This window comes from Marinomonas sp. FW-1, from assembly GCF_005222245.1.
Taxonomy (GTDB): Bacteria; Pseudomonadota; Gammaproteobacteria; order Pseudomonadales; family Marinomonadaceae; genus Marinomonas; species Marinomonas alcarazii.
In genome coordinates this window covers 576,716-692,058 of sequence record NZ_CP025987.1, presented here as the reverse complement: position 1 = coordinate 692,058, position 115,343 = coordinate 576,716, and the positions used below count along the sequence as shown (strand labels likewise).

Sequence of the window (115,343 nt, the reverse complement as noted above, 5' to 3'; positions counted from 1 at the left end):
AACAACTCTACAAGTGCACTAGAATGGTAGGTGGCCCAGATGGCACACCTACCCTAATTATCGCGTTTACCTATAAATTACAATTGAGTATAGCGATAAAGTGTCTTGTACCCATCATCGTGTAGGCAATAAAAGCTGTTCTCTTTCGCTCCCAGAATCTGACAAGCGAAATCAACTTCTTCCTGTTGCTCCCATTCGCTATCGCAGCGACTACGGTACTGGCTCTCGCTACCAGTTTCTTCGATCATACCGAAAGCATACTGCCATTCGAAACGGCTTTCGTAAATATTACAGCTGTTTACTTCATCCTGATCAACAAATATCCCCTCGCCACCTTCATTAAAGGTTTCAACACCGGCCGCGACCCACTCACACTGCTCGTTTAGGTACTCTACGTTGAAGCTGTTTAGCAAATCCTTACGCTGAATATTTTTGAAATTTGATACGTCTTTAAAATACATAGACCAATTACTTTCATAGCCTTTGTCATTAAAGCCTTCTTGAATATTTAAGTTAAATGGCAAGCTAGTAAGTGCCGCTGAGACAGTGTACAGATCGGTACAGTCTTGACCCATGTTGGCGCCTAGTTGCCCTATATTCATGGTCAAATCACCTAATTTGGTGCTATCCACGGTGATGGCAGCCATGCCATTTTGAGTCACTTCTTCCGTTACTAACTGCTCAGCAATTTGCTGACTTTTCTCACCAGTGTAAGCGACTAAATGCTTACCCTTAATCGCCACGAACGCATCAATCGGCAAGCCGCTGTCAGCTAGATTTACCGCACTTCCGTCGGTTGGAATCTGTATACCGCGAAGCATAGGGATATACTGAGCGGCAAGTGCAGCCAATACGTCTGGCTTATCGCTGGTCAGAGTCGCAATAGCATCGTATTTCACGCCTATTTGGCTGCTCTCATCTTTTGCAAGATCAAAGATACCAGCACTCACACCCGATAAACCTTGCGCCATGCTGGTAAATACAGAAAGTGCGGCAGGGTTCTGTTCACGCAATTTTGCTTGCGCTTTTAGTAATGGTTCACAGCTAAAGTCAGCTGTTGTGAATTGTTTCCACAAGCTGGTTAAAACAGGCGATAACGCATCAGATGAGACACCGACACCAACGCCAAGAGCCAAATCGTTACTGGCATTCAAATAGCTTGGAATAAACCCGCGTAATTTGTTTAGCTCACCGAGAATATTGGCATCTTTAATTTCTAATGCGTAAGAAAAGTCCAGTGCCATATCGTCACCCTGAACGTCATAACGGTTAACACCAAACACAAGACGAGGCACTCCAGACACAATCTTAGTCACGTCTGCTTTACATTGCATTTGTGCAGCACTCAATTCTGGCAAGTCATCACCCGCCAATGCTTTTACTTGTTTGTGAGCGCGAGAATTTTTATCTAAGATCGCATTCGCGATGTTCTGTAGACTAATATAACCATGGGAAGCAGCTAAGAAATTATAAGCCTCACCATCGTTCTTCCAACTGTCCGCCGGCATTGACAGCGCAGGCTTCGATAAGGCGAAACGTTGCTCCTGCTCAACTTTGCTCTCTTTCGCCGATATCACAGCCGCGGTAAGCACGTTATCCTTGATCATAAAGCCTAGCTTCAGCACGATGCCATCTTCATTTACTAATTCAACGGTGGTTAACGCTTGACCACCTACCGTTTCAGAACCAAGGGTAACGCCCGTTTCTTGTGCAGCTTGCTTTATCAAGCTCATAAACGTTTCTTCATTTTCTAACGCGATGCGCGCAACAGGAAAAACCCCATCCAGATAAATAACACTCGCGCCTTCAATATCAAGACCGTAATGCTGGTATATTTCTAAGCCACCATTGTGGGCGACATCGTAGTAGTCTTTCACCAACCAAGAAACAAAGTCCAAGCCCTTGCTAGGTTGCAAAGACCCAAGCAACTCCATCATCACTTCTGCGTCACCGTTATCTTTAAGCTGCGCCATAAGCTCATCGGAGCTGGTGATAAGTTCTTCATTCGAGACACCACCTAAAAAAAGTGCCGTGTCAGCAGGGACATATTCAATCATGCTGTCGATCGAATTGTCTTTCTGGAACCAGCCAAAAACATCCAAGTTAAAGCCAAACGCTGCACTGGAAGACAGGCAAACCGCAACAGCCGCCGATTTAAAAAACATTCCTTTCATTGTGAATCCTTCAAAATGAGCACTTATCAAAATGCGTGAGTAATATTAGAGACCTTTGCACGAAGTCACGAGCGAAGCCAAAACCGAGCTCATGGGTTATAAATGAGCATTTTAAGTCTGTTTTTAACAAAGTATTGGCAAGCGCAGTAGTCGTGCAAAAGTTTCATTAAAAATAAAACACCAAAACCACCTACCAATCAGGCCGATACTTACCTTCTGCATCATAATGTAACGTCTTAAGGATATTTCCCTTGCCGTCCATTTTTTCCACTTTGTAGAACGCACCATCATCTCTATAGGTCGCCACTTCTTTGTCAACAATCACGCCCTGTTCGTAATGGAGAGTGGACGTCTTTCTTTGACCGTTACAATAAAATTCTTCGCTGACGCCGTGTAAAACCCCCATTCGATAATGAGATACTTCGTTCAAACGCCCATCTTCTTCACAAAAGGAGCGATACTCACCATCTAACTTGAGATAACGACCATCGTACACATAGTTTGAATCTCTTCTACGTTGACCGTTCCGCCAATAAAAAAGCTCCTGCACTGTATTGTTTTTTTCATCAAAATAAAACTGCATCTCAACTTTGCCATTCGAATAATAATCTGTTCTATCAAGTAGCTTAAGACTGTTATCTAGTCTGATTCTGACACTTTCTAATTGACCATTAGCATAATAAGTAGATTCTTCCAGCAACTTTCGATCACCTTGATAAAAGGTTCGACGCCACTTCAATCCAAGGTTATAACGGGTATACTCAATTTCTTTCCCCTCCTTAAAACGGTAATAGCTGGTAATAATGCCATCATCGTAATAGAAGGCTTCAAGCTTTTGCCCATCTAAATAGATAATTCGAGACACCAACTTGCCGTCATACGAGTCGTACTGAGTACTCTCACCACTTCTCAGCCCATCTTTAAAACGATCCTGCGATGTTAACCGACCTTTTCTTGAAGAATAACTAACACCATCTTGCTTACCTTTTTGGTACATCGTCGCACTAAAATAGTCCGCTGGGTCACCTTTTACTGCTAATCCAGTAAAGGGTTTGCCCTTATATCCCATCAGACAATCTTCTAGATGACTAAACCCTTCACGCTGAGATGGCGTGCATTGGATCTCTTCTAACTGCTTTTCGTCCACTGTCGACTTCATAACCGGAGCTGGGCTGCACGCATTTAGTAGCAACGCGCCAAGAATTAAAAAAACGCCTAACACGCCTTTTTTTAAAATGATTGAGAAAATACTCATCTAACTATGTTCCCTATTAATTAGCTTTCTACAAAAAACACTGACAATACTAACATCAGACAACACCAATAATCGCAAGATAAACAATACGGTTTAGTATGACATGAAGGGTTAAAGGGACAAACGAAACGGTTTGAGTGCTTAACCTCTACTCTATGCAGTATTCCAAGACAGAAGTCTTCCTTGAGCCTGATGATCTTTTGTCTGGGTCATAAAAGGTATCCACAACCTGAAAGCCCGCCTTTCTCATCATGCCCGCAGAGGCTAGGTTCTCTTCATGACGTTCAATCAACACGGTTTGCACTTGCTTCTCTTTCGCCTCTTTAATACAACACTCAAGCAACTTTGTCGCAATGCCCTGACCTGAATATGCCTGAGAAACAACCACATCACCGATAAAACAAAACTCATTGAGGGCAGAATACTTGGTCAAATAATCGGGACTGACCGATCCATCAATCAAAACAGCAAAGCCTATAATTTGTTCTTTATCGGAATCAACCGCCACCATCGCCGCCGCCGAGCCTTGTTCTATCAACGTGAATTCAGCATCAACACCTTCTTCGGTTAAGTAATTCCATTCGTTTGGGCCTTGATTCCAAAGTAATTTCTTCAGTTCAAACAGTTCATCTAATTCCGCTTGGCGATACACAATCATGCTAATTCATCCTCGCTGTTGATTGGACAGTTGAAGGGAAAATAAAGGGGTTTATCTAACGCGATTAGCTCATCAAAAGATTGCATAATTGGGCCTATTCTGACTAATAAGGGCGCTACTCATAATGGCTCCAAAGCCTAAGCACTTTTACCATTCCCTCAGCGTCTAAAACTTGATAAACGAGTCGATGCAGGATGTTAATTCTGCGTGAATAAACACCTAACAAATCACCAACTAACTTTTCAAACGGAGGGGGCTTTTGAAAGGGGTTCTGCGCAACCAAACTGAGTAACTCTTGAGCTTTTGGTTTCAGCCCACTAGACGCTAATTTTTTTGCATCCTTCTGAGCTTGCTTTGTATAAATCAACTTCCATGTCACCAATCTAACTCCTCATCACACTCTCTAGCAGAAGCATCTATCCCTTCTCGGATAGACTCACGCAAATTAGGCACTGATAGTAAAAGCAGCGTTTCCTGAATTGCAGACCAATCTTATTCCGATACTAAAACCGCATTATTACGCTTACCAGAAATGATTATAGGCTGATTAGAATCAGCCGCTTCATCAATAAGCCGGTACAAATTACTACGTGCTTCTGTTGCCGTCATTCCAGCCATCACACACCTCGAATTTGTTTAAATTATGAGCAATTTATACTTATTAAAGTACGTACATCAAGACGGACGTTTTGCGACTATTGAAATATTAAAGCCTCTTTTCCATATTTATCAACTCAAAAAATTGGCCATTTGAAAGCGGCTCTTTCACTCGTCCAATCTCGGTAAATCCTCGCTTACTATAAAAAGGCTCACCCGACAAAGTAGAGGCTAAAAATAACGACTTAACACCTCTTTCAGAACAATACTTTTCACAATAATCAAACACACTTGAAGCGACACCTTTTCTGGCGTATTCAGGAGCAACAAAGAAGCCTCGAATCTCGGCACTCGTTTCTTCATCCAATAAAAGAGATACACCGCCACAGCCAGCAATACAGCCATCATTTTCAGCAACAAAATACTGTCCAGATTGAATGAGAACATCTAAACCACCAATCAACTCCAACGCCGCGTCAATCTCTGATTCCTCATAAAACCCACGCTGAAGCTCGCGAGTCGAGCGATTAATTAATGTTTGAATCAACTCTAAGTCTTCGATTCTTGCTGTTCGGATGGTGAAGTTCATAGGATTACTTTCCTTGTTAAATGCATTTTTACTTAAACATACCTAGCGTTTTTTTCCACAGCACTTTTTAAACTTCTTAGATGATCCACAATAACAAGGATCGTCTTTTCGAGTATTATTAGAAACATAAGTAAAAAATTCTGATGCTAGCAGCAATTTCTCTGAATATATTTCATTAACTTTAGCACTATCTCCATTCAATCTTACTACATCTTGTTCGTTTTCAAAACTAACGAATTTTTCTATAATTAAACTCTCAACTAGCGCGTAGCTTTTCACTGGCAATCTATTATTAACAATCAAGTCTTTAACTGATTCATCTCTGACAAACTTTATTTTCGCTATTTTTGATTCTGGTGGAGTAACACAAATTAATCTTCCATCCTCCATATGAACTACAGCATGAGCGTGTGTCTTTAAGACAAATCGCCCTAACATTGAAAATATCCAACCATATTGAATTGATCCATTGTTTGAATTCAAATACTTTGTCACATTATCCAAGCAGTAGTTTTGGATTGTATTTTCAAATTGCTGTATTTCTACTTCTTCAATAGGAATACAATTAATCCTACGCAAAAAATTCATTGGTAAGTCTTTAGGAATATAATAATTAATTTCCATCTAACGCTCCTTTTTATTAAATCAAAAATACAGCCGAAATTATCTGACTGCTTCACTACATCTTTGCACTTAGTAGATATTACTAATATTAGAAGCACATTGGTTTTTCTCTTCATACATTATTGAATTAATTAGACGCCGGACCTGCTCTATCTGCAGTTGTTGGCCTAAAGGCCAACCTACAAAACGGCGGATCACGCTTCGCTCATGCCGCCCTACATGTTGTTTTAAATAGGTTAAGCAATAAAAAAGCGAGCCGCAGCTCGCTTTTGTCGATTCCAATGAAGAGAAAACTAAGTGTTAACTCAAGGCTCTAGAATGATGTTCTAGGTGATCATCGATAAAGCTGGCGATGAAATAGTAGCTGTGGTCGTAGCCCGGTTGACGACGTAGCGTGATCGGATGTCCGGCTTTTTCACAAGCTGCTTCTAGAGCTTCTGGCTTAAGTTGTTCTACCAGGAAGTTGTCAGCTTCGCCTTGGTCGATAAACAATGGTAAGCGTTCACTTGCGTTTTCCACCAGCAAAGTCGCATCCCATTCCTTCCAAGTGCTCTTATCCTCGCCCAAGTATCCGGTGAAGGCTTTTTCGCCCCAAGGACAGTTTGTTGGGTTAACGATTGGCGCAAAAGCCGAGACAGATTGATACTTGCCTGGGTTCTTAAGAGCACAAATCAAAGCGCCATGACCACCCATGGAGTGACCAGAGATAGAACGCTTGTCTGTTACAGGGAAGTTGGCTTCAACCAAATGCGGCAGCTCTTGAACCACGTAATCGTACATGTGATAAGTGTTTGAATAAGGCTCCACCGTGGCATTAATATAAAAACCAGCAGCGGAACCAAAATCGTAACTTTCATGTTCGTTTGGGTAATCCGTGCCACGAGGACTGGTGTCAGGACAAACAATGGCCAAGCCTAATTCTGCCGCTTTACGAAACGCCCCTGCTTTCTGCGTGAAGTTTTCGTCATTACAAGTCAAACCTGACAGCCAATATAAGACTGGCACTTTTTGCGTTTCTGCTTGCGGAGGTAGGTAAATAGCAAAGGTCATTTCGCTTTTCACTGACAAGCTTTCATGCTTATAGCGCTTCAACCAACCGCCGAAGCTTTTGGTACTGGATAACAATTCCATAGCTGTCTCCTTAACTGTGTTAAAAAAGCCCGCTTAGCGGGCTTATCAAAACGGTGAGATCTCGATTATTTGTCAAAAAGGATAACAGTACGAATACTCTCGCCTTTATGCATCAAATCAAACGCTTCGTTGATCTGTTCAAGCGGCATAGTGTGCGTCACGAATGGATCGATTTCGATCTTGCCGTTCATGTAATCTTCTACGTAACCTGGCAATTGGCTGCGGCCTTTTACACCACCAAAAGCAGAACCTTTCCAGACTCGGCCAGTTACCAATTGGAACGGACGTGTAGAGATTTCTTGGCCAGCACCAGCAACACCGATGATGATAGATTCGCCCCAACCTTTGTGGCAGCACTCAAGCGCAGAACGCATCACTTGTACGTTACCGATACACTCGAAAGAGTAATCAACGCCACCGTCAGTCATATCTACGATTACTTCCTGAATAGGCTTATCGAAGTTTTTCGGATTCACGCAATCTGTCGCACCGAACTGCTGAGCCATTTCGAACTTGGATTCATTGATATCGATGGCGATAATGCGAGAAGCGCCAGCCATACGAGCGCCTTGGATAACAGACAAACCAATGCCGCCTAAACCAAAAACAGCAACGGTATCGCCTTTTTCGACTTTCGCTGTGTTTAGTACCGCACCGATACCTGTTGTGATACCACAACCTAGTAGACAAACTTTTTCTAGTGGCGCATCAACATGGATTTTTGCCAAAGAAATTTCCGGAACCACGCTGTATTCAGAGAAAGTAGACGTGCCCATGTAATGGAAAATTGGCTCGCCATTAATGCTGAAACGGCTAGTACCGTCTGGCATAAGGCCTTTACCTTGTGTTTCACGAACGGCTTGGCAAAGGTTTGTTTTGCCAGACTTACAGAATTTACACTCGCCACATTCCGCTGTGTAAAGTGGGATAACGTGGTCTCCTACTTTAAGAGAAGTCACACCCTCACCTACGGCTTCCACAACACCCGCGCCTTCGTGACCTAGGATAGCAGGGAAAATACCTTCTGGATCTTCACCAGACAAAGTGAACGCATCTGTGTGACAAACGCCGGTAGCAACCATGCGAACAAGCACTTCGCCTTTTTGTGGATCTTGAACATCAACTTCTTCGATTTTAAGAGGTTGGCCTGGGCCCCAAGCAACAGCTGCTTTACATTTCATTGCGTACTCCAAAGTGTGTTTTGATTCAATTTGATGTCATCAGTGTAGACGCAAATGATTACAGGGATAATGCTCAATTTGGAAAATGATTATTGCCATACAGTAACAATCATTTTAAAAACGATGAATTTAGTTATAATATAACAACTCCAGCAACAAGCTAACCTTCAACCTATCGGTACCAAAGACTATGAAAAACTGGGAAGCCATGGAAGCATTCGTCGAAGTTGTCAGACAGGGCAGCTTTTCCGCTGCGGCAGTCAAACTTAGCGTATCCGCTTCGCACATTAGTCGATTGATTACGCAGCTCGAAGCGGAACTTGAAACGACCCTACTGTTTCGAACCACACGTCGTATTCGTTTAAGTGATGCGGGTGAGCTGTATTACCAACACTGCCGAGGTTTGCCTGAAGCCTTAAGTAGCGCCGAAGAAGTTATTTCAACACTCAATCAAGCGCCGATAGGCTCATTTAAAATGACTTGTGCCACGACCTTTGGCGAACGTTACATTGCACCATTAATGAATGACTTTTTGCTGAATCATCCAAAGATAGAACTGGATTTTCACCTAACGAATCGATCGGTAGATTTGATAGAAGAAGGTTATGATCTTGCCATTCGCATGGGTGCTATGAAGGATTCGAGTCATTTGTCACGCCGCTTATGTGACCGAGAGGAATACCTGTGCGCGTCGAGAGAATACATAGACCAGCACGGCATGCCGCATACTCTGGCTGAGTTAAGCAAACACAGCTGCCTAATTGGTTCAAAAACTCACTGGTTGTTTCAGCAAGATGGACAGCGCAAAGAAGTAAAAGTTAACAGCAACTGGCGCAGTAATTCTGGGCCCGCTTTGCTCGATGCCGTTCGTAAAGGCTTGGGGATTGCTCAGCTACCAGATTATTATGTCGCCGATGACCTTGCCAGTGGCAAGCTCATTCCCTTGTTGACGCAATATCAGTATCCCTACAGCGGTGTTTGGCTGGTTTACCCTAAAGTGCGTCAGCCATCGCCTAAGCTACAAAGCATTTGTGATTATCTGATTCAGCGTTTTAAACAAGATCCACCGTTTGCCAAATAACTCACGTATGGTTAAATACGCCCACACACTCACCCTTTAAGCATCACTAAGCGAAGCCCATGTTTTCACAAGAAGATCTCGTTCAAGTTGCTCGTCAAACCATGCCATTTGGGAAATACCAAGGTCGTGTTTTGATCGATCTGCCAGAAGCCTATTTATTATGGTTTGCCCACGAAGGCTGGCCGAATGGCAATCTGGGGCAATGGTTGCAGCTAGCGTTGGAAATCAAAATCAACGGTTTGGAAAAACTGGTCGATCCTCTGCGTAAACCTGCCGAGAAAAAGCCTGACGAGCCTAAGGTTCGCATTCGCTTTGATGATTAATCTGCAATAGACGGGGTGCTAGGATAAATATAAAACAGCACACCGTTTTCTTGTTTATCTAGAACAAAACCGGCTCGCTCTGCCACTTTCATAGACGCAATGTTATCAGGCTTCACTTGCGCCACTAATGGTTCATTAAAGCTATGCACCAATTTGGACAGCATTTGATGAGCAATGCCTTTTCCGCGGGCTTCTGGTGCAACTGTCCAAGACACTTCCCACGCATATTCTAATCTGTCAGCACGACAGGTTCCGACCGCCAGACCATCCATCTCAGCAATCCACAACAAGCGTAAGTCCGGTTTATTCAGAGAATTACTCAACCATTTAATATGGTCATCTAAACCAATGACATCTTGATTATGAGAGGCTTCCCGCGTGGCAGGATCATTACGCCATGCAAGCAAAAATTCGGCGTCTTTCATTTCAGCGGGGCGCAAACGAAACGGAATTGCCATACTGTCTCTGTCTCCTTTTTTAGCCTGTTTGCGTTTCAGTATACACTTTTGTTTAACGACTAAAATACACTAAATTAAGGTACAAAAATTGCTTACTTTGGCGTATCAAATAACCCATTATTTTCAGTAAGGAAAGAACACTAAATGGACATCAGAATCGACGATTTATCTGGCCCAGAAGTCAAACAATTACTCACAGAACACCTTGAAGATATGTTTGCTGCATCCCCTCCAGAATGTGTTTTTGCATTAGATCTAGAAGGACTAAAAAAACCAAACATTACCTTTTGGACGGTTTGGGAAGATAGCCAATTACTCGGCTGTGGCGCGCTAAAAGTACTAGACGAAACACATGGCGAAATTAAATCCATGCGCACCACCAGCGCAGCTCGCAATAAGGGCGTTGCTTCTACCCTACTTCGTCATATCATCGATGCAGCCAAGCAAAAAGGGCTCAATAAAATCAGCTTAGAAACTGGATCACAAGACTTCTTCGCGCCAGCAAGAAAGCTTTACGCCAAGCATGACTTTAATGAATGCGGCCCCTTTTCCGATTACAAACTGGATCCTTATAGCGTGTTTATGACCAGAGCGCTTTAAACGAATAAGTCATTACAGTTCCACGGCTTATTTTTTCCATCTGTACATTACAGCGGTTAAATAAGCCCGTTAGACTTTATGTATTCACGATAAAAATAAAGGATACAGGCATGAAAACAATCGGCATTATTGGTGGCATGAGTTGGGAGTCTTCCGCTTTGTACTACAAAACCATCAATGAGTTAACCAAGCAGCGCCTTGGCGGATTGCATTCAGCAAAGGTCATTTTAAACAGTGTGGATTTTGCCGAGATTGAGCGCTTGCAACATCAGGGCGATTGGATGCAACTTGGCGAAATACTGACCGCTGAAGCCAAACGTTTAGAGAAAGCTCAGGCTGATTTCATTCTTATTGCCACCAACACTATGCACAAGGTGGCGGATGTTGTTCAAAGCGCAATACAGATCCCTTTGCTGCATATTGCCGATGCCACCGCCAAGGAGCTTGTGAAGCAGATGCATCAAAAAGTAGGCTTTATTGGTACACGCTATTCGATGGAAGAAGACTTCTATATTAAGCGTCTAGAGGATCAATATGGCTTAGAGGTTATTACACCATCGAAGCAAGACAGGGGCGAGATACATAGAATTATTTACGAGGAATTATGTCTCGGTAAAATTCTTCCTGAATCGAGACAAATTTATATCGACATCGTTAATCGACTTCAAGCAGCCGGAGCACAAGCCGTCATCGAAGGCTGCACGGAAATCACTTTATTACTAAAGCAAGAACACGTCACTGTGCCTTTGTTTGATACCACTTATATTCACGCTAAAGCCGCTGTCGATAAAGCGCTAGAGTAATTAAGCATAAAAAAAGCCAGCGCGAACGCTGGCTCGGTTTTTCTATATTTGGAAAGGGAACAACCAAATAAAGAAACTACAACCCACCATGAGTTAACTTGGCTGGGTCGAGCAAGGAGAGTAATTCCTCTCGACTTAACTCTGTGTCTTCTTCTGCAACATCCACTACTGGGCGACCTTCTTTATAGGCTTTTTTCGCGATTTCTGCTGCTTTACCATAACCTATAATTGGGTTTAATGCTGTCACTAAAATTGGATTACGATGTAATGCTTCATTCAATTTATCTTCATTGACGGTTAGCGTGGCAATGGCATTATCCGCCAACACTTGCCCACTGTTTGCCAATAACTTAATGCTGTTTAACAGATTCTTAGCAATCATTGGTAACATGACGTTCAATTCAAAATTGCCCGACTGACCGCCAATGGTGATGGCTGCGTCGTTACCAATCACTTGCGCAGCGACCATAGCCGTTGCTTCCGGAATCACCGGATTCACTTTGCCCGGCATAATAGACGAACCTGGCTGCAAAGCTTGTAAAGAAATTTCCCCTAAACCCGCTAGTGGACCAGAATTCATCCAACGCAGGTCATTGGCAATTTTCATATAGGTCACAGCAACAGCCTTTAACTGACCCGATAAGGCAACGGCCGTATCTTGAGAGCCAATCAAAGCGAAAAAATTATCGCCTTTGCTAAAGGTCACATTTGTTAAATAAGACAACTCTTTGGCAAATAGTTCAGCAAACTCTGGGTGTGCATTAATGCCAGTACCAACGGCGGTTCCGCCTTGAGCAAGTTTCGTTGTCTTGGCTTCTAGGTACGTTAAGTTATCAATATTGTCTTGCAGTTGCGCCGCCCACGAATGAAAAGTTTGATCCAAACGTACAGGCATAGCGTCCATCAAATGTGTTCGACCTGTTTTGGTGTACTTAGCCAATGCATGACCCTTCTCAAGGATCGTCTCTTTCAAATGAACCAAGGCGGGCAACAGATGACCAGTTAATTCTAATGTCGCACTCACATGAATAGCACTTGGAATCACATCATTACTACTCTGTCCGTAATTCACATGATCATTGGGATTAACCGTTGAACCGCCTTCTTCTGAACGATAATACGCGTTGGCTAATGTGGCTATCACTTCATTGGCGTTCATATTCGAACTGGTGCCAGAGCCCGTTTGGAAAACATCGACAGGGAAATGCTGCATAAGGTCGTCACCATCTAACAGCTCATCACAGGCGTTTTGTATCGCTTTCGACATCTCTGGGGTAATGCATTCAAGGGACTCATTCGCTCGTGCCGCGGCCGCTTTAATAAGAATAAGCGCGCGAATAAAAGCTTCTGGAAGGGGCTCGTCACTGATTGGGAAATTATTAATAGCGCGCTGGGTTTGAGCACCGTAAAGTGCTTTTTCAGGGACCTCTAGTTCGCCCATACTGTCTTTTTCAATACGCATTTTCATTAGTCTATGTGGTCCTTATTATTCAAAGGAAGAGATAAAGTAGTGACTCAAAATGCGTAAACTGTGCTCCATCTTGAAATAATTTTTTGCATCCTGATACGTCACAATTAATTGTTTAAGATGCGACAGAGGCAAATACACCTTGTCTAAACACGTTTGTCGCCAATGAGGCACCACTCTGGTATCACATACAGTGTCCAGCAACACATTAAACACTCTTTGATGCAATAACGTCGCATCGGGGATGCTTAAGCGTTCGGCATACTCTTCCGTTAGTTTCAAATAATGATAGAGCACTTCTGGGGAGTCTGCACACTGCCCTCCCTGAATAGTCTGCTCGAGCACTGAAAATGGCACTAAATAATGACTCATTGCTTCGCCCTCTAAAATAGAACACACAAAATATAAATGATAACTATTATCAATAATGTGCACGGCGACGAGATCTGTCAAGCAGTTGATAACGATTCTTATTAAATTTTAATATTTGCTGCAATCACTTGATTAAAATCAGTCTTTCTCTGCTCATTTAAAAAATACAAGCTCAGAAATACAAAAACCCCCGCTGCGTTATCCGCAACAGGGGCTTTTGGGAAATAGCCTTATTTTGTTGTTAAAGCACTCTTGCTCTTAGTGGTGATGACCACCAACACCGTGCGCATGGCCGTGCGCAATTTCATCATTCGTTGCTTCACGAGCATCAACAATTTGAATATTGAACGTTAGATCTTTACCAGACAATGGGTGGTTCAAATCAACAGTAGCGTGCTTCAAACCAACTTTAACCACGGTCACCTGACGCATGCCTTTGTCAGTTTGTACCATAGCGACCATGCCCGCTTTCCAGCGTTTCGCACCCTGTAAATGTTTTACCGGCACTTGTTGCTGACGATCTTCATGGCGCTCGCCATAGGCATCAGCACACGCAACAGTGACTTCAAACTCGTCACCAACCTCTTTGCCTTCCATTGCTTTTTCAAGCCCAGGAATAACATTACCGTGGCCATGTAAATACGCCGCAGGATCTTTACCTGCAGAAGTCTCAATCAGCTCTTCGCCATGGCGCAAAGTATAATGAAATTGAACGACTTGATTGTCTGCAATCGACATGATGTTTCCTTAATATCTGGTTATATAATATTCGGGCATTATAGTGGCTATGAAGAAACTTACCTAGACCCTTAACCAAAGTCTTACCTAAAAGATAGAAAGCTCTAACGAGTCTTCCTTGATAATAATGTCTTTCACCATAACCGCTGCTGCCTTCTCAAATGGCGAGTGATTCAAAACATACACAGGATGCCCATCAAAGTACTGTACAAAAGCCCTTTCAAAATCTTCATGTAATGGCCCTAAAGTAGAACGCAGCAACTTATCACTAAAGCTTGAGCCTTCGACTTCAATCTTAGTAATTTTTGGTGCCACTAAATAAAGTCGATCTTCTTCAATCCGAACACCGGATTCAAAAGAAGGGTTCACTCTTGTCGTGAGCGAAAAGTTCTGACCGAATGCGGTTACGGTTCCTGTGATTTTGCCAATAAGATCCACCAACACTAAACCGCCATCACGCTCAGTAAAATCAATATTTGCAGAGCTAACCAAAAAATCCAAGTTTAGGGTATTACCATCTAGTGTTAGCTCAATTTGATTTTGTTGAGGTTTAGCAAGTTGCTGTGCGACTTCTTCGTTAACCTTACTTTCTGTGACACGAAAACTATTACAGCCCGCTGTTAATAAAGTGATACAAATTAAACATACTAGCGTTAATGTACGAGTTTGACTCATTGATCTGCCCTCGCTGCATCTAACCTAGCATCACGACTTGCGTACCAAAACGCCATAAAATCTTCCGTCACTTTTTGTTCAATTTCGACCGCTTCTTCTGTCGGGCAAAAAAGAGAAATCGTAAAAATGTTAAAGCCTTCCACCGTGGTCGTAATACGCACTCGAGGTTCAGGACCAGAAATTTTGATATCCAAACGTTTTTCAATAAGGCTGTTATAACGAATAGCAACGTCATGAAAATGCTCACTGTAACCACGAATTTTTTCCAGTATTTGCTCTTTTATGGTAAACAAATTCACATCATCCGTGGCGCGCGCAATAGAAAATGTGTGAGTCACATAACGACGCATATAGTTTAAGTTCTGAACCGTTTGTAATAACAGCACACTGTTGGGCACAACTGTGGTTCGACCCGTGTAGGAATATGTGCCACCTTTTAAGTCCACTTCAAATAAAGTAGTGGATAGCCAATCGCTATCTGTTACTTCACCTTCATAGTTAGCAATTCGAATCCAATCACCAACCTGATAAGGGCGAGTACTTGCTCGATAAAATGCACCAATAATGCAAGCAATAAATTCCTTTGTGGCAATGACCAAAGCCACCATGAATGCGGCAATTGAAATGGCGATACTTTGCAGCTCAGAAGACCAAATAAGCACCAAACCAACCACTAAAAACAGGTTGAAAATGTTATCTACCGTGTTGATTCTCTGACGTTTTTTATCATGTTCGATTTTTTGGTGAAGACGTATAGCTCGCTTTGTATAACGTCTCACTATGTAGGACAGCAAAACCCAAGCGAGTGTTAAAACGATCTCAACATGATCCATTACAATAGAAAAGTCTAACTGGGAGAAATCGATCGACATAAAATGGTTTCCTTCATCAAGGGCGTAACTTTAACAACCATTGCTCATATCAACAAATAAAAGCACTAGACAAACGGGAAAATAATACTGTACATTTATACAGTATTATTTTTCATGAGGTGGATCATGCCTGTAATTATCAAATATGTTGTAGAACGCGATGGAATCGAAAAAATGACATTTACTTCAAAAGTCGAGGCCGATGCATACGACAAACTTCTAGATACCGCTGAAGCGCTTTATGAAGTATTGGATCAGAGCAATTTAGCTGGAGACCACAATCAAAAAGAAGCTTTATCTATGTACCTAGCAGAGAACAAGGATTCTCTATTAGATATATTAGGCAACAAAAAGAAAACGTCACCAAAAGCCAAAAAATCATCATCCAAAGAATCCAGTGGAAAAACAGCGTCATCAGCAGTAGTTACTGAAAAAAAGACACTTGAAGACCTTGTCATAGAAACCGATGAAGAGATGATTTATAGCGAAGATGATAGCGCTCTCACATTTGATCTTGATGAAAGCAGCGATTTTCCAGAAAGTGATGCAGCATAAAGCTGCATCATCCCCTCGTTTAGTACAAGAAATATTCAAAATGAAGCATCCATGTAAAATTTAAAAGCGGATAAGCGCATCCCCTATTTTGGGTATTCACATTTCATGACCAATGGTAAATAATTAGCAAATAAAAAGACTAATCGTCAAGAAATGGGAAATAAAGATGCAGCTTGCCGTTATCATGTTATTTATTGCTACTTTCAGCATGTGTTCCATGTACTACATTTATACGTATAGAGGAAACACTCGATACACCAGCTGGTCTGAATACTTCCGTAAAGGCTGGCCGATATTTGCCCCTTTAAATTGCTTACTGTATTTGTTTTCCACCAAAAAAGTCCGTCGCCCTATTATCGATACGCTTCAATACAAAGAGTTAGACGAACTCCGCAAAAACTGGGAAGTGATAAGAGATGAAGCACTGGCACTGCAACATTGTGGTGAACTAGAAAACATTAACAAACCTGGCTCTGACGCGTCCTATGACTTGGGGTTTAGAACATTTCATAAATACGGCTGGAGAAAGTATTACTTAAAATGGTATGGATACAACCATGTTTCCGCTCAAAAACAATGCCCAAAAACCGTTGAGATACTCAGCAAAATTAAAAATATCAATGGCGCCATGTTTGCTTACATGCCAGGAAACTCAGAACTGACGCGTCATCTAGACCCTGTCGCCTGTTCTTTACGCTACCACCTAGGGCTAGAAACCCCTAACTCGAAAGATTGTTTCATTAACGTAGATGGAGAGGAATACGCTTGGCAAGATGGCAAAGACTTGCTGTTTGATGAAACGTACCTGCACTTTGTAAAGAACAATACAGATCAGAGTCGCTTGATTTTAATGTGTGACTTCAATCGACCGGTCAATATTTTCGGGAAGGTCATTAATTTCTGCTACAAAATGTTGATGAGAGCCTCTGTCGTACCCAATACGGGTGAAGATAAAGGCGGACTGGCAAATAGAATTTTCAAAAATGTCACACCGCTATTACAGCAAAGTAAAGAGCTAAAGCAGACAAATAGAAAAGCCTATAAGCGTCTAAAATACACAGTAAATAGCTTGCTGCTTTTAGCGATTGCAGGGATTATTGTTGGCTTTATTCAACTCATATCTTGGCTGATTTCGTAAAAGCACAGAGTGCAGGGAAATAAGCTCCTCTCTTGCGCACACCACATCCACTTATAACGATTGGGAGAAACCAGTCTTCCAATCGTTATTAGCGCCCTTTGTTAGCACGAATTTTATACTGTGTTTTACAGTAGCCACGCGAAATTTCAGGGTTGCGGTACGCCAAATGTTTACTCGCACGCCCAGAGACCCTAGCTCGCCAGTTTCTAAAAGCTTTAGATTTAAGATTCCTTCGCATTAATAAAATAACATCTGGCTCAGAGAGCCCATAAAGCATTTGAATGGCTTCAAATGGCGTACGATCTTCCCAAGCCATTTCGATAATTCGTGACGTGTCTGGAGTCAAAATCATTCCTTAAGCAGTAACCATAATGAGCGTTATACGAAAGGATAAGGTCAACGGATCAACTATTTTCTAGCGATTGCTATGCACCGAATAGGTTTACTCACTAGCCTTACTAACCAATAAAAAACTCATAGGCAAACGACGCAAACACAAGAGCATCTTATCAAGCACCAAGTGTCGTGTTTTTAAAATGGATAAAAGATCGGCAGAATAACTTATACTATTCGTTCCTCTGCATGTATTTCCTAACGTTTTAAGGTCTTTAATGAAACCTGTTGCTTCGCCGAATAACACTGTCGATAAAAACATGCTTGGCGTCTTTCGTTATAGTCGACGCGCCATTGATTTAGTATGGAAAACCTCTCCAAAGTTAACCATTGGCTTGGCACTGGCGACTCTGATTGCCGGTGTCACTCCAGCGGCAATGGCGTATGTCGGGCAGTTGATAGTGGACGCGGTTGTTGCCGCCATGGAAAGCTACAAGCAAGATCAAGTTGTGCATTATCAGACCGCACTCAATTACGTGCTATTAGAAGGTCTTTTAGTATTGGTAATTGCCGCAGCGCAACGTGCTTTGACAGCCCAACAAGCCATTTTACAAGGCTTGCTAGGTCAAAAAGTTAATTTAATGATTTTAGAAAAAGCCCAAAGCCTTACCCTGTCTCATTTTGAAGATTCTGAGTTTTACGACAAACTGGTTCGAGCTCGTCGCGAAGCATCCAGTCGACCACTCGCGCTCGTTAATAAGACTTTTGCTCTGCTGCAAAATGCCATTTCCTTATCTAGCTTTGCCGTTCTACTTTGGCAATTTTCGCCATGGGCACTCATTCTATTAATATGTGGCGCCTTACCTTCCTTCATTGCTGAAGCTAAGTTTTCTGGTGACGCTTTTTTAATGTTTCGTTGGCGCTCACCTGAAGTCCGTCAACAAAACTATTTAGAAACGCTACTGGCTCGAGAAGACAACATCAAAGAAGTCCGCCTGTACCAATTAGGTGATCGATTTCTACAACGCTACACAGAAATATTCATCAAACTATTCAAAGAAAGTAAGCGACTTATCTTACGTCGAGAAAGCTGGGGCTTTGCCCTTGGTGTAATAAGCACATTGGTGTTTTATGGCGCTTATGGTTGGATCGTCAGCGACACTATTATTGGAGCGATTACCTTGGGTCAAATGACCATGTATTTATTGCTCTTCAAACAAGGGCAAAGCTCGGTATCCGCTTCTCTCACCGCCATCAGCGGTATGTATGAAGACAACTTATACTTATCTAATCTCTACGAATATCTAGAACAAGAAACGCCGCTTTCAACATCCGGTTTGTTAGTAGGCCCTATGCCAAACGATGGTATTCGTTTTGAAGACGTTACTTTCCAGTATCCGGGTAGTGAGCGCCCAGCGCTTGCCAATATCAATCTGCATATTAAACCTGGTCAAAGTCTGGCCATTGTCGGCGAAAATGGTTCCGGCAAAACCACGCTGATTAAACTGCTCACTCGTCTTTATAACCCCACCAAAGGGCGAATTTTATTGGATGGTTTAGATCTATTAGAATGGGAGGAAAGCGCACTACTAAAACGTATTGGCGTTATATTCCAAGACTTTGTACGCTATCAATTTATCGTTGGCGAAAACATTGGCGCTGGCGACAATGACAGATTTAACGATCAAACAGGTTGGAAAAAAGCCGCTGAACTTGGTAAGGCGACCGACTTTATTGATGAACTGGAACAAGGCTATCAGACCCAACTGGGACGCTGGTTCCGTGGCGGGCAAGAATTGTCGGGGGGACAATGGCAAAAAATCGCCTTGGCCCGTGCTTTCATGCGCGAAGACGCTGATATTTTAGTCTTAGACGAACCAACAGCGGCTATGGATGCTCAAGCTGAAGCCAATATTTTCCAGCATTTCCAAGAGCATACTAAGGATAAAATGGCGATTCTGATTTCTCACCGTTTTTCTACCGTACGACTCGCTCACGAGATCATTGTTATGGAGCATGGACAGATCCAAGAACGTGGTACCCACGATTCACTACTAGCTCAACAAGGCCAATATGCGCATTTATTTACTTTACAGGCGCAGGGATATCGTTAAAAGCCTGATCAAGGCCAAATTATAACGATAACTTTTTTGCTATGCTCAGCATCATTAAATTCGCACTTGGCTAAATTTACGAAAAATAATTTACAGGACAGACGTTTTGAACAGACGTAATTTTATAAAATCCAGCTTGCTAGTCGCTATGACGAGCACACTGCCTAGAGTCGTACTCGCCGCAACACCTTCTGCAGGTTTCGACTATGAATTAATCGTCGAAGCGGCCGATGTGAACATTGTCCCTGGCGGCAGCACGCCAGCGCTGTGTTTTAACGGCGGCTACCCAGCTCCAGTTATTCGCGCCAAACAGCATCAGCCTGTTCGTATTCGCGTCATCAACAAACTAAACGAACCAACAACAATTCATTGGCATGGCATGAGAATCCCCATTGCGATGGATGGCGTGCCCTTTTTAAGCCAGCCCCCAATCATGCCAGGTGAAACGTTCGACTACGAATTCACACCGCCAGATGCAGGCTCTTTCTGGTATCACCCACACATGAACAGCGTCGAACAACTTGGAAAAGGCTTGGTTGGCGCATTAATAGTGGAGGAAGCAGAGAAGCCAGACTTCGATGAAGACCTGGTGTTGTGCATGAAGAACTGGCATATCAAAGACGATGGTTCTTTCACCGCTCTAACGACACCGCAAAATGCTTTTCGCATGGGCACACCTGGACGCGTGATGACAGTCAATGGTCAGATCAACCCTACCTATGAAGTGCCTGCTGGCGGCGCTATTCGAGTTCGCTTTTTGAACGTCGATAACACTGTGATGTACCAGATAAACGCAACCGATCCAGCAGCACAAGTCATCGCCATTGACGGCAACCCTATCGCCAACCCTGTTGCGTTAACCAATCACATGACCGCGCCAGGAATGCGTCTTGACCTTGGTGTTATTGCACCTAGCAAAGTAGGTGAAACGGTCACATTTAAGCACAAGAACAAACCATTAGTGACGATCAAGACAGTAGCAAGTCAGCTCAAAAATCGTCAGTTGCCTAAGCTACCACTCAACCCAATTACGGCACCAGATTTAGATAACGCAGAAACCATTAAGTTTGCTTTTGAATGGAACGCCAACATCACGCCAATCGAAAAAGATGGCAAGGTAAGTTATAACTTCTGGACCATGAATCGCCGCTCTTGGGAAGGTATGTCAAAAGGCCATATTCCAGACCCTCTTGCTACACTAGAGCGAGGCAAAACCTATATCTTCGAGCTGTCGAATTTGACCCAGTATCACCATCCGATCCACATCCATGGTCATACATTCACAGTTTTAAAATCCAATAAAAAAGCCATCACACCTTTCCATTCAGATACCGTTTTATTAGGAGAAAACGAAACGGTTTTGGCAGCGTTTGTGGCAGATAATCCAGGCCGTTGGATGTATCATTGCCATATAATCGAACACCTAAAAACAGGCTTTATGAGCTTTGTTGAGGTGACGTAAAAATGGTCTGCTCGATCAACACATCTCCAAATCGAAAGCTGTCGATCTGGAGATGTGTTTTTAAAGCGAATGACTAAATAAAATCATCACTGCCGAAGTCATCAAAACCGCCCATATCATCAAAACCTTGATCAAAGCCACCTGAATCTAGATCACTTTGATCCATATTCGCTTGGTCAAACCCAGCCTGCCCAAAGCCTCGGTTAGGATCCAGACCATCATCCGATTGATCAAAGCCTGCCTGACCAAAACCACCTTGATCTGCGCTATCGCTATCAGCAAAACCATTCTGTTCAGAATCTGATGCTGACCCAATATCAGACTCTTGTCCAACGTCCGAATCGGTAGGCGTTTCGTTAATGGCATTGACCATATCTGCATCAGAGTGATGGCTAAACATATTCATCAACATATTACCGACAACAACACCGCCTGCCACACCAGCTGCGGTTTGTAAGGCACCACCTAAAAAGCTACCCGCTCCAGAACGATTCCGAGCAGAGGCTTGAGCTTGACTGTCAGTTTGATTCCTTGCCTGTTGATTGCTCGACCGACCAAAGCCTTGCTGGGAACCATTGCCATTGCCCCAACCGGAAGCTTGCTGAGCGGACGTTTGAGAAGACACCTGTTCTCCACCAAATAGCCCAGATAAGAAACCGCCAGAGCTGGGCTTAGTCGATGCATTACGTTCGAGCTCTTCTACACGGGCATTCAACTGCTTTAACGCGGCTTCTTGCATAATAATGGTTTGTGCCATGTAGTAAGGTGCGGCAGGATTCGCCACAAGGTGTTTATTTATCTGCGCTTCTGCTTCTTTGTCCCGCTCACCAGTGTTTTTCTCTGCGGTATTAATACGTTCAAACAAACTATCAATTAAGCCCTTTGCCTCGTTACTCATCTTCATGTCTCCACTAAACTCAAATAGTCAGCAGGCAAATGAAAAGCTGCCTGCGATAACTTAATCATATGGCTACGGCATGCATGAACAAGTGATTAAAGAGTCAGGAAAAAGGAAACAAGACTTGAAGGAAGGTTAAGGTTTTTACTTAATTGGGCAACCCCTTAAAAAATGTGAGTAAATACCCAATGACAAACAAGATTGCCCACAGTGAGTATTCCCATATAACACCATGTTAAAAGAGAAAATATGAAAATGAATCTAGCTGTTGATTCGTTCAATAAAATTGCGCCTTGCTAGGATCATAGTTTACAGTACGGCAAATCACTTATTCCAATACCCGCTAATACAACCATTGAGACGACACATTGTTGAAGAAAAACAATAAAAACTTCACCACGATTTCAGACGTTGCAAAACACGCAAAAGTTGGCAAAACCAGTGTTTCACGTTACCTCAATGGGGAACAAGATAAGCTATCAGAAGCGCTTCGAGAAAAAATCGCCCAAGCCATTGCACACCTTGATTTTCGGCCAAACCATTCGGCTCGTATGCTAAGGGCAGGACAATCCAAACTCATTGGATTACTACTGGCGGATGTCACTAATCCGTATTCTATCGATGTCTTGCAAGGGATAGAACACGTCTGTCGCCGTGAAGGTTACATGCTAATGGTCTGTAACACGGATAATAAAAAAGAGCTTCAAGACAGCTATTTATCACTACTCGAAGCTCACAGAGTCGATGGTATCATCGTCAACACTGCAGGCATGGCACAAAAACAGATTAACAATTTAAAACAACTGTCCTGCCCTTTAGTGCTGGTTGATAGAATCAATACTTCCCTCGGGTTCGACACAATCGGCTTGGATAACGAAACCGCTGTAAAAGAAGCCTGCCAACACTTAGAAGCTAATGGCTACGATTCGATTCTGGTCGTAACCGAATCCATTGGAATTGAGCCCCGCCAAGCAAGAGTCGGAGCCGTTCAAGCTTTCTGTAAAACAACCCCAAACATCACATGTGATGTTATCGAAATAGACAAGCTGAGCGTCAGTATTTTAGTGAACCTGATTCAAGACTTTTTGACTAATCACCCAAACAGCAAAACCGCTATATTCACGACGAATGGTGTCGCTATGATGAGTACCGCGAAAGCCTTGAAGCAGTTAGACATTCGTATCGGCTCGCAAATAGGTTTAATCAGTATAGACGACCCTGAATGGGCGCAACTGTTTGAAGGCGGCATCACCGTCATGCGCCAACCCACTCAGCTTATCGGCCAAACCGCATGCGAACGTTTGCTTTCAAGAGTACAAGGCAACGAAGAACCAGCGCAACACATCAAGCTCAAAGCTGAACTTGTTATTCGACATTCCACTTAGCTCATATTGACTAAAAAAACCTCATAAAAATACTGCTCAGATGTGGTTAAAGCCTATCCATGGAATCGATTCCATGATACTTTCTTCGCATACTATTTGACCTCCATAAACACAAAAACCTCAGGGGCAATCAACATGCAAAACAATCAATCACACTCTTTTGTCACTCTTGGTGAAGCAATGGCTATGTTTGTGGCCAAAACACCAGGACAACTGGCACAGATAGAAGAGTTTCATCGCTCTTTAGCTGGGGCGGAAGTCAACGTTGCTATTGGTATGGCGCGTTTAGGTTTTGAGTCCTGCTATATCAGTAAAGTGGGTAAAGACAGCTTTGGTCAATTCATTCGTCAAGCAATCAGCAATGAAAACATTCGTACTGATTGGATTTCTGAAGGTGCAAATCACGCTACTGGCTTTATGCTGAAATCGAACGTAACTGATGGTAGCGACCCTAAAGTCGAATACTTCCGTCGTAACTCAGCAGCCTCAACATTAAGTACGGCAGACATTGACAGTGCACTATTTAAAGCGGGTACCCATTTGCATCTAACTGGCATCTCGATAGCGGTATCTAACACAATGCGTGAAGCGACCAGACATGCATTAAATCTAGCCAAAGAGCAAGGCTGCAGCGTGTCTTTTGACACCAATTTGCGCCCTACTTTGTGGCCTGATGAAGCCACTATGGTTGCATCCATTAATGAGTTTGCCTTTGCCTGTGACATCGTTCTACCTGGTATAGAAGAAGGTAAAATTCTCGCGGGCAGTGATGAACCTGAAGTGATTGCGGACTTTTATCTTCAGCATGGTGTCAAAACAGTGATCGTCAAACTCGGTAGCAAAGGTGCTTACTTTAAAACCAGTAACGGTGAATCAGGTACCGTTGCAGGCTTCCCTGTAGAGAAAGTAGTGGATACGGTCGGTGCTGGCGATAGCTTTGCTGTTGGTGTGATCTCGGCTCTATTAGATGGAAAAACCATTGAACAGGCCGCTCGCCGAGGAAATTTACTAGGTTCTATAACCGTTCAAGTACGTGGCGACAGCGAAGGTCTACCTACTAGAGAGACCCTAAATAAGCTAGAAAAGGAGTCATAACATGAAGAAGACTTTATCGCGGTCCTAGTGGAAGCAGAGGGTCTTATCGCGCAGCTGGCTTAGATGTCTTTGAAGTCGAACCTCTACCTGGTGACTCACCACTTTGCAAACTGGACAATGCGGTACTATTTCCTCACATTGGGTCTGCAACAACAGAAACAAGCCTTGCCATGGTAACCTGTGCGGTCGACAACCTTATTAATGCATTGAATGGCGATATTTCAAAGAATTGCGCCAATCAACATTTGTTAAACAGATAGCCTTTTGGCTATCTGTTCGTAACTTTCTTTCCAAGCCGATTAGACTCTTTAGAAAACCAAATATACGTCACTTTACCAATGACATCCGATTCAGGAAACGTCCCCCAATAACGGCTATCATTACTGTTATCTCGCCAATCACCCAAGACAAACACTTGCCCTTCTGGCACAACTCGTTCAGCCATAGAAATAGAAACCTCGTTGCGCCTAAAACTGTCATCAACCGAAGCTACTATTTCAGGCTCGCCATTTAACATCACTTGACCATTTTCAATAGCCACTCTGTCGTTGCCTAAAGCAACGATTCGCAGGGTTAGCAAGGTTTGTCTATTATTAGGGTATCGAAACACCACCACATCGCCCACTTTTAAAGACAAGTCTTGGGTATCGACGGCGATATAATCATCCGGCTGTAGAGTCGGCATCATAGAGCGAGAGGGGATACTATAAAGCTCAAAGCCCAACAACGAACCACGAGACGAGATAAGTGTTTGACCAAAAGTCAGAATCAACGCCAGTATAGCCAGATAGCAATACCAGCGGTTATAAGGCTTCAATTCGTAGGTTTTATTTGATAAAGCAAGTCGCACAGCGCTGAGTATGGCGTACGAATAGAGACAGAGTATAAAGACAACAAAAAGCCAAATTCCGTAAGCTGTCGAAAGATAGCCCAGCTTTGCAAAGACTATAAGCCCACCAACTTGCAGAAAAAAAAGCCATACCCCTTTTTTCAAATCCCCTGCGTATACATGCCCGAATCCCGGCGACAAGATAGACAATATCAAGGCCCAGCTGGGGCTTCTCTTCTTCACGCTTTGCTTCCCTTCACCCATTAATAAAGCTCTTCTTTACTTTATGATGCCTTACCTGCGCATCATAAAACTGAACGAAACCGAGAAAAACGAGCGGCATCAATAATCGACCAAAGGTGCAATATCCCACCAACTAGCCACATAAAGAACAAAATCACTGTTGCCCCTAATGCATAGCTCACACAGACAGTCACAAAAAAGAACAGCGCCATAAAAAAACGCCCCTGCACCAGTTGACCTAATCCAGGAATAAAAACATTACAAAGTGCAGCAATCACATTGCCGCCTGAACCTTGACCAGACATAAGTGCTCCCATCATAAAACCACAAAAAAATAAGAATAAGGACAAAGCCAATAAATAGAAAGTACCTTATTTGCCTTGTTAGACCTAAAAATACTCTTTTTTATCCTGATAAGCCTGCTTGATATGCTCTATTAATAAGCGCAACTTTTCTGGCAAGTATTTGGTAAAGGGATAGATAGCATAGACACCGAGCTGCCGTGGTTGGTAATCGGATAAAATAGCAACCAGCTTACCTTGCTGTAAATCTTCATACACACAGCAACGCGGCACATAGACGATACCAAAACCAGCCAAGGCGGCCTTGCGTAAAGCCTGAGCGTTATTTGTAGCAAAGCTACCACTGATGCGCACACTTTCTTCAACTCTTTTTTGACCAACACCTTGCTTGGTAAAGCGCCAATCAAATGAACCTTGCGCTTGGTAGGTATACGCCAAACAATTATGCTCTTTCAGTGCATCTAAATCTCTGACTTCGCCATGACGCTCGATGTAACTTGGCGAACAGCAAACAATCCAGTTAGATTGAATCAAAGGCTTGGCAATTAGGCTTGAATCTTCCAGTTTGCCGGTGCGAATCGCCAGATCCAGCCCTTCTCCGACAAGATCGACAAAATCATTTTCAAGACGCATATCCACGTTGATATTGGGGTATTTCTGACAAAACTCCGCCACCGCTTCGGCCAACAGCAACTCACCAGAAATAGTTGGTACGGACATTTTGATTGTCCCAGTTAAGCCTTGGCTAAAGGCCGACACCGACGCAATCGCATCGCTCACTTGGCCTTCTATATTTTTGGCGTGAACATACAAGCTCTCACCCGCTTCGGTCAGGCTGAGTCGTCTCGTCGTACGGTGAATTAGCTGCGCACCAAGATCTTGTTCCAGCTTGCTAATACGTTTGCTCAGGGCTGGCGTCGATAATCCAACTTGCTGCGCGGCCTTATTAAACGAGCCTGCATCGGCAACGTTTACGAAAAGCGTTAAATCAGCTGCGTTCAATGTCATGCCCCCTTTTCATTAAGACGTTTTAAGAAAGAGTTTATTAGTTTATGTCGTATTTATCGCAAATAGAACAGCGTCTATAGTTAATAAACAAAATAAAAGGAGCTGAATCCATGCGTCTCAAAGACTGCCACAACTTCCAAGACTTTCGCACTCTAGCCAAAAAACGCCTACCAAGTCCGATCTTCAATTACATTGATGGTGGCGCCGACGACGAGACAACCTACCGCCGCAACACGGCTGCATTTGAAACCTGCGACCTAGTGCCCAGTGTTCTCACTGGCGTAAAAGACGTAGATCTGTCCGTCACCGTGATGGGACAAAAACTCGCCCTGCCAATCTACTGTTCGCCTACCGCCTTACAACGATTATTTCATCACGATGGCGAAAGAGCGGTTGCGAATGCTGCCGAAAAATACGGCACCATGTTTGGCGTGTCGTCCCTTGGCACTGTAAGCATGGAAGAAATTGCCAAGCAAACCACCACACCTCAGGTCTATCAGTTTTACTTTCATAAAGACCGTGAACTGAACCGTGCCATGATGCAACGCGCCAAAGACGCAGGCGTACAAGTCATGATGTTAACGGTCGATTCCATTACTGGCGGCAACCGAGAACGCGACCTTCGCACAGGCTTCGCCATTCCTTTTAAATTAAACCTAAAAGGCATGCTGCAATTTGTTCTCAAACCCATGTGGGGCATTAACTACGTCACCCACGAAAAATTCCGTTTGCCGCAGCTTGAAGAACACATAGACATGGGCTCAGGCGCCACTTCGATTGGTGACTATTTTACCAACATGCTCGACCCATCCATGAACTGGGACGACGTGGCAGAAATGGTGAAATTCTGGGACGGAGAGTTTTGTCTAAAAGGTATCATGAGCCGAGAAGACGCCCGCAAAGCCGTAGAAATTGGCTGCACTGGCGTGATCATTTCCAACCATGGTGGTCGCCAGCTTGATGGCTCGCGCAGCTCCTTCGATCAGCTCGCAGAAATTGTTGATGAAGTAGGCGACGAAATCGATGTCATCTTTGACAGCGGCGTACAGCGCGGCACCCACGTACTCAAAGCCTTATCCCTCGGCGCCAAAGCCGTCGGCATCGGCCGCATGTACTTATACCCACTCGCTGCCGCAGGACAACCTGGCGTTGAACGCGCCCTAGGCTTAATGAAAGCCGAACTCGAACGCGACATGAAACTCATGGGCAAAACTTCGATTGATCAACTGACCAGAGAGAACTTGCGATTTCGGTCTTAAAATATTGCCTACACTTCCAAAGTATAAAGACTAAACAGGCTGGCAGTTTCGAGAGAGAACCTGCCGCCTACTTCATCCAACGCCTTTTGTTTTCACTCCTTTAATAACACCCGATGCAGCCAGTCCCATTAGACGGCGAAATTTAGGACACTCTAAATGACTCAGTGCAGAGCATTCTGCCGTGTGCCGAAGTCCGTTTCGAATAGAAGTCAATGTCCGAATTGTTTTATCTAGCTCTTCTGCCTTATCCAATAATAGCTGTCGGTTAATGTCAGGGCAGTCATTGTCACCAAACATTCTGGCTATTTCGTCTAGTGAAAAACCTGCAACACGTCCTAACGAGATCAATTCCAACCGCTCTAAAACATTGGCATTAAAAATTCGACGTAATCCTCTCCGACCAACAGAAGTGATTAAACCTTTCTCATCGTAAAAACGCAGTGTCGATGCTGGCACACCTGATCGTTTTGCGACTTCCGAAATATCCATTCTTTGCCTCTTGACCTCAAGTTGACTTTAACTTGTAAGCTAGCATCACACTTACTAAAGAACAATCACCGGAGAGCAATATGAAAACATTACTATTTGTTTTGGTTATAGGGATAGGTGCCACTGTCATAATGGATATATGGGCAGTAGTGCGTAAGTATTTACTCGGCATCCCTTCCCTTAATTATGGAATGGTAGGACGTTGGATAGGCCATACAACAAAAGGACACTTCTATCACGAATCTATCTCGGCATCAGAAGCAATACCCAATGAAAACCTCATAGGTTGGATAAGTCATTACATAATAGGCATCTTATTCGCTGCTTTGCTCATAAGCCTATATGGAGTTGAGTGGATGAATTATCCAACTATTATTCCAGCACTCACCATTGGCATTGTCACTGTTGTAGCGCCCTTTTTTATATTACAACCCGGAATGGGAGCAGGTATTGCTGCCGCCCACACCCCAAACCCAACTTCAGCTCGTATTCATAGCTTAATAAACCATGCTATTTTTGGTTTTGGGCTTTATCTATCAGGCTGGACACTAAATCTTTTTACCGCGCTATAAATAACCACTAACAGCGCCTCACGAAGTATTCGCGCCAGTGTCGGAATGAGGCGTTGTTCGTGGTTTTTATCATACAGCCAAAGCTACAACTCCCCCACTAAATCCCGCCATTGCTGACGATAAAGATTAAGCAGCGGTTTTATCTGTGGGTCGCACAGAGCGAGGCTGAGCCGGCCTTTTAGTTTTAGGCTCTTGTTAGACAGCAAGGCTGCACCGCCGGAGGTGCCGGTAACATCCCGAGAGGCGTAGATTTCATTTTGGCTACGCATGCAAGCCAATAAGGTAAGAAAGTTGAGGTTATTGCTGAACGCGCCTTCGACAATCACAGTATTGCTGGTGTCCATTAGATCCAAGCAATAATCCGTCATCAAGGCCACATACACATCGGCTAAAGCAGACTGCTGAGCAGGCGTTAATGCAATACCACGATCAACAATACGCCCTTCACAATGGGCAAAGGGCCCGCCGCCTTTGGCAAAGGCAGGAATCGCCAGAATGCCGTGTTCGAGGATAAAACTTATGTCACTCAAGCTAGCTTTGCTATCACTGCGCAGCTGCTCCCACTCACGTCCGCCCATGAAGCGAATCGTCGGTGTAGCACGGCCAAGGGCGTCCACATTGGCGAGCATGTCTTTGTCTTCTTGTAGCGCATCCAGCTTACCGTTAATAGTGGCGATGACCGTCCAAGTACCGCTAGACACGACAGTGAGCTTTTCCATCGGCTGGCCAATATAAGGCACCAACGAAGCGTTAGAGTCATGTATTCCGTTGAAGATAACGCAACTCGCTGGTAAGCCAGTTTCTTTGGCTAAGTCTGGCAAAATAGTGCCAAGCTTCGCGCCAGTTTCGATCACTTCTGGAAAGCGCTCTGCCCACTGTTGTTGTTCGCAAAAAGTAGAAAACTGACAGCTAGTCGGATTCCACAGATCGGTATGACAACCCAACGAGGTGACTTCAGCGGCTTTATTTCCACTGAGTTTATAGCCCCAATATTGCGGATACAAAAGTAATGAATCGACTGTTGCGAACTCATCTGCAAAGCGCTTTTGCTGCCAAAAAAGTTGCGCCCCAAGGTTTAAGCCTTGGGGCAATCTCGGGCTAAAAGACTCACTAAAATCTGGACGTGCTGCATCGTATTCGTCTTTACACTCAGACACGCCATCGTATTCATAATCTAGAATAGGCAAGGCCAGTTGATCACCCTTCATGCAAGCAATGGTCGCGCCATGCGTGGTGATAGCAATGCTGGAAATAAAATAGCGCTGTGCTAAATCCGCCAGCGTGTCTTTAATCCATCGCCAAATAGAATCCACATCCACATGAGGATATGGCGGAGCGTCAACGACGCCATTAACGCGTTTTTCAATATGCAATAACGCGCCTGTTTGCCCATCCATCAGGCAAATTTTAATGTTAGTTTTCCCAATATCTAAAACCGCGACAACACGTGTTTTATCTGGTTGCAACACATTAAAGCGAAATACCTCTTCCAAAGCATCAGCGACTGGCTCAAACGATGGCGTTTTAGTTGCCATAATATCCGCCATGTATTCCCACCAGCGCTGCATAACAGGATGATCAGCTAATGATTGTGCATCCAGATCGTCTGCATCAAAAGTGGCATATAATCGGTTTTCGTTTCGATCAAGATGAATATAATAATTACGAATGCCATGTTGCTTAAGATGCTCAGCAAGCTCTGGCCAGAGTTCATCATGACGTTTTTTGTATTCTTCTTCACAGCCTTTGTGTAAATACATCACTGAGGCGTATCTCATAACGCTTTTGCCTTTTTGTTTTTATATAAAGTAATCAGCACTGGTAAGCTCACGACCGTAATTAACATCACACCAACAATAATCGTCATGACGATGCCAGGAATGTTCAGTAGGCCCATACCAAAGGTAACCAAGCCCATTAAAATAACCGCCAACACCACGCCAGCAATGGTTCCACTGCCACCAAGAATACTCACACCACCGAGCACAACCATGGTGATAATGCTAAGCTCCCAACCCATAGCAATACTCGGGCGCGTGCTACCTAAACGTGAAGTAAGCAAAACAGACGCCACTCCGGACATCACACCGACCAAGGTAAAAAGAATCAAACGGTGTTTATCTACCTTAATACCTGAGTAATAAGACGCTGTCGGGTTATTACCAATCGCATACGTGTAACGACCAAACGTAGTGCGATGCAGCAACCAATAAAAGACCAAAGCGAAGAAGGCAAACAACACCAGTTCAAACGAGAACACCCAATAAACGTAACCTTGTCCAAAAAACTCAAAACCGTCTGGATAATCACGAACTACTTGGTCACCCAACAAGATATAACTAATACCACGAAATAAACTCATGGTACCGATTGTCACTACAATGGAGGGAATCTTGAAACGCGTCACCAATACGCCATTAAACAACCCACAAGCCGCACCCGCCAAAATACCAACAAATGCGACGACATAAACGGGTGCGCCCATTTGTGCGACTAACCCCATCAAGGTACTGGAAAGCGAGATAATAGCCGCCACAGAAATATCAATTTCTTTGGCGATAATCAGCATCGCCATTGGCAAAGCGATTAAGGCTTTTTCGGTAAAGTTAAAGGTCGCATCCGAGAGATTCCAAGGGTCTAAAAAGTAAGGTGATAGATAAGAATTCATCACGCAGACTAAAAAGACGATTAAGACCAAAAAACTTTCCCAGCGTAGCAAGCCCTGTAGTTTGCTAGTAAACATTGAATCCGGCGTTGCTGATTTTTTTATTGTTGTATCCATATGCGCCTCTAATTAGCTCGTATTTCGTCATTTGCATTGGGATTACGTAAGATAATCCGCGCTTTGTCTTTATCAGATGTGGCATTAGCAATGACGGCGATAATAATCACCAAACCTGAAATTGCCATTTGCCAAAAAGGCGATACGCCAATAATCGGCAAAGCGTTGTTCACCACGCCAATAAACAAAGCACCAATCACACAGCCCACCACAGTACCCAAACCTCCGACGATACTGACGCCGCCGATTACGCAGGCTGCAATCACTTGCAGTTCAAAGCCATTGGCTACATCAACATAGGCCACTGCAAAACGCGATACCCACAAATACCCGCACAAACCGGACAAGGTACCGGACACTAAAAAGGCATAAAACTGCACCTTACCCACGTTCACACCGGAATAAAAAGCGGCCATTGGATTGCCACCAGCCGAATAAAAATTACGCCCCCATACGCTGAATTTCATTGCCCAGAAAAATAGAATAATGGCGGCAATGGCCATCCAGCCAAGCACGGGCATGGATAAAATTTCATAGCGGGGCAAGCCTATAAAAGACTCGCTCATTTGATGAGAATTCACCCATGCACCGTCTGATAATAAAAACGTCGCACCGCGATAAATACTCATGGTGCCGAGAGTAATAACAATAGAAGGCACTTTTAATAGCCAAACAAATAAGCCATTAATCGCCCCCAACAAAGCGCCAATAAACAGCGATAAAAATATCAAAAGTGACATATGAAGTTCTGGAAAATATTGATTCACCATAGCGACAAACATGCCAGTAAACGCCACATTAGCGGCCACAGACAAATCAATACAACGCGTTAGGATGACTAACATCTGTCCCAGTGCCAGCATGATCAAAATCGAAGTATCATTGAAAATACTGACACTGTTCGAGAGGCTAATAAAATCAGGACTGATCACGCCAACACCAAAAAACATCGCCAGCACAATGATACTGAGCACGCCTTCACGGGAATAAATTAAACGTTTTAACATGCGACACTTCCTCCCGTGGCAAGAGAAACCACCTTCTCTGGTGTCGCGTCAGCACGTGATAACTCACCGACAATTAGACCTTCGTTCATCACCAATATACGATCTGACATACCAAGAATTTCTGGCAACTCCGACGACACCATAATGACAGACAAGCCTGAATCCACCAGCTCAGACATAAACTCATGCACCGCCGCTTTCGAGCCTATATCAATGCCTTTTGTCGGCTCATCCAAGATAATGACTTTAGGATTAGTGGCGAGCCACTTAGCGATAACCACTTTTTGCTGGTTGCCTCCAGATAAATTCATCACCTTCTCATCCCAACAAGAGGCTTTGACTTGCAAGCGCTCACAGTATTGGCGAGCCAGTGCCATTTCCCCTTCTTCATCAATTTGTCCATGCTTCGCCAAACGCTCCATTTGCGGCAAACTAACGTTCTGGTAAATGGGTAATTCAAGCACTATGCCTTGTTTCTGACGCTCTTCTGGCACATACACAATGCCGTTATCGATAGCTTCTTTTGGTGAGTGAATAATCACTTCTTTACCATTCATTTTGACTGTTCCAGTCACATGATCCGTGGTGCCGAACAAAGCTTGCATCACTTCCGTTCGGCCCGAACCTACCAGACCATAAACACCAAGGATCTCGCCTTTTTTCAAACTAAAACTAATATCGGCAAATTCCGTTGTGTGACATAAGTTACTCACTTCTAAAAGTGTTTCGCCAATTTCTACGTCTTTTTTCGGATAAGTGGCTTCGATACTGCGCGCCACCATCATTTCCACCAGCTGCGCTTCGTTAGTATCTTTGATGAAGCCTTCTCCCACATAACAACCATCGCGGAACACGGTATAGCGATCTGCCAAGGTAAAAATTTCATCAAACTTATGGGTAATAAAAAGAATCGCCTTGCCCTGATCTCTTAACGTATTTACCAGCTCATAAAGCTCATGAATTTCATGATGAGATAACGCCGCTGTTGGCTCATCTAAAATCACCACTTTGGCATCGACAGATAAAGCACGAGCAATACCAACCATGTGTTTTTGGCCAATACTGAGTTCGCGTAAAATTTGATTGGGGTCCATTTGAGCATTAATAGAGGATAAAATTTCTTGCGAACGTGTCACCATAGTCGACCAGTCAATAGAAAAATGCTTGGTCATTGGGTAGTTACCCAAAAAGATGTTTTCCGCCACCGTTAGATCATCAAACAACACGGTTTCTTGATGGATCGCTGTGATGCCTAAAGCATGGGAATCATGAGGGGAGTGAAACTGCACAGGTTTGCCATTAAAAATAATCTCCCCACCATCCGGCTGATAAATGCCAGTCATGGTTTTTACTAGAGTCGATTTACCTGCGCCGTTTTCACCGATCAAAGCGGTCACTTGGCCAGGATAAAGGTGAAGATCGACACCATCCAGCGCTTTCACACCGGGGAAAACCTTACTCACCTTTTTTAGACTAAAAATTGCATTGTTCATAACGGCTGCTCTTATTGTTATTCATTATGAAATTATTGAACAAGTAAAACCCCACCCTAGCCCTCCCCTTCATAAGAGGAGGGAACAAAAGCTCTTAGCTCCTCCCCCTGCGAAGGGGGAGGCTGGGAAGGCTCTGTTCTAAAACTCCCAACCTAGCACTCCCTTCATAAGGGGAGGAAACAAAAGCTCTTAGCTCCTCCTCCTGCGAAGGGGGAGGCTGGGAGGGGGTCAATAGCCACTAGAAAATTGAAGAGAATTCATCAACATTTGAAGCATCGTAGATAAAAGGCTTCGCCATTGCGCCGTCACCATTTTTGTCTACTTCAAGCGTGCCCATACGACCCATTGGAATCTCAGTTTTCGTACCTTTACCTTTCACAAGGTTGTACGCCAGCATGGTTGCTGAATAACCAAGATCGATTGGGTTCCAGATAGCAAAGCTATGAATGGCACCACTGTGCACATGACCTGCTAATTCAGAAGGAAGACCCAAACCTGTCACATACACTTTGCCTGTTAAGCCTAAGTCGCTAACGGCTTGCGCTGCGGCCAAAATACCGACAGTAGTCGGTGCCACGATAACATCTAGGTCTGGGTGATTTTTGATCAAGGCAGTGGCTTCACGGAAACTCTTATCCGCTAAGTCATCACCGTAAACCGTATCGACAAGTTTAAGATTAGGGAATTTACTAAGGGATTTCTTCATTTCACCAATCCAAATATTTTGGTTGGTGGAGGTTGGCGTTGCACTCAAGATGGCAAAAGTACCAGACTCCTTGCCTTTAGCTTTAATGGCGTCAGCCGCAAGCTGCACATTCATTTCGCCAATTAAGCTATTACTGGAAGGGTTTAAGTGAATTTGGCGTCCCTCTTTGCCTACGCCAGAATCCCAAGAAATGACTTTAATGCCACGCTGTTGGGCTTTTTTCAAGGAAGGAACCAAGGCATCCGCATCGTTTGCTGATACGGCAATGGCATCAACACGTTGCGCGATAAGCGAGTTAATTATTTCAATCTGACCTTCTGCTGTCGTTGAAGTTGGCCCGGTGTAGATAACTTCTACATCTCCCAACTCTTTCTTAGCTTCTTCTGCACCGCGGTACGCCGCTTCAAAAAAGCCAATACCTAACGCTTTTACTAACAACGCCACCCGAACCTGATCCGCCGCATACGTAGCAGAAGCAAATAAAGTTGCAGAAGCCAACACACATGCCGTGATGAGTTTGTTTTTCATAATTATCTCCAAGAGCGCGCTCATCATCACACAACAGGAAATTGTCGGATCAGAGACGCGGTTTATTGTTTTTGTTGTTCTACTATGATCAATCGACACCCTGCCGCTTTGATCACTTCTTTACTCTTGTTATCTATCCCATCGTCCGTGATGACGATATCTATCTGTGAAAGAGGACAAATGATCATACTTGATCGGTTTTGAAACTTTGTACTATCAACCAAAAGCACCCGCTGATCTGCTCGATTTATCAATTTCATTACCGCTTGTACGATTTGTGGATCTGTCTCCATCACACCGTGAGAATTAATGCCGTATGCACCAATAAAAAGAACATCAGCGTACGTGTGGTTAGAAATATCATCTGGGAACGGACTCAAAATAATGTTCTGTTCCCGATGGATCTTTCCGCTCGGCACGGTCACGCTGCATTTACTCTTTTTAATCAATTGATCAGCAATCGAAAACGAATTGGTCAGCACTTGCAGCTTTAAGCCACGCATAAACTCAGACATAGCCGCTGTCGTTGTGCCGCCGCTGATCATTATCGACATATTATCCGATAATAAATCTACCGCCGCTTTTGCAATACAACGTTTTATGTCCATGTTAATCGTTTGACTAACTGAGTAAGGCCTTCCCAACAAACTCACATCAGAAGGAGGATTAATAGCTTCCGCCCCACCTCGCACCCGACGCAGTTTCTTTTGCTTGTCTAAAAAGCTGATATCTCTTCGAACCGTTGCTTCTGAAGCACCTAACACATCGGCTAAATGCGCTACCGTCACAATCGGTCGAGCTTCAACTTCAGACAAGATCACTCTATGCCTTTCAATTTCGTGCATCGATTCAATCCTCGATAATCAATATAATTAATTTTCAATCATTATCAAGCACTATCAATCACAAAAACACATAAAAAGATAAATAATGCTTGAAAATGATTATTTTTGTTTTAACATGAAATCTATCAATCATTCTAACCCGCTGATTGTTCATAACAAAAATAAAATTTAAGTCTTTGATAAATGGCCATAAAACAGAGCTATAGGCCGTTAAATAAGACAAAACTTGAGGTTAAACGATGTCTACTAATCTACTCCCCAATCTTTGGAACGATGCTGAAGCAGCTCTTCTAAGCGAACCTGAACTATTGCAATATCGATCAAACTTGCTTGGTTCTGACATGCGCGTGACCAACTACGGTGGCGGCAACACCTCAGCAAAAATCGAAATGAACGACACACTTACTGGAGAAAAGACCACCGTATTATGGGTAAAAGGCTCTGGCGGTGACATTGGCTCTATGGGGTTAGACGGCTTTTCAACACTTTATATGGATAAGCTAAACCAACTTTTACCACTTTATCGTGGCGTAGAATTTGAAGATGAGATGGTAGCCTACCTGCCTCACTGTACTTATAACCTAAACTCCCGCGCAGCCAGTATCGATACACCTCTTCACGCCTATTTGCCTTACCTACATGTGGATCACCTTCATCCAGATGCTGTCATTGCTATTGCGGCAAGCAAAAATAGCAAGCAGCTAACAGAAGAGATTTTTAATGGCGAAATTGGCTGGCTTCCTTGGCGTCGTCCGGGTTTTCAGTTAGGCATGGACTTACATAAAATCGCCACCGAAAACCCACACTTGAAAGGCGTCGTACTAGAAAGTCACGGCCTATTCACTTGGTCCAATGGCAACAAAGATTGTTACCTGAACTCACTAAACATAATCAACAAAGCGCAAACTTGGCTAGAACAAAAAAGCGCTGGCAAAGCCGCATTTGGGGGCGAGCGATTTAAAACACTGCCTGAAGACAAACGCCAACAAGTGGTTTCAAGCCTGATGCCATTGATTCGTGGAAAGACCAGTGAAAAACAACGTCAAATTGGTCACTTCAATGCGTCCGAAGAAGTATTGCAGTTTGTCAATTCCAAAGACTTAGACCGTCTTGCCAAGCTTGGTACGTCTTGCCCAGACCATTTTTTACGCACGAAAATTCGTCCATTTGTGGTGGCTTATGATCCCCAGAAAGACAACCTGGATGAAGTGATTGAATCGCTAGACAAAAGCCTTGCTGACTACCGTGAAGATTACGCGGGTTACTACAACCGTTGTAAACGCGACAACAGCCCAGCCATGCGCGATCCAAACCCAGTGATTTACTTGATACCTGGTGTCGGCATGCTGTCTTTTGCCAAAGACAAAGCCACTGCTCGTATCGCAGGGGAATTCTACGTTAACGCCATTAATGTCATGCGTGGCGCAGACAGCGTGAGCGAATACGTTGGTTTGCCAGAACAAGAAGCCTTCGACATCGAATATTGGCTACTGGAAGAAGCCAAGCTGCAACGTATGCCAAAACCAAAATCCTTAGCAGGCCACATCGCCTTGGTAACAGGTGCCGCTGGCGGCATTGGTCTGGCGACGGCAAAACGTCTAGCCAAAGAAGGTGCCAACATAGTATTGATGGACATAGACGAAGACGCTCTGACAACGGCACAAGCAGATATCATCGGCGAGTTTGGTAAAGATTCCGCGTCTAGCATCAAGATGGATGTGACTAACGAAGACGATGTTATCCGTGCAGTGAAACATTGCGCTGTCGCCTTTGGTGGTTTGGATATTGTTGTCTCCAACGCAGGCATCGCGTCTTCTGCACCATTAGAAGAAACCACTCTTGCTCTCTGGAATAAAAACCAAAGCATCTTATCAACTGGTTACTTCTTAGTTGCTCGTGAAGCCTTTAGTCTGCTAAAACAACAGAACATGGGCGGCAATATGGTGTTTATCGCCAGTAAAAATGGCTTGGTGGCCAGTGCAAACGCCAGCGCATATTGCGTAGCAAAAGCCGCTGAGATTCAGCTTGCTCGCTGTGTTGCTTTGGAAGGTGCGCCGCTTGGCATCCGCTCAAACGTGGTAAACCCAGATGCGGTTTTACGTGGTTCAAAAATTTGGACCGGCAAATGGAAAGAAGAAAGAGCCAGTGCATACAAACTGTCTACAGATGATTTAGAAGAACATTATCGCCAACGCAGTATGCTGAAGCTGAATGTTTTCCCTGAAGACATTGCCGAGGCCATTTACTTCTTTGCGTCTGACGCGTCGTCTAAATCGACAGGGAATATTCTGAATGTTGATGCGGGGCATGCGCCATCTTTTACTCGCTAGTTCAGTGAAAAGAACCTTGTCTCAAAAGAGCAACGAGGACTTTGCGCATATTAGAGACTTCGCGCAAAGTCCCTAAAAAATAAAAAAGGATTCACCATGAAACAGCTCATTGATCAAAACTTGCTGCAAGAACACAACGCCAAGCAGGAAGCCGCCGTCACAAGTGATTACAACGCGCTGGCGGAAAAACTGGATCGCTCCGGTGTGAAAATCGACACTATTTTGGAGCAAGCTAAGCAGTTTACCGTTGCTGTTCCATCTTGGGGTGTTGGCACAGGTGGCACCCGTTTCGCTCGCTTCCCAGGCTTAGGCGAACCACGCAATATTTTTGAAAAGCTGGATGACTGTTCAGTTATTCAATTGTTATCACAAGCGACACCAGCTGTGTCTCTACATATCCCTTGGGATCGTCCAAACGATCCAAACGAACTTCGCCAGTATGCCGAACAATACGGCCTGCATTTTGACGCGATGAACTCCAACACTTTCCAAGACCAAATTGGCCAAGAAGAATCCTATAAATTCGGCAGTTTGACGCACACCAACAAAGCTGTGCGAGAGCAAGCCATTGCTCATAATATCGACGTGGTGGAATTAGGCCAAAAGCTCGGTTCTAAAGCATTAACAGTTTGGGTAGGTGATGGCTCAAATTTTCCCGGCCAACAACACTTTAAAAACAGCTTCACGCATTATTTAGAAAGCATCAAAGAGGTCTACAACAACCTGCCAGACGATTGGAACATGCTGTTGGAACATAAAATCTTTGAACCTGCATTCTACTCGACCGTGATTCAGGACTGGGGCAGCAGCTATCTTGCCGCCAAAGAAACGGGTGAACGTTGTTTGTCTCTAGTCGATTTAGGGCATCATGCACCTAACGTCAATATCGAAATGATCGTTAGCCGTCTTGCGCAATTCGGCAAGCTTGGCGGATTCCACTTTAACGACAGTAAATACGGTGATGACGATTTAGACAGCGGCTCTATCAATCCTTATCAGCTGTTCTTGATATTCAACGAGCTAACAGACATCCGCAGCCAAGACCCTGCGTACAGCCCATTCTATATGCTGGATCAATCCCACAACGTGACTGATCCTGTCGAAAGTTTGATGTACAGTGCGGCCGAAGTACAACGCGCCTTCGTGAAAAGTTTACTCGTTGATCGCCAAGCCTTAGCTCAATATCAAGAAGCAAATGATCCAATGATGGCACAGGCCAGCTTAAAGCAGGCCTACAATTTGGATGTTGAGCCTATCTTACAAATGGCCCGTTTACAAACAGGTGGCGCCATTGATCCAGTTGGCTGCTACCGAGCAAGTGGCTATCGTGCTGCCGTTGCTAAATCTCGACCTGCAGACCCGACTAAAACAGGGTCGGGAATTGTGTAACTAGCAAGCGAGAAAGCATAAGAGAAAATATAGTCTTGCATAGAGGCTATATTTTTTTAGTTTTTTTCAATTTAGAAACGATGTTTTATTAAAATATAAATGACAAAAGCATAATTTTAGACGTTCGTTTTAAATAGGTATATTGTCATTTATAGTCAACAAGACATGAAGCCAATCCAAAAATAATAAAGGGATTAAAAATGCATGAACTACTAAGACAAAAGAAGTACGTTATTTCTAAGCCTCAAACCGTAGAAGCAATCGATCTTTTGACTCAAAACCTTATCAATATTGAAGACACTACTGGCGATTTTTTGCTACGCCTTGAGGATGGTCGAGTTATTGACACCAAAGGTTGGGCTGGCTGGGAATGGACCCATGGCATTGGCTTATATGGCTTGTTTAAATATTGGCAAATAACCAATAACCCAGACACGCTAAAAATTATTCACGACTGGTTTGAAGAACGCCTCAGCGAAGGCACGCCAACCAAGAACATCAATACAGTTGCGCCCTTTTTAACGCTGGCCTGTTTGCATGAACGCACACCAAAAGAGTCCTGGATTCCTTATCTGGAAGAATGGGCAGAATGGGTGATGTACGAAATGCCGCGCGTTCAAGAAGGCGGTTTGCAACATATCGTTTACAACAGCGTGAACCACAACCAAATGTGGGACGACACCTTAATGATGAGTGTTTTACCGCTCGCCAAGATAGGTAAATTGCTTAATAAACCCGATTATGTGGAAGAAGCAAAATACCAATTTTTAACTCATATTCAATACTTGATGGATTCAAAAAGTGGCCTGTGGTTTCACGGCTGGACGTTTGAAGGTAACCACAACTTTGCCGATGCTTTATGGGCCCGCGGTAATAGCTGGGTCACCATTGTGATTCCTGAATTCATTGAACTATTGGATTTGGCCGAAAACGATCCGATTCGCCGTTTCTTATTGTCTACTTTAGAACGCCAAGTGAAAGCACTCAGCGCACTACAACACAGTGACGGCCTTTGGCACACATTACTAGACGATAGCAGCACTTATTTAGAAGCCTCTGCCTCCGCAGGATTTGCCTATGGCATTTTAAAAGCCGTACGCAAACGTTATCTCTCCAGTGATTACTTACCTGTTGCAGAAAAAGCCATCAAAGCGGTCTATGGCAACATTGACGCACAAGGCGAACTGCAAAACACCTCTTTCGGGACCGCTATGGGTGACGATTTAGAGTATTACAAAAACATCAAAATCACCTCGATGCCTTATGGACAAGCCATGGCGATTTTATGTCTTAGCGAGTATCTACGTCGCTATATCTAGCTGAGATTAATTGGAAATCTAGCTATCAATTTCTTAGATCAACAATAAACATAAAAAGGATAAGAAAATGAAAACCAAATTATTTACTACCGCACTTACCCTAATAAGCTTAGGGCTAGCCTCCGCATCCGCTTATGCGGAAAACTTACGTTTTGGCTACGCGAGCAACGCGACACCAACCGTAGAAGCGATGAAGAAATTTGCCGAATTGGTTGATCAGAAAACAAAAGGCGATGTGACCGTCACCTTTTTTCCTGATAGCCAACTTGGCGGCGAGCGAGAAATGGTCGAACTACTACAAGCAGGCCTTTTGGATATGACCAAAGTCAGTGGTGGCCTAATGGAAAGCTTCGCCCCTGTGTATGGTGTCTTCTCTATGCCATACTTATTTGATAGCCAAGAGCATTTCTATAATGTGATGGATAACCCGAAAATCACCACACCGATTTATGAGTCATCAAAAGACGAAGGCATTTTGGGACTAACCTATTACGACAGTGGTGCTCGTAGCTTCTATACCTCAGAAAAAATCATTCGCAATGTGGATGACCTAAAAGGTCTTAAAATCCGCGTAATGCAAAGCCCGACCTCCATTAAGATGGTCAAAATGCTGGGTGGCTCACCTATCGCTATGGGCCAAGCTGATGTCTATTCGTCGATTCAACAAGGCGTACTAGATGGTGCAGAGAATAACGAGTTTGCCCTAACAATTGCTCGTCATGCCGAAGTGGCTAAGCACTACTCTTACGATGTGCATTCTCGTGTACCTGATATCGTTTTGATATCTAAAGCCACCATGGATCGCTTGACGCCAGATCAGCGCAAAGCGGTTAAAGAAGCGGCACAAGAGTCTACTGAGTTTCAAAAGCAAGCATGGACAAAAGCCGTAAACGACGCGAAAACCATGAGCGAAGAGCAATTTGGCGTAACCTTTTATTATCCAGATGTCAGCGAGTTCCAGGCAGCCGTTCAGCCGATGTATGACGAGCTAAAATCAGATCCGGAAAAATATAAGGTTTATCAGGCAATCCGCCAGCAAGCGGAGTCAAAATAATGCCCAAAATAAGACGTTTCTTAGACATCTGTCTAGGGACAACGTGTTCCTTCTTACTTCTTAGTATGGTCGTGATACTTAGCTGGCAGGTGATCAGCCGCTATGTATTCAACGACCCTTCGACCTACACAGAAGAGTTACTAAGGTTAGGATTGGTTTGGTTGTCTCTATTAGGAGCTGCTTATTCTGCTGGCCGTGGTTCTCATATGGCCATTGATCTACTGCGCGATCTTTCGCGCGGTAGATTTCAAAAACTCCTTAAGATGTTAGTTCCTATTAGTTTTATTATTTTCAGCATCTATGTACTGATTCTGGGGGGGTTGCACAGCATGCAAATCGCATCTAAACAACTCACCGCTGTACTGCAAATGCCGATGTCGAGTTTTTACGCTGCTTTACCCGTCTGCGGAGTATTGCTGATTTTGTACGCTATTTTGAATTTGATTGATGTATTAAAAGAGCCAATGAACACCAAGACTGACTCTGATATCGATCAACCACTAAGCATGGGAGAATAAACATGGCGGGTGAAGCGAGCCTTGTGCTCATTATTACGTTTTCTATCCTGTCTCTTTTAGGGTTACCACTGGCCATTTCCTTAGTTGCTTCGTCACTAGCCGCTGTCACTATGATGGTGCCTGTGGACATGGCGCTCTTTACTTCCGCCCAAAAAATGGTGGCAAGCTTAGATAGCTTTTCTCTACTAGCCGTACCGTTTTTCATTCTCTCTGGCGTCATCATGAACTCTGGCGGCATTGCTATTCGTTTGGTGAATTTCGCCAAACTGCTCGCTGGACGCATTCCTGGTTCTTTAGCCCAAACCAACATCGCGGGTAATGTATTATTTGGCTGTATTTCAGGTTCTGCCATTGCGGCGTCAACATCTATTGGTAGCGTCATGGTGCCGATTCAAGCCAAAGAAGGCTATGACAGATCATTTGCTGCGGCTGTAAATATTGCCTCGGCCCCAACGGGCATGTTGGTGCCACCAACCACGGCTTTTATCATTTACTCGTTAATTTCCGGTGGGACATCTGTCGCGGCCTTGTTCTTGGGCGGTGCTGTGGCTGGTGTTATTTGGGCTCTAGGATTAGTGTTGGTCACAATTATTATTGCCAAAAAACGCAAATACCCTTTATCGGATCGAGTACCGTTTAAAGAAGCCGTTAAGATCACTCTTGATGCGATTCCTAGCTTATTTCTCATCGTCTTTATTATTGGTGGGATTGTCATGGGCGTAGTGACGCCAGTAGAAGCCTCTGGGATTGCGGTCATTTACACTATGATCTTGGCATTTTTCATTCACAAGACCACACCGCTTCGTGCTTTGCCTAAGTTCCTAATTGAAACATCACACATTACTGGCACCATCATGTTGCTCTTAGCGGCATCAGCCACCTTATCCTTCGCCATGGCATTCACTGGCATTCCTGCAGCGATATCGGCTTTGATTCTAGGAATTTCTAACGATCCGATCATGGTTATGCTGATCATCAATATTTTATTACTGGTTATTGGTTGCTTTATGGACATTGGGCCGGCGATTTTGATCTTCACGCCGATCTTGCTTCCGATAGCCATGAAAGTTGGCTACGACCCTGTGCACTTCGGTGTTGTCATGGTGTTCAACCTCGCCATCGGTACCATCACTCCGCCTGTCGGGACTGGCTTGTTCGTTGGCGCCACTGTTGCCAAGGTGAAAGTCGAAAAAGTCATCGTCGCCCTTGCTCCTTTCTACTTCGTTCTATTTAGCTTGCTCGCGCTGATCTCTTATGTGCCAGTGATCACGCTATTCTTACCGAAATTCTTCGGTCTATGAGGATGTTGGTTTAAAGCTCAATTAGGAATCGCTGGAAAAAAGTCGAAAAAATAAAGGCGCTTCAATGCTGAAGCGCCTTTATTATTTAAGAATGAAGGATACTGCTTAGATTAAATCAATGAACGTACGTAAGCTTCGATCTCTGGGTCTTGGTTATTATCAAAGAAACATTGCTGGAAGCGACTTCCTGCTACGGCTGTACGAACCAATTCTTGGTCCATCGCTTTTAGCCCATCTAAATAGCTGTCTTTCATTGTCGCCGCTTTCACTTGATTAAGAATACCCGCATTTTTCACTTGCGGCTCTCTTCTCTCTACTGGATAGCCCTGACCACGAGGGCCTGAGAAGGCTTTTTCAAAGATATAGCGAGCATTCAGTTCTGCAGCCCAACCAAACCCTTTAGCGAATGCCATAGCAATAGCATTACCGTTGTTGATTTGATTAAACAAAAACGCGTCAGATGGCTCTAAGCAGTAACCACATACTACGCCAGGGTGAGCATTAAGCGACATCATAGCGCCCTGCCCTGTGCCACAGCCAGAAACAACAAAGTCCACCGCTTTTGAGTTCAACAACAGACTTGCCATGATGCCTAAGTGGATATAAGTCAGATGATGATCGTTCTCGCCATCCATTCCGACATTGAATACATCATGATTAAATGGCTCTACCGCTGTATTGAGTTGCTCCAAAATCGTTGCGTTTTTCCCCGCTTGGCTATTCTCCATCATTAGTGCAATTTTCATCATCTTCTCCTAATTTGTCTGAATAATTCTAAGTGATTATTGTTGTAGAAGCTGCGGTATCGCAGTTCTGAATTAATAAGCAAGACACTCGCTTCATGCAAAAACCACTGCATTCCAGCTTTTTGGTTAGGCAACAGCCATGATTTATATGCTCATATCACGCCACCCAACTATACCAATAGAAAAACAATATTCAATATTTTTCATAGGCAAGTAAAATAAAAATGAAATGATGTTTTAATAAAATAAAATCAACATTGTCATTTATGCTCTGTTCTTCTAGTATAGCTCTACAATACGTCATACAGCCGTGATGCATACAGCTGTCACTATAATAAAGAGGAATTACTATGTTCGATCTGACAGGTAAAGTAGCCATTGTCACTGGATGCAATACAGGTCTTGGACAAGGCATGGCGCTCGCACTTGCAAATGCTGGCGCAGACATCGTTGGGGTTAATCGAAGCAACCCTGCAGAAACAATTGATTTGATAAAAAAAACAGGGCGAAAATTTCATAACGTGAATGCAGACATGAGCAAAATGGAAAGCATTGATCATGTTCTAAAAGAAGCTGTTTCCACTTTTGGAAAAGTCGACATTCTTGTGAATAATGCTGGAATCATACGTCGTAACGATGCAATAGATTTTACCGAAAAAGACTGGGATGAGGTCATGGATCTCAATATCAAAACGCTCTTTTTTATGTCTCAAGGCTTTGCCAAACAAATCATTGCTCAAGGTACGCAAGGCAATATCATTAACATCGCCTCTATGCTGTCATACCAAGGCGGTATTCGAGTCCCTTCATACACAGCATCGAAAAGTGCGGTTATGGGCGTTACAAAATCACTCGCTAACGAGTGGGCAAAACATGGCATTAATGTAAACGCCATTGCTCCGGGCTACATGGCGACTAATAATACGGAAGCCCTAAGAGCCAATGAAAGTAGATCTGAAGAAATTTTCGGCCGAATCCCTGCCGCTCGCTGGGGAACACCTGACGACATGGCTGGCCCAATCGTCTTTTTAGCATCAGAAGCTTCTCGTTATGTTCATGGCTATACCATAGCTGTAGATGGCGGTTGGCTTGCACGTTAACGTGCATTTAAATGGAATGGGGTGTTGTTAGATATAAAAATGTCATATAGTTGACAGACAAAATCCCATTTCAAAAAAAATGAAATTTATGAAAAACGAAGAAAACGGCCTGCAAATTGAACCAGTTTCATCTGTGATGAAAATGTTCGCCATTATCACAGCCTTAGCTGAACACAAATCGCTTGGCATCACCGAGTTATCACAAATAGTCATGAGCTCAAAGAGCACAGTCTATCGCTTCTTACAAACCATGAAGATGCTAGGGTTTGTTTCCCAAGAAGGCGACGATGACCGTTACTGGCTCACACTAAAGTTATTTGAAGTCAGTTCAAAGGCTTTGGAGTATGTTGATCTAGTGTCTTTGACCGAGCCTTACATGGCAAGCATTGGCGAGAAGACAAAAGAAGCACTGCATTTAGGTGTTCGGGATGGCGATAGTATTATCTACATCTACAAAGTCGATGCGCAATACAATCTGCGAATGCAATCACGTATCGGTGGGCGCAATCCGTTGTATTCAACGGCGATTGGTAAAGTGCTTTTAGCTGAACGCTCAGAGAGTGACATTAGACAAATTTTTGAAAAAGTAGACTTTATTCCTTCGACCTCAAAGACCCACGTCTCTGTTGATTCACTATTGGAAGAATTAAAAGAGGTGAAAAGCCAGGGCTATGGCGTCGATAATGAAGAACAAGAAGAAGGATTGCGCTGCATCGCGGCTCCTATATATGACAGACTCGGCAATGTTATAGCTGGGCTTAGCGTGTCCTTTCCGACATTGCGCCACTCTAGCGAAAAATTCGATCAGTATGTCAACTTGCTACAAGAAGCAGCGAGCAGTATTTCTGAGAAGCTAGGCTATAAGAAATAGCTAACAAAAATCGATATAAAACAGATTAGGCGGAGTTTATCCGTCTAATCGACCATTCTTTAAAACCTACCAATAGTGACTCTAAGTACTTATTTTCTTATACAAGTATTTTCGACACGTGCTTTCGTCCATTCTTTTAAGGGCAAAGGCCAGCAAACAAGATTCATTTAAAGGAATAAGCAGCACAAATACGTACTGCATAAATTATCCATTTATTTAATGATGGCAGTGACCACTAAATGTGTCAGTACACCAACTCTAAAGAGTTAGGAGTGTGACTCACCGCATGTTCACTCATAATTAAATCGTTTAGTTCTGAGATAGGTAAAGGACGACTAAACAAATACCCTTGATAGGACAAGCAGCCTATTGATTTAAGCGCCGAGAGCTGTTTTTCATCTTCAACCCCTTCGGCAATCACCGTCAAATTCAAAGTTTTGCTTAAATCAACAAGTGTATTAATAATGGCAACACTACGTTCATCAGACAACAAATCGCTGACAAAAGACTTATCAATCTTCAGCTGATCCAAAGGTAAACGCTTAAGTAAACTTAGCGAAGAATAGCCTGTCCCAAAGTCATCTAATGACCAAGTAACTCCTATCTCTTTCAAAGCCTGCATTTTTGTCACAACAGCGTCGATATCATCCGCCAATGCGGTTTCAGTCAGCTCCAACTTCAGCCTTGAAGGCTCAGCACCATTCAATAATAGAATACTCTTCACTTCCTGAACGAAGTCTGGCTGACGAAACTGCGTGGCACTAACATTAACCGCGATAATAAGGTGAGCGGTTTGTGGAGACTTCGCCCATTCTGCCAGCTGTGCACAAGCCGTTCGCAACCCCCATTCACCAATAGGAATAATTAGCCCGGTTTCCTCCGCTAACGGAATAAACTCCATCGGAGAGACACTCCCCCGAGAAGGATGGTACCAGCGCAAAAGCGCCTCTACAGAAAAAACACGGCCCGATTCATCAATCTGTGGTTGATAGTGAAAACGGTATTCACCACGGGCAATCGCTTGGCGCATATCCTTTTCCAAAGCGCTACGTGCATTCATATCCGACTGCATCATAACGATGACAATACTCACACCAACAATTCCGGTGATATGATTTATCCATACACCGACTAAACGCCCCTCAGCAGGAGCCGCCAAATCAGTCGAGGGAATTGGCATCACATTGAGAGCGAGAGCAAGAAAGAAAATCAGACCAATAATCGGTAAAATCAAACGCAGATAAAACCCTTCTCGATGGAAAATAAGAAAGGTAGCGGCAATGACTGGCAGCAGGTTCATATGAACAGAACGAGGCACGCCATTCATTGGGATATCACTCAAAGACGCCATCACCACTGTAAACAGCAGAGCATGACACATAATAATTGCACCACTGCGTAAATGGTTGCCATAGGCCAGCAAAAGTATTGTGATACCGGTAATGATAGAAATCAGATTAATAATGAAATGTGGCCAGTTTTCTCGGCTCAAATAATATAAGCCCCAAATAAGACTGCAAAAAACGGTCGCATAACCACCAAACAAGATGAGATTCTTCACTCGTTTATTATAACGACCAATAGGCGTCCAATTAGAGGTATCATCTTTCACGGGATGAAAGAGTTTATTGTATAGTTGCCCCAACTAAAGATCCTTTTAGATTAAATACAAATGTAAAGCTGACCATTTTATAAAACTTTGGATATCACTCTAATGCAGCAGAAGTTTGCAAATAATCCTCACATACATCCAGCTCGTAAACCGTTTTCGACTTAACTAAACAATTACGCATTTCTTTACGGGCACGTTGGTAACTCTCGTCATCAAGGTCGCTAATTTGTTCCCATTGTTCTCGACTGGGCCATTGCGCATAACCCACCAAAACATTCGATTTATCGGACGTATGCAGCCTTGAGCCAAAGCTACCACAGTTCTTATAAATAGCCTTCGTAACTTCAAGCCATGCAGCACGAAAAGACGTTTCTGTCCCTTCTTTGATTTCAAACTCATAAACAGCGATGAACATCTTTTACCCCTTGGTCACTGACATTTCGTATAGCGTTTATGCATTAAAATAGTATTTCAAATAATAACAAACATTAACACTTTGTTACATTATATGTTCAAGCAACTCAGACATGTGACTACTTTAAATAGAACCCCGTTGGTTTAGCTCAATCACTCCAGGGGCATATATAGATACTTTTCATTTTTGCTCGATGTAGAACGTACCCAGAGAGACTAAGAAGATGGCGCACAAGTTATGCGCTCTTCACAGAAAATTGACCGAAAATCTATCAACACAAGCAAATTAGTAGATCGTTTCCGCATCTAGTACTAGTTAAAAACAGTGTAAACCGTTGATCAAAATATCATGGCATAAACCTAACGTGACTAAGAAAAATAGCCCGCTAGGTTAGCCAATATCGTTTTTATTAAGCCATTAAAGCGGCATAAGGCGGTGTGGTTTCTCGATGCTGGAAAGATAAGATCAACGGATTTTTAATCACGCCTTCATCGATGTTTATCGCGCGGCGAATGGTTTCGTTTTGCTGCCAATGCTCACGGCCTTCTAAGACGTTTTCTAAGTAGACAATCAAAGCGGCAGAAATTGAGCGTGTAGCGCTTTCCCACAAGTAGCTTGGCGTATGATCGACCGCATAATAGTCGATAGTGTTGTACTGAAACATTGGCTCTTGGAAGCTGGTCGGCTTAGCAAAGAAAAAGCCCATGCCTTCATCGCAGCTCACATCTATGATCAAACAATTCGGTTTCAATGAATCCGCTTCGGATTCGATAATAAAATTGGTCGGATGATCCGTTTCTTGGAAAGTACCATTCACGATAATGTCCGTTTCACTGATCAACCCCGTCAAAGGACGAACCATACCATCGTGTTCGACAACAACCATACGGGCTTCCCCCTTTTTACCCTCGCGTATTTTTACGTAATGGCAATCAAGCACCTCTTCTCGCACTTCGTGGTCTGGCCGCTGAATACAGATAGTGATATCACGAAAGCCATGGGCTTTTAGGGCATAAATCGCACCACGACTTACTGCGCCAAAACTAAAAATAATGACCTTACGTTGATTTCCATAATGACCATCAATCCCCTTTAACTGCAAGGCATGAATCACCGCGCAATAGCCAGCCATCTCGTTATTTTTATAAAACGTATGACGACCAACTTGCCCTGATGGTGACCAGACAAACATATCTTCAAAAGCGATCAGAGTGAGTTTGCGATCTAATGCTGCTTGAGTAATTTCACGTTGCTGAACACAATGAACATACCCCCACAAAATACCGCCTTCACGTAATTCTTCTAAATCAGCCAAGACAGGTTTGGCAATAATCACGGCACCAATGTCGGCCAAAATGTCATGCCTTGTGGCAATACCGCCTGTTTGCGCAGCGATTTCATCATCAGAAATATTAAATGCTGCGCCATAGCCTTCTTCGAAGATTAAACGGTGACGAAGGTATTCAGGAATACGCGCTAAGTGTTCTGGATGAATAGGGTAACGTCGCTCATCTGTTTTTCTAGATGTACCAATCACGCCGAAAGTTAATTGACTCATACTGTTTCCTTAAAAAAATAAAACCTGTTTGAGTTCATGAACGCGCGATCAGAACGCTGACAAACTGATGTTTAAAGTAATATTAAAATGCTTACGTCATTTATTGATGGATAAAAGATATGAAGTGGACTGAAAGAAATTCTTAGCGGTAAACGCTAGTCGGTCATGGCAGGCATGGATCATTGCGGTGACAAACCAGTGTAGCATTAATACAGGGAAAAGGGTTTTATTACAAAAACCCAGACCTTTTAGCAGACACTGCTGAACAATTGATGATAGACCAACCCCTTACAAAGCCATCACTCGGGTGTATTACGATAGCTTGCATGAAGTAGACATTCTTGTGAATGGTCTGTCGATTTTTAAAAGTCTCTTCTTTATATCGACCGATATCCCATAAGGCCAAACAAAAAAACAGAGCAACATCAGCCTGAAAAGACGCTATTACGCCCTGCATCTTTGGCTTCGTATAACAGCACATCAGCACGTTTTACGATGCTTTTTTGATTATCAGAATTTTGGTATTCGGTCACACCTAAACTGATGGTAAATTGAGGCACATTGTCTTCGTCAATTGCTTCAACCTTTCTACGCAGTTGTTCAGCCAACCGACTTGCATCTTCAAGATGCGTGTCCCTTAGTAAAATCGCGAACTCTTCCCCACCAACACGAAAAAGAATATCGGTTTCACGAAGCCGTCTTTTTAAAGCCTTAACCAACAGCTTTAACACCGTATCGCCCACATCGTGACCATGAGTGTCGTTAATCTTTTTGAAGTGATCGACGTCGAGCAAGATCAAACTAAAATGATGCCCGCGATTGGCCAACGCCAATTCATCTTTAATGTGTTCATCCCATTTATGGCGATTAAACACACCCGTGAGTTTATCTCGGGTTGCTAATTCAAGCAGTTGAGTTTCGACTTCATCACGGTTTTCTTTTTCAAGGAACAAACGTCCCATTAATAGCTTTAAGTCTCTTTCCAGTTCATCAAGTTCGTCTGAGCCTTGATGACGGGAGATATGGCTATCTTCGTCAGGAGAAATAGTACGATGCAGCGTTTCTATTTGCCCACGCAAAGCCCCTACCTTACGTCGAAAAGACAAAATCGTATAAAGCGTTAAATAGCCCCCGATAACCAAAGCGGAAAGACCCAAAGCCGCATTCATGATCATAAAATCAAGCTCTTGCTGCTCAACCAGCGAGGCGACTTTTACAGTCAATTGATCAATGTTAATCAACAAGTCATTCGCTTCATCATCTAATAAATTATCTTGTTTCTCCAACGCTTCCCAAGACGATTCATACCCTGTATGGTCACTCTTAATAAACTGTGAAAATTCATCCTCAAAAGCGATTCGATGACTGTGTAACTTATTGATTTGTTCAATCAAGGACAAATGCTCATCCACACCAATGCGAACACTGCCAAACTTCATGCCTTGATGAAGAATGTTAACCGCTTTATCAAGTTGTACTGACAACTGATTATTAAACTCATTGAACCTTTTGGCACTCTTGGACTTTAACGCTTCACTTTTAAAGAAAGCATCGCCTTTCAAATGGATAGTTTCCATCTGCAAATGCTGTTTAAGTTGTAAGATCTCGATATCAGCAATCACTTCCAATAAAGGAATATCTATTTTAGAGACTTCTTGAATATCTTTATGAATTTTCTGGGATTTATAAGCCGTGTAGAGAATCACAATAAAAAGAAATGCCAACAGCACAAATGAAAGGCTGCTGATTTTTCTGGTCATAGACGCATTTAACCAAGTAAACATAAGAGCCTGCTATCCATCCGATTTTTTCGTGTTTTTGACTATCATAACAGCGACACCCAAAGAACATACTCCTAATACAGCGCCAGAGAATCCAACACTTTCTAAACCAACAATCTGAATAACTTGGCTGCCAATCAATGCCCCAGCACCAATACCTAAATTAATGATGCCTGAGTACAAAGACATAATAATATCCGCCGCACTGCCATCAACATTAAGTACTCGAATCTGCATACTCAAACCAATAATCATGAGGGCCGCTCCCCACAACAGCACACAACTTATAAGCGAGTATTTATTCGGGGTCACAAGATACAACACGCCCATACACAATGTGACGATAACAACGCTAGATACCAACATTTGTGCATTAGCCTTATCACCGAAATAGCTGAATAGCACACTCCCCAGAATCCCAGCCATCCCAAACAACAGTAGAATCGTGGTAGTAAATTGCCCACTTGCTCCACCCACTTCCTTCAAGAAAGGTTCTATATAGCTGTAAGCAGTATAATGAGCGGAGAACACCAAGAAGATAAATAAATACATTACCAATAACGCACGATTGCGTAAGACTTCAGGTACTTTACTCATAGAGCCAGAAAACAAACTAGGCAAATTTGGTAACAGTCTATATATAAGCAGCATGATGATCAGCGCAATCACAGCAATAACAGCAAAAGTAGTACGCCAGCCCATAAACTGACCGATAATACGACCAGCCGGAACACCAAGCACCATAGCCAATCCAGTGCCTGTGGCTAAAACACTCAAAGCAAAAGTATGTTTCCCCTGTGGAGCGACTCGAATCGCAATAGAAGCCGTAATAGACCAAAATACAGCGTGCGCAAAAGCAATACCAATACGACTAATCAGCAAGGTCGTAAAATCCCACGCAATCACCGATAAGATATGACTCATAATAAAAAGTGCGAACAATCCCATTAGCAGAGATTTTCGCTCTAACTTGCGAGTCAGAAGCATCATAGGCAATGACATCAGCGCCACTATCCAGGCATAAACCGTCAGCATCCAGCCTACTTGAGCAGGGGAAGTTGAAAAGCTATCCGCGATATCAGATAACAAGCCAACAGGAACAAACTCTGTCGTATTAAAGATAAAAGCGCTGAATCCCAAAATAAACACGCGCAGGTATTGGACGCGGCGGGAAGCCGTATCTTCAGTAGAGTGGGTTGATATCATGATGGCCTATGGACTAGTGAGCGATAAGAGAGCCACTATTGTCCACTTTTTGAAGCCTAACGGAATAGTGAAATATGAATGTTTATTGATAGTTACACTCATACAAACTCGCATAAATACAGAAATTCCAAACCTCTCATTTTCTCTGACAAAGTAAATGTTTCTTTAATAAGAATTACTTTGATTTTTCATGAGAAATGCCCTACAAGGTATGCACTAAAACAAAGCAAACAATCGCACCAAAAAAACTCACCTACGTTGAAGGAACCGACATGAACAGTCTATCTGTGAAAGCGAAATTTATTACCCTTATTTTCTCAATTATTATTATATTCTTGGTGGCATTAAGTTTAATAAAGTCAAAAAGCACAGAGTTAGCAGATCGCTTTAATCGGTTTTATGAAGAGAATCATAACGTCTCACTCAATGTAGAACGCGTGAAGGAAGCTCAAATAGATATCATGCTAAATGTGCGAGGCTTACAAATTGCGTATCTATTATCACTCGATAAACAAATACCGGGTTACCTAGAGGCAATTTCCAACAGTTACAACAAAACGCCTTCGCTGATCAATGAGCTAAATAAAGGCCTAACTAATAAGCCAAGCGAATCTAAAAAACTTCAGACTCTCGTTAATGATTTCCAAAGCAAAACCAAGACCTTCGTCACCGCCATGGAAAATTCAGCGGATAACAAAGCACCCTTCCCTGTATTTTCGGCTTTCATAGGTTCCTACAATGAACTATTAGCTTATTTCTCGACACTAACGGACAAAACAAACCAAGAAGTAAAACAAGCAAAGCAACAAACAGAAGACCTAATTGGCGACATTGAAATCGGTTTCTGGACGTCTATTCTGATCGCTATCGCCATCTCAATCACGCTCAGTTACCTAATTTCTAACAACATAGTACGAGGCATTTTGGCGGTTCGTGATGCTGCACAGAACATGGCGCAAGGCTATCTTAACAAGCCAGTGCAAATATCAGGCAGTGATGAAATCGCAGAGCTTGGCAATGCCATCAATACATCAACCAAAAATCTACGTTCTGTTATATCAAGTGTTCTAAGCTCGGTAGACAAGGTGAATGAAAATAGCCAAGAGGTATTGAAGGTGAATCAAGAGGTTGGTGAGTTTTCCGTGCAGATTATGGATAACACAACTCAGGTGGTCGTCGCGTTAGATCAGATGTCAGCCAATAATCGAACCATCGCCGATAATACACAGCAATCAGCCGAGGCCGCCGGTGATATCCGAGCCGTGGCACAAAACAGCTTATCCACGGCAAATGGCACCTTAGACGCCATCAATAAATTAGTATTTTCTCTTAAAAATACGGGAGAAGTTGTCATTCAGTTACGCCAAGAAACGAACAATATCGAAACCATTTTAGAAGTTATTCGTGGTATTGCTGAGCAAACGAATCTGTTAGCTCTTAACGCAGCTATTGAAGCCGCCCGCGCTGGAGAGCAAGGACGAGGGTTTGCAGTGGTTGCTGACGAGGTGCGAACGCTAGCGCAGCGCTCACAAGACAGCGTTAATGAGATCGAAACACTCCTAGCACAACTCAGTACCGCCAGTGGTCAAGCTGTGAAGAGCATGGAGTCCAGCTTATTATTAGCCGACTCATCTAAGGAGCAAGTTGAGGAAACAAACAAGCTTACTAGCAATATTCTCATGGGAATTGAACGAGTCTCTGAGCAAGCACAGCAAATAGCACAATCAATCGAAGAACAAACTCAAGTATCGGAAGACATTACGAAGAAAATGCACTCTGTACAGAGCCTGACGAACCAAAGCGCAGAAATGGCCAAACGTTCAGGTATTGATATGGCCCAAAGCAGTGTAGATGTTCAAAAACAACTCGGCTTTTTTAAACTTTAAAACGCCCAGCATTTCTCATCCACGCCTATCGATTTTGTCACATTGATAGGCGTCTTTCTTTTCTACTAAAACTAGACCACATAACCCAACAGCGTGAATTGAAATCAAAAAAAATAAATGTTAACGGGAACGATTTACATTACTATCTGTCACAGAAAAAGAAACTGATAAATCCCACCCTGATAGATAGGAACCTTGTAATGAAACGTCCAACAACAAAAACATCGCTTTTCACCCTAGCGGGCGCAACAACCCTACTCGCATTAAGCAGCACATCTGCCCACGCCAGTGGTGAAGTCAACGTATATTCAGCACGCAGTGAAGCGCTGATTGCTCCTCTGCTTGATATCTATTCAAAAGAAAATAACGTCAAAGTAAACTTAATCACAGGCAGTGCTGACGCTTTGCTAAGCCGCCTACAATCTGAAGGTGATGCCAGCCCAGCGGATGTATTCATTACCGTTGATGCAGGACGTTTGTATCGAGCAAAAGAAGCCGGTGTGCTTCAGCCTTTTGAAACAAGCCACCTCAATAAAGTAGTACCGGATCATCTAAAAGACCGTGACGGTTACTGGTATGGCTTGTCTCAGCGTGCTCGCGTAGTGCTTTACAACCCTGAAAAAGTATCTGCTGATGATCTATCAACCTACGAAGATTTAGCGGATCCTAAGTGGAAAGGCAAAATTTGCATTCGCTCTTCTAGCAACATCTACAACCAATCCTTGGTTGCTTCCATGATCGATGCAAACGGTGAAAAACAAACTCTTGAATGGATCAAAGGCTTGGTTGCTAACTTTGCCCGTCCACCAGCTGGCGGTGACACAGACCAGATTAAAGCCGCTGCAGCAGGCGTTTGTGACATCGCCGTGGCGAATACTTATTACTTTGGTCGCCTAGGCTTAAGTGACAAAGCGGATGATCGCGCCGTTTTTGACAAGCTAAAAATGTTCTGGCCTAACCAAGCGGCTAACGAACGTGGTGCTCACGTTAATGTCAGTGGTATTGGTATCACGGCATCTTCTAAAAACACTGAAAACGCTAAGCAATTAATCGATTTCTTAACCAATAAACAAAGCCAAGAATGGTACGCGAAGGTTAACAATGAATACGCTGTTATTGAAGGCGTTGCGCCACCAAAAAGTTTATCAACATTCGGTGAGTTTAAAGCTGATCAGGTATCTTTAAGCGTATTAGGTGAAAACAATCGCCAAGCGGTTAAATTAATGGACCAAGGTGGTTGGAAGTAAATCCTTTTTAATAAAAAGATTAAAGTTGTCTTTTAAACGCAAGAGCTTTTCAAGTAGATGCTTGAAAAGCTCTTTGCTTTCTATATAAAGCAATGAGCGTTACAAAGCAGATCCTTCATAAAACGTTACTGCAAACCAAAGTACTTTCCGGTTACATCTTGTCACTTCTATTCACTTTCATCCCCTAAGTAAAAAATAAACACCTCAACCAAATGGACGTTGTAAAGCCATCAAAAGCGAGTCACGATATCTAAATAAAATGCAGGTGGTAGAAAGCAAACAATAGGGGCATTACGCTTTATCTCAGATTTAACATGTAAATATATAAATATGTATTTTTTACTATTTTCTGGATTTTTGACGATTATTTGCTTAATTTAAAAGTATCCCCATTAGCTTTGCCAAGGAGAGGTTCATGAAACATTCCGCTCTACTGCCTGCTGTGCTGCTATTATCCGCTTGCTCGACTAACTCTCAATTAAATGTTGTCGACGGTTTAACACTCGTTGCAGCCAATGATGGTATAGGAATGAACCCTTCTCGTTGGATAGTTTCGGGGCACCCAGTGCAAACGACCTATGTATCACTCAATGGACAACTTGGCCTAAGAGCAGGTCAAGTGTGTATTGCCAGCCGTTTTCGTTCACCCTTCACCAACAACTGCCAAGATTTGAATATGGATCAGAATCAAGCGGTAAATGTTTCGTTTTATAGCGAGTATTACCCCTCGTCTACAAACAACGGTGGAGAGAAACTCTCTGTGTTGCTTTCGGCAATATATACAGAGCGTGAAGCGGCGGCAGCCTATGTGAAAGCGAGCAGAATTTACTATGCATGTGTTACCGAAGAAAATACAAAAATACACAAGGAACAAAACCTCGACACTAAGAAGTCAACGCAAGCCACTAAAGAGAAAATCGACAATGGCAGTATATGTGTTAACGAGAAAAATATGCGAGACGCTACATACAACGCACTAAGTACTAAGCAAATTGCTGTACAGAAACACTCTTTGGTTCCCAATCGAGTTATTTACAACTGGGCAGAATCACTAAAGTTTGAAGGAGGTGCAGTGGTTCTAGAGCAGCCAAAAAATGCAGCTTCTGGGAGTTATAATAAAGAAGCAAGTGGTTACACAGTCGTTAATGGCATTCGTATTGAGCGTGTTCAAATCAATTGTGAAGCTATAAAAGGACTCATCGCAAAGCATAATGATCATGATCGCCTTAAAATCGTTACCATGACCCTAAGCGCAGATGAACTTTACTATGATGCTCGTGAAGATAAAACTGCAGCCTTTAATGCTAATCTAACCTTCTCGCCTAATGAGTTAAAAACACTTAAAAATATTTTTGACTCGGATATAGAGGCAAGCATAAATGCAGCGCTTGCCAGTTCTTCTAATATTGCCTCCAGCGGATACTTAATAGGTAAAAAATCAGGTAACAAATCACAAGAAACCTCTAATAAAGGGCTAACTTACTATGCAGTGCTGACTGACCTAAAATCGTTTCAGTGTCCTGAATAAAGTAACAATAATAGAAAATGCAATATTGTTATAATTCAGCGTATGTTTATATAGTGTCATTTATTGAGCTTCGTTCCGTTTTACATCAGTTCCCAAAACGCCTCAACCAAGGGGTTCTTCAAGCTTTTCTTCATCGTAAACAGACCAATATCGTATGGCTCCAATTCGGGCTGTACATCTAGCACTTTAATTCGATCCACCAATGGGCTGTTATCCAGAACAATTTTTGGCACTACGCCGATACCAAAGCCCAAGCTCACCATACTCACAATCGCTTCGTTACCCGTTACTTGCGCGTATATCTTAGGTGCGATGCCATGATGTCGAAACCACTCATCAACACGCGTACGAGACACACCACTTTCCGAAAGAATCATCGGAATATCTGCCCATTCTTCTGACGTACTTGGCGTATGCGTTGGCACGTTCGGCACTTGCTGTTCAAGCGGTGCAATAAACAACAAAGGCGAAATGGCGATAGGTTTAAAGGCCAAGCCACGAGGCAAATTAGCAGGGCGAGCAGCAATGGTGATGTCCTCTTTGCCATCCAAAATATGTGCAATCGCATGCTCAGGATCGCCAGTACGCAGCTTAATTTCAATCGCTGGATAGGCAATTCGAAAACGACGCAGCAACTCGTATAAGAAACTGTAACTCGCCGTTACCGACCCATAGAGACTGATTTCACCGCTGAGCTGATCGGAATTATCCGTCAGCTCGTGACGAATTAAGTTCCACTGTCGGCTGGTGTCTCGGGCATACTTGAGGAATTTCTGACCTTCTTGAGTCAATACCACAGTGCGATTATCACGATTAAACAGCGCAACCCCCAGCTCATCTTCTAAGTGCCGAATGTTACGCGACATAGCAGAAATACTAATATGACATTCATCGCTGGCGCGTCCGAAATTCAACGTTTCCGCTAACGCGAGAAATTGTTTCAGTGTCTTTATATTCATGATGCAACATCAATTTTATTAGGATAAGGCAATGATAAATCATGTTTGCAAAAAATGGGATACTATATTGCGAATATATCAATTTACGAAAAGGTATCACTAGGATAGATTAGCCTTACTCGCAGGACGGCATCAAAATCATTTGTTGGCGACTGTGTAATCCATTTTTAATATCGGCGTGCTTTCATCGCAGATACATTAATTTAATAAGGTGTGTTTAACATGGCTAACTACTTCAATACTTTGCCGCTACGTGAGCAACTAGCAGAACTAGCAAAATGTCGCTTCATGAACAGCTCTGAATTTGCTGATGGCGTAGAAGCGCTAAAAGGCAAAAAAATGGTTGTTATCGGTTGTGGCGCACAAGGTCTTAACCAAGGCCTAAACCTACGTGATTCTGGTCTAGATGTTTCTTACGCTTTGCGTCCAGAAGCCATTGCACAAAAGCGTCAGTCTTGGAAGAACGCGACTGAAAACGGCTTTGTTGTTGGCACTTACGAAGAATTGATTCCAACAGCTGACGTTGTATTAAACCTTACTCCTGATAAGCAACACACAGCTGTTGTTAAAGCCGTTATGCCTCTTATGAAAGAAGGCGCTTGCCTATCTTACTCTCACGGTTTCAACATCGTTGAAGAAGGCATGAAAATCCGTGACGACTTAACTGTCATCATGGTTGCTCCTAAGTGCCCAGGTTCTGAAGTTCGCGCAGAATACGTTCGTGGTTTCGGTGTTCCAACACTTATCGCTGTTCACGAAGACAACGATCCTAAAGGTGAAGGTCTTGCACTAGCAAAAGCATACGCTGTTGGCACTGGCGGTCACAAAGCAGGCGTTTTGATGTCTTCTTTCATCGCGGAAGTAAAATCTGACCTTATGGGTGAGCAAACTATCCTTTGTGGTATGTTGCAAACAGGTTCTATCCTTTGCTTCGACAAAATGGTTGAAGAAGGCATCGATGCTGGTTATGCGTCTCGCTTGATCCAATACGGTTGGGAAACTATCACAGAAGCATTGAAATACGGTGGCGTGACAAACATGCTAGATCGTCTTTCTAACCCAGCTAAGATCAAAGCATTTGATCTTTCTGAAGAACTTAAAGTCATCATGCGTCCTTTGTACAACAAACACCAAGATGACATCATCGACGGAACTTTCTCTCGCGTGATGATGGAAGACTGGGCAAACGACGATGCAAACCTTCTTAAATGGCGTGCAGAAACAGCAGAAACTAACTTCGAGAAAACACCAGCTGGCGATGTAGAGATTTCTGAACAAGAATTCTTCGACAACGGTATCTTGATGGTTGCTATGGTTAAAGCCGGTGTTGAACTTGCTTTCGAAACAATGACAGCAGCAGGCATTGTTGCAGAATCTGCTTACTACGAGTCTCTACACGAAACACCGCTTATTGCGAACACAATCGCTCGTAAGAAATTGTACGAAATGAACGCGACAATTTCTGATACTGCGGAATACGGTTGCTACCTATACAACCACGCTTGTGTTCCTCTACTAGCGGACTTCATGAAAGGCATCAAAACCGACGTTATCGGTAAAGGTCTTTCTGTAGAAGATACTGGCGTTGATAACAAGCGCTTGATCGAAGTCAACACAGCGCTACGCTCTCATCCTGTTGAAGCGGTTGGTGCGGTACTTCGTGGCCACATGGCTGACATGAAGAAAATCGTTTAATTTCAACTAGAGTTTAAACGTTATAGAAAGCCGAGTGACTCATTGAGTACTCGGCTTTTTTGTCGCTTTCTTTTTGCTATTCGCTAAAAACCGATAAGGAATCCCCCATGGGCTCTATCATTCGCCTTGAAAATCTTTGCGTTAACTTTGACGATCGCTTTAATCTGCACAACATAGAGTGGACGATTGAACCAAACCAACATTGGGTGATTACAGGAACAAACGGAGCGGGGAAATCAGCTCTAGCTGCTGTCCTAGCCGGTGTGGGTGATATTGAAAATGGTACAGTAACAGGTCTGCCAAATAATGTTGGATTGGTCTCATTTGAAGCGCAAGCTGAGCTGATTGCTAAAGAATTGAAGAAAGACGATGCCGACATCATGGATGTTATCTCCCTTGGCACGCCCGTTCATGAAATGATCTTCGACAACTGCCAAGATCCAGAACTGGCTCACTCTTTAGTAGAAAAATTCGGCCTAAGCAAACTACTTGATCGCGCATTTCGTAAACTCTCCACGGGTGAGACTCGAAAAGTCATGCTGATCCGTGCGCTGTCTAGCAAGCCAGATTTATTGATTTTGGACGAGCCATTTGATGGTTTAGATGTCGACACCCTTGCTATGCTGCAAGCCCACCTAGCCTCCATCATAGAAACCACACCTATGGTCATGGTGTTAAATCGCTTTGATGAAATGCCTGACTTTATCAGCCATATTGCTTATGTTGAGCAAGGTAAGTTGACTCTGAAGGTTGATAAAAAAGACGACAATGCATTCAACGAGCTTTACCAACTACTGCATTTGAAAACCACCGACCTAAGCGTGCCTGAGGCCGACCCAGCCAACAAGCTGCCAGCACTCGACCCAAGCCAGCCACTAGTCAAACTCAAGCAAGCGACCATCAAATACGGCGATACGATCATTGTCGATAAACTGGATTGGACCATTCAGCAAGGCCAACATTGGCAACTTAGCGGCCCCAACGGCAGTGGCAAAACCTGTGTATTGTCCTTAATCACAGGCGATCATCCACAATGCTACACCAACGACATTTTCGTCTTTGGATTCCAACGTGGTAACGGTGAAAGCATCTGGCAGATCAAACAATTTATCGGCTATGTATCGACAGCGTTACAATGGGAATACCGCGTCAGCACCAGCTGCAAAAACGTAATCATTTCTGGCTTCTACGACAGCATCGGCATGTACACAAAATCCACCGACAACCAGAAGAAAATCGCCGACCAATGGCTTGAACTGCTCGGCATGACAGACAGAGCCGACCAGCCATTTAACAAACTTTCCTACGGCGACCAGCGCTTACTGCTCATTGCCCGCGCCATGGTGAAACACCCGCCACTCTTGATACTAGACGAGCCCTGCCTCGGACTAGACGACATGAACCGACAGCTCGCCCTCGCCCTCATCGAGAAAATCTGCCAAGGCTCAGAAACCACTGTTTTGTATGTTAACCATCACGCAGAAGATAAGATTGAAGGGATAGAGAACTACTTGGGGTTGAAGAAAAATAGCTAGGTTGTTGCAGCTCATAAACATAAAACCAGAAGCTAGAAAGTCATATATTTTAGATATAGAATGCGCGTGCGATTAATAATGAAACCTATAGGAAACAATGTGAATCATACTCTACGCTCTATAACGCTTGCGCTTGCTTGTGTCGCTAGCTTGTCTGCTAACGCGGATCCAAAAACACCTGGCACTCATAAAGGCTATTCCACTATTGATATGACGACGGCAGGTATGCCAGCAGATGTGAAGATGATTTCTGTTGCGGACATCAAGAAAGAACTAGAAGGTAAGGCGCCGTTTGCCGTGGGTTTAGATATTGATGACACTAGCTTGTTTAGCACGCCAGTTTTTTACCGCGGTCAACAAGAGTTCTCCCCAAATGGCTATTCTTACTTAACCAATCAAGACTTTTGGGATAAAGCAAACTGTGGTTGGGATGCATTCAGCATGCCTAAGAACATTGCTAGAGAGTTGATTGCGATGCACCAAGAACGTGGTGATAGCATTTATTTCATCACAGGTCGTACGGGTTCTGATTGCAGTTTCACCACAGATTACTTGAAAAAAACATTTGATATCAAAGACATGCATGATGTTATTTTTGCCGGATCAAGCCGTACTGAATACACAAAAACCAAGTACATAAAAGAGAATGACATCAAAATTTATTATGGCGATGCGGACGGCGATATTATTTCAGCACGTGATGCGGGCGCCGAAGGCATTCGTGTAATGCGCGCAGCGAACTCTAGCTACACGCCGATTCCAAAAAATGGTATCTACGGTGAACGAGTACTAAAAGACTCTCAGTACTAATCTGCATACCACTGGTAACGAAATACAACAAAGCCGAAAATCATTGATTTTCGGCTTTTTTCTGCCCGTGCGCTGCTAACTCTATCTTGCCTCTACCTGCTCACAGACGTTATCCATCACTGGTGAATGGCTATCGCTTGACGGAAAACCACCAACGGCCTGAGCCACCCACTCTGCTGCATTTGGAATGACCTCAATGAGTTGAGGAAGGTCATTTACACATAAAAACTTGATGTCAGGATCCGTTGCTCTTTGTAATATTGCCAAGGTATCAGTAGGCGGTTGCCCTTTACCATATCCGCTAGAAATATGAAGATGGTCATCTGTTGTGTTGATCTTGGCCTCTTTGTCCCTGATGCATGCATGATTATGTAACCCCTGCGGCAGAAATTGATCCAAGTTCCTAAACCTGTATTTTATATTATTGAGAAACTCGTCAGGATAAAGCGCAAATAGCTCAGCCATCTTTGAACGTAGAAAAGGATGTACCACGTGAGCAGCAGAAAACAGTTCTGTTGCAGAAAAACCAATCATCTTAGCGGCATTTATCTGCATGAAATAATGAAATTTCGCAGGGTCTTCTCGTGTATCGGCACAGCCCAGCAAGCCGCTATAATCGACCCACTTGCCTCGTAAAATAGGAACCAAACCGTCAAAAACGTCTGTCGGTTCTAGAGGTGCGGCCAAAAACACATCATCATTGAAGTAGATAAAACGCTCGCTCAGACCGTCAATGCGCCACAACATACTTTCAATGGTCAGAGAATTAAAAGTGGGCAACACTTGTGTGAAACCGTCAAAGATTTCCGCATGATAAGCAAGATGCACCTTGGCTCTGATGTTTTCTGAAAGGCTTGATAAATCGGGGCCTTTATCATCAACAACAATCCAAATCTTACCAATCCACGGTGCATTATTTTCAATCGATTGAATGCAATATAAGATTTCGTCGTTACACATCCATCTATGAGGATTAGCTGCATTTTCATGTAGCGGTAAAGCTTCCCTTGCCATGTATTTTTGTCTTTTCTGACGGTGTTTCTCAGCCTTTCCATCAACCCAAGTGATGACGGCATCAATGGGTTCAAGCTGGAGTTCAGTGACATTGCTTAGCATTTAAATATCCGTAAATGAAGATCTCTTAGCTGATACAAGTAGTGGCTAAGGCTAATCATCGAACGAGTCAATTCTAGGTGGGTCAACTCGTCACTGAGTTGATCTGATAGGGAATCTATCGATTGCTTTCTAGCCATTCAAACTAAATAAAGGGCCATCTTACAAAAGGTTGCCAATGATACCTTCTTCAAAGCTTAATTTGTAATAATGAAAAAGGGGCAAGCCAGTAAATGGCTCACCCCTTTATAGACAATATTGCTTAGCTCATCAGTTAGTCAATAAGGCCATCAAAGTCTGATGCGTCATGGCGCTCTTGAAGCTGTGCACCGTCGCCAAAAGACTTATTAACAATTCGACCACGTTTTACAGCTGGGCGTTGTTCTATCGCTTTCGCCCAACGCAAAACATTCTTATAGCTGGCGACATCTAAGAACTCATCCGCATCGTATAAATTACCCAACACTAAATTGCCATACCAAGGCCAAATCGCGATGTCCGCAATAGAGTACTCGTCACCCGCCATATAAGTGTTGTTCGCTAATTGCTTATCCAGCACATCCAACTGGCGTTTGGTTTCCATGGTGAAACGATCGATCGGGTATTGCATTTTAGTCGGTGCGTACGCATAAAAATGGCCAAAACCACCCCCTAAATACGGTGCAGAACCCATTTGCCAAAACAACCAGTTACGGCATTCTGTTTTTGCGGCTAGGTCTTTTGGTACCAAGGCATCAAATTTTTCCGCTAAATATTGCAGAATAGAACCAGACTCAAAAACGCGAGTCGGTGGTGTCGTACTGTGATCCATTAACGCTGGAATTTTAGAATTTGGGTTGATCTCTACAAAGCCAGAACCAAACTGGTTGCCTTCGCCGATATTAATCAAATAAGCATCGTATTCTGCAGCACTGATTCCTAGTTCCAACAACTCTTCCAGCATGATGGTGACTTTTTGACCATTAGGTGTTGCTAAGGAATGAAGTTGCAGTGAGTGCTTACCTACTGGCAAAACCTTTTCGTGTGTTGCACCAGATATTGGACGATTTATGCTGGCAAATTTACCACCGCTTTCTGCATCCCATTGCCATACTTTTGGTGGGACGTACTCTTCATTTTTTGTTGCATCAGAACTCATAACATCTCCTAAATTTATTAGTCGGCGAAAAGGTAAGTTTCACAGTTAATGTTCAACAAAAGCTCGCTCGATTACATAATCTCCTGGTACACCGATTTTTGGCGATTCCGTAAAACCAAGCTCATCAAGCAAAGCTGACGTGTCTTTAAGCATACTTGGGCTACCACAAATCATGACCCTGTCCTGTGCCGGATTCAACTGAGGCAGACCAATATCTTCTGCTAGTTTGCCGCTGCGAATCAAGTCTGTCAGGCGACCTTGGTTACGAAAAGGCTCTCGGGTCACTGTTGGGTAATAAATTAGCTTGTCTCTAACTTGCTCACCAAAAAATTCATTTTCAGGCAGTTCTTTTTCAATAAAGTCTGCATAAGCCAATTCACTCACATGGCGAACACCGTGAACCAGTACAATTTTTTCGTACTGCTCGTAGGCATCAAAGTCTTGGATCACACTTAAAAAAGGCGCTAAACCTGTACCAGTAGACAACAAATACAAGTTTTTACCAGGATGTAAGTCACGTGTTACCAAGGTACCAGTTGGTTTACGACTCACTAAAACATCATCGCCCACTTTTAAATGCTGTAGACGTGACGTCAATGGCCCATTGGGTACTTTGATACTAAAAAACTCTAAATGCTCTTCATAATTCGGGCTAGCAATACTATATGCACGCATTAGAGGACGTGTTTCCGTCTCTAAGCCGATCATAACAAACTGACCATTATCGAAACGCAAACTTGGATTACGTGTGGTTTTAAAGCTGAATAGATTTTCATCCCAATGGTGAACACTTAATACGCGCTCTGTAACAAATGCACTCATGACTACCTCATTAAAATTGGTAACAAAGAATATTTCTTTTCAAACCTCAAACAGCACCTTGGTAAAACTAGCTTACCTAACAGTGCGAGTTAGCAGTGATCGTATCCATGAACAGGTGAGAGTTGAATTGTCTAATAAACATACTACAAGACAGCTCTATATTTGTTTAATTGATTATCTAGATGTATTTAATATGCTCAGCATATATAGAAAAAACAAACTATTGTTAAGACTACCGCCTAACAAGTGGTATTAGTGTGCCATCTAAATGTACAAAAAATGGGTCATTAAGTAGGAAGATTAATGCATTAGCTGAGCGAACGTATCAATACAGAAGCCATCAGCTGAGAATCTGTTTTTATCTTCTGCTTTTGTGGGTAAAGTGATCTGTAATAAATAGACGAGACAACACGACTAATAACTAAATCGCATTCAAGAATGCTCATCAAACCTCTATTTTTATCAACGAAAGGACATTCAATATGATTATCCGACACGCTCTCAACAGCGCCTTAGGCTTGCTACTTTTTACCGGTGCGACGACATTTAGTCAGGTTTCACACTCGGCACCACAAACCATGATAGTGGCTGGCGGTTGCTTTTGGTGTGTGGAATCTGATTTCGAAATGGTTCAAGGCGTCAGTGATGTGGTCTCTGGTTATATCGGCGGACACACAGAAAACCCAACCTATAAACAAGTCTCTGCTGGAGATACTGGCCACTTTGAAGGCGTAATGATTTATTTTGATGACGAGATAGTGTCACTCAAGGCTCTGGCGGATTATTACTGGAAAACCATCGACCCAACCGATGATGAAGGTCAATTCTGTGACAAAGGTTCACCTTATAAAACCGCCATGTTTTACCAAGATGAGCAACAAAAAGCTGTTTTTGAAGCGTCCTTAGCCCAAGTGGAAAAATCAAAACCCTTTAAAGACGATATTGTGACCAAGATTCTACCTGCCAAAACCTTTTACCCCGCAGAGGAATACCATCAAAGCTACTATACAAAGAATCCAATTCGCTACGCGTACTATCGCGTAAGCTGTGGCCGTGACAGTCGCATTGAAGATCTATGGGGCGAGGTCGCCAGCAAAAAGCATCATTAAAATAGCAAAAAGAGCTCACCCTGCTTTTGGCTGAGCTCTTTCCCTCTCCCCCCTTTTTTTACCATCACACTCATCAATCAGCTCCAACGCGGCTCACTAATCGATTATGAACTGCACACAATGTGTTCTGACTTTTCGTACTATCAGCAAAGCGTTTTTTCTCTCCATTAAGCGCATAGAAGTTGAAGCTAATAGGTAAGTAACGCCGAAATCCTAGCCTTTCCGCCCCCCATACATCACATTGGTTACTCAACTCGCTAAGTTCTTATAAACAACGAAAAGGAGTTTTACTATGAAAAAATTCATTCCAATCATCGCCAGCAGTATTGCCATCGCATCATTTAGTGCAGCAGTAAAAGCGGAAGACATGTCAAACGACAGCGGCCTTTATGTTGGTGGTAACTACGGTTACCTGAAAGTTGATAGCGAAGATGACTTCGATGACAACAACGATGTTGTACAAGGGATTGTCGGTTATCGATTCAATTCATTTCTTGCTTTAGAAGGTAGTTACATTGATTTTGGTAAATATGGCGGCAGTCTGGCGAATGCATCCACTACTGGCTACACCGCAGCTTTAAAAGGAACCTTGCCTATCACGCAAACCACTGAATTGTTTGTTAAAGCAGGCCAACTATGGCACGACACAGATTATGAAGTCGCGTCTATTAAAGGCAGCTCCGACGATAAAAGCTTATTCGCTGGTGCGGGTGTGAACTTTAAAGTCACAGAAAACCTTCTACTTAATGCACAGTATACTTGGTACGATGTTGACCTAAACGCAGATAACGTCGACTCTGATTCGAAATTCGAGACAGATTTCAACCAAGCGAGTGTCGGTGCAGAATACCGCTTCTAAAAAAGCGCGTCACCCGCATAAGAAAGGGCTTACTCATTTGAGTAAGCCCTTTCTTTATATCTCCTTGTTATATCAACAACATAACCTTTACGCTACAAGGCTAAGCCTCTAATATTTATGCATCGTTTTAAAAAAGATGCTAATTATGAATCCTATTCTTCAAGCTCAATCTAGCCATAAATCTATCCGACAATATACCAACCAAGCCATTGAGGAAGACCTACTCACGCAGCTGATTCAATGTGCTCAAGGCGCAGCTTCTTCAAGTTTTATTCAGGCATACTCCCTTGTTCAAGTAACAGACAAAAACAATCGCCAGAAAATTGCTACGCTTGCCGGCGGTCAGAAATGGGTCGAATCAGCCGCGGAATTCTTTATCATTTGTGCCGATTTAACTCGTGTTGAGCATTGCAGCCTAGAACAAGGCTTGGGCGCACTAGAAGGCAATACTGAACACTTTATTGCCGCAACAACTGACGCTACGTTTTTTGCGCAAAACCTAATGCTGGGAGCCGAATCCGTTGGCCTTGGTGCCGTATTTATCGGCGGTATCCGTAATGACCCCGAACAAGTTGCCGAGTTATTAAATCTTCCTAATCAGGTCTACCCAATTTTCGGAATGTGTCTTGGTTACCCTGACGCAGAACCTGATCTAAAACCACGTTTGCCAGTTGATGTTATACTGCATAAAGACAGCTACGATAACAGCCGTTGCGCACAGGATGTAAAAGCCTATGATACTCAAATGCAGGCCTATTACCAAAGCCGTGGCGATAATCAGAAAAGCAGCAATTGGTCAGAACAGACAGCCGCGGCAGTACAGAAAAAGAAACGCGAGCATATGTTAAGCTTCTTACAGAAGCGCGGTTTCTTAAAACGCTAAGATGCAAAAAATAAACAGTTAACTCTACTAAGGAAAAGGAAAAAACATGATCTCTAATGTACCAAGTGTTGTCTTTAAAACTCGTGTTCGCAATGAAGAGCTAGGCGGACCAAACCCATTCGAGTGGAAAGACGTTACTACTGCCGACTTGTTCAACAATAAAAAAGTCGTTGTTTTCTCTTTACCAGGTGCATTCACTCCGACTTGCTCAACTTCTCACCTACCTCGCTATGAAGAGCTTTACGAAGAATTCAAAGCGCAAGGCGTTGATGCGGTCATCTGTGTCTCTGTAAACGATGCATTCGTTATGTTCCAGTGGGGCAAAAGCCAAAACGCAAAAAATGTTTTCCTTCTACCTGACGGCAACGGCGACTTCACACGTCAAATGGGCATGCTGGTTAAGAAAGACAACCTAGGTTTTGGTATGCGCAGCTGGCGTTACTCTATGCTTGTCGAAAACGGCGAGATCAAGAAAATGTTCTCTGAACCAGGCTTCCAAGACGACGCTCCAAGCGATCCATTTGAAGTATCTGATGCCGATACCATGTTGAACTACTTGAAAAGCAACTAATTCACATTAAGACGATTTCAGAGTTTTTCTGAAATCCGTTAACATGGGAAATAGAACAGAAGCAGACGTTTTAACAAGCGTCTGCTTTTTTATGGTCATGACAAACGATTAATCGGTAAAAGCGCATCTAGCAACTCACTTCGCTCCCCTTCAATCGCTTGAACTAACAACTGAGAGGTTGTCGGACCAAGCGTAAAACCTTGATGTCCATGCCCAAAGTGGAACCACAAGCCTTTATGATTAGGCGCTTCACCCACAAGCGGCAACATGTCAGGCATACATGGACGCGTCCCCATCCATTGCGGTTCTTCTACCTGCTCACCTAAATCAATTATGCCGTTAAGCGCTGCCGCTCCACGTTTAAGCTGTTTGGTGTCCATTGGCGCATCAAGTGACACCAAGGCCGCGCCTGTTGTCACTCTTAACCCTTTCACCATGGGCGCTGCCAGTACGCCATTTGCCACGTCTAAGAAGGGGCGTTGAAGCGTTTTTGGTGCATTAAAATGCCCGTGATAGCCACGTTTGTACACCATAGGAATTCGATAACCAAAACGCTTTAATAGCTCTGGCGACCAAGGCCCAAGCGCGACAACAACTTGCTCAGCATGAAGCTCACCTTCACTGGTAAGTATTTTCCATCCCTGCGTGGTATGTTGCAAAGTACGCACGTCACCCGTAACAAAACGACCGCCTCGCTTGATGAACAAATCCCCATACGCTTGGGTCAATCCTCCCGGTGAAGAGCAACTCCAGCTTTGGGTGTAATGCACAGCCCCCGCTGGCGTTTTTTTCAGCGCAGGCTCTTCTTTCATATAGCTTTTGCCGTCATAAACATTCGACGTCACACCATATTCACGTAGCAGAAAATTGGCCTTTTTAGAGGCTTTTTCAAATTCCGCCTCGTCTCTATGTAACATGACAAGACCGCAGCGTGAGATCAAATCTTCAGACTCGGAATCACGAATTAAAGGAGCATGATCTGCCGTGGAACGGATGGTTAATTGAGAATGAATACGAGAAATCTTGGCGTGTTTTTCGGATGACGAATGACGAAAATATGACCATAAAGCAGGCAGCATTGGTAACGCCCCGCTCATTTTCCAAGTCACATCGTTACTGATTTCCAGCGCATATTTGAACAAGGTTGCCATATCTCGTGGTAACGCATAAGGCTCAGCAGCCTCTACTTGAATCATGCCTGCGTTGCCGTAACTCGTTTCTAACCCAGCACCAGTTCGATCAACAATGGTTACCTGATGACCTCGCGCCTGCAACGCCAACGCACTGCTCACTCCGACCATTCCTGCGCCTAACACAAGAAACTCCGCCATATCCCTTCCTCGACATCATTCCAATGAATTTTTTACTCTCAATACTATAGCAAGATCAAGTATAGATGAGCCAAACGACATTAGAGAGAACAACACAAACAAAAACAAAAAAGGGCCGTGATTTCTCACAGCCCTTGAGCTTAATAAGCGATTTTTGCTTACGCTACTTTAGACTTACTTTCTCTTGAGTCGTCTTTTTGATGCTCAAGAACCCCATTACTTGCTTGATTAATCGCAATGCTTCTTGGTTTCATTGCTTCGGGGATTTCTTTCACCAAGCTAATGGTAAGCAGCCCATTTTTCAGCACAGCATCGGTCACCTCAACATAATCAGCAAGGTTAAACTTGCGTTCAAACGAGCGGTTCGCAATGCCTTGATGGAGATATCTGTGCTCACCAGAATCCGCTTTATCACCACGGACCGTCAGCACATTTTTTTCCACCTTAATATCGAGATCGCTTTCTTCAAACCCCGCTAAAGCAAGTGAAATAGCATAGCGGTTATCATCGACTACTTCGATATTGTAAGGTGGGTAACCAGCAGAAACATTGTCGGATGTTAGCGCACTGTCAAGCAACGACGCCAAACGATCAAAACCAATGCTACTGCGATAAAGTGGGGTAAAATCAATTGAGTTCATAATAATTCCTCCTAATTTGAAGCAAAATACTAATCATCAAAAGTCGTAACCAACTTCTCATTCAGACGAAGCGGTCACATTATGCAAAATAGGATCGACAAGAAAATTTTCAAGCACTCTTTATAGAAAAAAAATTCCTATATAAATAAATATTTTTTATGAACAACTACTTTTAGCTCACTCACTCTTTCAACACGCTTTGTTCCAAAAATCCCTGCTCCACCAATTGGGTCAAAAGCGCCTTAGTACGCTCTCGAAACATATCACGCAATAAACGCACCGTTGGCGTAATAGACTGACGACTTGGGCTTATCAACCAAAGCTCAACTTGGGAAATTTTATAATTCGGCATAAGAGAAACCACTCGGCCAGCAAGTAGATCATTGGCAATATCTAACGAAGACTTTATCGCCACACCTTTTCCAGCCACACACCAACGCCTAACTAAATCACCATCATTCGCAGCACAATAGGCTTTCGGCTTAATCTTATAAGATCGTTCCACGTCTGACTCTTTACATGAGAAGTGCCAGGTATCGTTCAAAATGCCTTGCAGCTGATAAAATAAGCCTTGGTGATTAAGCAAGTCTTTTGGCTGTTCCGGCGTCCCCTTTAATTCAAGATAACTTGGGCTAGCAACCAGCAATCGAGGCACATTACAGATTTTAAAACCATACAAATTGGAATCTGCTGGCGCGCCATAACGCAGAGCGATATCCAAGGCATCTCGATAAAAGTCGACATTACTATCGCTAACATGCGCTCTTAAAGTCACTTGTGGATGTTGCTTCATAAAATCATCTACCCAAGGAATAGCAATATTGCGCCCCAGATCAGATGAAACAGCCAAGCGAATTTCACCACTGATAATATCCAAATCGTTATGAATAGTTTGTTTTGCCTGATCCAACATAGACATAGCAGCAATACACTTGGGCAAGTAACGCTCCCCCGCACTAGAAAGGCGTAAATGACGCGTGGTGCGCACAAACAACTCAACACCAAGTGCGGCCTCTATTCGCTTAACAGCAGCACTGGCTGTCGCAATTTGCATGTCTAAATGCGTGGCTGCAGCGGTAATACTGCGAAACTCTGCGACCTTAAGCACGACTCGAAGATCTTCAAGTTGCATGGATTTAGCCTCTATTGGATAAGAAAAACATCACTCATTATCAATTAATATTTGATAATAATTCAATGAAAACCCTGTTTTTCATTTAACTGAGCCTCGTTACTATAGCGCCATTGAATTGAGCGACTCTAACTTTTTAGGGTGCCAAACAGTTTTACTTATTTTGGAGAGAACATGTCACACCAGATTATTACTGATCTAGAAAACCGTCATACGGCAAAACATTACGACGCTTCGAAGAAAATTTCTCAAGCTGACTTAGACGTTATCTACGAAGCAATGCGCCTGTCCCCTTCTTCTATTAACTCGCAGCCATGGAAATTTATCGTGATTGAAAGCGACGCTGCAAAACAACGTTTTCATGACACCTTTGCAAACAAATTCCAGTTCAACCAAAAGCACGCCAAAGATGCGTCACACATCATCCTATTTGCTCACAAAACGCACTATAGCCGCGATGATTACGCAAAAGTTGTCGATAAAGGCATTGAGGATGGCCGCACCAAACTTGAAAACAGAGAGCAAGCTTTCGGCGGTTTTGTGTTTGCAGAAATGCACATGGACGATAACGGCAACAACGCGGCATGGACAAAGTCTCAAGTTTACATCGCCCTTGGTAACGTCATGCACACGGCAGCGCGCCTTGGCATTGACTCCACGCCAATGGAAGGTGTTGATCCAGAATTAATCGGAGAAATTTTCAGTGCAGAACTGGAAGGCTACCAATGCGACGTCGCCCTCGCGATCGGTTATCACCACAAAGACGAAGACTACAACGCCGCATTGCCAAAATCGCGCCTAGCTATGGAAGACGTAGTCACCGTACTTTAAAGCCTCTTTAAAAAGCAAAAAGAGCAAACCATGAAAGTGACTTGCTCTTTTTTTATACTTAAAAATATCGCACGCAAAATAAGCTAAATATAGAGTTTTTAAAAACTAGAATTCGGTTCAACCAAAAATGCCAACTCTTCAGGAGAAGATTGTCGACCTAAAATGGCATTTCTGTGTGGATAACGACCAAAACGATCCACAATTTTTTTGTGTTTTAGCTCAAAATCCAGATTATTTACTATTCCCAAATCTCTAAATAATTTGACTGCTTCTTCATGAATCACGACGGATTCACTGTGCATAAAGGGCATATATAAAAAGCTACGTTCAGTTGGTGTTAGTTCTTTGTCGAAACCATTGGAAATAGCCACTTGAGCCAACGCCAAAGCCATTGGATCAACAGCAAAGGATTCTGGCTGATCGCGGTAAATATTACGTGAGAATTGGTCCAGTATGATTATTTCGGCCAAGGCGCTTTTAGGAGAATGACGCCAAGCGGACAGCTCACTCTGAACCGCTTGTTGATGAAGTTTGCCAAATCTAGTGATGATTTTATTATCAAAGTCGATGTCCTTCTGAAACCATTGCTTTGGTTCAATATCATCAAACCAAAAGTCCAAAACATCTTGATACATAACGTCAGCCTCGCACTTACAGAGTAACTAAAAATATAGTGGTTAGAACTGTTAAATTCCAATCACTGTATTTTTTATATCGTAGGAAAACTAAAGCTTAATCGCCATTAACACCTTAATCACGTCTGCAGCTGCAGCCAGCGGAACAAAACTCAACTTCAAAGCCCGTTTGTTCATGCTGCATGTATCACAACAACTCGACATGACACGTTTATCCGCTCAACAACAAGATGCGCCTCGAACGGCCGAAAGGCAGGGTCAAATAGAATGCTTTGTACATCAATGATCAGAGCGGAAGATTTATGGAGATCCTTTAGATCACTTAAAAGGTGCACTTAATACATACAGCGTATCTTTACTGAAGTCCTGTTCGTGAGGCCATTGAACACCACCAAACGCCACTGAGACTTGCCTAAAGTAATTCTTATCCTTTAGCTCTTGGAAAATACCTTTCTCCAAAAAAGGTGACACATCAAACACACGAACATCATTATTCTCAAACGTAAGTCTGAGAATATAAGAGTCCATTGGTTCAACAGCAGTAACTTTGGGGTTCATAAAGCACACTTATCTAAGAGGGTTTATATTACGTGAGCTAACCATGCAGCGCTTTCAGCGCATACTCTGGGTCGGCATCGACGATTTTAAGCAAAGCTCGTGCTGGTCCAGTTGGGTGACGGCGACCTTGCTCCCAGTTTTCTAACGTACGTTTACTGACACCAAGCAAGTTAGCAAAACGACTTTGACTTAGGCCTGTTTTGGTGCGAATAGCCTTCACTTCTGGGTCTGCAAATTCCGTAATTCGTGCCGCTATATTTTGGCCTTTTATGATGCTATCGGCTTGTTGTACGCTTTCCAGCAATTCATTGAACATGTCGTCATTCATTGTGACCACCTTTCTACTATTTGTCTTAGCGCTTTGGTTTGCGCATCGGTTAAGTTTTCTTGTGTGTTTTTAGGAAAAATATACATCATGTAAAGCTGCTCATTCTCAGTCATCCAGTAATAGATGATTCGTATGCCACCCCTTTTCCCACGACCGTCCACAGACCAGCGAATCTTCCTTAAACCACCACTGTTTTTAATCAACACACCAAGATCTGGCTTTATAACCAAAGCTTCCTGCAATTCCTTGTATTCATCGTCGCTCATTATTTCATTAATAAGTTTGGTGAAAATGGGTGTTTCAACAATTACCATGATATCTCCAAATTATACGCCAATGGCGTAATTTGTCGATTAATAATTGAACAACGATTGACAACAGCAGAAGACGCTAAAAAATAGCCTTTGAACATATAAGAATTCCTTTTCTTATAAAATTTGATACAACAACAATGACACGCCATTACACTATCATCAAGGGAGAAGAGGCCAAATGCCATAAAAACAAAAATCCCCATGCCGTTTTCACAACATAGGGATTCTTAAGCTATAAAACAGCTGAGGCTAAAAACGAATGTGCTGACAAGCCTCAATCACGTCTTTCAGCTGCTGCATAATGTAAGGACGTTTGTTCTCGTCGAGCTGGTATTCCGATTGTTTTGCCAGTTCATCATTAATGTAAGTCGCTTGAGAAAGCTCGAGCTGAATAGCATGAATTCCCTCACTTGGTTGACCGAAATGACGAGTGATATAGCCGCCTTTAAAACGCCCATTGAGTACTTGCGTGTAGTTCGGTCGCAGTATTTGCGTGACGACATTGGCAAGGTCTTCGTGGCATGACTTGCCTTCGTTTGTCCCCCAGTTGAAATCAGGAAGTTTCCCATCGAACAACATCGGCACTTCGGCGGCGATACTGTGTGCGTCGAACAAGATTGCGTAGCCGAATTTGGCTTTGAGTCGAGCGAGTTCTTGCTCAATCGTGCCATGATATGGCGTCCAAATATGCTCTTTACAAAACGCTTTGTGTTCGTCACTTGGCGCTTTGCCTTCCACAAAGACGGGACTGTCTTCAAACAAAATATCAGGGAACAAACCTGTCGTTTTAGTGGTGTAAAGCGGCTTATCATCATAAGGACGATTCAGATCGATGACAAAGCGAGAGTAATTTGCCTTGATACAACCTACTCCCAATGACTCTAAGAAGTCATAAAGCTCAGGTATAAACCAATCCGTATCTGGTAACTTTTTGGCTTGATCGGTCAGTCCTGCTTGTACTTCCGAGGTTAAATTTAACCCTGAGTGCGGCATACTCACCAATAACGGCGAATCTCCTTGGCTAAATTCAAATGCAGGCACAGTTAATGATGCATGCGTGGTCATTATACGATCTCCCCTTAGCTACTTTTACCTTCATAAACCCTTTCTTTTACTAAGTTGCCTCCCAACCAATAGCTTAGCTCGCCAGGACTTTCTACGTCCCAACACACAAAGTCGGCAACTTTTCCAACTTCTAAGCTACCATGAGACGCTTCCATTCCCAATGCTTTTGCAGCGTGAATCGTCGCGCCAGCAAGGGATTCTTCGGGGGTTAGAGCAAATAAGGTGCAAGCCATGTTCATCATCAGTCGAAGCGATAACGCGGGCGAGGTTCCAGGGTTTGCATCCGTAGCTATCGCCATGGGCACACCATATTGGCGCAGCAAGGCGATCGGTGGGCGTTGTGTTTCTTTTAGCGTGAAAAACGCGCCCGGCAATAACACAGCAACCGTGCCCGATTCTGCCATGGCTTTTACGTCTGATTCTTCAATAAATTCAATATGATCCGCTGACAAAGCCTTGAAAGACGATGCCATAGCAGTGCCGCCTAACGAAGACAATTGCTCCGCATGGATTTTCACCGGCAAGCCTAGCGAGTCAGCTGTTTTAAAATAGCGTGCGACCTGTTCCGTGCTAAAGGCAATACCTTCACAGAAGGCATCAACCGCATCCGCTATGCCAAGCTCGGCAACTTTTGGTAAAACGGTGTCACAAAGATAATCAATGTACGCGTCTTTGTCGTCAAATTCTGGCGGCATAGCGTGGGCAGCCAAGCAGGTGCGCTTCACCGTCACGGGAAACTGTTTGCCAATATCCGTCGCCGCATTCAGCATTTTCAGCTCTGATTCGAGGGACAGACCATAACCAGATTTGATTTCAACTGTGGTCACGCCGTCCGCCATTAGACTTTGCAAACGACGCGATGCACTGGCGATTAATTCCGCTTCGCTGGCATCACGAGTTGCCTTAACAGAGGAAGCAATGCCACCTCCCTGCTTGGCAATCTCCTGATAACTTACCCCATTCAATCGTTGTTCGAATTCACCTGCTCGATTACCACCAAACACAAGGTGCGTGTGACAATCGATCAAGCCTGGCGTAATCCAACCGCCCTCTAACTCATGCTCTGTTTGAGCCTCATAGACGGGCAGATCTTGCGCTTCGCCAATCCAAACGATACGCCCGTCGACAACACCCATCGCTGCGTTTTCAATCACGCTATACAAGCCATCTTTCATGGTAGCGATATGAGCACCGCGCCATAAGCTGTCTAACTTCATTGGAGTATCGCTTGTCATAACTTTTCCTTTTCTTAAACCGCTAAACTTGGCAACAAACCTTCTGGCATAACGTCGTTATGCACCGCTTCCAACAACAGCTCATTGGCTTTTTCGATGTCAGTCGCGAAGTAACGGTCTTTATCATAGAAAGGCACACGAGCACGCAGTGTTGCACGAGCATTTTCTAACCGTTTGCTAGACTTCAATGGCGCACGGAAATCCAAACCTTGTACGGCAGATAGAATCTCTACAGCCAAGATACCGCGAGTATTTTCCGCCATGTCTTTCAAACGGCGTGCCGCAAAAGTCGCCATAGAAACGTGATCTTCTTGGTTCGCTGATGTTGGTAAGCTATCAACAGACGCAGGGTGTGCGTAGGTTTTATTCTCGCTCGCCAAGGCCGCTGCCGTTACTTGCGCAATCATGAAACCAGAGTTCACACCACCATTGTCTACTAGAAATGGAGGCAGTTTGCTCAAGTTACTGTCGATCAATAACGCCATACGACGCTCAGACAAACTACCAATTTCGGCAATCGCCAAGGCAAGGTTATCGGCCGCCATAGCAACCGGTTCTGCGTGGAAGTTACCACCAGAAATGATGTCGCCTTCTTCTGCAAACACCAATGGGTTGTCCGATACGGAATTGGCCTCGACACACAGTACTTTTGCTGTGCTACGAATTTGTTCAAGGCATGCGCCCATCACTTGCGGCTGACAACGCAGAGAGTACGGGTCTTGGACTTTCTCACAACCTTGGTGAGAATCGCCTAGCTCTGATGTTTCCCCCAATAGATGACGATACGCTGCTGCAGCATCTATCTGTGTTTGATGACCACGTACTTCATGAATTCGCGCATCAAATGGGCTACGGCTACCAAGCGCCGCTTCCACAGACAAAGAGCCACACACAACAGCAGAAGCGAACAAATCTTCCGCTTCAAATAAACCTTCTAAGGCAAACGCAGTTGATGCTTGCGTACCGTTTAGCAACGCCAAACCTTCTTTAGGCGCTAAAGCAATTGGCTCAAGCCCTGCGATAGACAAAGCCGCTTGGCCAGAGATTACTTCGCCACGATAGCGAGCTTTGCCTTCTCCCAATAGAATCGTACTCATATGCGCCAACGGTGCTAAATCGCCCGATGCGCCTACCGATCCTTTCTTCGGAATGCATGGATACACTTCTTTATTAATCAAAGTCAGCAAAGCTTGAATCACTTCCAGACGAATGCCCGAGAAACCACGAGCCAAGCTGTTTACCTTCAGCGCCATGATCAATTTAACGGTTTTGTCTTCCATTAATTCGCCAATGCCCGCCGCATGAGACAACACAATGCTGCGTTGTAACTCGTCTAAATCTTCTGGCGCGATACGTGTATTCGCCAACAACCCAAAACCAGTGTTAATACCGTATACCGTGCGGTTTTGTGCAATCACATCGTTAACCACTTGTGTGCTGGCGTGAATCGCAGGGAAAGCGCTTTCGTCTAGGGCCAATTTAACGTGACGACGGCTGATTTGACGCAATTCATTCAGCGTCAATTGGCCTGGTTTTATGGTTAATTCAAACATGGTGTTCTCCAGTTTCTAAGCGATGTTCTGCAATATTATTTTAAGTTTTTAGTTATTGATTTAATGAACCACATCGCCCTACGGGGCGAGGTATCGGTGTTTCATAGGACTAACACTAAGTTATGTACATACGTCATTCCCGCGAAGGCGGGAATCAATTACTTATGGTCATCGAAAATAACCCTATTTATACAACACCACTGGTTTCCCGCCTTCGCGGGAATGACAATCGTGGCTATGGTTATGAAACGCCTTATTTTTTACCAGTAATCATTGGCAAGTTAAGCCCCTGCTCTTTCGCGCAATCGATGGCAATATCATAACCTGCATCCGCATGACGCATCACACCGGTCGCTGGATCGTTATGCAACACGCGAGCAATACGCTCAGCCGCATCGTCACTGCCATCACACACAATCACCATGCCTGAATGCTGAGAGAAGCCCATCCCCACACCGCCGCCGTGGTGCAAAGAGACCCAAGTCGCGCCAGAAGCTGTGTTTAACAACGCGTTCAATAGTGGCCAATCCGATACCGCATCAGAGCCATCTTGCATGCCTTCTGTTTCACGGTTTGGGCTGGAGACAGAACCAGAGTCCAAATGGTCACGGCCGATAACAATCGGGGCAGACAACTCACCGCTACGAACCATTTCATTAAAGGCTAGGCCAAGTTTCGCACGTTGACCAAGACCCACCCAACAAATTCGTGCTGGCAAACCTTGGAACTGAATACGTTCACGGGCCATGTCTAACCAGTGATGTAGATGCTCATCATCAGGAATCAATTCTTTTACTTTGGCATCGGTTTTGTAAATATCTTCTGGATCACCAGACAAAGCGGCCCAACGGAAAGGCCCAATACCACGACAGAACAAAGGACGAATGTAAGCAGGGACAAAGCCTGGGAAATCAAACGCATTTTCTACGCCTTCTTCCATCGCCATTTGACGAATGTTGTTACCATAATCAAAGGTTGGAATGCCCATTTTTTGGAAGTCCAACATGGCTTGAACGTGTTTCGCCATGGACTGTTTCGCGGCTTTTACAATGGCCTGAGGTTCTGTCTGAGATTTTGCTCGGTATTCTTCCCAACTCATGCCTAATGGCAAGTAGCCGTTTAATGGATCGTGGGCCGAGGTTTGGTCTGTCACCATGTCTGGGCGAATACCACGTTTTACCATTTCTGGTAGAATTTCGGCCGCGTTACCGCAAAGCGCGATAGACACAGCCTTGCCTTCTGCGGTGTATTTTTTGATACGTGCCATAGCGTCGTCTAGGTCTGTCGCTTGCTCGTCAACATAGCGAGTACGAAGGCGGAAATCAATGCGGCTTTGCTGACATTCGATGTTCAATGAACACGCACCAGCCAAGGTTGCCGCTAAAGGCTGAGCGCCGCCCATGCCACCAAGACCCGCTGTTAATACCCAACGACCCGCTAACTTGCCATCGTAATGCTGACGACCGGCTTCAACGAAAGTTTCGTAAGTACCTTGCACAATGCCTTGGCTACCAATGTAAATCCAAGAGCCCGCTGTCATTTGGCCGTACATTGCCAAACCTTTCGCGTCCAACTCATTAAAGTGTTCCCAGTTGGCCCAATGTGGCACTAGGTTTGAGTTCGCTATCAGTACTCGTGGTGCGTTGCTGTGGGTTTTGAATACGCCTACTGGCTTACCCGATTGCACCAACAAGGTTTCGTCTTCTTCTAGCTCTTTTAGGGATTCAACGATTTTGTCATAACACTCCCAATCACGCGCTGCACGACCGATACCGCCGTAAACCACCAATTCTTCTGGGTTTTCAGCCACATCAGGATCTAGGTTGTTCATCAACATACGCATTGGCGCTTCTGTAAGCCAAGATTTGGCGGTTAATGTCGTTCCTGTTGCGGCTTTCACGACACCAGCGCGGTAACGTTTTTGAGCGAGTGTTTGTTTAGTCATTTTTTCACCTATCAAAGAATGTCTTTTTTATTCTGCTTAAAGGAAGATTTAACGAACATGTATATACAATTAACATTAAGATAAAATCTAATTTTTATAGATGCAAGCCATTTTTTAAAATAGATCGAGTAAAAATCCACATAAATGGGCAAAGCATCACTCATGAAATGAAAAAAACCTTAAGAAACAACCACAAAATACACAGTAGAATTACAAGCTCATAAACTGCTAAAAAACACACTTGTATATACATTATATTTTCTATTACACTCGAATCATCGATATTCATTAGGAAATGACTTGTGACGAGCCAACAATCAACTCATTGCGATAGCATTCAATACTTTTTTGCACAACGCGCTTTGCTTTCATCTGGTTGGGCAAAAGAGGTACTTTTCTCTGTAAAAGATGGCCAGTTTCACTCTTTTAAAACAGACTGTGCACCGACGGCTGAGTGTCACGTTTTATCTGGTCCCGTTTTACCAACCATTGCCAACGTTCACTCTCACGCATTCCAGCGAGTCATGGCAGGCGCAGCAGAAGTCAGTTTGAACCCAAACGATAGTTTTTGGAGTTGGCGCGATTTAATGTACAAAATCGTACAAAAACTCACGCCAGAAGATGCGTACATTATCGCCAAACAACTTTACATAGACATGCTGAAGGCCGGTTACACACAGGTCGGGGAATTTCACTATTTGCATCACGATGCTGGCGGCAAACATTATGGCCAGATCGGAGAAATGGCGAATCAGATCATTTCTGCTGCGAACGAATCAGGAATGGGTTTAACACTGTTGCCTGTGCTGTATTCTCACTCGGGCTTTGGTGGACAAGCACCGAACGCCGGACAAGCGCGCTTCATCAACAGCACAGATTCTTATTTGGCGTTACATCAATCCTGCGATAAAACACTCGCCAATCATCCTATTCATAAATTGGGTATTTGCTTTCACTCGCTGCGCGCAGTGACCAAACCGCAAATAGAAAGGGTATTACAATCTCTTGCCAAAGATTGTCCGGTTCACATTCATATTGCTGAGCAACAAAAAGAAGTGCAAGACAGTCTAGCCTTTAGCGGACAACGTCCAGTGGAATGGCTGCATAATGAAATCGGTTTAGATGCGAGTTGGTGCTTGGTTCACGCTACCCACCTAACTGATGCCGAACGCCAAACCATTGCGAGGAGCCAAGCGGTAGCAGGACTTTGTCCTACTACCGAAGCGAATTTAGGCGATGGTATTTTCCCAGGCGTCGCCTTCGAGCAAGAAAACGGCCGCTGGGGCATCGGCTCGGACAGTCACGTGAGTTTATCGATTGTCGAAGAGTTACGGACGTATGAATACGGACAACGTCTACGGGATCAGCAGCGCAACCGCTTGTATCGTCTCGACCAAACCAGCGTTGGCGACAATCTTTATCAGCAGGCTTTGCTGGGCGGCAACCAAGCCTGCAACGTGTCATTAGGATTAACCAAAGGCAACCGAGCGGACTTTATGGTGCTGGATGAGTCTCATCCTTTTATCGCCGCAAGCGAAGCAAAAGATCTACTCAACCGCTGGTTATTCGCCACCAATGAAAACCTAGTGAAAGACGTTTTTGTCGCTGGCAATCACACCATCCAAAACTTCCACCACCAGCAAGAAGAAAGCAGCCGCTTGGCCTTTACTCAAGTCATTAAAAAGGCCATGTACCATGCCTAATCTCACCATTATCGAACAATCACAATACCAGCGAATGCCATGGAAAAATGGCCTTGGGGAAACCTTAGAAATTCAACGCCATGAAGATGAAATAGGCCTTCGTTTTCGTATCAGCCAAGCCTCTGTCGTGGAAGATGGCGTATTTTCTGATTTCAGCGGACTGCATCGCACTTTGGTCTTGCTGTCTGGCGAAGGCATGAACCTGGAACACAAAAGTGGTAGCAAGCGCCAACTTAATACTCTCAACAAGCCATTGGACATGGCGCGCTTTTCCGGCGGGGATGAAACTCGTGCCACACTGAAAAACGGCAAGATTGAAGACCTGAACATCATGGTGAGAGACACTGACACGCAAGCCATAGTTCAAGCATGCACTGCGCCCCATTCTCTCTCATTTACAAATGACGACACCTTGTTCAGTGGTTTTTACGCCATTGAAGACAGTGTATTGGCAACAGAGAAGACAGACGCCTTGCAGGTCAAAGCACACAGTATGGTGATTGGTACAGAAAGTAGAAACGCCACATTAAAAAATGGCCGTGGCGTGTTTATCAAAATTGACAAGTTGAATTAGCGGCCAAAATGACCAAATAATTGAAAACGAGAACCAGGATGCAATAAACGCGCGGCGGTGACAATGTCATCGCCCGCCCAAGTGCGGCGTTTTATTTGTAGACAAGGTTCTGAGGCTTGAATTTGTAAGCGCTCGCATTCAACCGCATTTGGTAAAATGGCTTCTACCAAGTGCTCACCTTCTGTCATTGGTGCCACGCTCATTAAATATTCATAAGGCGTGTGTTTGGCAAAATCTTGTTTATCGTAATCAGGTGCCAATGTGGCATTCACAATGCGCTCTTCTATTTGAATCGGCAAATCATTTTCAAAGTGCAACACAACAGAACGGAAAATCCCATGATTGGTACGAACTCCCAATGTCATGGCCTCTTCCATGCTCGCTTTAGTCGACTCTAAAACAAGTAGCTCTGAACGATGCTTATGGCCTCGTGCCGCCACTTCTTCCGCAATGTTATGCACTTCAAATAAGGCGGAATGGGCTTTTTTCTCCGCAACAAAAGTTCCCAAGCCTTGATGACGAACCAGAAAACCTTCTGCGGTTAATTCACGCAATGCTCGATTCACCGTCATGCGGCTCACGCCCAATGCCTTTACCACTTCCGATTCAGATGGAATACGTTGGTTTGTCTGCCATTCACCCGATGAGATTTTCAGCGAAATGGCCTGCTTAAGCTTGGCATATATAGGCAAAGGCGCATCAGGTAAATCATCAAATAGATTCGCTAAATTGTGAATTGTTACGTCAGACACTCAAGATTCCAAATAGTCAGAAGATTAAAAAATGATTATATAGCGAGTCGATTATAACAAACAATCAACTTGTCTATACATCTTAAAATATGGGCTATTAAATGGGCATCATCCAAAGTGCCGCTAACCAAGAAAGCCCCATTAATAATGAGAAAATAACACCCCAACGAGGCGTTTTTACTTCAACCGATGCCATCGTTTGATGCTTTTTACGACCGTGCACCATAGCATCAATAAGGCGCTCTTTAAGACATAATTCATGATAAAGCACTGCCAGAACATGTATGGCGACTAAGCCAAGCAAGACGTTAGGCAAGAAATGATGGATAGAGGCCAACTGGCTCGCCAACTCCTCTGAAACCAAAGAATAAAACGGCCCAAACCAAAAGATTTCATCACTCGTAAATAACCCTGTTCCCCACTGAATGGAAAGGGCTAGAAACAACACTACCACCATTAAAGCGCCAACAGGGTTATGACCTAAATACTTTTTAGGTCGACCAGACAACATAGACTTAGCGAAACGAAAAACCGCTTTTGGGCCTTTCACAAACTGACTAAAACGCGCGTAATAAGAACCATAAAAACCATAAAGCACACGAGCAATAATCACCGCAGACAAACCATAGCCCATATAAAAATGGTACTGGACATAATCGCTTTCTGATTTCCCTGTGACAATGAGTCCAGTAAACAAAAGCACTATCAGCCAATGGCTAATTCGCACAGGCCAATCCCATACTAATGTCGACTTCATCTTAACGATCTCCTTATAGCCTCTTAGGTATCACAAAACTTGTTCAAAAAACGCTCTCTTGCAAAATAGTGACATTAAACACTATGCTGTAAAAAGCAAGATTCTGATTGCCTAATGATAAAAATTAGCTGATAAACGCTAAATCGAATGCTGCATACGCACATGAAAAGTGAGGCAAATATGGTTGTCATGTTACTACTGGTTACGTTTTTAAGTGCTCTAATATTTGCGTATCTTATTTTCTTAAAAGGTCGGTTTTTTAGCCGTCAAAATGCGGTTATTGACGCCCCTATCGATATTATTTCAGAAGACCTAAGCGACTTAACCAACTGGCAAAGCTGGTTGCCTTGGCTGCTTTATGAGCCGAAAGCCCACATTGATTATGAATACTTAAATTCGGGTATTCACTCCATATCGCCTTCTTGTTTAGCATGGCAAGGGACGTTGATTAAAGATGGGTATATCACTTTAGAACCGTCACGTTCTGGGGCTCATTACTTTCATACATTATTAGAAGCGCCCGCTTTTTACCCATGCGACGTGCATTTCAATATTGATCTAACCAAACAAAAAGATCGCACTTTAGTGACCATCCAAATCGCCGGAAACTTGCCATTCTTTCAACGCTGGAAACAACGTGCTTTTAATATCCGAGCGGATAAAGACGCGGAATTGGCACTATTAAAAGTCCTGTCATATCTGAGCAAATACAACACGACATCAGACCATGAATACAACGCCCCTACATTCGAATGGTTGGCGCAAACCAAGTTAGATCATATCGATGCCGTCACCCGCCCTTTCGTTGTAAACAATCAGCCAATGTCTCAAAAAATGGACCAAGGATTTCATGATTTAATGACCGAACTGGGCCCAGAAAACCCACCAGCGGGCCCCAGCTTCGCTCTTTATAAGAAAGCAGACATTATCCATCATTATTTTTCGGGCAAGCTTGGCATCCCTATACAGAATTTAGCGCCCTGTGAACTCACTCCCGAGCGAATCATTTTACGCGGCAACTATTTGCACCTACGCTACACAGGGTGTTATCAGAACTTGTCCCTAGCTTGGCACGTGCTCTATACCTTTATGCGCTTAAACAACATACGTGTGAATCGCCGACGCTATGGTGTGGAATTTTTCGAAGTCGGGCCATTACAAACGCATATCACCAAAGATTACGTAACCTGCGTGTATTTGCCGATCAAATAATTGGCTTAATAGACATTTTATGGGACAGTCTTTATTTTCTCCTTTGGACCATAAGGAAACACAACCGTGACAAAACTTTATCCATTGATCGATAGCCTGGTACGCATCCTTCTAACCATCGTATTTTTCTATATTTTTAAGCTTTTCTGGCATACAGAAAACGACTTATTGTTGGCCTTCATTTCCGTACTTTGTGGGTTCGTGACTTTTCGTATTTTAATGTTTGCGTTCAATAAAGTGACAACAAAAAAGTAATGTCAAAACACGCCATTTTTAGCGTATCCTAACGAACATCATTCCCCCTGAATACGACATAACGCAGGCTAAAAGGACACAAGCCTGCGTTCGATCTAACACTACTGATATACATGAGTTTTCTATGACGACAGCCTACCAAGAACACCTTAGCGTTCTTTCACATCGCTACGAAGCCGCTATGGCGCACTTCGACTTAGACGCCATTGTTTTAGCTTCAGGGGAAAAAAGTTATTACTTTCAGGATGACCACACTCACCCTTTTCATGCCTATTCTGGCGCTCAACAGTGGCTACCTTTTACCCTAGGCGCAGAAACCTATGTGGTGCTAAAAACAGGCGAAAAACCAACGTTAGTTTGGCCTATTCGTGACGATTTCTGGCACGCTCCCAACCCTGTTCCTAGTGGGGATTGGCAACAGAACTGGAACATTATTACCGCCAGAAAAACAGACAAATGGTTTGCAAACTTACCAAAACAAACAGCATGGCTTGGCCCTCAAGCCATGTCATTCGCTGTTGCTTATGAAGGCTTAAAAGCCTATGTAGATTTCGATAAAGCAGTAAAAACAGACTTCGAAATCCAAGCCATGCGTCAAGCCAGCATTCGCGGCGCAGCTGGTCATATCGCGGCGAAAGAAGCTTTCTTAGCGGGCATGAGCGAGCTGGAGATCCATTTAGCCTTTTTAAAAGCCAGCCAACAAACTGCCACACAAGAGCCTTACCCAGGAATCGTTGGTTTAAACGAGCACGCTGCCGTTCTGCACTATGAGCATAAATCCACCGAGAAACTTTCTGACTCTCGTACATTGCTAATTGACGCTGGTGCCAACGAACACGGGTACGCAAGTGACATTACTCGCACTTTTACTCGTCATGATGATGACTTTAACGCTTTGATCAATGATCTAGATACAATGGAGCAAAAGCTTTGCCGCAGCGCCATGTCTGGTGTGGCTTTTAAAGATTTGCATCAAGACACCCTTGCTGGCATTGCGTCTTTGCTACACGAACATAAAATTTGCGCATTAAGCGTCGAAGAGCAACTCGCTAAACGCATCCCACAAGTCTTCTTTCCTCATGGTTTAGGGCATTTACTAGGCTTACAAGTTCATGATGTTGGCGGACATCAAGCAGATAAGATGGGCACTATGAGCATGCCTGACGAGCACGCTCCCTTTTTACGTCTTACCAGAACACTAGAAAAAAACATGGTGATCACCATAGAACCGGGACTGTATTTTATTCCGATGCTACTGGATAAAATGCAAGCTGAAATCCCTAATCATGGTTGTGACATGACGCGCATCCAACACTTCATGCCTTATGGCGGCATTCGCATCGAAGACAACGTAGTAGTGAAAAATGACCAGCCCGAGAACCTCACTCGAATCGCTTTTGCTAACCAATAAAGACGGCCATTTTTGCGTTAGCTTAGCGTCTATACGCTAAGCTAACGCATCTAAAATCCTAGTTTTTAAGTTTTTGCACTAAGCCCTGAATTCCCAACACATACCCTTGCACGCCCATTCCAACCACAATGCCTGCGGCAGCTGGTGAGATGTAAGAGTGATGACGGAAAGCTTCACGGGCATGTACGTTAGAGATATGCACTTCAATCACGGGAACATCAGCGCCTTTAATTGCGTCATGAAGGGCAATAGAAGTGTGTGTATAAGCACCGGGATTAAAAACCACACCCAACACTTCGCCCGCTTTAATACGACGACCTGCCTCATGGATAAGATCAATCAATACACCTTCATGATTAGATTGATGACATTCGACTTCATGACCTAATGTTTGTGCTGCTTCACGGCACATAGTTTCCACGTCTGCCAAGGTTTCATAGCCATAAGTTGCAGGCTCACGAGTGCCCAATAAGTTTAAGTTCGGGCCGTTCAACACCATAATGGTAGACATAGCAGTTGCTCCTATAAATCAGCATAAATGTTCAATCAAATTTTTCTAATTTCTATACAAAAAATCGCAGCAAGACACTTAAAGTAAAAAATGACATCACTGTCGTAATCAGCAAGGTGCTCGCACAAAAACTGCGCGAACCATACTCCCCGCAAACAATGGGGTAAGTACTAAACATTGGCACCGAAGCAAAAATAATCACCGCGATCTTTAACTCATCAGCCATATTAGGCGTAAGCAATAAGAACAAGGTAACAATCACTGGAAATAATACTAATTTACCTACTGCTACCAGTAATATCGGGCTTAATTGCCCCTTAATCGACACGCCGACCAAAGACCCACCAATCACAATGAGCGCCACCGCAGAAGCCGATGCTGCCAGTAGATCAAAGCCTTTACCAATGAAGTTTGGCAAGCTAATCTCAAAAATAGAAAACACCAGACCAGCGGCTAAAGCAATTAATAGTGGATTGGTTGAAATACGTTTTAAAACAACAAGAAAGAGCGCTTTGCCGGTACCTTCGCTCTTACCCAGTACCGCCTCTATAAAAATCAAGCAAACTGGCAAAAAGATAATATTTTCAACCATCAAAGACATGACAAATGCCTGCGTTAAAGGAGGGTCGAAAAATTGCAACAGCACAGGGAAACCAATAAAAGCACTGTTTGACATGCTGGCGCCAACACCTCTGACACCCGCATCCACCAAACCACTTTTCAACAATCGCCAGCTTAACAATACCGTTATAAAAAAGGTCGATACACCACTCGCAGCATAGACGGCAAGATAGTCAAAGTGCAGAACTTCTTTTAGCTCCATGCTAGAGAGTTTCATGAAAATCAGAGCGGGTAAGGCCAGGTATAAGACAAACCGACTCAATCCGGGAATGGCTGCTTGCGGCAAAAAGGCATATCGAACACAGACAAAACCCACTAGTATCAAAAAGAAAATCGGAGCTGTGATATTAATTACGGCTTCCATGTCACCCTGTCCTCATTAATTGTTACAGTATACCTACCCGACTTATCTCTATTACTAGGCGCCCGATCGTTATTCTATGAGTTTATTCGCTTACCAACAATCTCTAGATCAATGAACTCACCACACCATATTTTTGATAACACAGACCTCATACAGGTTTAATGTCAGTAACAACTTCCCCTTTGAAGACTTCAAATACACCAATACCTTGATAAAGAAACCCGTAAATAAACATGCCAGCCCTATCCCTGATGTAAGTCCAACTTACTCCATTTAAAAAATAGAATACCTAGATTAGGTCTATACTCATAAAATCTCTTTTTGGTGTCATGCCCAAGATTAAATAAGCGATTCCCACATCAATCCTATTCATGCAGTATTCATTTTTGATATAGTTAGGAGAACATAAGGAGGTCATATGGAAATAGCGATACCAAACTTGCGACATCTGCGCGTATTTCTTGCCGTGGCTGAACTCAAAAGCATTACACGAGCTTCTGAGCATATCTTTCTTTCTCAACCTGCCATCACTCAAGCCATTGCGAAACTTGAAGCCTTATTGGGCTCACCTTTGTTTGAGAGACATTCAGATGGCATGTATCCCACAACGGCCGGCGAAGTTTGGCAAAAACGTGTGGGTCGTGCGATTGAGCACATCCAACGTGCGACACAAGACATTGTCAAAGACAGTTCTCCAAAAGAGCGTGCCCCCAAGAACTTAATCGCTTTAATCAGCACGACCCAATTAAGAGCTTTAATTGCCGTAAGCGAAGCACAAAACTTTAGCATTGCTAGCCGGAATTTGGCCGTTTCTCAATCATCAGTCCATCGTGCAGCCAGAGACTTAGAAAGACTGCTGGGTGTGGTGTTATTTGAAAAAAACAGCCTTGGCACCAGCGCAACGAAAGCAGCGCAGACCTTATCCAAAGCGACCAAACTGGCCTTTAGTGAATTACGCCAAGGCATATATGAGATCAACGCCTTACAAAGCAAAGATGTCAGCATGATAACGGTTGGAAGCATGCCTCTTGCGCGTATGACCATTCTGCCTAAATCCATATTGCAATTTAACGAAAGCCATCCCGACGTAAACATCAATGTGACAGAAGGCCCGTACGCTGATTTGCTTCATCACTTACGTCAAGGCGACATAGATATTATATTGGGCGCCCTGCGTCATCCGGCGCCAGCTGATGATGTTGTACAAGAAGAATTATGGTCGCCGCCGTTGTCTGTGGTTGCACGTAACGGCCATCCCTTAATGGACAAAGACACTATCAGCGCACAAGATCTCGCCGAGTATGCTTGGGTCGTTCCCGCCAAAGGCACACCAACTCGACAAGCTTTTGAAGACATTTTCCACGATGCTTGTGTCGCTCTGCCCAAAAGACTGGTTGAGTCCAGCTCACAAATACTGATTCGTGAACTGCTGATCGAAAGTGACCGCCTAACGTTAATCTCTGCTCACCAAGTAGAGCGAGAAATTAATATTAAATTGCTCGATGTTATTAACTTTCCGCTGGAGCACACTCGCCGTCCTATCGGTCTTTGTGTACGTAAAAGCTGGCTTCCAACCGTTACTCAGTCTCACTTTTTAAGCTTGCTGAGAGAGATTTCTGAACATTTTAGATAGCGTAAAAAAAACACTATTGCAAAAATTGAATAGCTAATGCGGTTTATTGATTATCCCCATTGAGTAGCGAATGCTAGATTTGTGAATAACATAAGGCTCGGGCAAGTTCACGCCCTAACAATAAACACTCGCACTTTTAGGAGTAGACTAATGAGAATTTGTATCGCTGGCGCATCTGGCGCTTTCGGCATGAAACACATGGACGCCATTGCGGCGATCGAAGGTGCAGAAGTCGTTTCTGTTGTTGGCACAAAAATCGATGCGATTAAAGCCTTTGCGCAAGAACGCGGCGTACCTCACTACACCACAGACCTAGCCGAGAGTTTGGCTCGTGACGACGTGGACGCTGTTATTCTAGCGACCCCAACACAAATGCACGCCGCACAAACGATTCAATGCCTTGAAGCAGGCAAACACGTAATGTCTGAAATTCCAATGGCAGACAACATTGAAGACGCCCGCAAAGTAGTAGAAGTTCAGAAAAAAACGGGCTTAGTTGCTATGGCTGGCCACACACGCCGTTTCAACCCTTCTCATCAATGGATCCATAATAAAATCATGGCGGGTGAGTTAAAGGTTCAACAAATGGACGTGCAAACTTACTTTTTCCGTCGCTCTAACAAAAATGCACTTGGTAAAGCCCGCTCTTGGACAGACCACCTGCTATGGCACCATGCTTGCCACACAGTAGATTTGTTCCAATACCAAACTGGCGAAACAGCCAGCCAAGTACAAGCTCTTCAAGGCCCAATCCACCCTGAACTTGGCATTGCCATGGATATGAGTATTGGTATGAAAGTGCCTAACGGTGCGATTTGTACTTTATCCTTGTCATTCAACAACGACGGTCCATTCGGAACTTTCTTCCGTTATATCTGTGACAATGGCACTTATATCGCACGCTATGATGATCTGTTTGATGGCAGCGAAAACAAAATTGACCTATCTGGTGTCGCCGTTTCAAATAATGGTATCGAGCTGCAAGACCGCGAGTTCATTTCTGCCATTCAAGAAGGCCGTGCACCCAACGCTTGCGTTACTCAAGCCATTGATGCAATGGAAACACTGCATCGTTTAGAAGAATGCCTAGAAGCCTAAGTCGCAATACTTTAAAGTGATTCAACAACACTCAAATGGGGAGCCTCGGCTCCCTGTTTTATTAAGGATATTGTTATGTCAAAACACCCATATTTAGCCAATCCAAACATCGGCCTAGGCTGCATGAATTTATCCCATGCGTACGGCTCACCTGTTGAAGAAGAACAAGCCATTAAAGCCCTTCATCAAGCCTTTGAAATGGGTTATCGCCATTTTGATACCGCCACTTTATATGGCGGTGGTAAAAACGAACTTTTGGTCGGCAAAGCGCTGAAAGATCGCCGTGATGAGTTTTTCCTTGCCAGCAAATGCGGCATGGCGATGGTCGACGGCAAAAAAGAGATTAACGGCCGACCAGAAAACATTCGCAAACAGTGTGAAGACAGCCTAAAGCGCCTGCAAACCGACCATATTGATTTGTATTATTTACATCGCCGCGACTTCAATGTGCCTATCGAAGAAAGTGCAGGTGCTCTGGGTGAGTTAGTGAAAGAAGGCAAAATAGGCGCTGTCGGTTTATCCGAAGTGTCCGCTGAAACACTAACTCGCGCTCATAACGAATTCCCGATTACCGCGATTCAATCTGAATATTCTTTATGGACCCGTAACCCAGAAATTGCTGTGTTAGAAGCCTGTAAGAAACTAGGCATTACGTTTGTTGCTTTCAGTCCAGTTGCACGCGGCTTCTTAACAGGCACATTAAAAGACGTTGCCGATTTAGAAGCCAAAGATATTCGTAACAACATGCCGCGTTTTAACGCCGAGAATTATCCTCATAACCTTGCCTTGCTAAATGATTATTTTGCTTTAGCAAAAGACATTGGCTGCACACCAGCGCAATTGGCTTTAGCTTGGCTAACAGCAAAGGACGATAATATTGTCCCTATTCCAGGCACTCGTTCGGTTAATCATATGAGAGACAATTTTGAAGCGGCGCAATTAAAGCTGGATGCCAAACAAGTCAGCTTGCTAGACGAAATGATTAATCAAAATAACGTCCACGGCACACGCTATACCGCTGCCCAACAAGCTGAAATTGATACTGAAGAGTTTTAAACACAGTAAACCAGCCAACAAAAAGCCCCTTTGTCGATAACAAAGGGGCTTTTGCTTAAAGCGTTATTAGGCTATTAACCTAATTTTAATTTATACAATCTCAATCAGCATTTCACCCGGTGTGACTCGGTCGCCTTTTTTAACAAAAACCCCTTTTACCGTACCCGCCACATTAGCGTGAACTTCGGTTTCCATCTTCATCGCCTCTGTAACAAGCACAGCTTGACCCGCTTTAACGGTTTCGCCTTCTTTTACTAAGACATCGATGATATTGCCCGGCATAGCAGCACTGACGTGGCCTGGCTCTGTCGCACGAGAACGACCCGCACCACCTTCCGCAACATATTCATTTAGCGATTCGAATACCACTTCTTCTGGCATACCGTCCAAAGACAAATACAACTTGCGCTTACCAACACCAAAGTCACCGACACCCGTGATTTCCACATTGTAGACTTCACCATGCACATCAATCTTGAACTCAGTAGCCAAGCCTCCTGCGGCTGCACCTTGACCCGATTGTTCTGGCGGCAGCAAAACTTCTGGAACCAAGGTCCCGTCAGCACGTTGCTGTAAAAATTCACGGCCTAGTTCAGGGAACATAGCAAAGGTCAGTACATCTTCTTCAGATTTCGCTAACTCACCGATTTCATTGCGCAACTTATACAGCTCCGGCGACAAGGAATCCGCTGGGCGAGCGTCGTTAACCGCTTCATTGCCTACAGCTTTTTTCTGCACTTCTGGGTTCACCGCTGCTGGAGGCTGACCGTAACCACCCAATAAATAGCGTTTTACTTCGTTGGTGATGGTTTTATAACGCTGACCAGCTAACACATTATAAACCGCCTGCGTTCCCACAATTTGCGACGTTGGTGTCACCAAAGGTGGATAACCTAAATCAGCACGCACACGAGGAATCTCGGCAAACACATCACGAATTTTGTCTAACGCATTTTGCTCTTTTAACTGATTCGCCAAGTTGGACATCATGCCACCCGGCACTTGATTGATCTGCACAGACACATCTTCGCGAGTAAACTCACTTTCAAATTGATGATACTTTTTACGAACATCACGAAAGTAGTCAGCAATCTCTGACAACAGAGCCAAATCCAATCCAGTGTCGTAGTCCGTATCTTTTAACGCCGCTACTTGAGTCTCCGTCGCTGGATGACTGGTGCCGCTGGCAAAGGATGAAATCGCGGTATCAATACGATCTGCACCCGCTTCAATGGCTTTAAGCTGACACAAAGGCGCCAAACCTGAGGTTGAATGGCTGTGCACTACTAAAGGCAAATCCACCGCTTCTTTGATGGCTTTGACCAGATCATAGGTCGCATAAGGCGTTAACAACCCCGCCATGTCTTTAATGGCAATAGAATCGGCCCCCATGGCCTGCATGGCTTTGGCTTGCTCGACAAACAAAGCGAGCGTATGCACTGGGCTGGTCGTATAACAAATGGTGCCTTGGGCATGTTTGCTGGCTTTTTTCACCGCTTTCATCGCGGTTTCGATATTACGCAGATCGTTTAATGCATCGAACACACGGAACACATCGATGCCGTTATCCGCTGCCTTTTGTACAAATGCTTCGACAACATCATCCGCATAATGACGATAGCCCAGTAGGTTTTGACCACGCAATAACATTTGTAAACGGGTATTTGGCAAAGCCGCACGCAACTGGCGCAAACGCTCCCAAGGATCTTCTTTCAAAAAACGAACGCAAGCATCAAAGGTCGCGCCGCCCCATACTTCTAAAGACCAAAAGCCTACTTGATCGAGTTTCTCACAAATCGGCAACATGTCTTCCGTACGCATACGTGTAGCGATAAGGGATTGGTGAGCATCACGCAAGGTGACATCTGTCACTTCTATTTTTTGTTTCACTTGACTCATTTTTTCCTCCTGCGGATTATCGACCAACATGCGCTGCAATAGCGGCTGCCAACACCAAAGCGATGTCACTTGGATGGCGTCTAACGGAATAATTTAATAGCTCGGGATGCGCCGGAACGAACCCTGTGTTGAACTCCCCTTTAATAAAGTCTGGATGCTTAAGGATTTGCTGATAATAATTAGCGGTTGTTTTAATACCATGCAAACGCATGTCATCAATGGCACGACGACCACGTGCTACCATCTCATCCCAGGTCAGCGCCCACACCACCAGTTTTAAACACATGGAGTCAAAGTAAGGTGGAATCTCGTAACCTGTATAAATCGCCGTATCAACACGAACCCCCGGACCACCCGGTGCGTAGTAGTGAGTAATACGCCCAAAGCTAGGTAAGAAATCGTTCTTCGGGTCTTCCGCATTAATACGGAACTGCATCGCATAACCGCGATAACTTATGTCTTCTTGGCGGAAGCTAAGGGGCAAGCCTGCAGCAATACGAAGCTGCTCACGCACAATATCGACACCCGTGATTTGCTCGGTAATCGTGTGTTCGACCTGTACTCGCGTATTCATTTCCATGAAATACACTTCGTTGCCAGACAACAAAAATTCAACAGTGCCTGCGTTAACGTAATCCACTGCTTTGGCAGCTCTAACCGCGAGATCACAAATATACTGGCGTTGCTCTGGAGTAAGTTGTGGGCTTGGCGCAATTTCGATCAACTTTTGATTACGGCGCTGAATCGAACAATCACGCTCATATAAATGAATTGCATTGCCTTGAGTGTCAGCCAATATCTGCACTTCAATATGGCAAGGATCAACAATGCATTTTTCTAAAAACACCTCAGCTGAACCAAATGCTTTGGTCGCTTCAGAAATAACACGAGGATATTGAGAGGCTAACTCTTCCGGCGTATCGCAGCGACGAATACCTCGACCACCACCACCTGAAGTAGCCTTAATCATCACCGGATAACCTACTTTCCCAGCTAAGGCTAATGCTTCATCTAAGTTTGCTAGGTTTCCTTCTGAGCCTGGTGTCACCGGAATACCAGCAGCACGCATACTATCGCGAGCTTGAGTTTTATCCCCCATTTTATGAATAACGGAAGAATGAGGTCCAATAAATGCGACACCTTTTTGCTCACACAACTCGGCAAAATGCGCATTTTCAGACAAAAAACCATAACCTGGGTGAATCGCATCACAACCCGTTTCTATGGCTAGGTTCACTAGACGCAAAGGGTCTAAATAACCGGCAAGTGGATCATCGCCTAACGAGTAAGACTCGTCTGCTCGCTTAACATGCAACGCATATCGATCCGGTTCCGTAAATATCGCGACAGAGCGAATCCCAGCCTCTGAGCAAGCGCGAATGATACGAACCGCAATTTCACCTCGGTTAGCGATCAACACTTTTTTTAACATGAGTCACTCCTTTCTTGTTTTAAGAGATCACTGCACAACGTAGCGAGAACATTTTTTGTACAAATATCTCTGAATATTCAGACTACTCAAAGAACAACCAAAGTAAAAATTGATATTGCAGCGTTTATGTATAAGCTATTCGTGATAGATAAATTAAAAAGAGATAAAAGCGATGCCTCAAAGCGTACAAAGTTTAGTCAATCGACTTACTTTTAGACAATTACAGGTGTTTAAAAGTGTCTATGAATTGAATAGTTACAGTCGAGCAGGAGATATGCTGGGGCTTAGCCAACCGGCTGTGAGCAATCAAATACGACAGCTTGAAAATGCATTAGAACAACCGCTGTTTGAATACGTTGGTCGCCAACTTTATAGCACTGCGACGGCCAACCGCTTGGCGCAATGTATTGATACCATGTTTGATGAAATACAGCGATTTCAGAACGACGTATCGGCAGAGACAGGATTAGTTGCAGGTGAATTAACTTTAGTTGCCGTTAGCACAGCGCAATACGTCGTACCTTACTTGCTGCGGGCCTACTCCAACCTTCATCCCAAGGTTACAATTAATGTAAAAGTAATGAACCGCGCCGCCGCCATTGAACGGTTCAACGAAAATCATGACGAATTGATTATCATGGGGATGGTTCCCAATGATAAGCCAATGGTTAGTATTCCATTTCTGAACAATGAATTGGTCGCAGTAGCCCCCAAAGATCACCCAATATTAACCCTGCCAGACATAACGCTTGGCACCTTCCTTGAACAAAATCTATTACTCAGAGAAGCAGGCTCTGGCAGTCGATTAGCACTCGAACTGCATTGTCAAAAGCAGAGAGTCCGCCTGCAAGCAGAAATGGAAATTGGCTCTAACGACGCGATCAAACATGCCGTCATTGCAGGGCTTGGTGTTGCAGTACTTCCAAAGCTAGGCGTTCTCTCTGAACTGACACTTGGAAGCTTAATTGAAGTACCAGTCAAAGACTTTCCCCTGCGTCGATCTTGGTGTTTGATCTACCCTCAAAGTCGACATCCAACTCCAACCATGCGCTCTTTTATTGAATATATTCAACAAAATATCGGCCAGTTTGAAACCATGTTCTCTCGAATGAAAGGTAAATAGAATTAATTCGAGCTCTTCTGAACAAAAAGTTGATGAATTTACTTTATTCGTATCGCACGTATACAACACGTCACAAGGATTTAACAAATAAACAACATTAAAAGCAGTGAGAATCGTTTAAAGTTTGCTCGATCTTGTAGGGAAAAACCTACAAGACATATGTCAACACCATGACAACTATGATTGAGGAAGCGCTATGTTTTTTAACACTAAAGATAAAGTAATCGCTAAAAATAAAGCGATTGAACAGGCTGCCTCTCAGAATGAAGACAAAGCCTTCATTAAAGCCATGGAAAAATTTTGCGCAACAATTAGCTTTTCTCCTGATGGCACGATACTCGATGCGAACTCATTATTTTTGAATACTGTAGGGTATTCCCTAGAAGAAATTAAAGGGCAAAAACACGCACTATTTTGTCCTAGCCAAGTGACTTCCAGCCCAGACTACAAACATTTCTGGTCAGATCTTGCCGCAGGAAACAGCAAGGAAGGAACCGTTTTACGCAGACACAAAGATGGCTCAGACATTTGGCTTGAAGCAACTTATTTCCCAGTGGAAATAGATGGCACTGTGATCAAGGTTATTAAAATCGCAACGGATGTGACCCAACATAAAATAGTTTCAGATAGTCAAACCGCTATTTATAACGCCATAGACCGATCTTCAGCCACCATAGAATTTTTACCCGATGGCACCGTTATTACAGCTAATGATAATTTCATTAATGCCATGGGCTACAGATCCGTCAGCGAAATTGAGGGCAAGCACCATAAACAATTTTGCTCTCCCGAGTTTTATCAAGAAAACCCACACTTTTGGGCTGAACTTGCCAGTGGCGAATTCAAAACCGGGCAATTTAAACGCATCGACAAACAGGGCAATATTGTCTGGCTAGAAGCCAGCTACAATCCGATTTTTGACCAATTTGGCAAAGTGTTTAAGGTACTAAAAGTTGCCTCCGATATTACGGAGCGCGTTAACATGCAACTAGCAATACAAAATGCGGCTGAAGTTGCTCACGCAACATCAGTAGAAACAGCGCAAGTATCGGAAAACGGGGCAGACATTTTACGCCGCACCGTCGAAACATCTGACAAGATTGTCGCTGATGTTGAAGTTTCTACAGAGCTGATTGAGCAATTAAATCATCAGTCTGAAAGTATAGCCAAGATAGTAACAACCATTGGCTCTATTGCCGATCAAACCAACTTGCTGGCGTTAAACGCCGCCATTGAAGCCGCTCGCGCAGGTGAAAATGGTCGTGGCTTTGCTGTAGTGGCCGACGAGGTTCGAACACTCGCTGCAAGAACAAGCAAGTCAACAATCGAAATTGATGACATGGTAAAACAGAACAGCAACTTAACTCGTCAAGCCAAAGAAAGTATGAGCAAAGTGAGCGAACGCTCCACAGAAAATGCCCAATTAATAGACGAAGCATCCGGCATCATTGATGAAATACTAAAAGGAGCAATACACGTCTCCAATACCGTCAACAAATTACTGGATATTGATAAGAGCTAAAAAAAATCCGCTATCTACGACAATAGATAGCGGATTTTTTATGTTTGCCATCAAACCTACTAACAGGAAGATGTCTTATTTAGGCATTTCATGCTCAAGCAATAAAAGACCAGCGCCTGTGTTCGAAATAGGCGCATGGTAATTACGATGCAACTCTGTCACTTTACCTCGTAAAACACCACGCATGGCGATCCACATGTTTAGCTCAACAGTTTGCGCGCCACCGATTTTCACCAAATCCAGATTAGAGTACTTTGTTAACTCTTCAGGATTCGTCACCAGCTTATCCATACACTCAAGATCAAACTTGCGGTTAAGTGTGCCAGCTGCCTCACCATCTAATTGATGAGATAAGCCGCCTGTTCCGAAAATCGCTACAGTCATATCTGAGTCAAAAGATTCAATCGCTTTACCGATCGCTTGGCCTAATGCATAACAACGTTTTGGCTGCGGCATTGGATGTTGTTCACAGTTTATGCAAACAGGAATAACTTTCACATGCCCATAATCATTACCGGGCCACATCAAGCTCAGTGGCACAGTGAGACCATGGTCAACTTTCATTTCTTGGCAAATGGTCATATCAAAACCGTCTTCCACTAGACTGTTCGCAATATGCCAAGACAATTCAGATTCACCAGTAACGGGCGGAATAGTAGCAATCCCCCAACCTTCATCTGAATTGTGATATTCATCCGCTACACCAATCGCAAATGTCGGTTTTTTATCGATAAAAAACTCTAAACCATGATCGTTGTAAAACAACACAATCACATCGGGTTTCTTTTCATTTAACCATTTACGCACTGGCGGATAGCCATCAAAAAAAGGCTTCCAATAAGGCGTTTCTTCCGCTTTGTTTGCCATTGCATTGGCAATCGCTGGAATATGTGAGGTTGTAACTGCACCAATAATATTCGCCATTATTCTTCTCCTGCGCCACGTCTAACCAACATAGCTTTGAATTCGTCAAGACTCATGCCTGTTTGAATCGCACCGATATCTTGCATGTTCAATTTAAGAAGGCCAGCAAATTTTGCCACATAGTAAATGCTGCCACCTTGCTGCAATAGACCGATAATGTCTCGCTCATGAATTGCTTTAATCTGCGCGTCGGTTAAACCAAACTTTGCACAATAAGCGTCTGGGTCTTTGTTAAACTCATCGCGAGCAGACTGCTCGTTAAAAGAAAAACACATTTTGTTCAGACCATAGCCTTTCTTTGCCATCTTACCGTCGAACAAATAGGTTCCTGGTATAGGTTGAGTAGGATCGTTTGCTGTCATGGTAAACACCTTTTATTTTATTTATTGGTCTTTCGACTAAAACGTTATGACCAGTAAAGACGCATTGGATTATCCACCAACAAAGCTTGCTGTAGCTCTGGTGTTGGGGCGATATGAGGAATCACATCCACAAGATGACCATCATTTGGCGCTTCCACTTTCATGTTAGGATGCGGCCAATCCGTCCCCCACAATACACGGTCAGAGAATTTTTCTACTAACGTACGAGCAAAAGGATACACATCAGAATAATCCGGTGCGTGCTGCGTTAAGCGCTCAGGACAACTTACCTTGCACCACACATTATCGTTATCCGCCATAAAGTTCACAAAACGCTGGAAATCGGGGTGATCCACACCGTTAGCAACATTTGGTGTGCCCATATGGTCAACCACGATGGTGGTATTCAATTCTTTCAAGAACGGAATCAAATCCTCTAGATCGGCTGCTTCAAAATAAACAACAATGTGCCAACCAAAAGGACGAATTTTCTCAGCAATAGAAAAGAATACTTCTCTTGGCGTACTATCAACAAGACGCTTCACAAAATTAAAACGCACACCTCGAATCCCCACAGCGTGCATTTTTTCGATGTCTTCATGCGTTATTGAATCATCAACAAACGCCACACCACGAGCCAAATCTCCCGCTGTTTCTAAGGCATCAATCAAAGCCGAGTTATCCGTACTGTGACATGATGCTTGAACAATAACGTTGCGGGAAAAACCTAGGTGATCACGCAATGCAAACAGCTGTTCTTTAGAGGCATCACAAGGCGTGTATTTACGTTTTGGATGATAGGGAAATTTATCCGCTGGGCCAAAAACGTGACAATGGGCATCAACCGCCCCCGCTGGAGCAATAAAAGTTGGCTTGCTTGGGCTTGGATGAAATGGAATATAATCTTTGTCCATCATGTTCAAATACCTGTTTTATTATTCGTTCTAATTAACCAGTCGATGACGAAAACTAGCGTGTTAAAGACCGTTACTGTGAGCAAACACTTGCCCATCAAACAACTTTCTTGCGGTACGTAGGATTGCCGCTGAGCCCACATCGCCATTTTCTTCTTGATCTAAAATCACTGTCATCGCGCCAATAGGATGTTCAACATCCAAGGTAATACGAGCACTTGGCTGAAACGTAGCGACTTCGTTAGCAGGCGAGCCTTTCAGGACCGCCGCCGTCGCCACACTCACCGCACCTAATACACCAATCGAAGCGTGGCAACGATGAGGAATAAACGTACGCGTAGAAATCGCACCGCCGTTTGTTGCAGCGCTCACCATGGTCATTTTAGGCACAGATTTCTCTTTCACGTCCCCCAGATTCATCATCGGCCCAACTTGCAAACGAATGGATTCCAGTTTGGCACGTAAGGCGTCATTAGCCTCAAGCTCTTCACGAGACTCTGTACCGGTAATGCCCATATCCGCCGCTCGCATAATCACCACTGGCATTCCATTATCAATGCAGGTCACTTCTACGCCGTCAATCACATCGACCACATTACCTGTCGGCAATAAAGCCCCACAGCTTGACCCTGCCGTATCTTGGAACACAATAGGCACCGCTGCAGAAAACCCAGGCACGCCATCAATGCGAGCATCGCCTTCGTACTGCACTTCACCGTCTTTTACTGCGACTCTTGCTTCCGCAATTTGACCCGTATTTTCCATAAAGATACGTACAGACGTTTCGCCTTCTTGCGCTTCAACCAAGCCGCGCTCAATGGCAAACGGCGCAATGCCCGCTAGGATATTGCCGCAGTTTTGTGCATCCGTCACAATGGCTTGATCCACAAAAACCTGAAGAAACAAATAATCCACATCAGCGTCATCACGCTGAGATTTTTTAACCACAGCGACTTTGGATGCCAATGGATCTGCACCGCCGATACCATCGATCTGACGTTCGTCTGGCGAGCCCATCACACGCAATAAAAACTGCGCACGAGCATCAGCATCAGCGGGTAAATCTTCAGCCAGGAAATACGCGCCTTTTGATGTGCCGCCACGCATCCACATACAAGGCGCACTTTTTATGACGCCTGCATGATTAGACATACTTTAGACCTTTCTCTTTTAGGCGTGGACGCATTTCATAGATATCCAAGCCCAATTCACCATTTGCCATACGAACACGTTTTGCTTCTTCATTCGCCATTCGTTTACGAGAAAGCTCTAGCACTTCAGCGGCATTCTCTCGACGCACAACCACCACACCGTCGTCGTCAGCCACAATAACATCACCTGGATTAACTAGGGCATCTGCGCAAACGATGGGGACGTTAACAGAACCAACCGTTTCTTTGATCGTCCCTTCAGCAAACACCGCTTTTGACCAGACAGGAAAATTCATTTCTCGCAGGTCTCGCGTATCACGCACACCGCCTTCAATGATCAAGCCAACCACGCCTCGAGACTGTGCAGAGGTTGCTAATAGATCGCCAAAAAAACCATGGTTAGACGGAGATGTGGGAGCAAACACCATCACATCACCCGCTTTACATTGTTCAATCGCCACGTGCATCATCCAGTTATCGCCCGCGGCACCTGAAATTGTGACTGCTGAACCCGCAATAGTTTTGTCCATTTGGATTGGGCGCATGTAATGGGCCAATAACCCAACACGACCTTGAGATTCATGAATTGTCGCGACACCGCATTCAGCTAGACCGTCGATTACCGCTTGGTCTGCACGTTCTATATTTTGTACTACTACATTGTTTCGCATGATTCCTTCCTCACTCCTAGTAAGCGTCTTATGCTTTTAGTCTTGAAAAGACGCGACGAGCATTGTCTTCAAAGATGGCTTGTTTTTGCTCAGCGGATAGCACTGTGTTGTTGTCGATATAACGTTTTGTATCGTCAAAGTAGTGACCTGTTTCTGGGTCAATACCACGTACAGCGCCAATCATTTCAGAGGCAAACAAGATGTTCTTCGTTGGAATAATGTCTAGTAATAGATCAATACCACGCTGATGATAAACACAGGTATCAAAATAAATATTATTTAGAACGCGTTCGGCAAGATCAAAGCCTTGGTCTTGCGCCATGCCACGGAAACGCCCCCAATGGTAAGGAACCGCACCACCGCCATGAGGAATAATGATTTTTAGGTCGGGGAAATCTTTAAAAACATCCGACATCATCAGCTGTTGAAAACCTGTGGTATCAGCACCTAAATAGTGTGAACCAGTCGTGTGGAAGCAATCATTACACGCGGCACTCACGTGAATCATGGCTGGAATATCGTACTCACACATTTTTTCGTAAATAGGATAGAAAGAGCGATCCGCCAAAGACTTATCCTGCCAATAACCACCGCTAGGATCTGGATTAAGGTTAATACCGATAAACCCCATTTCTTCGACAGTACGAACAATCTCACCAACCGATTTAGCCGGATCGACACCAGGAGATTGCGGCAATTGCGCAACAGGGGCAAAGTTTTCGGGGAACAGGTCGCAAACGCGGCGAATCAAATCGTTTTGATGTTCAGTCCAATATTGGCTAGTGTACTCATTACCAATATGGTGTCCCATCCAGCTAGCACGAGGAGAGAAAATAGTTAAATCCGTGCCGCGCTCTTGCTGTAAACGTAGCTGGTTATTGATAATACTGTCGCGAATTTCGTCATCCGAAACAATAACTTTGCCTTTTTCACCAACAAAGGCAGGATCTTTAGCAACCTGCGCTTTTTGCTTATCACGATACTCACCAACACCTGGTGGCGTCGTCGTATAATGTCCATGGCAATCTATAATCATGTCACTACTCTCTATTCTTATTTAAGGTAACAAACGCTGCAAAAAAGAAGACTCGCTGTCGTCGCTAAGTCTTGCTTGTTTTTACAGCCATTCGATCATCATCTAAGGAGAGTATTCTTTATGTACGGACAACTTGGCTATTTCAATTTAGCCGAAAGAGTATTGCATTTTGATATAGAGACTTGGAGAAAACGAGTAACGAACTGGGCTTACTCCTTGAAATTAAAGGCTTTTGAAATAGATAGACTATGTTTATGCATAAAAAAAACCGCTTGCGCGGTTTTTAAAAGTATCCAAGAACCTTTACTTTAAAGTTGGCTCAAAACGTACTCCGCAGAGCTCACTTTGTATTCACCCGGCTCATCCAACCATAACTGCTGAACGATGCCATTCGAGACTAACATGGCATAACGGCGACTGCGAATCCCCATTTTTGCTGCTGAAATATCAAGCTCCAAGCCCATTGAGCAAGTAAACTCAGCCAAGCCATCCGCTGCCATAACAAGTTTTTCAGCGTTATTGGCTTTATCCCATGCGTTCATAACAAAAACATCGTTAACGGAAAGGCAGACTATTTCGTCAATGCCTTTCTCTTTTAAAGCGTCATAATGCACAACATAACCCGGTAAATGGCTAGCGCTGCACGTTGGGGTAAACGCACCAGGAACGGCAAACATCAATACCTTTTTTCCTGAAAAAAACTCGGTGACATCAATTGTTTCAGGCCCTTCTTCCCCCATCACCTGAAACGCACCATGTGGCAACATATCACCAACAAGAATTGACATAGACCGTATCTCCTGAGAATTAAGTTGCTCTCATATTAACGCAACACGTCTTAAAAAAACCATCAAACAATCTTAAATTGACTCAACAACTGTTTTTGATGAGAAGCCAGTTTTGATAATCCCTGACTGTCTTGCTCAGTTTGATCCGCTCCTAAGGTTGCTTCTTCAGACATCTCTGAGATTTCCAACACATTCTGTTTTATTTCTTGCGCTACAGCCGATTGCTCTTCAGCCGCTGTCGCAATTTGCGTACTCAAATCACGAATCTCAGCCATGCTGCCTTGCAATTCAATCAGCGATGCCCCTACCGCTCGAGCTTCTTCAACACTAGAAGTAGCGCTTTGACGGCTCTCTTCCATACTGCCAACAGTTCTGGTTACGCCATGTTGTAATTGTGCAATAACCGTCTGAATTTCTTCCGTAGAGCTGTGCGTTCGAGTCGCCAAAGTCCGAACTTCATCGGCAACAACCGCAAAACCTCGACCTTGCTCGCCAGCACGAGCCGCTTCAATAGCCGCGTTCAATGCCAACAAGTTCGTCTGCTCTGCGATGCCTTGAATCACCTCTAAAATACGATCAATGCTTTTCGAGTGTTCATCAAGCTCATTCACCACGGTTGTGGAGGCTTCAATTTGTTTGAGAAGGTGTTCGATTTTATGAATATTAGTATCCATTTGCTCACGGTTTTGACTGGCTCTTTCATCAACCGATTGAATCTGACGTAAAATCACTTCCGAGCTTTGTGCGACTTGATCCACCGTAGACACCATCTCGGACATAGAGGAAGCCACTTCCGTCGTTCTTTCATTTTGCGCACTCATCAAACGCTTAGAGTCACTCGCCAACCGAACATTGCTGCCAGCAGATTCCGCTACTTCATTCGATGCTTGGTCAATTTCAGACATCACCGTCTGCAGTTTCGCCACCAGCCCGTTCACCCAATTAGATAATTCACCAAACTCATCTTTGGTTTTTACTCTACTGCGCTGGGTAAAATCGCCATCGGCAATCTTTCCAAGTACCGACATCACTTCTTTTAGTGGCAGACGAATACTACGGCTTACCCACATCGCTACCAGTACAGCAATAATCACAGAAATAACGAGCACGGCCTGAATAATCAAAGTAGACAAAGACGCGGCATCATTTGCTTCCTGTTTTGCGGTCTCTCCGATAGAAGAAGCTTCAGCAAGTAACTCTTGTACAGAGGCATTCACCACATCCATTCTGTCTGATAATTGCTTAGCAAGCACTTCAGACTCTTGGACTAAGCTGGCATTTTTGTAAAACTTAGCGATTACCCCACCATCAGAGATAACGCCCGTCTCAATCTCGCTTACCAACTCATTAATATTGTCATCTTTTAGGTACGGTTGCTTATCTTTCAGGCTGGAAATAATCGACGCCATTGAATCTCGAAGCCCTTGCATTCTCTCTAAGCTGCGCAGATCAAGATAGTCATTCACAGTCACCTGTAGGCTTTCCACTTGGCTATGCATATAAGAAGCGGCAAATTGAATTTCAGGAGTATCCCCATCCGATACCAACAGCTCTAAGTCCTCTGCTGCAAATAAGATGGAGTCCTTTAGATCAAGTTTCTCATTTGGAATCACAGCCTGTAGCTGCAACATTGTTTTATGATTAGAGAAAGCGATATCGGTCAAACTGAAAAAATCCGTTACCTCTGTATTGATTTTTTCCAAGACGCTGCGCATAGCAGGCAAATCTTGCAACTGAGTAGCAAGTTGCTCTGAAACATCATTAAAGCTTTGTTTATAATTCAAAAAACGTTCTGATAAGCTCTCTAATGAATCTGGTGATTTACTCAATAAGTACTGTAATACCGCCGCATTAGATAAATTTAAATCGTCTTTTAAAGCATTACTGGTCGATGAGATAGACGCAACATTACCTGTCACGACATCCAGCCTGTCTTCAATCTTATTGATCCCAAAAAAACCCGATGCGGCGATCATCAATAAGAGCAATAACAAAATACCAAAGCCAAACAGAATCCTTTGGATTACGGATAACGACATAAATCGACCTCTAAATAAAAGCTAATGTATTTCTTGCCTGCGCGCACGTAAGAGCACATACAAAACAATCAAAATTGACCAATCATACAGGAAAAAGATAACAATTTACTTACAATTAGTAACACCATGAAATCTTAAAACTGACTTAATGCAAATAAACTTACTTAACGAGTGATCCGCTCCTCCATTGATTTCTTTCAATCCGCCAATCTGGTAAATTTACTGCCTCTCATTTTGAATTCGACCTGCGCTTTATGGATTGCCCCTTATACGAAAAAATTGCTAACCAGATTGAACAACAAGTTCATGAAGGTATTTTCTTACCTGGAGCAAAAATCCCATCGGTTCGTAAATCCAGCAAACAAATGGAAGTCAGTGTCGCTACTGTTCTACAGGCTTATAGCTTGTTAGAAGATCGCGGTGTCATCAAAGCTCGCCCTCAAAAAGGCTACTTTGTTCAAGAGAACCAATTACAACAAAAAGAACCTGCAAAAATCACACCGACCCAGAACGACGCGAGCATTCACACGTTATTGCGCCGTTTGCTTCACGCGTCACAAAATGACGACATCATTCAATTCGGTGCTGCGATTCCGAAAAGCCAGTTCTTGCCCATCCGACAGTTGCAACGTTCAGTTGGTCGCTTAATGCGCTTAGAGCCAGAAATATGTGCAGCCTATGAATTCACTCCAGGCTCTCTGAACTTACGCCGTCAAATCGCGATAAGAATGCTAGACAGCGGTTGCCAGTTACAACCAGACGACATCACCATCACCCTTGGCTGTCAAAATGCCTTAATGCTGTCATTGCAGGCTGTCGCCAAAGCAGGCGACACGATCGCCATCGAAAGTCCCGCTTATCATGGCGTACTCCAAGCCATTGAAGTGTTAAATTTAAAAGCCGTTGAAATCCCTTGCCATGCTGAAACAGGGATAGACTTAGACGTATTAGAGAATGCGGCCAAAGAATGGGATATCAAAGCCTGTATTGTTACACCCAATAACCAGAATCCGATTGGCGCAACACTGAGCCATCAAGCAAGACAACGCCTAATTCAACAATCTGTACAGTTTGGCTTTACACTCATTGAAGACGACGTGTACGGAGAGTTGAGTTACAAAGACAAACGTGAACGCGCATTGAAAGCAGACGACATCAATAACACGGTTATTTACTGCAGTTCATTTTCCAAAAGTATTGCTCCAGGATTCCGCATTGGTTGGATCGTTGGCGGTCAATTCCAAGCTAAGATAGAACATTATGCCTACGTGCAATCTCTTGCGATTCCAACACTGACTCAAACCGCCATCGCCAACTTTCTCGAAAATGGCGCATACGACCGTCATTTGCGTAAAACCAGACAAACCTACCAAGATAACCTGCTTCGTTGCCAAGCGATCATTCGCGAGCACTTCCCAGTAGGCACAACCTCTTCACACCCTAAAGGTGGGTTCCTACTATGGGTGACGCTCCCAAGCTCAGTAAACGCCATGACGCTACACGTCCAAGCGCTAGAAAAAAACATAGGTCTATTACCCGGCTTAGCCTTCAGTTTAACCGCCCAATTTGACCATCATTTCAGACTAAATTACGCACTCACTTGGGACAATAAAACCGACTCCGCACTAAAAGAATTAGGCAAACTTTGCCAACAGCAGTTAAGCTAAACGTTACGAGTTATAAAAACAGGGCAATCCCGTACGCTGGGGGCAATACAGAGCAATCACTTATATAAGTAAAAGTTATGATTTTGCCTCAACACATCTTAAAATTCGTCTGTACAGGCAGAGCAAAAAGCGTACAATTCCCATTCTTTTTTAAACACTCTGCCACATTGGCCGATAACATAAATATCTGAAATAGTAGCTGGCTTGTTGCGATGGAATTTGTTGCACATCCGAAAGATCTTCCTTTAGAAATTACACTAATAGAAGATCAACCCTTCCCTCCCATTAGTGAAGAAAGAGTTGGGTTTGTCGGTATCACATATGTTGCCCTTCGTCCGTTTGATAATGGACGATCAGTAAGAATTACATTGGAAGAAATTGACCCAAATTTTTGCGTGTCTGGCCGTGTAGTTTGGTGCAACAAAAAAGATGACGGTTACCACATCGCCATCGAGTTTCCGACCAAAGAAGAATGTTACTGTGTTCGCATGATAGAGCAGCTTTCCCAGATAGAGCATTATCGACGCCAAGAAAAAATCCAAGGTCGACGACTAAACTACAATGAAGCCGCCGCCGAATGGATACAGAAATTCGCCGCAAGTTTCCCTGCGTTTGTTATTTAATTCTTCTACTTAGAAGACCCAACTCAGTAAGACATTATGAAAACTCTTTCTCAAGGTGATATTGACATCATCACAGCACAGCTCGGACGCACCCCGAGTGGAATAAGTGCGATTGCACACTATTCGCCTAACGGTATTCCGCAAGTATTAGAAATGGAAACCTGGGTTTTCGACCAGCCCTTCCCTACTCTGTATTGGCTTTCCAGCAAAGCCATAGACAAAGCCTTGGCAAAAATAGAAAGCCGCGGTGTTGTAAAAGAACTTGAACAGCGAATCAAGGAAGACGAAGCATTACGAGAAGCCCATCATGCTTCCCACCGCGATTACATTGCCAGACGCTGGGCCGTAATGAGCGATGAACACAAAGCTATTATTGAAGAAAAAGGCTTCAAGCCTCTGTTTGATAAACTTGGCATTGGCGGTATCGCTAATTGGGACCAAGTGCGTTGTCTACATATGCAATACGCCCATCATTTAGCGGGCAACAATGTGATTGGCCGCATCTTAGATGAAGAATACGGCATGAAGGCTATTGCTGACGCTGAGTAACTTGGCTAAAAATTACCAATAAAAAAGGGGAACAGACAAATATCTGTTCCCCTTTTTTTAAAGGCTTAAGCTTGCAAGAAAAGGTTATTTTAAGCTTTTGAGAAGCGCTCTTAATTCTTCGGGCGTATTCACTTTAGGCAATACTTCGCGAATACGGTTAAACGCCGCCTGAGCAACCGCTGCACGTTGGGCATAAGTCGTTAACGCACCACCAGTCCAACCAGCCAATTTCACCATTTCATTTTTGAAATTGTTACCGTTAACCCCATGACCACCTAGCTTCATCAAAGCATCTTCGATCTCTAAATAGCTTGGGCGCTCACCACCAAATTTCATAAAATCTTCTTGCTGTACTTCGGCAAACTGCTTTGACATTCTCTCAACCCTTTATAAAAGATATCCTTGTCTTTAAAGTAGCCATAATCACTTAATCGTACAAGCCTAAGAGTGTATTAAATCGTAAAAAACTAGTTACGAGTTCTCACACGATCGACGGCTTTTTGCCAACCTTGATACAATTTATCGCCCGTCCCTTTCTCCATCGTTGGCTCAAAGCGCTTGTCAGCAACCCATAAATCACCCACTTCGTCCAAAGATTTATAAAGACCAACGTGCAAGCCCGCTAAAAACGCCGCTCCTAAAGCGGTGGTTTCTGTCACACAAGGACGCTCTACCGTGATCTCTAATAGATCACTTAAAAACTGCACCATCACATCGTTAATGACCATGCCACCATCAACACGCAACGAGCTAAACGTCGCACCGTCTTGCGCCATAGCACCGACAAGGTCTCGAGTTTGATAGCACACAGAACGCAAACCAGCACTCACTATGTCTGACACACTCGTGTCGCGTGTTAAACCTATCATGGCACCACGCGCATCAGGATCCCAATAAGGCGCTCCTAGACCAGTAAATGCCGGCACCAAATAAACAGAGTCATCGTTTAGTGCTTTTTTCGCCAAACTTTGTGTTTCTTTGGCGTCAGAAAACAATTTCAAACCGTCTCTGAGCCATTGAATGGCAGCGCCAGCCACGAAAATGCTGCCTTCTAGGGCATAAGTCACTTTTCCGTTTAAACGATAACCTACCGTCGTCAGCAACTTATGCTCGGAACGAATGGCGTTGTCACCCGTGTTGAGTATCATGAAACAACCTGTTCCATAAGTACTTTTCACCATACCTGGAGTAAAGCATGCCTGACCAACCAAAGCGGCTTGCTGATCGCCAGCAATACCATTGACTGGTATTTCAGCACCTAGCCAAGATGAATCAATCACACCAAAATCGGCACTGCAATCCATCACTTCAGGAAACAACACATCACCAATACCAAGCAATTCAATTAGCTCATCGTCCCACTCCTGAGTGTGGATATTGAACGCCATGGTTCGAGCCGCGTTGGTGGCATCGGTTTTATGAGATTTGCCATTCGTTAACCGCCACAATAAAAAGCTATCAACGGTCCCAAACGCCAATTTGCCAGCCTGCGCTTTTTCTCTAGCACCTTCAACGTTGTCTAATATCCAACGAATTTTGGTAGCAGAGAAATAAGGGTCAATCAGTAGACCGGTTTTTTCTTGTACCTTTTCGCTCAAACCTTGATCAGTCAGTGTTTGGCAAAAGGAACTTGTGCGGCGGTCTTGCCATACAATCGCATTGTAAACGGGCTTACCTGTTTCAGTGTCCCATAAGATGGTCGTTTCACGCTGATTGGTAATGCCTATTGTTGCTATCGCTTGCGCATCTATGCCTGTATCCTTGAGAACAGACTGACACACAGCTAAAGTAGATGACCAAATGTCTTCTGGGTCATGTTCAACCCAACCGTCGTCAGGGAATATTTGCGGGAACTCTTGTTGGGACTGGCCAACTCGTGAACCTTTCTCATCAAATAAAATAGCCCTAGAACTTGTGGTGCCTTGGTCGATAGCAAGAATATAATGAGTCATGATGAATGCTCTTAGAAGTCACAGTCGCTTGATAGTAAGCGACTTACATTGTTATTTTGTTTTTTGAACATAAATATTCAAATACGAATATCTCTATTAAAAACCAATGAGTACTCGTTTAGCAAGTAGTAACCTTTTTCAGGAGAAGAAAACAACATGGGCCAGCTATCTCGCCAAGACAAAATTGTCGCCATAGTGAAAGAAAAAGGTTATGTAACCATTGACGAATTAGCCAGCCAATTTGCTGTTACGCCGCAAACAATTCGACGCGACATTAATGAGCTAGCCAAAGCCGGCCAAATACGCCGACATCATGGTGGCGCAAGCTATGACTCCAGCACAACAAACGTGGCTTATGCGACTCGACAAATTTTGCAACTCCCTGCAAAAGAGCAAATCGCCAAACGCATCGCTGCTGAAATCCCCAATCATGCCTCTTTGTTTATCAACATCGGTACTACGACCGAAACCGTTGCTCGAGCGCTACTCAACCACCAAGGTTTACAAGTCATCACCAACAACCTTAACGTCGCAGCCATCCTAAGTGGCAAGGAAGATTTTACCGTCATCATCGCTGGCGGCACGGTACGCTCCAGAGATGGTGGTGTTATGGGGGAAGCAACCATCGACTTCATAAACCAATTCCGAGTCGATTTTGGCATCATTGGCATCAGCGGTATCGATCCAAACGACGGCTCTTTGCTGGATTACGATTACCAAGAAGTGCGTGTTGCGCAGAGCATCATTTCTAATTCCCGCACTGTCTTTCTTGCCGCGGATAGTGGAAAGTTCGGTAGAAATGCGGTTGTACGCCTAGGCAATATCACACAAGTCGATAGACTTTTTACGGATGAACAACCACCAAAAGCCATTTTAAAACTCATCAAAGAACACAAAATACGCCTAGAAATATGCTCGCCCAAGTAACCCCTTGGGCAACATAACACCTCATCATCCAGTCCCAGACACTCCCCTTTGCTTGCAAATTAAGTACGAATAATCATCAAAACTTCACAAAGCGTTATTGTCATAAGCCGCTTAGAGGTTTAATATCGAAACTAAATGTTCACTTTCGAACATACACATTCGAATTTAATCGTGAGGCTTTACATGAATCACTCCCATTTCGACCTATTTGTTGTTGGCGGCGGCATTAACGGTACAGGAATCGCTGCAGATGCGGCCGGACGCGGCTTAAATGTTGGCCTTTGTGAAATGGGAGACCTAGCCCATGCAACATCATCGTCAAGCAGTAAGCTAATTCATGGTGGTTTGCGTTATCTTGAGCATTATGAGTTTCGCCTTGTAAAAGAAGCCCTAACAGAGCGAGAAGTATTGTTAAAGGTTGCTCCGCACCTTGTGACTCCTTTGCGCTTTCAAATGCCACACAGACCACATCTACGCCCTGCATGGCTAATTCGCATTGGTTTATTCCTTTATGACAACCTCGGCAAGCGCGAGACTCTTTTAGGTTCGAAAGGCGTTAAATACGGTTCAGACAGCCCATTAAAAGACGATATTAAACAGGGCTTTGAATACTCTGATTGCTGGGTTGACGATGCTCGCCTAGTGGTAACCAACGCCCTAAGCGCTCAACAGAATGGAGCGTCTATTTTTGCGCGTACACGCTGTACCTCTGCAAAACGTGTCGACAGCCAATGGCAAATCACCTTAGAAGATCAAATCACTAAGGAAACGCAAGAAATAACCGCCAAAGCCTTGGTTAACGCTGCGGGTCCATGGGTATCTTCCTTTATCGAAAGCAAAGTCGAAGAAAAAGCACCATACGGAATCCGTATGATCAAAGGCAGCCATATTGTTGTACCTAAAATGTACCAACACTCCAATGCCTTCATCATGCAAAACACCGACAAACGTATTGTGTTCGCTATTCCTTACCGCGAAAATTACACATTACTGGGCACTACGGACGTTGAGTACAAAGGTGATCCAAAAGGTGTGTCGATTTCCGAAGAAGAAACGCAATACATCCTAAAAGTGGCTAACGATCATTTCAAAAAAACGTTAACTCCTGCGGATGTTATCTGGAGCTATTCTGGAGTTCGTCCTTTATTAGAAGACGAATCCTCAGATCCATCAGCGGTAACTCGCGATTACACGCTTCATCTTGATGACCAAAACCATCAGGCACCGTTGCTCAGTATTTTTGGCGGCAAAATCACCACATACCGTAAGCTTGCATTATCAGCAATGAAGAAGCTGACGCCTTATTTTGACAACCTAGGCGATGAGTGGACACACTCAAAACCCTTGCCTGGAGGTGACTTGGGCATGTCTCTTGATGCTTTCGCAATGAAATTGCAACAAGACTACCCATTTATCGGTGCACACCTTGCTCATCGCTTTGCCAATAGCTACGGTTCACTGACTCACACACTATTGAGCAAAGCCAATTCCGAAAGCGACCTTGGTCAACACTTCGGCAATCAGCTTTATCAGGTTGAAGTCGACTATTTGATCGACCACGAGTGGGCACGTTCAGCAGAAGACATTTTATGGCGTCGCACCAAACTTGGCCTTGAATTCACTGCAGACCAAGTCAGTGCATTAGAGAGTTATCTACAAAGCAAGCTATAACCTCTTCTCACACAATATCATCACTAAAGCCTATCTAGCTCATTGTCTAGATAGGCTTTTTTTGATCTACTAGAAAGGAACCCCCTACCCACAACACGCCGCACAGCAGCATCAATAGGAATAAGCACTTCATGGATTTAGTATTTTTCGATCTCTCTATATGGATTTATATTGCTCTGTTTTGCGCCGCTTTTTTTGCCGGCGTTATTGATGCGATAGCAGGCGGAGGCGGACTCATTACGGTTCCTGTTTTATTGGCTGCGGGCCTATCTCCTGCCGAAGCGCTCGCCACGAATAAGCTTCAAGGCTGCGCAGGAACGGTATCAGCGTCCTATCATTTTATTAAAAAAGGGCAAGTTAAGCTGTCAGAAATGTGGCTCTCCATAACAATGACAGCCACTGGAGCAATATTAGGTACTTTATTGGTTTCGTATTTGGACAGCAGTTTGTTGCTCAAAGCGGTTCCTATCATCTTGATCGCTGTCGCCATTTTCTTTTTATTCCTTCCCAAAATTCAGCCATATATTGCCAGCAAATTATCGTTAACCCATATACAGTTTGCGATAATTATCGGCACCAGC

Annotated in this window: 109 protein-coding genes and 2 pseudogenes (1 of these 111 cut by a window edge); 47 read left to right on the top strand and 64 right to left on the bottom strand. The window is 43.8% G+C overall.

What is annotated here, in order from left to right; translation table 11 throughout:
• Positions 1–77 precede the first annotated feature (77 nt).
• From C1X04_RS03205 to C1X04_RS03165, 9 genes and pseudogenes are all read right to left on the bottom strand, one after another.
• Positions 78–2,174 carry a hypothetical protein gene (locus C1X04_RS03205; protein ID WP_137169156.1) on the bottom strand — a complete coding sequence of 699 codons (2,097 nt, stop codon included), beginning with the start codon at positions 2,172–2,174 and terminating at the stop codon, positions 78–80.
• Positions 2,175–2,364: 190 nt separating this feature from the next.
• Complete coding sequence (locus C1X04_RS03200) at positions 2,365–3,429, bottom strand: toxin-antitoxin system YwqK family antitoxin (protein WP_137169155.1); 1,065 nt, start codon at positions 3,427–3,429, stop codon at positions 2,365–2,367.
• A 148-nt stretch (positions 3,430–3,577) separates the two neighbouring features.
• Complete coding sequence (locus C1X04_RS03195) at positions 3,578–4,087, bottom strand: GNAT family N-acetyltransferase (RefSeq protein ID WP_137169154.1); 510 nt, start codon at positions 4,085–4,087, stop codon at positions 3,578–3,580.
• A 115-nt stretch (positions 4,088–4,202) separates the two neighbouring features.
• Positions 4,203–4,466 carry a Txe/YoeB family addiction module toxin gene (locus C1X04_RS03190; protein ID WP_137169153.1) on the bottom strand — a complete coding sequence of 88 codons (264 nt, stop codon included), beginning with the start codon at positions 4,464–4,466 and terminating at the stop codon, positions 4,203–4,205.
• Positions 4,463–4,705: pseudogene (locus tag C1X04_RS03185) on the bottom strand (type II toxin-antitoxin system Phd/YefM family antitoxin). Before C1X04_RS03185 ends, C1X04_RS03190 begins: the two are co-directional and overlap by 4 nt.
• Positions 4,706–4,793: 88 nt before the next feature.
• A complete protein-coding gene (locus tag C1X04_RS03180) occupies positions 4,794–5,273 on the bottom strand; it encodes a GNAT family N-acetyltransferase (RefSeq protein WP_110575814.1) in 480 nt (159 codons plus the stop codon).
• Between the two features lie 42 nt (positions 5,274–5,315).
• Positions 5,316–5,897: an SEC-C metal-binding domain-containing protein gene (locus C1X04_RS03175; protein WP_137169152.1), complete on the bottom strand. Its 582-nt coding sequence runs from the start codon at positions 5,895–5,897 to the stop codon at positions 5,316–5,318.
• Between the two features lie 300 nt (positions 5,898–6,197).
• The gene (gene fghA / locus C1X04_RS03170; protein WP_137169151.1) at positions 6,198–7,028 is read right to left on the bottom strand and encodes an S-formylglutathione hydrolase; all 831 of its coding nucleotides are present in this window, start codon (positions 7,026–7,028) and stop codon (positions 6,198–6,200) included.
• 65 nt (positions 7,029–7,093) lie between these two features.
• Positions 7,094–8,209, bottom strand: coding sequence for an S-(hydroxymethyl)glutathione dehydrogenase/class III alcohol dehydrogenase (locus tag C1X04_RS03165; protein ID WP_137169150.1), 1,116 nt, complete (start codon positions 8,207–8,209; stop codon positions 7,094–7,096).
• A gap of 190 nt (positions 8,210–8,399) precedes the next feature.
• Between C1X04_RS03165 and C1X04_RS03160 the strand changes: the two genes are divergently transcribed.
• Both C1X04_RS03160 and C1X04_RS03155 read left to right on the top strand, forming a co-directional pair.
• Positions 8,400–9,290 (top strand): LysR family transcriptional regulator, encoded by an 891-nt coding sequence (locus tag C1X04_RS03160; RefSeq protein WP_110575822.1) that lies wholly within the window; start codon positions 8,400–8,402, stop codon positions 9,288–9,290.
• 59 nt (positions 9,291–9,349) lie between these two features.
• Entirely contained in the window at positions 9,350–9,613 is a 264-nt protein-coding gene (locus tag C1X04_RS03155; RefSeq protein WP_110575824.1) for a DUF3820 family protein, read from the top strand.
• On the opposite strand, the gene C1X04_RS03150 is transcribed toward C1X04_RS03155, so the two are convergent.
• On the bottom strand, positions 9,610–10,071 hold the full coding sequence (locus tag C1X04_RS03150; protein WP_137169149.1) for a GNAT family N-acetyltransferase: 462 nt from the start codon (positions 10,069–10,071) through the stop codon (positions 9,610–9,612). The two genes, C1X04_RS03155 and C1X04_RS03150, sit on opposite strands and share 4 nt — an antisense overlap.
• 144 nt (positions 10,072–10,215) lie before the next feature.
• Here C1X04_RS03150 and C1X04_RS03145 point away from each other — a divergent pair, with 144 nt between their 5' ends.
• Both C1X04_RS03145 and C1X04_RS03140 read left to right on the top strand, forming a co-directional pair.
• Positions 10,216–10,671 carry a GNAT family N-acetyltransferase gene (locus tag C1X04_RS03145; protein WP_137169148.1) on the top strand — a complete coding sequence of 152 codons (456 nt, stop codon included), beginning with the start codon at positions 10,216–10,218 and terminating at the stop codon, positions 10,669–10,671.
• A gap of 110 nt (positions 10,672–10,781) precedes the next feature.
• Positions 10,782–11,474, top strand: coding sequence for an aspartate/glutamate racemase family protein (locus tag C1X04_RS03140; protein ID WP_137169147.1), 693 nt, complete (start codon positions 10,782–10,784; stop codon positions 11,472–11,474).
• A gap of 76 nt (positions 11,475–11,550) precedes the next feature.
• Here C1X04_RS03140 and C1X04_RS03135 read toward each other — a convergent pair whose 3' ends face one another.
• From C1X04_RS03135 to C1X04_RS03115, 5 genes are all read right to left on the bottom strand, one after another.
• A complete protein-coding gene (locus C1X04_RS03135) occupies positions 11,551–12,942 on the bottom strand; it encodes an aspartate ammonia-lyase (protein ID WP_137169146.1) in 1,392 nt (463 codons plus the stop codon).
• Between the two features lie 18 nt (positions 12,943–12,960).
• Positions 12,961–13,314: a hypothetical protein gene (locus C1X04_RS03130; protein ID WP_110575833.1), complete on the bottom strand. Its 354-nt coding sequence runs from the start codon at positions 13,312–13,314 to the stop codon at positions 12,961–12,963.
• Positions 13,315–13,572: 258 nt separating this feature from the next.
• Positions 13,573–14,052 (bottom strand): peptidylprolyl isomerase, encoded by a 480-nt coding sequence (locus tag C1X04_RS03125; RefSeq protein WP_110575835.1) that lies wholly within the window; start codon positions 14,050–14,052, stop codon positions 13,573–13,575.
• An 87-nt stretch (positions 14,053–14,139) separates the two neighbouring features.
• Positions 14,140–14,727 (bottom strand): DUF1439 domain-containing protein, encoded by a 588-nt coding sequence (locus C1X04_RS03120; RefSeq protein ID WP_110575837.1) that lies wholly within the window; start codon positions 14,725–14,727, stop codon positions 14,140–14,142.
• Positions 14,724–15,599 (bottom strand): mechanosensitive ion channel family protein, encoded by an 876-nt coding sequence (locus tag C1X04_RS03115; RefSeq protein WP_137169145.1) that lies wholly within the window; start codon positions 15,597–15,599, stop codon positions 14,724–14,726. Before C1X04_RS03115 ends, C1X04_RS03120 begins: the two co-directional genes overlap by 4 nt.
• Positions 15,600–15,725: 126 nt before the next feature.
• On the opposite strand from C1X04_RS03115, the gene C1X04_RS03110 reads away from it, so the two are divergent.
• Together C1X04_RS03110 and C1X04_RS03105 are read left to right on the top strand one after the other, a co-directional pair.
• The gene (locus tag C1X04_RS03110; RefSeq protein ID WP_110575842.1) at positions 15,726–16,154 is read left to right on the top strand and encodes a YebG family protein; all 429 of its coding nucleotides are present in this window, start codon (positions 15,726–15,728) and stop codon (positions 16,152–16,154) included.
• 166 nt (positions 16,155–16,320) lie between these two features.
• Positions 16,321–17,292: an aspartyl/asparaginyl beta-hydroxylase domain-containing protein gene (locus C1X04_RS03105; RefSeq protein WP_137169144.1), complete on the top strand. Its 972-nt coding sequence runs from the start codon at positions 16,321–16,323 to the stop codon at positions 17,290–17,292.
• Between the two features lie 88 nt (positions 17,293–17,380).
• Here C1X04_RS03105 and C1X04_RS03100 read toward each other — a convergent pair whose 3' ends face one another.
• Positions 17,381–17,644, bottom strand: coding sequence for a TIGR03643 family protein (locus C1X04_RS03100; protein ID WP_137169143.1), 264 nt, complete (start codon positions 17,642–17,644; stop codon positions 17,381–17,383).
• Between the two features lie 259 nt (positions 17,645–17,903).
• On the opposite strand from C1X04_RS03100, the gene C1X04_RS03095 reads away from it, so the two are divergent.
• Both C1X04_RS03095 and C1X04_RS03090 read left to right on the top strand, forming a co-directional pair.
• Positions 17,904–19,739: an ABC transporter ATP-binding protein gene (locus C1X04_RS03095; RefSeq protein WP_137169142.1), complete on the top strand. Its 1,836-nt coding sequence runs from the start codon at positions 17,904–17,906 to the stop codon at positions 19,737–19,739.
• A gap of 106 nt (positions 19,740–19,845) precedes the next feature.
• Positions 19,846–21,201, top strand: coding sequence for a multicopper oxidase family protein (locus C1X04_RS03090; protein ID WP_254682319.1), 1,356 nt, complete (start codon positions 19,846–19,848; stop codon positions 21,199–21,201).
• Positions 21,202–21,274: 73 nt separating this feature from the next.
• Here the strand turns inward: C1X04_RS03090 and C1X04_RS03085 are convergent, their stop codons facing one another.
• Positions 21,275–22,099, bottom strand: a complete 825-nt coding sequence (locus C1X04_RS03085) for a DUF2076 domain-containing protein (RefSeq protein ID WP_137169141.1) — start codon at positions 22,097–22,099, stop codon at positions 21,275–21,277.
• Between the two features lie 368 nt (positions 22,100–22,467).
• On the opposite strand from C1X04_RS03085, the gene C1X04_RS03080 reads away from it, so the two are divergent.
• The 3 genes and pseudogenes from C1X04_RS03080 to C1X04_RS03070 all read left to right on the top strand — a co-directional run.
• Entirely contained in the window at positions 22,468–23,484 is a 1,017-nt protein-coding gene (locus C1X04_RS03080) for a LacI family DNA-binding transcriptional regulator (RefSeq protein ID WP_110575851.1), read from the top strand.
• A gap of 135 nt (positions 23,485–23,619) precedes the next feature.
• On the top strand, positions 23,620–24,579 hold the full coding sequence (locus C1X04_RS03075) for a sugar kinase (RefSeq protein WP_137169140.1): 960 nt from the start codon (positions 23,620–23,622) through the stop codon (positions 24,577–24,579).
• An 86-nt stretch (positions 24,580–24,665) separates the two neighbouring features.
• Positions 24,666–24,839 (top strand): annotated as a pseudogene (locus tag C1X04_RS03070) (bifunctional glyoxylate/hydroxypyruvate reductase B); the annotation flags it as partial.
• Between the two features lie 8 nt (positions 24,840–24,847).
• On the opposite strand, the gene lepB reads toward C1X04_RS03070, so the two are convergent.
• From lepB to C1X04_RS03055, 3 genes are all read right to left on the bottom strand, one after another.
• Positions 24,848–25,651: a signal peptidase I gene (lepB, locus tag C1X04_RS03065; protein ID WP_175404884.1), complete on the bottom strand. Its 804-nt coding sequence runs from the start codon at positions 25,649–25,651 to the stop codon at positions 24,848–24,850.
• A 62-nt stretch (positions 25,652–25,713) separates the two neighbouring features.
• Complete coding sequence (locus C1X04_RS03060; protein ID WP_110575859.1) at positions 25,714–25,956, bottom strand: hypothetical protein; 243 nt, start codon at positions 25,954–25,956, stop codon at positions 25,714–25,716.
• A gap of 84 nt (positions 25,957–26,040) precedes the next feature.
• A complete protein-coding gene (locus C1X04_RS03055) occupies positions 26,041–26,961 on the bottom strand; it encodes a LysR family transcriptional regulator (protein ID WP_137169138.1) in 921 nt (306 codons plus the stop codon).
• A gap of 110 nt (positions 26,962–27,071) precedes the next feature.
• On the opposite strand from C1X04_RS03055, the gene C1X04_RS03050 reads away from it, so the two are divergent.
• The gene (locus tag C1X04_RS03050; protein ID WP_110575863.1) at positions 27,072–28,220 is read left to right on the top strand and encodes an alpha-hydroxy acid oxidase; all 1,149 of its coding nucleotides are present in this window, start codon (positions 27,072–27,074) and stop codon (positions 28,218–28,220) included.
• Between the two features lie 72 nt (positions 28,221–28,292).
• On the opposite strand, the gene C1X04_RS03045 is transcribed toward C1X04_RS03050, so the two are convergent.
• Positions 28,293–28,709: a helix-turn-helix domain-containing protein gene (locus C1X04_RS03045; RefSeq protein ID WP_137169137.1), complete on the bottom strand. Its 417-nt coding sequence runs from the start codon at positions 28,707–28,709 to the stop codon at positions 28,293–28,295.
• A gap of 80 nt (positions 28,710–28,789) precedes the next feature.
• On the opposite strand from C1X04_RS03045, the gene C1X04_RS03040 reads away from it, so the two are divergent.
• On the top strand, positions 28,790–29,281 hold the full coding sequence (locus C1X04_RS03040) for a DUF2938 domain-containing protein (RefSeq protein WP_137169136.1): 492 nt from the start codon (positions 28,790–28,792) through the stop codon (positions 29,279–29,281).
• A gap of 83 nt (positions 29,282–29,364) precedes the next feature.
• Here C1X04_RS03040 and C1X04_RS03035 read toward each other — a convergent pair whose 3' ends face one another.
• The 6 genes from C1X04_RS03035 to C1X04_RS03010 form a co-directional block, all read right to left on the bottom strand.
• Positions 29,365–31,059, bottom strand: a complete 1,695-nt coding sequence (locus tag C1X04_RS03035; protein ID WP_137169135.1) for an L-rhamnose mutarotase — start codon at positions 31,057–31,059, stop codon at positions 29,365–29,367.
• Complete coding sequence (locus tag C1X04_RS03030; RefSeq protein ID WP_137169134.1) at positions 31,056–32,063, bottom strand: ABC transporter permease; 1,008 nt, start codon at positions 32,061–32,063, stop codon at positions 31,056–31,058. Before C1X04_RS03030 ends, C1X04_RS03035 begins: the two co-directional genes overlap by 4 nt.
• 8 nt (positions 32,064–32,071) lie before the next feature.
• Positions 32,072–33,070 carry an ABC transporter permease gene (locus tag C1X04_RS03025; RefSeq protein WP_110575875.1) on the bottom strand — a complete coding sequence of 333 codons (999 nt, stop codon included), beginning with the start codon at positions 33,068–33,070 and terminating at the stop codon, positions 32,072–32,074.
• Entirely contained in the window at positions 33,064–34,563 is a 1,500-nt protein-coding gene (locus C1X04_RS03020) for a sugar ABC transporter ATP-binding protein (protein WP_137169133.1), read from the bottom strand. The genes C1X04_RS03025 and C1X04_RS03020 overlap by 7 nt, the downstream gene beginning before the upstream one ends.
• A 238-nt stretch (positions 34,564–34,801) precedes the next feature.
• Positions 34,802–35,797 (bottom strand): rhamnose ABC transporter substrate-binding protein, encoded by a 996-nt coding sequence (gene rhaS, locus C1X04_RS03015; RefSeq protein WP_110575879.1) that lies wholly within the window; start codon positions 35,795–35,797, stop codon positions 34,802–34,804.
• A gap of 62 nt (positions 35,798–35,859) precedes the next feature.
• A complete protein-coding gene (locus C1X04_RS03010; protein WP_110575882.1) occupies positions 35,860–36,642 on the bottom strand; it encodes a DeoR/GlpR family DNA-binding transcription regulator in 783 nt (260 codons plus the stop codon).
• 239 nt (positions 36,643–36,881) lie between these two features.
• Here C1X04_RS03010 and C1X04_RS03005 point away from each other — a divergent pair, with 239 nt between their 5' ends.
• From C1X04_RS03005 to C1X04_RS02980, 6 genes are all read left to right on the top strand, one after another.
• Positions 36,882–38,972 carry a bifunctional rhamnulose-1-phosphate aldolase/short-chain dehydrogenase gene (locus C1X04_RS03005; RefSeq protein WP_137169132.1) on the top strand — a complete coding sequence of 697 codons (2,091 nt, stop codon included), beginning with the start codon at positions 36,882–36,884 and terminating at the stop codon, positions 38,970–38,972.
• A 96-nt stretch (positions 38,973–39,068) separates the two neighbouring features.
• Entirely contained in the window at positions 39,069–40,361 is a 1,293-nt protein-coding gene (gene rhaI, locus C1X04_RS03000; protein ID WP_137169131.1) for an L-rhamnose catabolism isomerase, read from the top strand.
• A gap of 200 nt (positions 40,362–40,561) precedes the next feature.
• Positions 40,562–41,680, top strand: a complete 1,119-nt coding sequence (locus C1X04_RS02995; RefSeq protein ID WP_110575888.1) for a glycoside hydrolase family 105 protein — start codon at positions 40,562–40,564, stop codon at positions 41,678–41,680.
• 67 nt (positions 41,681–41,747) lie between these two features.
• A complete protein-coding gene (locus C1X04_RS02990) occupies positions 41,748–42,734 on the top strand; it encodes a TRAP transporter substrate-binding protein (RefSeq protein WP_110575890.1) in 987 nt (328 codons plus the stop codon).
• Complete coding sequence (locus tag C1X04_RS02985; protein WP_110575892.1) at positions 42,734–43,252, top strand: TRAP transporter small permease; 519 nt, start codon at positions 42,734–42,736, stop codon at positions 43,250–43,252. The genes C1X04_RS02990 and C1X04_RS02985 overlap by 1 nt, the downstream gene beginning before the upstream one ends.
• A 2-nt stretch (positions 43,253–43,254) precedes the next feature.
• Positions 43,255–44,553 carry a TRAP transporter large permease gene (locus C1X04_RS02980; RefSeq protein ID WP_110575894.1) on the top strand — a complete coding sequence of 433 codons (1,299 nt, stop codon included), beginning with the start codon at positions 43,255–43,257 and terminating at the stop codon, positions 44,551–44,553.
• A gap of 110 nt (positions 44,554–44,663) precedes the next feature.
• Here the strand turns inward: C1X04_RS02980 and C1X04_RS02975 are convergent, their stop codons facing one another.
• Positions 44,664–45,299: an RpiB/LacA/LacB family sugar-phosphate isomerase gene (locus tag C1X04_RS02975; protein WP_110575896.1), complete on the bottom strand. Its 636-nt coding sequence runs from the start codon at positions 45,297–45,299 to the stop codon at positions 44,664–44,666.
• 350 nt (positions 45,300–45,649) lie between these two features.
• Here C1X04_RS02975 and kduD point away from each other — a divergent pair, with 350 nt between their 5' ends.
• Both kduD and kdgR read left to right on the top strand, forming a co-directional pair.
• Positions 45,650–46,399, top strand: coding sequence for a 2-dehydro-3-deoxy-D-gluconate 5-dehydrogenase KduD (gene kduD / locus C1X04_RS02970; RefSeq protein ID WP_137169130.1), 750 nt, complete (start codon positions 45,650–45,652; stop codon positions 46,397–46,399).
• An 88-nt stretch (positions 46,400–46,487) separates the two neighbouring features.
• Positions 46,488–47,270, top strand: a complete 783-nt coding sequence (kdgR, locus tag C1X04_RS02965) for a DNA-binding transcriptional regulator KdgR (RefSeq protein WP_110575900.1) — start codon at positions 46,488–46,490, stop codon at positions 47,268–47,270.
• A 244-nt stretch (positions 47,271–47,514) separates the two neighbouring features.
• Here kdgR and C1X04_RS02960 read toward each other — a convergent pair whose 3' ends face one another.
• The 5 genes from C1X04_RS02960 to C1X04_RS02940 form a co-directional block, all read right to left on the bottom strand.
• Positions 47,515–48,915, bottom strand: coding sequence for a bifunctional diguanylate cyclase/phosphodiesterase (locus tag C1X04_RS02960; RefSeq protein ID WP_110575902.1), 1,401 nt, complete (start codon positions 48,913–48,915; stop codon positions 47,515–47,517).
• 61 nt (positions 48,916–48,976) lie between these two features.
• Positions 48,977–49,297, bottom strand: coding sequence for an antibiotic biosynthesis monooxygenase (locus C1X04_RS02955; RefSeq protein ID WP_110575904.1), 321 nt, complete (start codon positions 49,295–49,297; stop codon positions 48,977–48,979).
• Positions 49,298–49,706: 409 nt separating this feature from the next.
• Positions 49,707–50,855 (bottom strand): N(5)-(carboxyethyl)ornithine synthase, encoded by a 1,149-nt coding sequence (locus C1X04_RS02950; protein ID WP_137169129.1) that lies wholly within the window; start codon positions 50,853–50,855, stop codon positions 49,707–49,709.
• 425 nt (positions 50,856–51,280) lie between these two features.
• Entirely contained in the window at positions 51,281–52,639 is a 1,359-nt protein-coding gene (locus C1X04_RS02945; RefSeq protein ID WP_137169128.1) for a GGDEF domain-containing protein, read from the bottom strand.
• 9 nt (positions 52,640–52,648) lie between these two features.
• Positions 52,649–53,842, bottom strand: coding sequence for a sugar transporter (locus C1X04_RS02940; protein ID WP_137169127.1), 1,194 nt, complete (start codon positions 53,840–53,842; stop codon positions 52,649–52,651).
• A 272-nt stretch (positions 53,843–54,114) separates the two neighbouring features.
• Here C1X04_RS02940 and C1X04_RS02935 point away from each other — a divergent pair, with 272 nt between their 5' ends.
• The 3 genes from C1X04_RS02935 (at position 54,115) to C1X04_RS02925 (ending at position 58,503) form a co-directional block, all read left to right on the top strand.
• Positions 54,115–55,728, top strand: a complete 1,614-nt coding sequence (locus C1X04_RS02935; RefSeq protein ID WP_137169126.1) for a methyl-accepting chemotaxis protein — start codon at positions 54,115–54,117, stop codon at positions 55,726–55,728.
• Positions 55,729–55,928: 200 nt separating this feature from the next.
• Positions 55,929–56,975 (top strand): Fe(3+) ABC transporter substrate-binding protein, encoded by a 1,047-nt coding sequence (locus C1X04_RS02930; RefSeq protein WP_110575914.1) that lies wholly within the window; start codon positions 55,929–55,931, stop codon positions 56,973–56,975.
• 415 nt (positions 56,976–57,390) lie between these two features.
• Positions 57,391–58,503 carry a hypothetical protein gene (locus tag C1X04_RS02925; RefSeq protein WP_110575915.1) on the top strand — a complete coding sequence of 371 codons (1,113 nt, stop codon included), beginning with the start codon at positions 57,391–57,393 and terminating at the stop codon, positions 58,501–58,503.
• Positions 58,504–58,583: 80 nt separating this feature from the next.
• On the opposite strand, the gene ilvY is transcribed toward C1X04_RS02925, so the two are convergent.
• Positions 58,584–59,462: an HTH-type transcriptional activator IlvY gene (gene ilvY / locus C1X04_RS02920; protein ID WP_137169125.1), complete on the bottom strand. Its 879-nt coding sequence runs from the start codon at positions 59,460–59,462 to the stop codon at positions 58,584–58,586.
• Positions 59,463–59,684: 222 nt separating this feature from the next.
• On the opposite strand from ilvY, the gene ilvC reads away from it, so the two are divergent.
• From ilvC to aphA, 3 genes are all read left to right on the top strand, one after another.
• Positions 59,685–61,157 carry a ketol-acid reductoisomerase gene (gene ilvC / locus C1X04_RS02915; RefSeq protein ID WP_137169124.1) on the top strand — a complete coding sequence of 491 codons (1,473 nt, stop codon included), beginning with the start codon at positions 59,685–59,687 and terminating at the stop codon, positions 61,155–61,157.
• Between the two features lie 107 nt (positions 61,158–61,264).
• Complete coding sequence (gene modF, locus C1X04_RS02910) at positions 61,265–62,692, top strand: molybdate ABC transporter ATP-binding protein ModF (RefSeq protein WP_137169123.1); 1,428 nt, start codon at positions 61,265–61,267, stop codon at positions 62,690–62,692.
• A 99-nt stretch (positions 62,693–62,791) separates the two neighbouring features.
• On the top strand, positions 62,792–63,502 hold the full coding sequence (aphA, locus tag C1X04_RS02905) for an acid phosphatase AphA (protein WP_137169122.1): 711 nt from the start codon (positions 62,792–62,794) through the stop codon (positions 63,500–63,502).
• Between the two features lie 81 nt (positions 63,503–63,583).
• On the opposite strand, the gene C1X04_RS02900 is transcribed toward aphA, so the two are convergent.
• The 3 genes from C1X04_RS02900 to C1X04_RS02890 all read right to left on the bottom strand — a co-directional run bounded on the left by C1X04_RS02900 (position 63,584) and on the right by C1X04_RS02890 (position 66,575).
• Positions 63,584–64,618 carry a Stealth CR1 domain-containing protein gene (locus tag C1X04_RS02900; protein WP_137169121.1) on the bottom strand — a complete coding sequence of 345 codons (1,035 nt, stop codon included), beginning with the start codon at positions 64,616–64,618 and terminating at the stop codon, positions 63,584–63,586.
• A 271-nt stretch (positions 64,619–64,889) separates the two neighbouring features.
• Positions 64,890–65,753 carry a glutathione-dependent disulfide-bond oxidoreductase gene (gene yghU, locus C1X04_RS02895; RefSeq protein ID WP_137169120.1) on the bottom strand — a complete coding sequence of 288 codons (864 nt, stop codon included), beginning with the start codon at positions 65,751–65,753 and terminating at the stop codon, positions 64,890–64,892.
• A 45-nt stretch (positions 65,754–65,798) separates the two neighbouring features.
• The gene (locus C1X04_RS02890) at positions 65,799–66,575 is read right to left on the bottom strand and encodes a ferredoxin--NADP reductase (RefSeq protein WP_110575937.1); all 777 of its coding nucleotides are present in this window, start codon (positions 66,573–66,575) and stop codon (positions 65,799–65,801) included.
• A gap of 482 nt (positions 66,576–67,057) precedes the next feature.
• Between C1X04_RS02890 and msrA the strand changes: the two genes are divergently transcribed.
• From msrA to C1X04_RS02870, 4 genes are all read left to right on the top strand, one after another.
• Positions 67,058–67,684, top strand: a complete 627-nt coding sequence (msrA, locus tag C1X04_RS02885; protein ID WP_110575939.1) for a peptide-methionine (S)-S-oxide reductase MsrA — start codon at positions 67,058–67,060, stop codon at positions 67,682–67,684.
• Positions 67,685–67,976: 292 nt separating this feature from the next.
• The gene (locus C1X04_RS02880; RefSeq protein WP_110575941.1) at positions 67,977–68,543 is read left to right on the top strand and encodes a porin family protein; all 567 of its coding nucleotides are present in this window, start codon (positions 67,977–67,979) and stop codon (positions 68,541–68,543) included.
• A 145-nt stretch (positions 68,544–68,688) separates the two neighbouring features.
• Positions 68,689–69,426: an oxygen-insensitive NADPH nitroreductase gene (nfsA, locus tag C1X04_RS02875; RefSeq protein WP_175404883.1), complete on the top strand. Its 738-nt coding sequence runs from the start codon at positions 68,689–68,691 to the stop codon at positions 69,424–69,426.
• A 46-nt stretch (positions 69,427–69,472) separates the two neighbouring features.
• A complete protein-coding gene (locus C1X04_RS02870) occupies positions 69,473–69,997 on the top strand; it encodes a peroxiredoxin (RefSeq protein ID WP_110575945.1) in 525 nt (174 codons plus the stop codon).
• 95 nt (positions 69,998–70,092) lie between these two features.
• On the opposite strand, the gene C1X04_RS02865 is transcribed toward C1X04_RS02870, so the two are convergent.
• The 3 genes from C1X04_RS02865 to C1X04_RS02855 form a co-directional block, all read right to left on the bottom strand.
• Positions 70,093–71,328 (bottom strand): FAD-binding oxidoreductase, encoded by a 1,236-nt coding sequence (locus C1X04_RS02865; RefSeq protein ID WP_110575947.1) that lies wholly within the window; start codon positions 71,326–71,328, stop codon positions 70,093–70,095.
• A gap of 158 nt (positions 71,329–71,486) precedes the next feature.
• Positions 71,487–71,969, bottom strand: coding sequence for an Hsp20 family protein (locus tag C1X04_RS02860; protein ID WP_137169119.1), 483 nt, complete (start codon positions 71,967–71,969; stop codon positions 71,487–71,489).
• Between the two features lie 181 nt (positions 71,970–72,150).
• Positions 72,151–73,101: a LysR family transcriptional regulator gene (locus tag C1X04_RS02855; RefSeq protein ID WP_110575951.1), complete on the bottom strand. Its 951-nt coding sequence runs from the start codon at positions 73,099–73,101 to the stop codon at positions 72,151–72,153.
• 174 nt (positions 73,102–73,275) lie between these two features.
• Between C1X04_RS02855 and C1X04_RS02850 the strand changes: the two genes are divergently transcribed.
• Positions 73,276–73,932 (top strand): NAD(P)H-dependent oxidoreductase, encoded by a 657-nt coding sequence (locus C1X04_RS02850; protein ID WP_110575953.1) that lies wholly within the window; start codon positions 73,276–73,278, stop codon positions 73,930–73,932.
• Between the two features lie 98 nt (positions 73,933–74,030).
• Here the strand turns inward: C1X04_RS02850 and C1X04_RS02845 are convergent, their stop codons facing one another.
• The 8 genes from C1X04_RS02845 to hutU all read right to left on the bottom strand — a co-directional run bounded on the left by C1X04_RS02845 (position 74,031) and on the right by hutU (position 81,565).
• The gene (locus tag C1X04_RS02845; RefSeq protein WP_110575955.1) at positions 74,031–74,567 is read right to left on the bottom strand and encodes a DUF924 family protein; all 537 of its coding nucleotides are present in this window, start codon (positions 74,565–74,567) and stop codon (positions 74,031–74,033) included.
• Between the two features lie 318 nt (positions 74,568–74,885).
• Positions 74,886–75,125, bottom strand: coding sequence for a DUF2442 domain-containing protein (locus C1X04_RS02840; RefSeq protein ID WP_110575957.1), 240 nt, complete (start codon positions 75,123–75,125; stop codon positions 74,886–74,888).
• Positions 75,126–75,162: 37 nt separating this feature from the next.
• Entirely contained in the window at positions 75,163–75,453 is a 291-nt protein-coding gene (nadS, locus tag C1X04_RS02835; RefSeq protein WP_110575959.1) for a NadS family protein, read from the bottom strand.
• Positions 75,450–75,767, bottom strand: coding sequence for a type II toxin-antitoxin system RelE/ParE family toxin (locus C1X04_RS02830; protein ID WP_110575961.1), 318 nt, complete (start codon positions 75,765–75,767; stop codon positions 75,450–75,452). Before C1X04_RS02830 ends, nadS begins: the two co-directional genes overlap by 4 nt.
• Before the next feature lie 249 nt (positions 75,768–76,016).
• Positions 76,017–76,832, bottom strand: coding sequence for an N-formylglutamate deformylase (gene hutG, locus C1X04_RS02825; RefSeq protein WP_110575963.1), 816 nt, complete (start codon positions 76,830–76,832; stop codon positions 76,017–76,019).
• Between the two features lie 14 nt (positions 76,833–76,846).
• Complete coding sequence (hutI, locus tag C1X04_RS02820; RefSeq protein ID WP_110575965.1) at positions 76,847–78,067, bottom strand: imidazolonepropionase; 1,221 nt, start codon at positions 78,065–78,067, stop codon at positions 76,847–76,849.
• A gap of 14 nt (positions 78,068–78,081) precedes the next feature.
• Complete coding sequence (gene hutH / locus C1X04_RS02815) at positions 78,082–79,620, bottom strand: histidine ammonia-lyase (RefSeq protein ID WP_110575967.1); 1,539 nt, start codon at positions 79,618–79,620, stop codon at positions 78,082–78,084.
• A 253-nt stretch (positions 79,621–79,873) separates the two neighbouring features.
• Positions 79,874–81,565 (bottom strand): urocanate hydratase, encoded by a 1,692-nt coding sequence (gene hutU / locus C1X04_RS02810; RefSeq protein WP_110575969.1) that lies wholly within the window; start codon positions 81,563–81,565, stop codon positions 79,874–79,876.
• Between the two features lie 302 nt (positions 81,566–81,867).
• On the opposite strand from hutU, the gene C1X04_RS02805 reads away from it, so the two are divergent.
• Together C1X04_RS02805 and C1X04_RS02800 are read left to right on the top strand one after the other, a co-directional pair.
• On the top strand, positions 81,868–83,268 hold the full coding sequence (locus C1X04_RS02805; RefSeq protein ID WP_110575971.1) for a formimidoylglutamate deiminase: 1,401 nt from the start codon (positions 81,868–81,870) through the stop codon (positions 83,266–83,268).
• Positions 83,261–83,842 carry a HutD family protein gene (locus tag C1X04_RS02800; protein ID WP_110575973.1) on the top strand — a complete coding sequence of 194 codons (582 nt, stop codon included), beginning with the start codon at positions 83,261–83,263 and terminating at the stop codon, positions 83,840–83,842. The genes C1X04_RS02805 and C1X04_RS02800 overlap by 8 nt, the downstream gene beginning before the upstream one ends.
• Here C1X04_RS02800 and hutC read toward each other — a convergent pair.
• Both hutC and C1X04_RS02790 read right to left on the bottom strand, forming a co-directional pair.
• The gene (gene hutC / locus C1X04_RS02795) at positions 83,839–84,594 is read right to left on the bottom strand and encodes a histidine utilization repressor (protein ID WP_110575975.1); all 756 of its coding nucleotides are present in this window, start codon (positions 84,592–84,594) and stop codon (positions 83,839–83,841) included. The genes C1X04_RS02800 and hutC overlap by 4 nt on opposite strands.
• 97 nt (positions 84,595–84,691) lie before the next feature.
• Positions 84,692–85,351, bottom strand: coding sequence for a cytochrome b/b6 domain-containing protein (locus C1X04_RS02790; protein ID WP_110575977.1), 660 nt, complete (start codon positions 85,349–85,351; stop codon positions 84,692–84,694).
• 180 nt (positions 85,352–85,531) lie between these two features.
• Here C1X04_RS02790 and C1X04_RS02785 point away from each other — a divergent pair, with 180 nt between their 5' ends.
• Entirely contained in the window at positions 85,532–86,563 is a 1,032-nt protein-coding gene (locus tag C1X04_RS02785) for an AraC family transcriptional regulator (protein WP_110575979.1), read from the top strand.
• Between the two features lie 379 nt (positions 86,564–86,942).
• Positions 86,943–88,229 (top strand): Xaa-Pro dipeptidase, encoded by a 1,287-nt coding sequence (pepQ, locus tag C1X04_RS02780; protein WP_137169118.1) that lies wholly within the window; start codon positions 86,943–86,945, stop codon positions 88,227–88,229.
• 58 nt (positions 88,230–88,287) lie between these two features.
• Here pepQ and aroQ read toward each other — a convergent pair whose 3' ends face one another.
• Together aroQ and C1X04_RS02770 are read right to left on the bottom strand one after the other, a co-directional pair.
• Positions 88,288–88,740: a type II 3-dehydroquinate dehydratase gene (gene aroQ, locus C1X04_RS02775; RefSeq protein WP_137169117.1), complete on the bottom strand. Its 453-nt coding sequence runs from the start codon at positions 88,738–88,740 to the stop codon at positions 88,288–88,290.
• A gap of 52 nt (positions 88,741–88,792) precedes the next feature.
• Positions 88,793–89,725: an AEC family transporter gene (locus C1X04_RS02770; protein ID WP_137169116.1), complete on the bottom strand. Its 933-nt coding sequence runs from the start codon at positions 89,723–89,725 to the stop codon at positions 88,793–88,795.
• 418 nt (positions 89,726–90,143) lie between these two features.
• Here C1X04_RS02770 and C1X04_RS02765 point away from each other — a divergent pair, with 418 nt between their 5' ends.
• From C1X04_RS02765 to C1X04_RS02755, 3 genes are all read left to right on the top strand, one after another.
• A complete protein-coding gene (locus C1X04_RS02765) occupies positions 90,144–91,358 on the top strand; it encodes a LysR family transcriptional regulator (protein WP_137169115.1) in 1,215 nt (404 codons plus the stop codon).
• 150 nt (positions 91,359–91,508) lie between these two features.
• On the top strand, positions 91,509–92,456 hold the full coding sequence (locus C1X04_RS02760; protein WP_110575998.1) for a Gfo/Idh/MocA family oxidoreductase: 948 nt from the start codon (positions 91,509–91,511) through the stop codon (positions 92,454–92,456).
• 75 nt (positions 92,457–92,531) lie between these two features.
• Positions 92,532–93,512, top strand: coding sequence for an aldo/keto reductase (locus C1X04_RS02755; RefSeq protein WP_110576000.1), 981 nt, complete (start codon positions 92,532–92,534; stop codon positions 93,510–93,512).
• A gap of 90 nt (positions 93,513–93,602) precedes the next feature.
• On the opposite strand, the gene oadA is transcribed toward C1X04_RS02755, so the two are convergent.
• On the bottom strand, positions 93,603–95,411 hold the full coding sequence (gene oadA, locus C1X04_RS02750; RefSeq protein ID WP_137169114.1) for a sodium-extruding oxaloacetate decarboxylase subunit alpha: 1,809 nt from the start codon (positions 95,409–95,411) through the stop codon (positions 93,603–93,605).
• A gap of 16 nt (positions 95,412–95,427) precedes the next feature.
• Complete coding sequence (locus C1X04_RS02745) at positions 95,428–96,843, bottom strand: acetyl-CoA carboxylase biotin carboxylase subunit (protein ID WP_110576004.1); 1,416 nt, start codon at positions 96,841–96,843, stop codon at positions 95,428–95,430.
• A gap of 172 nt (positions 96,844–97,015) precedes the next feature.
• On the opposite strand from C1X04_RS02745, the gene C1X04_RS02740 reads away from it, so the two are divergent.
• Together C1X04_RS02740 and C1X04_RS02735 are read left to right on the top strand one after the other, a co-directional pair.
• Positions 97,016–97,966, top strand: coding sequence for a LysR family transcriptional regulator (locus C1X04_RS02740; RefSeq protein ID WP_110576006.1), 951 nt, complete (start codon positions 97,016–97,018; stop codon positions 97,964–97,966).
• A 196-nt stretch (positions 97,967–98,162) separates the two neighbouring features.
• Positions 98,163–99,488 (top strand): PAS domain-containing methyl-accepting chemotaxis protein, encoded by a 1,326-nt coding sequence (locus C1X04_RS02735; protein WP_137169113.1) that lies wholly within the window; start codon positions 98,163–98,165, stop codon positions 99,486–99,488.
• A gap of 75 nt (positions 99,489–99,563) precedes the next feature.
• Here the strand turns inward: C1X04_RS02735 and C1X04_RS02730 are convergent, their stop codons facing one another.
• From C1X04_RS02730 to C1X04_RS02695, 8 genes are all read right to left on the bottom strand, one after another.
• Positions 99,564–100,412 carry a class III extradiol dioxygenase family protein gene (locus C1X04_RS02730; RefSeq protein ID WP_110576010.1) on the bottom strand — a complete coding sequence of 283 codons (849 nt, stop codon included), beginning with the start codon at positions 100,410–100,412 and terminating at the stop codon, positions 99,564–99,566.
• Positions 100,412–100,774: a protocatechuate 4,5-dioxygenase subunit alpha gene (locus C1X04_RS02725; RefSeq protein ID WP_137169112.1), complete on the bottom strand. Its 363-nt coding sequence runs from the start codon at positions 100,772–100,774 to the stop codon at positions 100,412–100,414. The genes C1X04_RS02730 and C1X04_RS02725 overlap by 1 nt, the downstream gene beginning before the upstream one ends.
• A gap of 44 nt (positions 100,775–100,818) precedes the next feature.
• On the bottom strand, positions 100,819–101,691 hold the full coding sequence (locus tag C1X04_RS02720; RefSeq protein WP_137169111.1) for an amidohydrolase family protein: 873 nt from the start codon (positions 101,689–101,691) through the stop codon (positions 100,819–100,821).
• Positions 101,692–101,751: 60 nt separating this feature from the next.
• Positions 101,752–102,840: a 4-oxalomesaconate tautomerase gene (locus C1X04_RS02715; RefSeq protein WP_137169110.1), complete on the bottom strand. Its 1,089-nt coding sequence runs from the start codon at positions 102,838–102,840 to the stop codon at positions 101,752–101,754.
• The gene (locus C1X04_RS02710) at positions 102,833–103,510 is read right to left on the bottom strand and encodes a 4-carboxy-4-hydroxy-2-oxoadipate aldolase/oxaloacetate decarboxylase (protein WP_110576017.1); all 678 of its coding nucleotides are present in this window, start codon (positions 103,508–103,510) and stop codon (positions 102,833–102,835) included. The genes C1X04_RS02715 and C1X04_RS02710 overlap by 8 nt, the downstream gene beginning before the upstream one ends.
• Before the next feature lie 28 nt (positions 103,511–103,538).
• Positions 103,539–104,546: an amidohydrolase family protein gene (locus C1X04_RS02705; protein WP_110576019.1), complete on the bottom strand. Its 1,008-nt coding sequence runs from the start codon at positions 104,544–104,546 to the stop codon at positions 103,539–103,541.
• 308 nt (positions 104,547–104,854) lie between these two features.
• Complete coding sequence (locus C1X04_RS02700) at positions 104,855–105,334, bottom strand: peroxiredoxin (RefSeq protein ID WP_137169109.1); 480 nt, start codon at positions 105,332–105,334, stop codon at positions 104,855–104,857.
• A gap of 62 nt (positions 105,335–105,396) precedes the next feature.
• On the bottom strand, positions 105,397–107,373 hold the full coding sequence (locus tag C1X04_RS02695) for a methyl-accepting chemotaxis protein (RefSeq protein ID WP_137169108.1): 1,977 nt from the start codon (positions 107,371–107,373) through the stop codon (positions 105,397–105,399).
• 254 nt (positions 107,374–107,627) lie between these two features.
• Between C1X04_RS02695 and C1X04_RS02690 the strand changes: the two genes are divergently transcribed.
• The 3 genes from C1X04_RS02690 (at position 107,628) to C1X04_RS02680 (ending at position 110,212) form a co-directional block, all read left to right on the top strand.
• On the top strand, positions 107,628–109,040 hold the full coding sequence (locus C1X04_RS02690) for a PLP-dependent aminotransferase family protein (RefSeq protein WP_110576031.1): 1,413 nt from the start codon (positions 107,628–107,630) through the stop codon (positions 109,038–109,040).
• Between the two features lie 212 nt (positions 109,041–109,252).
• Complete coding sequence (locus C1X04_RS02685) at positions 109,253–109,663, top strand: PilZ domain-containing protein (RefSeq protein WP_110576033.1); 411 nt, start codon at positions 109,253–109,255, stop codon at positions 109,661–109,663.
• 36 nt (positions 109,664–109,699) lie between these two features.
• Positions 109,700–110,212, top strand: a complete 513-nt coding sequence (locus C1X04_RS02680) for a DUF501 domain-containing protein (RefSeq protein ID WP_110576035.1) — start codon at positions 109,700–109,702, stop codon at positions 110,210–110,212.
• An 84-nt stretch (positions 110,213–110,296) separates the two neighbouring features.
• Here the strand turns inward: C1X04_RS02680 and C1X04_RS02675 are convergent, their stop codons facing one another.
• Both C1X04_RS02675 and glpK read right to left on the bottom strand, forming a co-directional pair.
• Entirely contained in the window at positions 110,297–110,587 is a 291-nt protein-coding gene (locus C1X04_RS02675) for a hypothetical protein (protein ID WP_110576037.1), read from the bottom strand.
• A 92-nt stretch (positions 110,588–110,679) separates the two neighbouring features.
• Complete coding sequence (gene glpK / locus C1X04_RS02670; protein ID WP_110576039.1) at positions 110,680–112,164, bottom strand: glycerol kinase GlpK; 1,485 nt, start codon at positions 112,162–112,164, stop codon at positions 110,680–110,682.
• 156 nt (positions 112,165–112,320) lie between these two features.
• Between glpK and C1X04_RS02665 the strand changes: the two genes are divergently transcribed.
• From C1X04_RS02665 to C1X04_RS02655, 3 genes are all read left to right on the top strand, one after another.
• A complete protein-coding gene (locus C1X04_RS02665) occupies positions 112,321–113,091 on the top strand; it encodes a DeoR/GlpR family transcriptional regulator (RefSeq protein WP_110576041.1) in 771 nt (256 codons plus the stop codon).
• A gap of 183 nt (positions 113,092–113,274) precedes the next feature.
• Positions 113,275–114,762, top strand: coding sequence for a glycerol-3-phosphate dehydrogenase (glpD, locus tag C1X04_RS02660; RefSeq protein ID WP_110576043.1), 1,488 nt, complete (start codon positions 113,275–113,277; stop codon positions 114,760–114,762).
• 131 nt (positions 114,763–114,893) lie between these two features.
• Positions 114,894–115,343, top strand: the 5' portion of a protein-coding gene (locus tag C1X04_RS02655) for a TSUP family transporter (RefSeq protein WP_110576045.1). The gene runs 321 nt beyond the window's last position; only the first 450 of its 771 coding nucleotides appear in the window; its start codon is at positions 114,894–114,896; the stop codon falls past the right edge of the window.

Bases quoted from the DNA above. Each gene is read 5' to 3' on its own strand.
- C1X04_RS02705 (WP_110576019.1), bottom strand. From the start codon at position 104,546: ATGATTATAGATTGCCATGGACATTATACGACGACGCCACCAGGTGTT.
- C1X04_RS03055 (WP_137169138.1), bottom strand. From the start codon at position 26,961: ATGACATTGAACGCAGCTGATTTAACGCTTTTCGTAAACGTTGCCGAT.
- C1X04_RS02700 (WP_137169109.1), bottom strand. From the start codon at position 105,334: ATGTCAATTCTTGTTGGTGATATGTTGCCACATGGTGCGTTTCAGGTG.
- C1X04_RS02850 (WP_110575953.1), top strand. From the start codon at position 73,276: ATGTCACACCAGATTATTACTGATCTAGAAAACCGTCATACGGCAAAA.
- C1X04_RS02925 (WP_110575915.1), top strand. From the start codon at position 57,391: ATGAAACATTCCGCTCTACTGCCTGCTGTGCTGCTATTATCCGCTTGC.
- glpK (WP_110576039.1), bottom strand. From the start codon at position 112,164: ATGACTCATTATATTCTTGCTATCGACCAAGGCACCACAAGTTCTAGG.
- C1X04_RS02735 (WP_137169113.1), top strand. From the start codon at position 98,163: ATGTTTTTTAACACTAAAGATAAAGTAATCGCTAAAAATAAAGCGATT.
- C1X04_RS02730 (WP_110576010.1), bottom strand. From the start codon at position 100,412: ATGGCGAATATTATTGGTGCAGTTACAACCTCACATATTCCAGCGATT.
- C1X04_RS02665 (WP_110576041.1), top strand. From the start codon at position 112,321: ATGGGCCAGCTATCTCGCCAAGACAAAATTGTCGCCATAGTGAAAGAA.
- C1X04_RS03135 (WP_137169146.1), bottom strand. From the start codon at position 12,942: ATGAAAATGCGTATTGAAAAAGACAGTATGGGCGAACTAGAGGTCCCT.
- C1X04_RS02690 (WP_110576031.1), top strand. From the start codon at position 107,628: ATGGATTGCCCCTTATACGAAAAAATTGCTAACCAGATTGAACAACAA.
- hutG (WP_110575963.1), bottom strand. From the start codon at position 76,832: ATGACCACGCATGCATCATTAACTGTGCCTGCATTTGAATTTAGCCAA.
- C1X04_RS03085 (WP_137169141.1), bottom strand. From the start codon at position 22,099: ATGAGTAACGAGGCAAAGGGCTTAATTGATAGTTTGTTTGAACGTATT.
- C1X04_RS02695 (WP_137169108.1), bottom strand. From the start codon at position 107,373: ATGTCGTTATCCGTAATCCAAAGGATTCTGTTTGGCTTTGGTATTTTG.
- C1X04_RS02720 (WP_137169111.1), bottom strand. From the start codon at position 101,691: ATGATGGACAAAGATTATATTCCATTTCATCCAAGCCCAAGCAAGCCA.
- C1X04_RS02715 (WP_137169110.1), bottom strand. From the start codon at position 102,840: ATGTCTAATCATGCAGGCGTCATAAAAAGTGCGCCTTGTATGTGGATG.
- C1X04_RS02745 (WP_110576004.1), bottom strand. From the start codon at position 96,843: ATGTTAAAAAAAGTGTTGATCGCTAACCGAGGTGAAATTGCGGTTCGT.
- C1X04_RS02790 (WP_110575977.1), bottom strand. From the start codon at position 85,351: ATGAAGTCGACATTAGTATGGGATTGGCCTGTGCGAATTAGCCATTGG.
- C1X04_RS03025 (WP_110575875.1), bottom strand. From the start codon at position 33,070: ATGTTAAAACGTTTAATTTATTCCCGTGAAGGCGTGCTCAGTATCATT.
- C1X04_RS03060 (WP_110575859.1), bottom strand. From the start codon at position 25,956: ATGTCTGGTCAAGGTTCAGGCGGCAATGTGATTGCTGCACTTTGTAAT.
- C1X04_RS02840 (WP_110575957.1), bottom strand. From the start codon at position 75,125: ATGAACCCCAAAGTTACTGCTGTTGAACCAATGGACTCTTATATTCTC.
- C1X04_RS02900 (WP_137169121.1), bottom strand. From the start codon at position 64,618: ATGCTAAGCAATGTCACTGAACTCCAGCTTGAACCCATTGATGCCGTC.
- C1X04_RS03150 (WP_137169149.1), bottom strand. From the start codon at position 10,071: ATGGCAATTCCGTTTCGTTTGCGCCCCGCTGAAATGAAAGACGCCGAA.
- modF (WP_137169123.1), top strand. From the start codon at position 61,265: ATGGGCTCTATCATTCGCCTTGAAAATCTTTGCGTTAACTTTGACGAT.
- C1X04_RS02860 (WP_137169119.1), bottom strand. From the start codon at position 71,969: ATGAACTCAATTGATTTTACCCCACTTTATCGCAGTAGCATTGGTTTT.
- C1X04_RS02770 (WP_137169116.1), bottom strand. From the start codon at position 89,725: ATGGAAGCCGTAATTAATATCACAGCTCCGATTTTCTTTTTGATACTA.
- C1X04_RS02830 (WP_110575961.1), bottom strand. From the start codon at position 75,767: ATGGTAATTGTTGAAACACCCATTTTCACCAAACTTATTAATGAAATA.
- C1X04_RS02935 (WP_137169126.1), top strand. From the start codon at position 54,115: ATGAACAGTCTATCTGTGAAAGCGAAATTTATTACCCTTATTTTCTCA.
- C1X04_RS03105 (WP_137169144.1), top strand. From the start codon at position 16,321: ATGCAGCTTGCCGTTATCATGTTATTTATTGCTACTTTCAGCATGTGT.
- C1X04_RS02685 (WP_110576033.1), top strand. From the start codon at position 109,253: ATGGAATTTGTTGCACATCCGAAAGATCTTCCTTTAGAAATTACACTA.
- C1X04_RS02865 (WP_110575947.1), bottom strand. From the start codon at position 71,328: ATGGCGGAGTTTCTTGTGTTAGGCGCAGGAATGGTCGGAGTGAGCAGT.
- C1X04_RS03010 (WP_110575882.1), bottom strand. From the start codon at position 36,642: ATGCACGAAATTGAAAGGCATAGAGTGATCTTGTCTGAAGTTGAAGCT.
- C1X04_RS02725 (WP_137169112.1), bottom strand. From the start codon at position 100,774: ATGACAGCAAACGATCCTACTCAACCTATACCAGGAACCTATTTGTTC.
- ilvY (WP_137169125.1), bottom strand. From the start codon at position 59,462: ATGAATATAAAGACACTGAAACAATTTCTCGCGTTAGCGGAAACGTTG.
- C1X04_RS03165 (WP_137169150.1), bottom strand. From the start codon at position 8,209: ATGAAATGTAAAGCAGCTGTTGCTTGGGGCCCAGGCCAACCTCTTAAA.
- C1X04_RS03155 (WP_110575824.1), top strand. From the start codon at position 9,350: ATGTTTTCACAAGAAGATCTCGTTCAAGTTGCTCGTCAAACCATGCCA.
- C1X04_RS03175 (WP_137169152.1), bottom strand. From the start codon at position 5,897: ATGGAAATTAATTATTATATTCCTAAAGACTTACCAATGAATTTTTTG.
- msrA (WP_110575939.1), top strand. From the start codon at position 67,058: ATGATTATCCGACACGCTCTCAACAGCGCCTTAGGCTTGCTACTTTTT.
- C1X04_RS02845 (WP_110575955.1), bottom strand. From the start codon at position 74,567: ATGTATCAAGATGTTTTGGACTTTTGGTTTGATGATATTGAACCAAAG.
- C1X04_RS03035 (WP_137169135.1), bottom strand. From the start codon at position 31,059: ATGAGATACGCCTCAGTGATGTATTTACACAAAGGCTGTGAAGAAGAA.
- C1X04_RS02975 (WP_110575896.1), bottom strand. From the start codon at position 45,299: ATGAAAATTGCACTAATGATGGAGAATAGCCAAGCGGGGAAAAACGCA.
- C1X04_RS03005 (WP_137169132.1), top strand. From the start codon at position 36,882: ATGTCTACTAATCTACTCCCCAATCTTTGGAACGATGCTGAAGCAGCT.
- C1X04_RS03110 (WP_110575842.1), top strand. From the start codon at position 15,726: ATGCCTGTAATTATCAAATATGTTGTAGAACGCGATGGAATCGAAAAA.
- C1X04_RS02940 (WP_137169127.1), bottom strand. From the start codon at position 53,842: ATGATATCAACCCACTCTACTGAAGATACGGCTTCCCGCCGCGTCCAA.
- kdgR (WP_110575900.1), top strand. From the start codon at position 46,488: ATGAAAAACGAAGAAAACGGCCTGCAAATTGAACCAGTTTCATCTGTG.
- C1X04_RS03125 (WP_110575835.1), bottom strand. From the start codon at position 14,052: ATGTCGATTGCAGACAATCAAGTCGTTCAATTTCATTATACTTTGCGC.
- C1X04_RS03020 (WP_137169133.1), bottom strand. From the start codon at position 34,563: ATGAACAATGCAATTTTTAGTCTAAAAAAGGTGAGTAAGGTTTTCCCC.
- C1X04_RS02765 (WP_137169115.1), top strand. From the start codon at position 90,144: ATGGAAATAGCGATACCAAACTTGCGACATCTGCGCGTATTTCTTGCC.
- nfsA (WP_175404883.1), top strand. From the start codon at position 68,689: ATGAATCCTATTCTTCAAGCTCAATCTAGCCATAAATCTATCCGACAA.
- C1X04_RS03120 (WP_110575837.1), bottom strand. From the start codon at position 14,727: ATGAGTCAAACTCGTACATTAACGCTAGTATGTTTAATTTGTATCACT.
- C1X04_RS02675 (WP_110576037.1), bottom strand. From the start codon at position 110,587: ATGTCAAAGCAGTTTGCCGAAGTACAGCAAGAAGATTTTATGAAATTT.
- C1X04_RS02930 (WP_110575914.1), top strand. From the start codon at position 55,929: ATGAAACGTCCAACAACAAAAACATCGCTTTTCACCCTAGCGGGCGCA.
- glpD (WP_110576043.1), top strand. From the start codon at position 113,275: ATGAATCACTCCCATTTCGACCTATTTGTTGTTGGCGGCGGCATTAAC.
- C1X04_RS03095 (WP_137169142.1), top strand. From the start codon at position 17,904: ATGAAACCTGTTGCTTCGCCGAATAACACTGTCGATAAAAACATGCTT.
- C1X04_RS02680 (WP_110576035.1), top strand. From the start codon at position 109,700: ATGAAAACTCTTTCTCAAGGTGATATTGACATCATCACAGCACAGCTC.
- C1X04_RS03030 (WP_137169134.1), bottom strand. From the start codon at position 32,063: ATGGATACAACAATAAAAAAATCAGCAACGCCGGATTCAATGTTTACT.
- ilvC (WP_137169124.1), top strand. From the start codon at position 59,685: ATGGCTAACTACTTCAATACTTTGCCGCTACGTGAGCAACTAGCAGAA.
- aroQ (WP_137169117.1), bottom strand. From the start codon at position 88,740: ATGTCTACCATTATGGTGTTGAACGGCCCGAACTTAAACTTATTGGGC.
- C1X04_RS02880 (WP_110575941.1), top strand. From the start codon at position 67,977: ATGAAAAAATTCATTCCAATCATCGCCAGCAGTATTGCCATCGCATCA.
- rhaS (WP_110575879.1), bottom strand. From the start codon at position 35,797: ATGAAAAACAAACTCATCACGGCATGTGTGTTGGCTTCTGCAACTTTA.
- C1X04_RS02755 (WP_110576000.1), top strand. From the start codon at position 92,532: ATGTCAAAACACCCATATTTAGCCAATCCAAACATCGGCCTAGGCTGC.
- C1X04_RS02995 (WP_110575888.1), top strand. From the start codon at position 40,562: ATGCATGAACTACTAAGACAAAAGAAGTACGTTATTTCTAAGCCTCAA.
- C1X04_RS02990 (WP_110575890.1), top strand. From the start codon at position 41,748: ATGAAAACCAAATTATTTACTACCGCACTTACCCTAATAAGCTTAGGG.
- C1X04_RS03115 (WP_137169145.1), bottom strand. From the start codon at position 15,599: ATGTCGATCGATTTCTCCCAGTTAGACTTTTCTATTGTAATGGATCAT.
- C1X04_RS03130 (WP_110575833.1), bottom strand. From the start codon at position 13,314: ATGAGTCATTATTTAGTGCCATTTTCAGTGCTCGAGCAGACTATTCAG.
- C1X04_RS03045 (WP_137169137.1), bottom strand. From the start codon at position 28,709: ATGGATATTTCGGAAGTCGCAAAACGATCAGGTGTGCCAGCATCGACA.
- pepQ (WP_137169118.1), top strand. From the start codon at position 86,943: ATGACGACAGCCTACCAAGAACACCTTAGCGTTCTTTCACATCGCTAC.
- C1X04_RS03075 (WP_137169140.1), top strand. From the start codon at position 23,620: ATGCAAAACAATCAATCACACTCTTTTGTCACTCTTGGTGAAGCAATG.
- C1X04_RS02985 (WP_110575892.1), top strand. From the start codon at position 42,734: ATGCCCAAAATAAGACGTTTCTTAGACATCTGTCTAGGGACAACGTGT.
- C1X04_RS03100 (WP_137169143.1), bottom strand. From the start codon at position 17,644: ATGATTTTGACTCCAGACACGTCACGAATTATCGAAATGGCTTGGGAA.
- C1X04_RS02980 (WP_110575894.1), top strand. From the start codon at position 43,255: ATGGCGGGTGAAGCGAGCCTTGTGCTCATTATTACGTTTTCTATCCTG.
- hutU (WP_110575969.1), bottom strand. From the start codon at position 81,565: ATGACTAAACAAACACTCGCTCAAAAACGTTACCGCGCTGGTGTCGTG.
- C1X04_RS02870 (WP_110575945.1), top strand. From the start codon at position 69,473: ATGATCTCTAATGTACCAAGTGTTGTCTTTAAAACTCGTGTTCGCAAT.
- kduD (WP_137169130.1), top strand. From the start codon at position 45,650: ATGTTCGATCTGACAGGTAAAGTAGCCATTGTCACTGGATGCAATACA.
- hutI (WP_110575965.1), bottom strand. From the start codon at position 78,067: ATGACAAGCGATACTCCAATGAAGTTAGACAGCTTATGGCGCGGTGCT.
- rhaI (WP_137169131.1), top strand. From the start codon at position 39,069: ATGAAACAGCTCATTGATCAAAACTTGCTGCAAGAACACAACGCCAAG.
- C1X04_RS02785 (WP_110575979.1), top strand. From the start codon at position 85,532: ATGGTTGTCATGTTACTACTGGTTACGTTTTTAAGTGCTCTAATATTT.
- C1X04_RS03145 (WP_137169148.1), top strand. From the start codon at position 10,216: ATGGACATCAGAATCGACGATTTATCTGGCCCAGAAGTCAAACAATTA.
- C1X04_RS02800 (WP_110575973.1), top strand. From the start codon at position 83,261: ATGCCTAATCTCACCATTATCGAACAATCACAATACCAGCGAATGCCA.
- C1X04_RS03205 (WP_137169156.1), bottom strand. From the start codon at position 2,174: ATGAAAGGAATGTTTTTTAAATCGGCGGCTGTTGCGGTTTGCCTGTCT.
- nadS (WP_110575959.1), bottom strand. From the start codon at position 75,453: ATGAATGACGACATGTTCAATGAATTGCTGGAAAGCGTACAACAAGCC.
- C1X04_RS03200 (WP_137169155.1), bottom strand. From the start codon at position 3,429: ATGAGTATTTTCTCAATCATTTTAAAAAAAGGCGTGTTAGGCGTTTTT.
- C1X04_RS02890 (WP_110575937.1), bottom strand. From the start codon at position 66,575: ATGAGTGCATTTGTTACAGAGCGCGTATTAAGTGTTCACCATTGGGAT.
- C1X04_RS02955 (WP_110575904.1), bottom strand. From the start codon at position 49,297: ATGTTCATCGCTGTTTATGAGTTTGAAATCAAAGAAGGGACAGAAACG.
- C1X04_RS02710 (WP_110576017.1), bottom strand. From the start codon at position 103,510: ATGCGAAACAATGTAGTAGTACAAAATATAGAACGTGCAGACCAAGCG.
- C1X04_RS03195 (WP_137169154.1), bottom strand. From the start codon at position 4,087: ATGATTGTGTATCGCCAAGCGGAATTAGATGAACTGTTTGAACTGAAG.
- fghA (WP_137169151.1), bottom strand. From the start codon at position 7,028: ATGGAATTGTTATCCAGTACCAAAAGCTTCGGCGGTTGGTTGAAGCGC.
- hutH (WP_110575967.1), bottom strand. From the start codon at position 79,620: ATGTTTGAATTAACCATAAAACCAGGCCAATTGACGCTGAATGAATTG.
- C1X04_RS02950 (WP_137169129.1), bottom strand. From the start codon at position 50,855: ATGAGTCAATTAACTTTCGGCGTGATTGGTACATCTAGAAAAACAGAT.
- C1X04_RS03160 (WP_110575822.1), top strand. From the start codon at position 8,400: ATGAAAAACTGGGAAGCCATGGAAGCATTCGTCGAAGTTGTCAGACAG.
- C1X04_RS03050 (WP_110575863.1), top strand. From the start codon at position 27,072: ATGCGTCTCAAAGACTGCCACAACTTCCAAGACTTTCGCACTCTAGCC.
- C1X04_RS03040 (WP_137169136.1), top strand. From the start codon at position 28,790: ATGAAAACATTACTATTTGTTTTGGTTATAGGGATAGGTGCCACTGTC.
- C1X04_RS03140 (WP_137169147.1), top strand. From the start codon at position 10,782: ATGAAAACAATCGGCATTATTGGTGGCATGAGTTGGGAGTCTTCCGCT.
- C1X04_RS02945 (WP_137169128.1), bottom strand. From the start codon at position 52,639: ATGTTTACTTGGTTAAATGCGTCTATGACCAGAAAAATCAGCAGCCTT.
- yghU (WP_137169120.1), bottom strand. From the start codon at position 65,753: ATGAGTTCTGATGCAACAAAAAATGAAGAGTACGTCCCACCAAAAGTA.
- C1X04_RS03180 (WP_110575814.1), bottom strand. From the start codon at position 5,273: ATGAACTTCACCATCCGAACAGCAAGAATCGAAGACTTAGAGTTGATT.
- C1X04_RS02740 (WP_110576006.1), top strand. From the start codon at position 97,016: ATGCCTCAAAGCGTACAAAGTTTAGTCAATCGACTTACTTTTAGACAA.
- C1X04_RS02760 (WP_110575998.1), top strand. From the start codon at position 91,509: ATGAGAATTTGTATCGCTGGCGCATCTGGCGCTTTCGGCATGAAACAC.
- C1X04_RS02855 (WP_110575951.1), bottom strand. From the start codon at position 73,101: ATGCAACTTGAAGATCTTCGAGTCGTGCTTAAGGTCGCAGAGTTTCGC.
- oadA (WP_137169114.1), bottom strand. From the start codon at position 95,411: ATGAGTCAAGTGAAACAAAAAATAGAAGTGACAGATGTCACCTTGCGT.